99 protein-coding genes, 2 tRNA genes, 3 rRNA genes and 3 pseudogenes (2 of these 107 cut by a window edge) are annotated in these 115,343 nt (G+C 60.8%); 43 read left to right on the top strand and 64 right to left on the bottom strand.

Annotated elements, in window-relative coordinates:
- From benD to catA, 5 genes are all read right to left on the bottom strand, one after another.
- Nucleotides 1–154, bottom strand: the start of a protein-coding gene (gene benD, locus AYM40_RS26020) for a benzoate diol dehydrogenase BenD (protein ID WP_063499049.1). Its footprint begins 623 nt before the window's first position; 154 of the gene's 777 nt are visible here — the first part of the coding sequence; it begins with the start codon at nt 152–154; its stop codon lies beyond the left edge, outside the window.
- A complete protein-coding gene (benC, locus tag AYM40_RS26015; protein WP_063499048.1) occupies nt 151–1,173 on the bottom strand; it encodes a benzoate 1,2-dioxygenase electron transfer component BenC in 1,023 nt (340 codons plus the stop codon). The genes benD and benC overlap by 4 nt, the downstream gene beginning before the upstream one ends.
- Before the next feature lie 39 nt (nt 1,174–1,212).
- A complete protein-coding gene (gene benB, locus AYM40_RS26010) occupies nt 1,213–1,701 on the bottom strand; it encodes a benzoate 1,2-dioxygenase small subunit (RefSeq protein ID WP_063499047.1) in 489 nt (162 codons plus the stop codon).
- Nucleotides 1,698–3,056: a Rieske 2Fe-2S domain-containing protein gene (locus AYM40_RS26005; RefSeq protein ID WP_063499046.1), complete on the bottom strand. Its 1,359-nt coding sequence runs from the start codon at nt 3,054–3,056 to the stop codon at nt 1,698–1,700. The genes benB and AYM40_RS26005 overlap by 4 nt, the downstream gene beginning before the upstream one ends.
- A 112-nt stretch (nt 3,057–3,168) precedes the next feature.
- The gene (gene catA, locus AYM40_RS26000) at nt 3,169–4,104 is read right to left on the bottom strand and encodes a catechol 1,2-dioxygenase (RefSeq protein ID WP_063499045.1); all 936 of its coding nucleotides are present in this window, start codon (nt 4,102–4,104) and stop codon (nt 3,169–3,171) included.
- Nucleotides 4,105–4,278: 174 nt separating this feature from the next.
- Between catA and AYM40_RS25995 the strand changes: the two genes are divergently transcribed.
- From AYM40_RS25995 to AYM40_RS40645, 5 genes are all read left to right on the top strand, one after another.
- A complete protein-coding gene (locus tag AYM40_RS25995) occupies nt 4,279–5,202 on the top strand; it encodes a LysR family transcriptional regulator (RefSeq protein WP_063499044.1) in 924 nt (307 codons plus the stop codon).
- 105 nt (nt 5,203–5,307) lie between these two features.
- A complete protein-coding gene (locus tag AYM40_RS25990; RefSeq protein ID WP_063499043.1) occupies nt 5,308–6,435 on the top strand; it encodes a muconate/chloromuconate family cycloisomerase in 1,128 nt (375 codons plus the stop codon).
- 86 nt (nt 6,436–6,521) lie between these two features.
- Nucleotides 6,522–6,800, top strand: coding sequence for a muconolactone Delta-isomerase (gene catC / locus AYM40_RS25985; protein WP_063499042.1), 279 nt, complete (start codon nt 6,522–6,524; stop codon nt 6,798–6,800).
- A gap of 258 nt (nt 6,801–7,058) precedes the next feature.
- Entirely contained in the window at nt 7,059–7,508 is a 450-nt protein-coding gene (locus AYM40_RS25980; RefSeq protein WP_063499041.1) for a PaaI family thioesterase, read from the top strand.
- A 497-nt stretch (nt 7,509–8,005) separates the two neighbouring features.
- On the top strand, nt 8,006–8,236 hold the full coding sequence (locus tag AYM40_RS40645; protein ID WP_148662301.1) for a hypothetical protein: 231 nt from the start codon (nt 8,006–8,008) through the stop codon (nt 8,234–8,236).
- Between the two features lie 56 nt (nt 8,237–8,292).
- Here the strand turns inward: AYM40_RS40645 and AYM40_RS41515 are convergent, their stop codons facing one another.
- The 5 genes from AYM40_RS41515 to AYM40_RS25965 all read right to left on the bottom strand — a co-directional run bounded on the left by AYM40_RS41515 (nt 8,293) and on the right by AYM40_RS25965 (nt 11,195).
- A complete protein-coding gene (locus AYM40_RS41515) occupies nt 8,293–8,433 on the bottom strand; it encodes a hypothetical protein (protein WP_158515327.1) in 141 nt (46 codons plus the stop codon).
- Nucleotides 8,430–9,233 (bottom strand): N-acetylmuramidase domain-containing protein, encoded by an 804-nt coding sequence (locus AYM40_RS25975; RefSeq protein WP_063499040.1) that lies wholly within the window; start codon nt 9,231–9,233, stop codon nt 8,430–8,432. The genes AYM40_RS41515 and AYM40_RS25975 overlap by 4 nt, the downstream gene beginning before the upstream one ends.
- Before the next feature lie 69 nt (nt 9,234–9,302).
- On the bottom strand, nt 9,303–9,638 hold the full coding sequence (locus AYM40_RS25970; RefSeq protein ID WP_063499039.1) for a putative holin: 336 nt from the start codon (nt 9,636–9,638) through the stop codon (nt 9,303–9,305).
- Nucleotides 9,572–9,889, bottom strand: coding sequence for a head completion/stabilization protein (locus AYM40_RS43850; RefSeq protein ID WP_158515326.1), 318 nt, complete (start codon nt 9,887–9,889; stop codon nt 9,572–9,574). The genes AYM40_RS25970 and AYM40_RS43850 overlap by 67 nt, the downstream gene beginning before the upstream one ends.
- 157 nt (nt 9,890–10,046) lie before the next feature.
- A complete protein-coding gene (locus AYM40_RS25965) occupies nt 10,047–11,195 on the bottom strand; it encodes a porin (protein WP_063499038.1) in 1,149 nt (382 codons plus the stop codon).
- Nucleotides 11,196–11,683: 488 nt separating this feature from the next.
- On the opposite strand from AYM40_RS25965, the gene purU reads away from it, so the two are divergent.
- The 3 genes from purU (at nt 11,684) to AYM40_RS25950 (ending at nt 14,914) form a co-directional block, all read left to right on the top strand.
- Nucleotides 11,684–12,559 (top strand): formyltetrahydrofolate deformylase, encoded by an 876-nt coding sequence (gene purU, locus AYM40_RS25960; RefSeq protein WP_063499037.1) that lies wholly within the window; start codon nt 11,684–11,686, stop codon nt 12,557–12,559.
- A gap of 262 nt (nt 12,560–12,821) precedes the next feature.
- Nucleotides 12,822–13,700, top strand: a complete 879-nt coding sequence (locus tag AYM40_RS25955; protein WP_063499036.1) for a tyrosine-type recombinase/integrase — start codon at nt 12,822–12,824, stop codon at nt 13,698–13,700.
- Between the two features lie 8 nt (nt 13,701–13,708).
- Nucleotides 13,709–14,914 (top strand): IS91 family transposase, encoded by a 1,206-nt coding sequence (locus tag AYM40_RS25950; RefSeq protein WP_063499035.1) that lies wholly within the window; start codon nt 13,709–13,711, stop codon nt 14,912–14,914.
- A gap of 445 nt (nt 14,915–15,359) precedes the next feature.
- On the opposite strand, the gene AYM40_RS25945 is transcribed toward AYM40_RS25950, so the two are convergent.
- Together AYM40_RS25945 and AYM40_RS39035 are read right to left on the bottom strand one after the other, a co-directional pair.
- Nucleotides 15,360–15,584, bottom strand: coding sequence for a hypothetical protein (locus AYM40_RS25945; protein WP_063499034.1), 225 nt, complete (start codon nt 15,582–15,584; stop codon nt 15,360–15,362).
- 107 nt (nt 15,585–15,691) lie between these two features.
- A complete protein-coding gene (locus tag AYM40_RS39035; protein ID WP_236721090.1) occupies nt 15,692–16,264 on the bottom strand; it encodes a DUF3331 domain-containing protein in 573 nt (190 codons plus the stop codon).
- A gap of 606 nt (nt 16,265–16,870) precedes the next feature.
- On the opposite strand from AYM40_RS39035, the gene AYM40_RS25940 reads away from it, so the two are divergent.
- Both AYM40_RS25940 and AYM40_RS25935 read left to right on the top strand, forming a co-directional pair.
- Nucleotides 16,871–18,712, top strand: a complete 1,842-nt coding sequence (locus AYM40_RS25940; protein WP_082855303.1) for an ATP-binding protein — start codon at nt 16,871–16,873, stop codon at nt 18,710–18,712.
- Nucleotides 18,713–18,838: 126 nt separating this feature from the next.
- Nucleotides 18,839–19,237 carry a response regulator transcription factor gene (locus tag AYM40_RS25935; RefSeq protein WP_236721088.1) on the top strand — a complete coding sequence of 133 codons (399 nt, stop codon included), beginning with the start codon at nt 18,839–18,841 and terminating at the stop codon, nt 19,235–19,237.
- Between the two features lie 43 nt (nt 19,238–19,280).
- On the opposite strand, the gene AYM40_RS25930 is transcribed toward AYM40_RS25935, so the two are convergent.
- Nucleotides 19,281–19,961, bottom strand: a complete 681-nt coding sequence (locus tag AYM40_RS25930) for a response regulator transcription factor (RefSeq protein ID WP_063499033.1) — start codon at nt 19,959–19,961, stop codon at nt 19,281–19,283.
- A 521-nt stretch (nt 19,962–20,482) separates the two neighbouring features.
- On the opposite strand from AYM40_RS25930, the gene AYM40_RS25925 reads away from it, so the two are divergent.
- The 3 genes and pseudogenes from AYM40_RS25925 to AYM40_RS42720 form a co-directional block, all read left to right on the top strand.
- Nucleotides 20,483–20,680 (top strand): hypothetical protein, encoded by a 198-nt coding sequence (locus AYM40_RS25925; protein ID WP_063499032.1) that lies wholly within the window; start codon nt 20,483–20,485, stop codon nt 20,678–20,680.
- A gap of 67 nt (nt 20,681–20,747) precedes the next feature.
- Complete coding sequence (locus AYM40_RS25920) at nt 20,748–21,083, top strand: hypothetical protein (protein ID WP_063499031.1); 336 nt, start codon at nt 20,748–20,750, stop codon at nt 21,081–21,083.
- 16 nt (nt 21,084–21,099) lie between these two features.
- A pseudogene (locus tag AYM40_RS42720) lies at nt 21,100–21,262 on the top strand (IS110 family transposase); the annotation flags it as partial.
- Nucleotides 21,263–21,405: 143 nt separating this feature from the next.
- Here the strand turns inward: AYM40_RS42720 and AYM40_RS25910 are convergent.
- Together AYM40_RS25910 and AYM40_RS25905 are read right to left on the bottom strand one after the other, a co-directional pair.
- Nucleotides 21,406–22,305, bottom strand: coding sequence for an IclR family transcriptional regulator (locus tag AYM40_RS25910; protein WP_236721087.1), 900 nt, complete (start codon nt 22,303–22,305; stop codon nt 21,406–21,408).
- Nucleotides 22,306–22,510: 205 nt separating this feature from the next.
- The gene (locus AYM40_RS25905) at nt 22,511–24,097 is read right to left on the bottom strand and encodes a class I adenylate-forming enzyme family protein (RefSeq protein WP_063499029.1); all 1,587 of its coding nucleotides are present in this window, start codon (nt 24,095–24,097) and stop codon (nt 22,511–22,513) included.
- Between the two features lie 191 nt (nt 24,098–24,288).
- Here AYM40_RS25905 and AYM40_RS25900 point away from each other — a divergent pair, with 191 nt between their 5' ends.
- From AYM40_RS25900 to AYM40_RS25885, 4 genes are all read left to right on the top strand, one after another.
- On the top strand, nt 24,289–24,684 hold the full coding sequence (locus AYM40_RS25900) for an acyl-CoA dehydrogenase family protein (RefSeq protein WP_335341237.1): 396 nt from the start codon (nt 24,289–24,291) through the stop codon (nt 24,682–24,684).
- Nucleotides 24,681–25,409, top strand: a complete 729-nt coding sequence (locus AYM40_RS25895; RefSeq protein WP_063499027.1) for an SDR family oxidoreductase — start codon at nt 24,681–24,683, stop codon at nt 25,407–25,409. Before AYM40_RS25900 ends, AYM40_RS25895 begins: the two co-directional genes overlap by 4 nt.
- 2 nt (nt 25,410–25,411) lie before the next feature.
- Nucleotides 25,412–25,594, top strand: coding sequence for an enoyl-CoA hydratase-related protein (locus tag AYM40_RS25890; RefSeq protein WP_063499026.1), 183 nt, complete (start codon nt 25,412–25,414; stop codon nt 25,592–25,594).
- 66 nt (nt 25,595–25,660) lie between these two features.
- On the top strand, nt 25,661–26,281 hold the full coding sequence (locus AYM40_RS25885) for a 2-hydroxychromene-2-carboxylate isomerase (protein WP_063499025.1): 621 nt from the start codon (nt 25,661–25,663) through the stop codon (nt 26,279–26,281).
- A gap of 174 nt (nt 26,282–26,455) precedes the next feature.
- On the opposite strand, the gene AYM40_RS25880 is transcribed toward AYM40_RS25885, so the two are convergent.
- The 10 genes from AYM40_RS25880 to AYM40_RS25835 all read right to left on the bottom strand — a co-directional run bounded on the left by AYM40_RS25880 (nt 26,456) and on the right by AYM40_RS25835 (nt 39,028).
- Nucleotides 26,456–27,313, bottom strand: coding sequence for a glycine betaine ABC transporter substrate-binding protein (locus tag AYM40_RS25880; RefSeq protein WP_063499024.1), 858 nt, complete (start codon nt 27,311–27,313; stop codon nt 26,456–26,458).
- 137 nt (nt 27,314–27,450) lie between these two features.
- Complete coding sequence (locus tag AYM40_RS25875; RefSeq protein WP_063499023.1) at nt 27,451–28,710, bottom strand: hybrid-cluster NAD(P)-dependent oxidoreductase; 1,260 nt, start codon at nt 28,708–28,710, stop codon at nt 27,451–27,453.
- A 33-nt stretch (nt 28,711–28,743) separates the two neighbouring features.
- Nucleotides 28,744–30,054: an aromatic ring-hydroxylating oxygenase subunit alpha gene (locus AYM40_RS25870; RefSeq protein WP_063499022.1), complete on the bottom strand. Its 1,311-nt coding sequence runs from the start codon at nt 30,052–30,054 to the stop codon at nt 28,744–28,746.
- Nucleotides 30,055–30,127: 73 nt separating this feature from the next.
- Nucleotides 30,128–30,973, bottom strand: coding sequence for a drug:proton antiporter (locus tag AYM40_RS25865; protein WP_063499021.1), 846 nt, complete (start codon nt 30,971–30,973; stop codon nt 30,128–30,130).
- Nucleotides 30,970–32,148, bottom strand: coding sequence for an electron transfer flavoprotein subunit alpha/FixB family protein (locus AYM40_RS25860; protein ID WP_063499020.1), 1,179 nt, complete (start codon nt 32,146–32,148; stop codon nt 30,970–30,972). Before AYM40_RS25860 ends, AYM40_RS25865 begins: the two co-directional genes overlap by 4 nt.
- Before the next feature lie 4 nt (nt 32,149–32,152).
- A complete protein-coding gene (locus AYM40_RS25855; protein WP_063499019.1) occupies nt 32,153–34,066 on the bottom strand; it encodes a (Fe-S)-binding protein in 1,914 nt (637 codons plus the stop codon).
- Nucleotides 34,067–34,068: 2 nt separating this feature from the next.
- A complete protein-coding gene (locus AYM40_RS25850; RefSeq protein ID WP_063499018.1) occupies nt 34,069–36,132 on the bottom strand; it encodes an NADH:flavin oxidoreductase in 2,064 nt (687 codons plus the stop codon).
- A 50-nt stretch (nt 36,133–36,182) separates the two neighbouring features.
- Nucleotides 36,183–36,719: a DUF5943 domain-containing protein gene (locus AYM40_RS25845; protein WP_063499017.1), complete on the bottom strand. Its 537-nt coding sequence runs from the start codon at nt 36,717–36,719 to the stop codon at nt 36,183–36,185.
- Between the two features lie 44 nt (nt 36,720–36,763).
- Entirely contained in the window at nt 36,764–37,735 is a 972-nt protein-coding gene (locus AYM40_RS25840) for a dipeptidase (RefSeq protein WP_063499016.1), read from the bottom strand.
- 18 nt (nt 37,736–37,753) lie between these two features.
- Complete coding sequence (locus AYM40_RS25835; RefSeq protein ID WP_063499015.1) at nt 37,754–39,028, bottom strand: serine hydroxymethyltransferase; 1,275 nt, start codon at nt 39,026–39,028, stop codon at nt 37,754–37,756.
- A gap of 455 nt (nt 39,029–39,483) precedes the next feature.
- On the opposite strand from AYM40_RS25835, the gene AYM40_RS25830 reads away from it, so the two are divergent.
- The gene (locus AYM40_RS25830; protein WP_063499014.1) at nt 39,484–40,482 is read left to right on the top strand and encodes a GlxA family transcriptional regulator; all 999 of its coding nucleotides are present in this window, start codon (nt 39,484–39,486) and stop codon (nt 40,480–40,482) included.
- Nucleotides 40,483–40,623: 141 nt separating this feature from the next.
- Here AYM40_RS25830 and fdhA read toward each other — a convergent pair whose 3' ends face one another.
- Nucleotides 40,624–41,823, bottom strand: coding sequence for a formaldehyde dehydrogenase, glutathione-independent (gene fdhA, locus AYM40_RS25825; protein WP_063499013.1), 1,200 nt, complete (start codon nt 41,821–41,823; stop codon nt 40,624–40,626).
- A gap of 315 nt (nt 41,824–42,138) precedes the next feature.
- On the opposite strand from fdhA, the gene AYM40_RS25820 reads away from it, so the two are divergent.
- The 7 genes from AYM40_RS25820 to AYM40_RS25790 all read left to right on the top strand — a co-directional run bounded on the left by AYM40_RS25820 (nt 42,139) and on the right by AYM40_RS25790 (nt 48,875).
- Complete coding sequence (locus AYM40_RS25820; protein ID WP_063499012.1) at nt 42,139–42,954, top strand: creatininase family protein; 816 nt, start codon at nt 42,139–42,141, stop codon at nt 42,952–42,954.
- 63 nt (nt 42,955–43,017) lie between these two features.
- Nucleotides 43,018–44,199, top strand: a complete 1,182-nt coding sequence (locus tag AYM40_RS25815) for a YncE family protein (RefSeq protein WP_063499011.1) — start codon at nt 43,018–43,020, stop codon at nt 44,197–44,199.
- Between the two features lie 110 nt (nt 44,200–44,309).
- A complete protein-coding gene (betI, locus tag AYM40_RS25810; RefSeq protein WP_063499010.1) occupies nt 44,310–44,897 on the top strand; it encodes a transcriptional regulator BetI in 588 nt (195 codons plus the stop codon).
- Nucleotides 44,898–44,936: 39 nt separating this feature from the next.
- On the top strand, nt 44,937–46,406 hold the full coding sequence (gene betB, locus AYM40_RS25805; protein WP_063499009.1) for a betaine-aldehyde dehydrogenase: 1,470 nt from the start codon (nt 44,937–44,939) through the stop codon (nt 46,404–46,406).
- A 12-nt stretch (nt 46,407–46,418) separates the two neighbouring features.
- Complete coding sequence (betA, locus tag AYM40_RS25800; RefSeq protein ID WP_063499008.1) at nt 46,419–48,146, top strand: choline dehydrogenase; 1,728 nt, start codon at nt 46,419–46,421, stop codon at nt 48,144–48,146.
- Nucleotides 48,147–48,277: 131 nt separating this feature from the next.
- Nucleotides 48,278–48,574 carry a type II toxin-antitoxin system RelE/ParE family toxin gene (locus AYM40_RS25795; protein ID WP_063499007.1) on the top strand — a complete coding sequence of 99 codons (297 nt, stop codon included), beginning with the start codon at nt 48,278–48,280 and terminating at the stop codon, nt 48,572–48,574.
- A 10-nt stretch (nt 48,575–48,584) separates the two neighbouring features.
- On the top strand, nt 48,585–48,875 hold the full coding sequence (locus AYM40_RS25790; protein WP_063499006.1) for a HigA family addiction module antitoxin: 291 nt from the start codon (nt 48,585–48,587) through the stop codon (nt 48,873–48,875).
- Between the two features lie 105 nt (nt 48,876–48,980).
- On the opposite strand, the pseudogene AYM40_RS25785 reads toward AYM40_RS25790, so the two are convergent.
- The 7 genes and pseudogenes from AYM40_RS25785 to AYM40_RS25755 form a co-directional block, all read right to left on the bottom strand.
- Nucleotides 48,981–49,217 (bottom strand): annotated as a pseudogene (locus AYM40_RS25785) (hypothetical protein); the annotation flags it as partial.
- 19 nt (nt 49,218–49,236) lie between these two features.
- Nucleotides 49,237–49,500 carry a hypothetical protein gene (locus AYM40_RS25780; RefSeq protein ID WP_063499004.1) on the bottom strand — a complete coding sequence of 88 codons (264 nt, stop codon included), beginning with the start codon at nt 49,498–49,500 and terminating at the stop codon, nt 49,237–49,239.
- A gap of 60 nt (nt 49,501–49,560) precedes the next feature.
- Nucleotides 49,561–50,217, bottom strand: coding sequence for a sarcosine oxidase subunit gamma (locus tag AYM40_RS25775; RefSeq protein ID WP_063499003.1), 657 nt, complete (start codon nt 50,215–50,217; stop codon nt 49,561–49,563).
- Nucleotides 50,207–53,209: a sarcosine oxidase subunit alpha family protein gene (locus AYM40_RS25770; RefSeq protein WP_063499002.1), complete on the bottom strand. Its 3,003-nt coding sequence runs from the start codon at nt 53,207–53,209 to the stop codon at nt 50,207–50,209. Before AYM40_RS25770 ends, AYM40_RS25775 begins: the two co-directional genes overlap by 11 nt.
- Nucleotides 53,206–53,532, bottom strand: coding sequence for a sarcosine oxidase subunit delta (locus tag AYM40_RS25765; RefSeq protein ID WP_063499001.1), 327 nt, complete (start codon nt 53,530–53,532; stop codon nt 53,206–53,208). Before AYM40_RS25765 ends, AYM40_RS25770 begins: the two co-directional genes overlap by 4 nt.
- Nucleotides 53,533–53,549: 17 nt before the next feature.
- Nucleotides 53,550–54,794, bottom strand: coding sequence for a sarcosine oxidase subunit beta family protein (locus tag AYM40_RS25760; RefSeq protein ID WP_063499000.1), 1,245 nt, complete (start codon nt 54,792–54,794; stop codon nt 53,550–53,552).
- A gap of 46 nt (nt 54,795–54,840) precedes the next feature.
- Nucleotides 54,841–56,235: an L-serine ammonia-lyase gene (locus AYM40_RS25755; protein ID WP_063498999.1), complete on the bottom strand. Its 1,395-nt coding sequence runs from the start codon at nt 56,233–56,235 to the stop codon at nt 54,841–54,843.
- 226 nt (nt 56,236–56,461) lie between these two features.
- Here AYM40_RS25755 and AYM40_RS25750 point away from each other — a divergent pair, with 226 nt between their 5' ends.
- The gene (locus tag AYM40_RS25750; protein ID WP_063498998.1) at nt 56,462–57,544 is read left to right on the top strand and encodes a GlxA family transcriptional regulator; all 1,083 of its coding nucleotides are present in this window, start codon (nt 56,462–56,464) and stop codon (nt 57,542–57,544) included.
- Nucleotide 57,545: 1 nt separating this feature from the next.
- Here AYM40_RS25750 and AYM40_RS25745 read toward each other — a convergent pair whose 3' ends face one another.
- The 4 genes from AYM40_RS25745 to AYM40_RS25730 all read right to left on the bottom strand — a co-directional run bounded on the left by AYM40_RS25745 (nt 57,546) and on the right by AYM40_RS25730 (nt 61,684).
- The gene (locus AYM40_RS25745) at nt 57,546–58,481 is read right to left on the bottom strand and encodes a choline ABC transporter substrate-binding protein (RefSeq protein WP_063498997.1); all 936 of its coding nucleotides are present in this window, start codon (nt 58,479–58,481) and stop codon (nt 57,546–57,548) included.
- Nucleotides 58,482–58,604: 123 nt separating this feature from the next.
- The gene (locus AYM40_RS25740; protein WP_063498996.1) at nt 58,605–59,603 is read right to left on the bottom strand and encodes a GlxA family transcriptional regulator; all 999 of its coding nucleotides are present in this window, start codon (nt 59,601–59,603) and stop codon (nt 58,605–58,607) included.
- Nucleotides 59,604–59,610: 7 nt separating this feature from the next.
- The gene (choW, locus tag AYM40_RS25735; protein ID WP_063498995.1) at nt 59,611–60,513 is read right to left on the bottom strand and encodes a choline ABC transporter permease subunit; all 903 of its coding nucleotides are present in this window, start codon (nt 60,511–60,513) and stop codon (nt 59,611–59,613) included.
- Nucleotides 60,506–61,684: a quaternary amine ABC transporter ATP-binding protein gene (locus AYM40_RS25730; protein WP_063498994.1), complete on the bottom strand. Its 1,179-nt coding sequence runs from the start codon at nt 61,682–61,684 to the stop codon at nt 60,506–60,508. Before AYM40_RS25730 ends, choW begins: the two co-directional genes overlap by 8 nt.
- Nucleotides 61,685–62,420: 736 nt before the next feature.
- Between AYM40_RS25730 and AYM40_RS25725 the strand changes: the two genes are divergently transcribed.
- From AYM40_RS25725 to AYM40_RS25695, 7 genes are all read left to right on the top strand, one after another.
- Nucleotides 62,421–62,741, top strand: coding sequence for a hypothetical protein (locus tag AYM40_RS25725; RefSeq protein WP_063498993.1), 321 nt, complete (start codon nt 62,421–62,423; stop codon nt 62,739–62,741).
- 860 nt (nt 62,742–63,601) lie between these two features.
- Complete coding sequence (locus tag AYM40_RS25720; protein ID WP_082855301.1) at nt 63,602–64,693, top strand: porin; 1,092 nt, start codon at nt 63,602–63,604, stop codon at nt 64,691–64,693.
- Nucleotides 64,694–65,046: 353 nt separating this feature from the next.
- The gene (locus tag AYM40_RS25715) at nt 65,047–65,916 is read left to right on the top strand and encodes a branched-chain amino acid ABC transporter permease (RefSeq protein ID WP_063498992.1); all 870 of its coding nucleotides are present in this window, start codon (nt 65,047–65,049) and stop codon (nt 65,914–65,916) included.
- An 8-nt stretch (nt 65,917–65,924) separates the two neighbouring features.
- Nucleotides 65,925–66,935 carry a branched-chain amino acid ABC transporter permease gene (locus tag AYM40_RS25710; protein ID WP_063498991.1) on the top strand — a complete coding sequence of 337 codons (1,011 nt, stop codon included), beginning with the start codon at nt 65,925–65,927 and terminating at the stop codon, nt 66,933–66,935.
- Nucleotides 66,928–67,692, top strand: coding sequence for an ABC transporter ATP-binding protein (locus tag AYM40_RS25705; RefSeq protein WP_063498990.1), 765 nt, complete (start codon nt 66,928–66,930; stop codon nt 67,690–67,692). Before AYM40_RS25710 ends, AYM40_RS25705 begins: the two co-directional genes overlap by 8 nt.
- Nucleotides 67,679–68,386: an ABC transporter ATP-binding protein gene (locus AYM40_RS25700; protein WP_063498989.1), complete on the top strand. Its 708-nt coding sequence runs from the start codon at nt 67,679–67,681 to the stop codon at nt 68,384–68,386. The genes AYM40_RS25705 and AYM40_RS25700 overlap by 14 nt, the downstream gene beginning before the upstream one ends.
- Before the next feature lie 94 nt (nt 68,387–68,480).
- On the top strand, nt 68,481–69,665 hold the full coding sequence (locus AYM40_RS25695) for an ABC transporter substrate-binding protein (protein WP_063498988.1): 1,185 nt from the start codon (nt 68,481–68,483) through the stop codon (nt 69,663–69,665).
- A 200-nt stretch (nt 69,666–69,865) separates the two neighbouring features.
- On the opposite strand, the gene AYM40_RS25690 is transcribed toward AYM40_RS25695, so the two are convergent.
- From AYM40_RS25690 to AYM40_RS25670, 5 genes are all read right to left on the bottom strand, one after another.
- Nucleotides 69,866–70,771: an SDR family oxidoreductase gene (locus AYM40_RS25690; protein ID WP_063500702.1), complete on the bottom strand. Its 906-nt coding sequence runs from the start codon at nt 70,769–70,771 to the stop codon at nt 69,866–69,868.
- Between the two features lie 73 nt (nt 70,772–70,844).
- A complete protein-coding gene (locus tag AYM40_RS25685) occupies nt 70,845–72,401 on the bottom strand; it encodes a class I adenylate-forming enzyme family protein (RefSeq protein ID WP_063498987.1) in 1,557 nt (518 codons plus the stop codon).
- Nucleotides 72,398–74,134, bottom strand: a complete 1,737-nt coding sequence (locus AYM40_RS25680) for a long-chain fatty acid--CoA ligase (protein ID WP_063498986.1) — start codon at nt 74,132–74,134, stop codon at nt 72,398–72,400. Before AYM40_RS25680 ends, AYM40_RS25685 begins: the two co-directional genes overlap by 4 nt.
- A gap of 148 nt (nt 74,135–74,282) precedes the next feature.
- Complete coding sequence (locus AYM40_RS25675; protein WP_063498985.1) at nt 74,283–75,509, bottom strand: acyl-CoA dehydrogenase family protein; 1,227 nt, start codon at nt 75,507–75,509, stop codon at nt 74,283–74,285.
- A 240-nt stretch (nt 75,510–75,749) separates the two neighbouring features.
- Nucleotides 75,750–76,523 carry an SDR family oxidoreductase gene (locus AYM40_RS25670; protein WP_063498984.1) on the bottom strand — a complete coding sequence of 258 codons (774 nt, stop codon included), beginning with the start codon at nt 76,521–76,523 and terminating at the stop codon, nt 75,750–75,752.
- A 265-nt stretch (nt 76,524–76,788) separates the two neighbouring features.
- On the opposite strand from AYM40_RS25670, the gene AYM40_RS25665 reads away from it, so the two are divergent.
- On the top strand, nt 76,789–78,594 hold the full coding sequence (locus tag AYM40_RS25665; protein ID WP_063498983.1) for an acyl-CoA dehydrogenase: 1,806 nt from the start codon (nt 76,789–76,791) through the stop codon (nt 78,592–78,594).
- 350 nt (nt 78,595–78,944) lie between these two features.
- On the top strand, nt 78,945–79,313 hold the full coding sequence (locus AYM40_RS25660; protein ID WP_063498982.1) for a BON domain-containing protein: 369 nt from the start codon (nt 78,945–78,947) through the stop codon (nt 79,311–79,313).
- Between the two features lie 89 nt (nt 79,314–79,402).
- On the opposite strand, the gene AYM40_RS25655 is transcribed toward AYM40_RS25660, so the two are convergent.
- From AYM40_RS25655 to AYM40_RS25630, 6 genes are all read right to left on the bottom strand, one after another.
- The gene (locus tag AYM40_RS25655; RefSeq protein ID WP_063500701.1) at nt 79,403–80,551 is read right to left on the bottom strand and encodes a DUF1501 domain-containing protein; all 1,149 of its coding nucleotides are present in this window, start codon (nt 80,549–80,551) and stop codon (nt 79,403–79,405) included.
- A 5-nt stretch (nt 80,552–80,556) separates the two neighbouring features.
- Nucleotides 80,557–82,167 (bottom strand): DUF1800 domain-containing protein, encoded by a 1,611-nt coding sequence (locus AYM40_RS25650; protein WP_063498981.1) that lies wholly within the window; start codon nt 82,165–82,167, stop codon nt 80,557–80,559.
- Nucleotides 82,168–82,240: 73 nt separating this feature from the next.
- Nucleotides 82,241–82,777 carry a periplasmic heavy metal sensor gene (locus AYM40_RS25645; RefSeq protein ID WP_063498980.1) on the bottom strand — a complete coding sequence of 179 codons (537 nt, stop codon included), beginning with the start codon at nt 82,775–82,777 and terminating at the stop codon, nt 82,241–82,243.
- Nucleotides 82,774–83,193 carry a hypothetical protein gene (locus AYM40_RS25640; protein ID WP_063498979.1) on the bottom strand — a complete coding sequence of 140 codons (420 nt, stop codon included), beginning with the start codon at nt 83,191–83,193 and terminating at the stop codon, nt 82,774–82,776. Before AYM40_RS25640 ends, AYM40_RS25645 begins: the two co-directional genes overlap by 4 nt.
- Nucleotides 83,190–83,792 carry an RNA polymerase sigma factor gene (locus AYM40_RS25635; protein ID WP_082855498.1) on the bottom strand — a complete coding sequence of 201 codons (603 nt, stop codon included), beginning with the start codon at nt 83,790–83,792 and terminating at the stop codon, nt 83,190–83,192. Before AYM40_RS25635 ends, AYM40_RS25640 begins: the two co-directional genes overlap by 4 nt.
- 243 nt (nt 83,793–84,035) lie before the next feature.
- Nucleotides 84,036–84,356: a YXWGXW repeat-containing protein gene (locus AYM40_RS25630; RefSeq protein ID WP_063500699.1), complete on the bottom strand. Its 321-nt coding sequence runs from the start codon at nt 84,354–84,356 to the stop codon at nt 84,036–84,038.
- 369 nt (nt 84,357–84,725) lie between these two features.
- Here AYM40_RS25630 and AYM40_RS25625 point away from each other — a divergent pair, with 369 nt between their 5' ends.
- The 4 genes from AYM40_RS25625 to AYM40_RS39030 all read left to right on the top strand — a co-directional run bounded on the left by AYM40_RS25625 (nt 84,726) and on the right by AYM40_RS39030 (nt 89,248).
- Nucleotides 84,726–86,510 (top strand): phospholipase C, encoded by a 1,785-nt coding sequence (locus tag AYM40_RS25625; protein WP_063498978.1) that lies wholly within the window; start codon nt 84,726–84,728, stop codon nt 86,508–86,510.
- Nucleotides 86,511–86,551: 41 nt separating this feature from the next.
- Nucleotides 86,552–87,937: a cytochrome-c peroxidase gene (locus AYM40_RS25620; protein ID WP_420488510.1), complete on the top strand. Its 1,386-nt coding sequence runs from the start codon at nt 86,552–86,554 to the stop codon at nt 87,935–87,937.
- Nucleotides 87,938–88,022: 85 nt separating this feature from the next.
- Entirely contained in the window at nt 88,023–88,715 is a 693-nt protein-coding gene (locus AYM40_RS25615; RefSeq protein WP_063498977.1) for an HAD family hydrolase, read from the top strand.
- A gap of 284 nt (nt 88,716–88,999) precedes the next feature.
- Complete coding sequence (locus AYM40_RS39030; protein ID WP_082855300.1) at nt 89,000–89,248, top strand: hypothetical protein; 249 nt, start codon at nt 89,000–89,002, stop codon at nt 89,246–89,248.
- A gap of 168 nt (nt 89,249–89,416) precedes the next feature.
- Here AYM40_RS39030 and cysS read toward each other — a convergent pair whose 3' ends face one another.
- The 8 genes from cysS to AYM40_RS41760 all read right to left on the bottom strand — a co-directional run bounded on the left by cysS (nt 89,417) and on the right by AYM40_RS41760 (nt 99,462).
- Complete coding sequence (gene cysS, locus AYM40_RS25610) at nt 89,417–90,802, bottom strand: cysteine--tRNA ligase (protein ID WP_063498976.1); 1,386 nt, start codon at nt 90,800–90,802, stop codon at nt 89,417–89,419.
- Between the two features lie 405 nt (nt 90,803–91,207).
- Nucleotides 91,208–92,641 (bottom strand): mannose-1-phosphate guanylyltransferase/mannose-6-phosphate isomerase, encoded by a 1,434-nt coding sequence (locus tag AYM40_RS25605; protein WP_063500697.1) that lies wholly within the window; start codon nt 92,639–92,641, stop codon nt 91,208–91,210.
- Nucleotides 92,642–93,291: 650 nt separating this feature from the next.
- Complete coding sequence (gene cyoD, locus AYM40_RS25600) at nt 93,292–93,648, bottom strand: cytochrome o ubiquinol oxidase subunit IV (RefSeq protein WP_063498975.1); 357 nt, start codon at nt 93,646–93,648, stop codon at nt 93,292–93,294.
- Nucleotides 93,649–94,266, bottom strand: a complete 618-nt coding sequence (cyoC, locus tag AYM40_RS25595; protein WP_063498974.1) for a cytochrome o ubiquinol oxidase subunit III — start codon at nt 94,264–94,266, stop codon at nt 93,649–93,651. It lies immediately after the preceding gene.
- On the bottom strand, nt 94,266–96,290 hold the full coding sequence (gene cyoB, locus AYM40_RS25590) for a cytochrome o ubiquinol oxidase subunit I (RefSeq protein ID WP_063498973.1): 2,025 nt from the start codon (nt 96,288–96,290) through the stop codon (nt 94,266–94,268). The genes cyoC and cyoB overlap by 1 nt, the downstream gene beginning before the upstream one ends.
- Before the next feature lie 3 nt (nt 96,291–96,293).
- Nucleotides 96,294–97,193: a ubiquinol oxidase subunit II gene (gene cyoA, locus AYM40_RS25585; RefSeq protein WP_063500696.1), complete on the bottom strand. Its 900-nt coding sequence runs from the start codon at nt 97,191–97,193 to the stop codon at nt 96,294–96,296.
- A gap of 371 nt (nt 97,194–97,564) precedes the next feature.
- Entirely contained in the window at nt 97,565–99,118 is a 1,554-nt protein-coding gene (locus AYM40_RS25580; protein WP_063500695.1) for an NADH-quinone oxidoreductase subunit M, read from the bottom strand.
- Nucleotides 99,004–99,462, bottom strand: a complete 459-nt coding sequence (locus tag AYM40_RS41760; RefSeq protein ID WP_162493830.1) for a hypothetical protein — start codon at nt 99,460–99,462, stop codon at nt 99,004–99,006. Before AYM40_RS41760 ends, AYM40_RS25580 begins: the two co-directional genes overlap by 115 nt.
- 342 nt (nt 99,463–99,804) lie before the next feature.
- On the opposite strand from AYM40_RS41760, the pseudogene AYM40_RS25575 reads away from it, so the two are divergent.
- The 3 genes and pseudogenes from AYM40_RS25575 to AYM40_RS25565 all read left to right on the top strand — a co-directional run bounded on the left by AYM40_RS25575 (nt 99,805) and on the right by AYM40_RS25565 (nt 104,524).
- A pseudogene (locus tag AYM40_RS25575) lies at nt 99,805–100,555 on the top strand (ABC transporter ATP-binding protein).
- Nucleotides 100,542–103,115, top strand: a complete 2,574-nt coding sequence (locus tag AYM40_RS25570; protein WP_420488509.1) for an FtsX-like permease family protein — start codon at nt 100,542–100,544, stop codon at nt 103,113–103,115. The pseudogene AYM40_RS25575 and the gene AYM40_RS25570 overlap by 14 nt, the downstream one beginning before the upstream one ends.
- A gap of 341 nt (nt 103,116–103,456) precedes the next feature.
- Nucleotides 103,457–104,524 (top strand): lipocalin-like domain-containing protein, encoded by a 1,068-nt coding sequence (locus AYM40_RS25565; protein WP_063500693.1) that lies wholly within the window; start codon nt 103,457–103,459, stop codon nt 104,522–104,524.
- Nucleotides 104,525–104,673: 149 nt separating this feature from the next.
- On the opposite strand, the gene rrf is transcribed toward AYM40_RS25565, so the two are convergent.
- From rrf to AYM40_RS25540, 5 genes are all read right to left on the bottom strand, one after another.
- A 5S ribosomal RNA gene (gene rrf / locus AYM40_RS25560) occupies nt 104,674–104,786 on the bottom strand.
- Nucleotides 104,787–105,006: 220 nt separating this feature from the next.
- A 23S ribosomal RNA gene (locus tag AYM40_RS25555) occupies nt 105,007–107,887 on the bottom strand.
- Nucleotides 107,888–108,222: 335 nt separating this feature from the next.
- Nucleotides 108,223–108,298 (bottom strand) — tRNA-Ala (locus AYM40_RS25550).
- Nucleotides 108,299–108,365: 67 nt separating this feature from the next.
- Nucleotides 108,366–108,442, bottom strand: a tRNA-Ile gene (locus AYM40_RS25545).
- Between the two features lie 76 nt (nt 108,443–108,518).
- Nucleotides 108,519–110,049 (bottom strand): 16S ribosomal RNA (locus AYM40_RS25540).
- Together the 16S, 23S and 5S rRNA genes with 2 tRNA genes alongside form the textbook arrangement of a ribosomal RNA operon.
- Nucleotides 110,050–110,741: 692 nt before the next feature.
- On the opposite strand from AYM40_RS25540, the gene AYM40_RS25535 reads away from it, so the two are divergent.
- On the top strand, nt 110,742–111,698 hold the full coding sequence (locus tag AYM40_RS25535) for a flagellar brake protein (RefSeq protein WP_063498972.1): 957 nt from the start codon (nt 110,742–110,744) through the stop codon (nt 111,696–111,698).
- 35 nt (nt 111,699–111,733) lie between these two features.
- Here AYM40_RS25535 and AYM40_RS25530 read toward each other — a convergent pair whose 3' ends face one another.
- The 3 genes from AYM40_RS25530 to cobN form a co-directional block, all read right to left on the bottom strand.
- On the bottom strand, nt 111,734–112,273 hold the full coding sequence (locus AYM40_RS25530) for a vWA domain-containing protein (protein WP_420488518.1): 540 nt from the start codon (nt 112,271–112,273) through the stop codon (nt 111,734–111,736).
- A gap of 131 nt (nt 112,274–112,404) precedes the next feature.
- Nucleotides 112,405–113,487 carry an ATP-binding protein gene (locus tag AYM40_RS25525; RefSeq protein ID WP_063498970.1) on the bottom strand — a complete coding sequence of 361 codons (1,083 nt, stop codon included), beginning with the start codon at nt 113,485–113,487 and terminating at the stop codon, nt 112,405–112,407.
- On the bottom strand, nt 113,484–115,343 hold the final stretch of the coding sequence (gene cobN / locus AYM40_RS25520; protein ID WP_063498969.1) for a cobaltochelatase subunit CobN. Its footprint extends 1,941 nt past the window's final position; only the last 1,860 of its 3,801 coding nucleotides appear in the window; its start codon lies off the right edge, out of view; the stop codon is at nt 113,484–113,486. The genes AYM40_RS25525 and cobN overlap by 4 nt, the downstream gene beginning before the upstream one ends.

The following is a 115,343-nucleotide window of genomic DNA, read 5'->3' as shown; positions in this document are numbered from 1 at the left end:
TCGCTTCGGCGGCAACTTCGGAGACGAACTCGGCGCGATCGACGAACAGCACCTTGCCGCCTTCGGCGGCTGCGCGAAGCGCTACCGCGCGACCAATGCCCTGCGCGGCACCGGTGACCACCATGACCTTGCCGGCAAATCGTTGCGCGCTCATGCGGCCCTCGGTGCTGCGTTAGGAGTGAACTTCTCGTAGTGAAAGCTGTTGGGCTTCACGCCGTTGTCGTCGAAATGCTTGCGCACCGCATCGACCATCGGCGGCGGCCCGCACAGGTACACGTCCACGTTGCCATCATTTACAGCCTCGGCCGGCATGTGCTGCGTCACCCAACCCTTGCGGGGATGCGTGGAATCCGTTTCGGCCACGACGGTGCTGTAGGTGAAGTTCGGCAACTTCGCCACGTACGCGTCGATTGCATCGACCTGCACGAGGTCGAGGTCTCGCGTTACGCCATAAATCAGGTGAACCTTCTGCTGCGAATTCGCGCGAGCCAGCACTTCGAGCATCGACAGAAACGGTGCCAGGCCGGTGCCGCCGGCGAGGAACAGCAACGGCCGCTCGACGGCCCGCAGATAGAAGCTGCCCAGCGGCCCGGTCAGCTCCACTTGGTTGCCTGCCTGTGCGGATTCGAGCCAGGTGCTCATCACACCACCGGGAATTTTCTTAATCAGGAAGCTGATTTTCGATTCACCCGGCGCCGATGAAAAGGAGTACGATCGATGTTGACCGCTGCCTGGAACATCAATGTTGACATACTGGCCCGGCAGGAATACCGGCGCGGCCGCATCAACATCCAGTTCGAGCACGATGGCCGCATCGTTGTGTGCTTCTACCTTTATTACTGTTGCAGCGAACTTGCTTTGCTCAGTCTTGCATGCAGTGGAAGATGCCGGCACCGCAATGACACAATCGCTTTCTGGCACCATCTGGCAGGTCAGGACGAGGCCGCTCTCCTTCTCATCCTCGGTCAGCGCATCTTCGATGTAATCGTCGCCAAGGTCGTAGCTTCCGCTCTCGGCGCGGCACTTGCAGGTACCGCACACGCCGTCGGAGCAATCCATCGGCAGGTTAATCTTGGCGCGAAAGGCGGCATCAAGCACCTTCTCGCCCGCCTTGCATGTAACGAAGCGGGTCACGCCGTCTTCGAAATTCAGTGCAATGTTGTAGCTGGACATCTTGCCTCCTGTACTTCTGATTTCCGCTGACGCTCGACGTCAGACGTGGTAAACGTCGAGCACCTGGCGGATGTAGTCGTCCTTCAACACAATGCGCTTGTAGGAAATCAATAGTTCATCATTGACTTTGCGCAGAGTGACAAACATCGTGCCGAAAAACTGGTCAGTGGTTTTGTAGCGGTGGCTGAGCGTGTTGAAGTTGTAGCGCACGTCCACCTCGTTCTCACGCTCGGCCAGCACTTCCACGTTCGTAACGTTGTGACTGGTGCGTGGTTCAGGCATAGAAGCACTACTGCGCTCTGTCTTGATGCGGAACACCCGGTCTTCAAGTCCGCCACGGTCCGGGTAGTACATTAGCGAAATCTGGCTTTCGTGGTCGTCGGTGAGCCGGTCGTCGTCATCCCACGCGGGCATCCAGTACGTGACGTCCTCGGCATAGCACGCAAGCCAGTCGTCCCACTGCCGGTCATCGAGCAGGCGCGCTTCGCGGTACAGCGCAGCACAGATTTTCTGGTAATCGAAGCTCATGCCAGTGCCTCCCCTTGTTCTTTCTTCAGTGCATCGCGCATTACATCGACCCAGTACTCGTGCTGACACACAAACAAGCCCTCGTCTTCGCTGCGCTCGCCTGAAATGAGTGGCTTCAGACCCATATTTTTTGCATTCGCGTCGGCCCCTTCGACCCACAGCGGCGCACCGCGCGACAGGTCGTTCCACAATGCAGTGGTGCCGGCATAGCCCGCCTGGCAGGCACGGAATTCTTCAAGGTCATCCGCGGTGCCCATGCCCGTGACGTTGAAGAAATCCTCGTATTGGCGGATGCGGGTAGCCCGGTCGGCTGCGCTTTCACCCTTGGGAGCGAAGCAGAAGATGCTGACTTCGGTCTTGCCTACGCTGATAGGCCGCACCACGCGAATCTGCGTGCTGAACTGGTCCATCAGGAATACGTTGGGATACAGGCAAAGGTTCCGGGTCTGGTTGACGATGAAATCCGCCTTCGCTTCGCCCACACGTTCCTTAATTTCGTCGCGGTACTGATAGACCGGCCGCACTTCCGGGTTCATCGTCTTGGTCCACAGCAGGATGTGGCCATGGTCGAACCCGTACACTCCGGCTACCGACTTGCTCCAGCTGTTCGCATCCACGGCCTTGGTGCCCTCGACCTTGCGCCGGTCCATCGTCGCAGCATAGTTCCAGTGCACGGTGCTGACGTGGTAGCCGTCGCAGCCGTTCTCCATCTGCATCTTCCAGTTACCGTCGTAGACGTACGATGAATTGCCGCGCAACACTTCCAGCCCGTCCGGGGCCTGGTCAACGATCTGGTCGATGATGACCCTGGTCTCGCCGAGGTAGTCCTCCAGCGGGATCGCGTCCGCGTTGAGGCTGCCGAACAGGAAGCCGCGATAGCTCTGGAAGCGCGCGACTTTTTTCAGGTCATGCGAGCCGTTGGTATTGAATTGCACCGGGTATTCGGTGGTCTTCACATCTTTCACTTTCAGCAGCTTGCCGGTGTTGGCGAAGCTCCAGCCGTGGAAAGGACACGTGAAGGTGCCTTTGTTGCCATGCTTTTTACGGCACAGCATCGCGCCCTTATGCGCGCAGGCATTGATGACCGCGTGCAGTTCGCCGCTTTTGTCGCGAGTTACCACTACAGGCTGGCGGCCAATCCAGGTCGTGTAGTAGTCGTTGTTGTTGGGAATCTGGCTTTCATGCGCCAGATATACCCAGTTGCTCTCGAAAATGTGCTTCATCTCGAGCTCGAACAAGTCAGTGTTCGTGAAGATGTCACGGCGGCAACGGAATACACCGTTTTGCTTGTCGTCCTGAACGGCCGTATGCAGCAGTTCATCCAGCTGCGAGGCTTTGTCGATAATTGCAGACATGTGTGCTCTCCTTACGCGTGCTTCAGGTGATGGAGCACACGCATCGGTGTCGAAAGATTCTTGCGAAGAATTGAGCGGCAGCAGTAGTACGACTAGCAGCCGCGTTCAGCGGTTAGGCGGTAACAGACGCACGCAGACGGTGGACGACCTGGTTATCCTTGCCCTGAACCAGCGGAGTCAACTCGATGTTGAACTCGATTTCCTTATACGTATCGGCTTTCATGCCCAGCGCGGCGCCGCCCGTCTTTTCGACCACATGGGGAATCAAATCCTCGCGGGTGGCGTAGGCAAAGTCGTCCCAAATCAACGGGTCGCCCTCGATGTTGATTTGCGTCGTCAGCTTGCGGTACTTGTCGGTGGTGACGAAGAAGTGCACATGCGCGGGGCGGTTGCCATGGCGGGCGAGCATGTCCAACAGTTGTTGGGTCGCGCCATGCGGCGGGCAGCCATAACCGACCGGCATGAGCGTGCGGAACTCGTATTTGCCGTCGGGACCGGTGCTGACCGCGCCGCGCAGGTTGAACTCGCTCTGCGCGCCGGTCGGGTCGAAGTGCGAATAGAAGCCTTTCGAGTTGGCATGCCAGCATTCGACCACCGCCCCTGCGACGGGCTTGCCATCTGGACCGGTTACCGTGCCGCGGATGACCAGCGGGCCGGCATCCTCGTCCGGATTGAGATCAATCTTCGACATGCCATCGCGCACGGGCGCACCGGCAACATACAGCGGACCTTCGATGGTACGCGGCGTGCCGCCGGTGATTTCAGCCGCCTTGTCCTCGGCATCCATGCGAATGTCGAGATACTTCTCCAGGCCCAGACCAGCGGCAAGCAACGCCGCTTCACCGTCCAGGCCAAGCTTGTTGAAAAAGTGAACGCCCGCCCAGATTTCGTCAGGCGTCATGTCAAGGTCGTCGATGGCCTTGAACAAATCGCTCAGCAGGCGATGGACAATCTGTTTGGCGCGAGCACTGCCGTCCTGGCCACCAACGTTAGCAGCGGCCTTCAGCAGGTCCTGCACTTCCATCGTATCGAACACTTTGACGTTCATGTCTGCTCCTGAATCTCTACTTTCTGATCGGGTAAACCCTTGGTTTTGCCCCCGATTGAATATGCCTGAGAGGTATAATGGGTGCTAAAACAGAGTGTGAATGCAGAATAATGGACACCGGAAGGCCTCGTCCAACACTGATTTAGTATCGATCTATATCCATGGGGTATTGAAATGGAACTGCGGCATCTTCGCTATTTCGTCGCCGTAGCCGAGGAACGCAATTTCACGCGCGCGGCACAGCGGCTGAACATGGCCCAACCGCCTTTGAGCCGTCAGATACAGCAACTTGAAGAGATTCTTGAGGTGCAGCTATTCCAGCGCGACTCGCGCCCGTTGAAGCTGACAGAGACGGGTAAGTTTTTCTATGCTCATGCCGTCCAATTGCTGGCTCAGACGTCCGAACTCGAATCAATGACGCGGCGCGTGGGCAACATCGAGCGCAGCCTCTCTGTCGGTTTCGTGGGTTCGACGTTGTACGGAATGCTGCCAAAAATCATCCGTCGCTTCCGCGATGAGAACACCACGGTCGAACTCAGCCTCCACGAGATGTCGACGATGGACCAGATTAGAGCGCTGAAGGACGGTGTGATTGATGTCGGGTTCGGCCGTATTCGTCATGAGGATGCGAACATCCGCCGGGTGATCCTTCGCGAAGAGAAGATGATTGTCGCCTACCCGGAGGGCCATCCCCTCGCACTCGCCAAGCCTGTGCTCGCTCTTGGCGACCTGGTCAACGAGACCCTGATTATTTTCCCTAAGGCGCCGCGGCCCAGTTATGCAGACCAGGTGCTGTCGGCATTCGAAGACCGTGGTCTCAAGCCGCGCCGGATATACGAAGTTCGAGAGTTGCAGATTGCGCTAGGTCTCGTAGCAGCGGGGGAAGGAATTTCTGTCGTACCGAGCAGCGTGTACGGCCTGAAGCGAGATAATGTGAGCTACAAAGAGCTGGACGACCCCACGCTGGTTTCCCCAATCATCATGAGCACGCGCATGCTCGACGAGTCGCGGGACATTCGGGAAATGCTTGAACTCATCTATCGGCTGTACGAGGAGGAACGGATACCCCATACGCCCGCTGCCGACCGGGGGCGGTAATTTCCGGCATACCTCGCGGGTATGACACTAGACGTCAATGGTGTTGGACAGGCGATTGTTGGGCGCGCAATACTTCAGCAACCCCTCAACTCCAACATTCCAGGTATGAACGCCCAAATCACCTCCGTCGAAGCGATTCTGGTTGACCTCCCAACTATTCGCGCGCATCAGCTAGCGATGGCGACGATGCAGCAGCAAACCCTGGTCATCGTCCGTCTGCGCTCAAGCGATGGCATCGAGGGTATTGGCGAAGCCACTACGATTGGCGGTCTGTCGTACGGCGACGAGAGTCCCGAAGGCATCAAGCTGACCATCGACACTTACCTTGCACCTGCACTTGCCGGGCAAGACGCGACCAACATCAACGACGCAATGCTCAAGCTGAACAAGGTCGCGCGTGGAAACCGGTTTGCAAAATGCGCAATCGAGACAGCGTTGCTGGACGCGCAAGGCAAGCGCCTGGGCGTCCCGGTCTCGACCCTTCTTGGCGGCGCTGTCCGCAAGACGCTTCCGGTCCTTTGGACACTCGCGAGCGGTGATACACAACGAGACATCGATGAGGCAGAAACGCTGCTGGCCGAACGTCGTCACAATACATTCAAGCTGAAGATTGGCCGCCGTAGCGTTCGTGATGACGTAGCGCACGTATCGAAGATCAAAGCCGCGCTCGGCGACCGCGCCAAAGTCACGGTCGACGTGAATCAGGCCTGGAACGAAGTTGACGCAGCGCTCGGAATCGAGGCGCTCGAAGCTGCTGGCATCGACCTCATCGAGCAACCCACTCCGCGAGAGCAGCGCGGAGCACTCGCCAGACTTGCATCGCGTTTCATCGTACCCATCATGGCCGACGAAGCGGTGACTGGCCCGGAGGATGCGCTTGAACTTGTGCGCGGCGCCTGTGCGGACGTGTTTGCATTGAAGATTGCGAAGTCCGGTGGAATCTACGGAATGATGCGTACAGCCGCCATCGCGGATGCAGCCGGTGTCTCCCTCTATGGCGGCACGATGCTTGAGGGTAGTATTGGGTCGATTGCATCGGCGCACGGATTTAGTGCCCTTCCGCAACTTGCCTGGGGTACGGAGTTGTTCGGACCTCTCCTGTTGAAAGACGACATCGTCACTGCGCGCCCCCAATATCGGGACTTCGACCTTCATATGCCAGAAGGACCGGGCCTGGGCCTCCATATCGATGAGGAAAAGCTCGCCTTCTACCGTCGCGACAAAAACATCTGAGCACACACGTTCAACGCAGAACCAGTCACTTCGACTCTCTCCTGCCAAGGAACCGGCAGGAGCATCACATTTTCTGGAAGAGAACCATGCTTTATCTCGTAAGAATGGACGTACACCTGCCACACGACATGCCGGCTGTTCAAGCCGATGAAATCAAGGCTCGCGAGAAGGAATACGCTCAGGAGCTTCAACGGCAAGGTAAGTGGCAGCAACTGCATCGGGTGGTCGGTGAGTACGCGAACTACAGCATCTTCGACGTCGACTCGCACGACGAACTGCACACCATTCTCTCGGGTCTGCCGTTGTTTCCGTATATGACGATGAAGGTGACCGCGCTTGCACGTCATCCGTCGTCCATCCGCTGACGCTGCAACGAATGCCTTGAATCCCGACACCGGCGGTACGTTAGCGTCTGCCGCTCCGAAAGGGAACTGGTCCGTGTCGGCAGTTACCGCTGGGGCCCGACACCCACCGTGACCCGGAGCGTCACTGCATCGCTGGAATCGCAAACGGACTCTCCGGACAAATGCTCGCTCGGGCCGAGCCCGGCCCAAAACAGTCGGACGAGATCCTGTTGCGCTCGCGAGGGGCACTAAAATAGCGCTTTTGTCTGGAGTCTGTCGATGAACCTCGTAGAGCAACTACCGTCCGGCCTGACTGGGCTTGAACAGCTTCGCAAGCTTATAGAAATGGGAGGTCGCCCGCCCATTGGCGAAACCCTCGAGTTCAGTCTTGTCGAGGTTGGGGAAGGCTTCGCCGCTTTCGAGGGCGTGCCGTCATTGCGCGTCTACAACCCCATCGGCACCGTACACGGAGGATACGCAGCTACCCTTCTCGATTCCGCATGTGGCTGCGCAGCGCACTCCCGACTTTCGGCAAAGCAGGGCTATACGACTTTGGAACTTAAAGTGGCATACCACAAAGCCATTACACACGAAACCGGTAAGCTTCGCGCGGAAGGCCGCGTTTTGAGCATTGGCCGTCGCGCAGCGTTCGTCGAGGCGACATTGAAGGATGACGACGGGAAACTTTACGCCTCCGCGACCTCGACTCTCCTTGTCATCGCCAAATGAGCCGATACCTGTGTCCTCGCCAGCACGACGTGCAATTCGTCTCCTGCAGGACGATGACCGAGTTCGCCCGGTAAGAAGCCTGGGTGATGAGTTTCATGATCCTGGCGACGTGACGGCCTTCTCAGTGCCATTCACGAGCGACGTATCGAAGCAGCCATTACGAGAAGGCTGGCTGCCAATACTCGCCAGTAAAATCTTCAATCATATTTAAAAACACAGAAGATCAATTTTCTCGTGCCGCCTTTAAGAATGGCAATCAGAACCCGACGAATTTTAGTTAATGGATGTTTCGCCATGATTCCGCGAGATCATGCAGGGCGACATGCTATTTTCAGTTCTGGAGTCTGATTGTTCATTTTCCTGGTCAGCCGAAAATAACAACCGCGCACATCCATTGTGCAATTTTGCACGAAATTTCGGGTAGCTGTATGGAGTCGAGCTGAGAATTCGGGAATGTCACAAGGTGGCTTCGTTCGATGCGACCAGGACAGAAGCGCGTGCAGGACTTCGGTTCGCCCCAGGGTGTGGACGCCAACGTCTTTCATGTTCCAGATGCCAAACTGGCATCTTTGTGTATCAGCGGGATGGTCCGCTGGGTGCACCGTTGGTACCATCCAAACGGCCGCCTGAACTCTCAGGAAATTGCGGCGAAAATCGCCACGCTGGGCATAAACATGGTCGGGTATCGCCAGCAGCCTCCCTCTGTTGACGATTCGGTAAGCGGTTGACATATCGCTGTCTGCTGCAGCAAGGAGCAATCCGAATCCCTCAGTTCCTGGTTGCATCATGTACCGCTGGGTAACGATTTGTGCACCGTCGAACTAACAAGCCGCTGTGCGGCAATCGAAACATTCCAGCCTTCGGCAGCTCTGAGACATACCCGCTGCGCCTGTTGTTTTGCCTTGTCCACGGCGAGCGCTTTCATGCGGCCGCCTCGGCGCCGGCGTACTTGAGATATGCCCGCGCGAGCTTCGCGTCGTACAGATTGCGAGCGTAGTTCGTGCCGTTGTAGCGTTCGGCGAAAACTGCCCACTCGCGGGCCTTGAGCGCGGCAAGCAGGCGCTTATCGGCCGCGACATAGCGCACGAACGCTTCGAGCTGGTCGCCTTCGCTGTTTTCCATGCGGCTCACAAAGTCATCGATGCTCGAATATTTCAGGCGCCCCCAGTTGTTCCCCATCACCTGAAACGCGCCCCAGCTCGCCGACTCATAGGCCGCGCCGGCGTCGATCAGCTCGGCCCTCGCAAGCCGGGTGTATTCGGCCGCGTTGCCCATATAGCCGCCATATTTCTGCGAAACGATGTTCGGATACTTGACGGCGAGCGGAGCCGGATCGATGCCGCGCGCATGCAGACGCTTCCAGAACACATGGCGCTCGAACAGGATTTTCGGCCGCCCGTCCGGCAGAAAGCCCGATCCAAGCGATTCGACCTCATTCACGGTACGCACGAGCACGACAGGAACGCCGAGCGTGTCGGCCGCCTTGACGATATCGGCATCGGCGAGGTGCTTTGGGTCGCGCTTGCCGGTGGCGAGCACGGCGAGCGTTTTTGGGCCGGCGACGCCATCGTCGACGAGTCCTGTTTTAACCTGTAGCGCTTTAACGGCGGTTTCGGTCGCGTCGTCGTAAAGGTGCGTCGCGTCGAGTGTGTAGCCGGCGCGGATCAGGCGGCTTTGCAGCAAGCCGACATCCGCGCCATGATCGCCAGAGCGTAGTGTTCTCATTGATTGCCACTCCACAGAAGGCGCACGAACGCTGCGGTGTGCGCGGCCAGTGCGAAAAAGATGGACATCTCACCTCCGTCTCTTGAGAAACGCGAATACATCCACCGCTTTGACACGCTTGATCAGTTGCAGCGTGACGGTAATCACGAGCGCGGCCGCGAAGAAGGCAGCCACGCCCGTCGAGCGGATCGGCGTCACGTTGACGATCTCGGCTGCCGCGAGATAGCCCATCACGAGGGAAATCAGCATGTAAGCGATGCGCTTCAGCACGCCGATATTCTTCGTCGTGACGACGACGAGCGCCGCACCGGTAAACGCGCCGATCAGCGCAATGGCATCTATACCCGGCGCGAGGCCGAAAGCGGCCGATAGCGCTGTGGCGGTGGTGGTGTGCGGTTCGGCCATGGCGGTGACTCCAATTGGTCAAACGGCGCAACTGACGCAGCGCTTTCGACAGTGTCGATCGCAGGCAGACAGGCAACCGCCCCCGCCGGCAACACGAAGCCTGCATTCGCTGCAAGATCGGCATAGCCGGCTACCAGTTGTACGGATCTCAAGGACGCCAACGCACCGTTGATGGTCATTATCGCGTCGAGGTTCGACAGGGGAAGGCGGTCGTTTGCCACGGTGCCGTGGAGTCGAACTGGCTCCCGCAATCGCGTTGCGGCCAGGTGTTGCGATGGTCGGACTGAAGATGGGCAAACGATGGGAATCGCGTGGACACGCTGGCCGCGTGGCGGCTAACCCGAAGTGATGAACGCGAGCGGCTCCCGCAGCCTGCGAAACCGCTCGCGTCAATGCGCTGAAAAAACCTTAGAACGAATGCCGCATCCCGATCCGCACATCGGACTGCGTATTCGACGAGGACGGTGCGAAGCTGTAGCCGATCACCGCATTCACGCCATCCGACGCACGCAGATAGTCGCCGGAAATATACACATCGGTACGTTTGGACAACAGGTAGTGCAGTCCAAGCGAGCCCTGGTTCCAGTGATTGCCTTCGAAGCTCGTGTGCTGATAGCCGCCGTACAGCGACAGCGCAGGCGTGAAGTTATACGACGCGCCCGCTTCATAAACCTGCATGTGCGAACTCTGCCCGAAGCCCTTGATCGTCGTATAGGTGAAATCGCCGGTGAGCATCAGGTTGCCGATCGTATAGGCCGCGCCGACCGCAAACGCGCCTTGCTTGTCCACCGGGAATGCCGACGAGCTATACAGATCGGTCACCGCACCGGTGGCCGGATCGACGGAAACGGTCGGCTGGCCGAGGAAAGTGCGCGTGCCGATCATCGCGTACGGGTCGAAGGCATAAATGCCGAACGGATTGTTCAACTGCGTATACGCCACGCCCATGTTGAACGGACCGTGGTCATAATGCGCACCCACGCTCCATGCGCTCTTCTGATGGAAGTCGCCGGCGGTGTTGCCGAACGAGTACATGCCGCCGAAGGTGAAACCGGCAAAATCATTCGACAGGAACTTCACCGAGTTCGGCAGACGGTCGCCGTTCATCCGGTCGAAGTCGCCCTGGTGAATCGCGTAGCCGCTCGCCCATGCGGAGATGTTGTACAGAAACACAAACTCTTCGGTCATGTCGAGCTGATTGCCGAACGAGAAAGTCCCCCACCCGTTCTTGATGCCGACATAAGCCTGGCGTCCGAATTCAGCACCGCCGAATCCCAGTTGCCCATTGCCCAGGCGAAAACCTGATTCCAGCACGAAGACCGCTTGCAAGCCGCCGCCGATATCTTCCACGCCTTTGAAGCCGATCCGGTTGCCGTACGAAATGCCGTCGTCGAATTTGAACTGGTTCGCGCCGCCGGCATTGTTCACGTAGGTGATGCCGGCATCCAGAATCCCGTACAGGGTGACGCTGCTTTGCGCATGGGCCACCGTCGGTGCGCATACAGCGCTTGCCACGAGAACGAGTCCCGAAAGACTAACGGGATTTTTCTTCTTCATTCAATTCTCCCCTGCTCTTTGCCTGCGTAGTTCGTTGGATAAAGCGATCCCTGCTGCGCGCTGTCTTCCAACGCGCGGCGCTTCTCGCATGACGGGCAGTTCGAAACCGCTGAGACTGGTTGAAACGGATTGAAACTCGCCAAAACTGACTAAAGCTGACTAAAGCTAACCAGGGCGACACCACCTAACCAGGCTGATTGAGACTATCGGCAATGCATACGATCATCTGCCATGCCTGCATCGACGGAACAAGAATACGGGTCCAGATTTATAAGGATTCGACCGGATGCGACATCAATCTGTCGAGTAGCGACCCCGAAGTCTGGAATGCCGGGCTTATTTCACCGTCCCGCCCCAGCCTCGTCTGACGCTCCCATTCCAGCGTGACGGCGGTTAGCTTCTATCCCCGTGACCCGCTGATTTGCTCTACTGCGATGATGCATGCCGCGCCCCGCGGCGTTGCCCAATCGTTTAAGTGGAGAACCTGTATGTCCGCCGATTCCCGTCCCGATCAACTGGTTCTCACGGTCGCCTGTCCGAGCGCGGCGGGCCAGGTTGCCGCCGTTGTCGGTTTTCTCGACCGGCATCATTGCTATATCGACGAACTGACCGTTTTCGACGATGACCTCAGCGAGCGCTTCTTCGTACGCTGCGTGTTTCATGGCGTCGACAGCAACGAGACCCTGCATATCGCGGCACTCAAGCGCGAATTCGAATCGATCGCCGAGCGTTTTCAGATGACGTGGGCGATGCACGACGTCGGCACGCGGCCGAAGGTGCTGATCATGGTGTCGAAACTTGAACACTGTCTCGCCGATCTGCTGTTCCGTTGGCGCATGGGCGAGTTGAAGATGGATATTGCCGGGATTGCCTCGAACCATCGCGATCTGGAGCCGCTCGCGCAACAGCACGGCTTGCCGTTCCATCATCTGCCGATTAGCGCCGATACCAAGCCACAACAGGAGGCGCGTTTGCTCGACCTGTTCGAAACGTCAGGTGCTGAATTGATGATCCTTGCCCGCTACATGCAGATTCTCTCCGGCGAAACGAGCCGTGCGCTCACGGCCCGCGCGATCAATATCCATCATTCGTTTCTGCCGGGCTTCAAAGGGGCGAAGCCGTATCACCAGGCGCATGCGCGCGGCGTGAAACTGATTGGCGCAACCGCGCACTTCGTCACCGACGATCTCGACGAAGGTCCGATCATCGAGCAGGTCGTGGAGCGCGTCGATCACTCACACAGCCCGGAGCGGCTGCTTGCGACAGGACGCGATGTCGAATGCATCACGCTTGCGCGGGCCGTAAAGGCGTTTATCGAGCGGCGGGTTTTCATCAACGGCGATCGGACCGTGGTGCTGCAATAAAAAAGCTCCACTGGAAAAGTTGATGCCGCAACTTCCACAATACCATTTTGAGCGATCGACCTTTCAAGGACGCGTCCCGCTGCCACCTTAACGCGTTTGTACTAAACCGCTGACGCGGTAGGGGGAGGAGTGCGAGAGCTGATGGCTGACGTTCATTGCGGCGGTGAGCTGACGCAGGATCCCAACGAGGGGACGCAGATACCTCCAGGAGCAGTATGTGGATGCCCAACCGGGCTCCACCACTGCTTCCAGGAGGTTAGTCATGACGCCGCTGCGCCAACGCATGTTGCACGACATGGAGATCCGCAATCTCGCCGATAACACACAGAAGTCCTATCTGATTCAGGTACGCAGTTTCGCCCGGCACTTTCACCGCTCGCCCGAACTGCTGGGTCCCGACGAGATCCGGGCCTGGCTCGTCTACCTCCTCGAAGAGCGCAAGCTGGCACCCGCCAGTCTCGGCGCAACGATCGGTGCACTGCGCTTTCTTTACCGCGTGACGCTCAAACGCGACTGGAGTGACGAGGACTTTCCGTTACCGAAGAAGCCGTTCCGACTGCCAGTCGTCCTCAGCCTGGAGGAGATCACCGCCTTCTTCGAGTCGGTCGCCAGTCTCAAGCACCGCACCATCCTGATGACCGCGTACGCCGCCGGACTGCGTGTCTCCGAAGTCGTGCATCTGAAGGTCACCGATATCGACAGCAAGCGCATGGTTATTCGTGTGAACCAGGGGAAGAACCGTAAGGATCGCTATGTAATGCTCTCGCCGAGGCTGCTCGAGATCCTGAGGCTGTACTGGCAGGACGCCCATCCGAAGGAATGGCTCTTTCCAGGCAACATTCCGGGGCGGCCCATCACCCGCCATGCCGTCGGCGACGCATGCGAGCTTGCACGCAAGCGCAGCGGCATCCCCAAACCCGTGACACCCCATTCTTTGCGCCACGCGTTCGCCACGCATCTGCTGGAAGCCGGTACTGACGTACGCCGGATCCAGCTGCTGATGGGCCATAGGTCCCTTGCGACAACGTCCCGGTACTTGAAGGTGGCCACCAGCACCGTGTGCGCCACCACCAGTCCCTTCGACCTGCTGCCGCATCCCGCACCCGTTCCATCCCCGCCACCTGCGCCCGACTACTTCTGAGCGCAGTCATGCGGCCGGCGCTCGAAGTGGCGGACATTTTCCGCCAGTGTGGGCCCAGTTTTCGGCTATCCCATGCCGAGGGGCTCAGTCGTGTGCAGCGACGCGCGATGAGTGCCATCGAGCTGTGCCGCACCGCGGCCCTCGGCGGCCATGTCGAACAGTGCGACGCCTGCGGTCACCAGCGCATCACCTACAACTCGTGCCGGCATCGGGCCTGCCCGAAGTGCCAGTCGCTCGCCCGCGCGCAATGGCTCGAACGCCGGCATGCGGAGCTCCTCCCCTCGACCGAGTATTTCCATGTCGTCTTCACGCTTCCCGAATCCATCGCCGCTCTCGCGTTCCAGAACAAGAGGACGCTCTACGATCTGCTGTTTCGCGCCAGCGCCGAAACGTTGCGCACGATCGCCGCCGATCCGAAGCACCTGGGCGCCGAGATCGGCTTCCTTACGATCCTGCATACGTGGGGACAGAATCTGCAGCATCACCCTCATGTGCATTGCGTTGTGCCGGGCGGGGGCATCTCCCCGGACGGCGAGCGCTGGATCGCCTGCCGTCCGGGCTTCTTCCTGCCGGTGCGGGTCCTGTCACGGCTCTTCCGGCGGCTCTTTCTCGACCAGCTGCGCCGTGCGTTCGATGCCGGCGTGCTGCGCTTCCATGGCCAGCTCGAGCCGTTGCGTGACCCGCGAGCGTTCGCCGCCTGGCTCGCGCCCGCTGCTCACGCCGAGTGGGTGGTCTACGCCAAGCCACCCTTTGGCGGTGCCGAACACGTGCTCGATTACCTGGGCCGCTACACCCACCGCGTCGCCATCTCCAACAACCGGCTGCTCGCCTTCGACGGGCACACCGTGCAGTTCCGCTGGAAGGACTACCGGCACGAGTCCCGGCACAGGACCATGACGCTCACGGCCGACGAGTTCATCCGTCGCTTCCTGCTGCATGTGCTGCCTGACGGCTTCAAGCGCATCCGCAGCTACGGGTGGCTCGCCAACTGCCACCGTGCCGGCAAGCTCGCCACCTGCAGGCAGCTGCTCGGTGTCCAGGCTCCCGCCGCTGCCCCAGCCGAGCCCCGGGAAGACTACCGTGACCGCTACCAGCGACTCACCGGCAAGTCACTGCGCGACTGCCCCGTATGTGGCAAGGGACACATGCTCCGCATCGAAGACATGCCCGGCAGCCTTCCACGAGCCCCGCCAGGTCCCACCCATGCGCGCTAGTTGCCACCGCACCTGTTTCCGTACACGTTCACCTTTCCTGACGAGGCCAACGCGGCTGCACTCGTGCCTTCGATCTGCTGGCGCACCAGCGTACTCCAGAACGGCGGGTGATTTCCCGGTTCACGCGCGCATTCCCGCTTCCTTTACACGTGATGCTTCCCACTCTCGCCGGAAGTCCGTGTCTGATCGCCACTGCAAGACATCACAAATTACCGCGGCGGTCATTCAATGCCCATAGCCGCCACCGCCTGTGGAGCGGTTTAGCACAAACATTTTTTTGATTACCGGTCGCGGATCAGGTCCGACGACATGGCGATGCGCTGGTTGCCGCGACCGCCAACCAAAAAAATCTCTGCCTTATGCACTGCAGCGCATAAACGCGTACCTTGTTCACCCCCCTCCTTCGGACAAAGGAGTCTGCGAATCCCGTTTGACTCCAGCTGGCTTACTTCCACATCCCTCCCATAGCATCCGGGGCGTCGAGGCGCGCTTGCGCAATCTCGCCCGGGTGCTGGTAGTGGTACGCGTCGAACAACTGTGAGCACAGCTGAGCAAGTGAAGCAAGGTCAACGGCCTGGTCAGCGTATTCGACCTCTCTCGCATTGAGTATGTCGTCGAGAACCGGAGCGAGACGGCGCAGTCGCACAAATGTAGCGGCCTCTAGTTTCATGTTGAAACCTCCTGTGGCCAGACGGAGCAGCGCACCCTGAGTCGGCCACCCCTCAGGCAATGCTTCATCAGTGAGTTCGAACCGACATGCGCCAACTCCAACGCGCATCAGGCGCTTGTGCGGACCTTGACCATCTCGCTGGCCAGAATCATTGCGTCGCCATTAAGTGGCACTCCTCGTCCGCGGGTTCGGGGACGGTAGACCGGGTCGCCCCGGCCGATATTCTTGCCGGATAGGGCGCAACGCCCCGACGCGCGAGCGAGACACGGCGACCAGACCTGGTCTTCGTAGTTGCAAAGCGTCGGGTCGCGCCAGCACAGCACGAAGAGCGAATTGGAAAGTTCCTCCACGACCGTCACAGTAAAGGTGCGCACGTCACCGCCGTCCGTCTCCCGCGGACGGAACAGCCCGCCAGCGGAGCAGGAGCGGCCGGACAGGTCCGGAGAATTCCGCAGCGGGTCTGGCGGGGAAGAAAATTGATGGATGGATGCGACCATCGTCGCCCACGGGTCGCTACCCTTCGGCGACGAAGTCCGGCAGGTGGACTTCGACTGGGCGAGCCGGCCCGGCCGACGGGAAGACGGGTGATGGATTGAGGGCAGGTCGGGGGCAGTAGACGTATCGTGAAGGCCATTCTCTGACAGGATGTCCGAAGCCGTATTGGGTTCAGCGTTCAACATCGTGTTCCTCTCTGTAACAAAGAGCGAAGCAGTGATAGAGGTCGAATAACTCCTGACTTGCAGCTACTGGATGCATATTGTGGAGAATTCGACGGTGCGGCGATAGATGTTTCTGCCAAGCCACGGCACGAAGGTGTACTCGACATATGCGTTGCTTCCGACATGTATCCAGCTATGCAAAGTATGTGACACGATGATTCCTCGGAGGCGTTTAGAGGGAACCGGTCGGGCGGGCATCCGAAAAGGCGATGGTGTCGTCGGGCCGAACCGCGAGCTTTGTGCTGTCATAACGGCAAGCGCGGTCTCGATGAGAGAAGAGTAGGTTTTGCCGAAGGGCGAATCTACTCTACGGTTGGATATCCGGATGCCGCGTTAGGGTAACTTGCTTATACGGGCGTATAGGCGCGGTGAGCAGACTTAATGAGCGGTGTCGAACGGCGCGAAACGATCTCCGTCGGCTATCATCATGAAGATGAAGAACAGAATGGACGGAGAAGTCGAGAATATTTCCGAGCGTTTATTAAAGAATGAAAGAATGGCGCCCGCAAGTTGTTGCGCCAGACCAGATGGAAGTGGTCAGCGCAGCTGCGCTAAGGGAGGCGTTCGGTGCAGGCAATAGGTTCTTCACATAAAAGCGGCAGCTTACGGCATCTCGCGCCTTTGTGGATTTGGGGCTGTATGGCGCTCGGAGCCGTTGCTGCGACCTGCTTCTGGCTGCAGTTGGGATTGAGCGCCACTGGCTACTGTCTTCTGATTGTCCTTGTCCTCTTGTCCTTGCTGGCCAGCTTCATCTCATCCGCGATTTTCTCGGTCTTTGGCGCCGCGCTCCTCAACTATTTTTTCACGGAGCCCATCTATAGCTTCCGGGTTAGCAAACCCCAGGATTACTTTTCACTTTCGGCCTTTCTCGTCACATCAATCGCGGTCACAACCCTTGTCAGGCGGATTGACCGGGTTGAGAAGACGCAGCGCGCTCAGGCACAGCTGCTGGACCTGACACACGATAGCGTATTCGTGCGCGACAGGAACGAAGTCATTACGTCCTGGAATCACGCAGCAGAGACGCTTTATGGCTGGAAGAAGGAAGAGGCGCTTGGTCAAATGGTCGACGAACTTCTGAATACGGTGTTCCCCCTGGCTCGCGAGCAAATCCAGCAGATTTTTCTTCGCGAAGGCCACTGGGAGGGCGAGTTAATACACACGAGACGGGACGGCACGGAGGTAATCGTAGCGAGCCGCTGGACACTGCAGCACGACGGCGCGGGAAACCCGTTGGCCACGCTCGAGACCAATAACGACATCACGCAGCGCAAGCGCGCCGAGGAACTGCTTCAAAAGAGTCAGGCGCAGTACTTCGCCGAAGCGCAGAAGCTAAGCAAAACCGGCAGTTTTGGCTGGAATGTCTTGAGCGGAGAACTCTTCTGGTCTGAGCAGACTTTTTCTATCTTCGAGTACGACGCGGCTGTTGCACCCAACGTTGAGCTGGTCAGGCAGAGGGTACATCCGGAGGATATACCGGTGTTCGAGGAGGTGCTTGCACAGGCGAGCGGTTCCAGTCACGACTTTGACATCGAGCATCGTCTGCTTTTTCCCGATGGACGCGTCAAGCACCTCCATGTGGTTGCACACGCAGCGAACGGTCAGCCGAATAACAGGAGGTTCATCGGGGCCGTAATGGACGTGACGCGGGCGAAGCAGACAGAGGAGCAGTTACGGCATGCGCGAAGCGAGCTTGAACGGACAAGCCGGGTAACGGCGCTTGGTGAGCTGAGCGCATCGATTGCCCACGAAGTGGGACAACCCCTTTCCGCCATCGTTACGAACGGTGAAGCATGTCTTCGCTGGCTGCATCGCCAGCCTCCGAACATGGAAGAAATAGAGGGTTGCGTGAACCACATGACAGACGAGGGAAATAGAGCCGCCGAAATCGTGCAACGTGTGAGGAAACTCATGAAGGGGGCGCCGCCGGACCGGGTGCCGGTTGCCATCAACGACGTGGTCGAGGACGCGCTTGCCCTTATCGGAAGGGATAGTGGGCGTCAGAGGGGCTCCCCGACCCGTTGTCTCGCGGAGGGGCTACCTCTGATAATGGGCGACCGTGTGCAGCTCCAGCAGGTGCTCATCAATTTAATCATCAACGGCCTGCAGTCGATGGCAAGCGTCAACGGCAAGCGCGAACTCATAATCCAGTCCCGCCTTGACCCTGAAGGCAATGTTGTCGTGGCGGTGAAGGACTCCGGGGCCGGTATCCGCGAGGACAATCTTCCACGACTCTTTGAACCGTTCTTTACGACACGCAGCTCCGGCATGGGGATGGGGCTGGCTATATGCAGCTCTATTCTCGACGCCCATGGTGGGCAAATCTGGGCCTCCAACAACCCTGAAGGCGGCGCGACGTTCTCATTCAGCCTCCCACCAGCCACGACGCATGAGGTAGTGCGAATCTGAGACACACGAGGCGACCGGCGCGGACGTAGTTCAGTTCACATATACATTCGTATCATGTCAGTGGGCGCGGTTGTAAGCTAATCTGCGGATTAAACGAGGCGCGCGGCACCGACCGCACGTCATCCCTTGGAAAGAGAGGTCGAGGGCCGCATTTTGCAAATTACGCCTGTTGTTTCGATTGTCGATGATGATAAAGCCGTCCGTCTCGCTTTAGGCAGCCTAATCCGGTCGCTGGGTTGGCAGGTGCGCACGTATGAGTCGGCAGAAGAATTTCTTTCGTCCGGGGAGGCCGCTCATACCTCCTGCCTGATTTCCGACGTTCGTATGCCCGGGATGTCTGGTATCGAAATGCATGAGCGCCTGCGTGCTCAGGGGCACGCCCCTGCGACCATCTTTGTCAGCGCATATCCGACCCCGTCGCTGCAGGCGAAAGCGGTAGGTGCCGGCGCACTCGTATTGCTGCAGAAGCCTTACCGGGCCGCTGCATTGACTCACTGGCTCTCGGTCGCTCTCGGAAACCCTTAGCGAGTCGTCCACGCTCTGCAGGTACGCTCGGGTGCGATGGCGCCTAGTGATGACCGACCTGGGGCAGACAGGGCTCGATCCCAAGCGATTCGGCCTTGCGGACAAGGTCCGGCATTGAGCGCGCGTTCATTTTGCGCATTACCTGTCCACGGTGAACCTTGACCGTAATTTCACTCAAGTTCATCTCGGAGGCAATCTGCTTGTTCAGCAGGCCGGACAGCACAAAGGCCATCACCTCTTTCTCGCGCGGCGACAGCGATTGGTACGAGGCGCGCAGGCCGGCTAACGCTGCTTCCGCCGCGAGTCGCTCACTGTCTCTCGCCAGTGCCTGAGCAACTGCGTCAAGCATGTCCTGGTCCTTGAACGGCTTGGCAAAGAAGTCCAGCGCGCCGGCCTTCATCGCCTTTACCCCCATCTCGATGTCCCCATGACCGGTCATGAATACGACGGGAATACGCATGCCGCTATTGACGATTTCCTGGTGAAAAGCAATGCCACTTTTGCCGCGGAGTCGCACGTCGAGGATGAGGCAGCTCGGCCCCGCGGAGTGGGGAAAACGAAGAAATTCGTCAGGGGACTCGAACACTTCGACGCGCAAGCCCACAGAGCGCATAAGCGTTCCAAGGGCAAGGCGGATTGCCTTGTCATCATCGACGACGTAAATGACGGAGCCGTCGGTTACTACGGTTTCAGCCGTTATTTGGCGGGTCGGTTCAGTAGTCATCTGCGCACCTCGCGAAGCCGGAACGCGGTCGCATCGCGCTGGCATTTAATATTCTACGCGCCCGAGCGTAGCAGGAACTATTGTGCGCCTCCCCAAATTCTTTCACATCGAAAGCTTGTGGGTGACGCGATTGATATCTGTCGGCGCGGTTCGCCCCGCAGCGCTTGTGAGCGCCGACTCGTCGCAAACGCGCATCGACAGAACCGATTTACACCGTCGATGACCCATGCAAGCCGCACAAATAATGCGGCTTACACATACATAATTGTTAGTCAGTGCGGACAGATTGAAAATGGGCTCTTGTCATTGCGCGGCTCTCGCGTCTAATAGGACTCAGCGTTATCAGCGTTAACACGGGTTTTGGTGGCCAGTGCCTGCCCCCAAAATGCGCGTGAGGACGAAGTCCCAGTCAAGGGGCTGTCACACGCGAGTAATCGCCTGCGGTAATAGTCGTGCCGGTACTACTTGAATACCGAAGACACCTTCGCGTCGACGAAGGGCACACGATGGAGACATGGTTCATGAAGGCAGTCGTTCCGACATTGCATCGAGGCTCTCAACTCACGGCTATCGCATGTCCTGCGCACGGCGGTCTGCATGCCGCAGACCTTGTCATCGAAAAGCATGGCCTCGCGCCGAAGGCCTTCGCTGCGCTGGATTATTTCTTCGAAGACGAGCAGGCGTTGAAGTGCGTCCCCCTGGGGACGCATCTGGGTTGACATGAGAACGCGAGCCCCCGTCAGGCTCGATCATCATAATTCGCACAGTTTACCAACGGAGACCCGCATGCGCGATGTGCCACATATTGAAACGTCCTCCTACGTCCTTGGTCAGGAAACGCTGCGCTTCCTCGCGCGCGACGCCCGGAATTCCGGCGCCGCCCTTGTTTATTGGGAGGGGGTGACAGAACCATCGCGCGAACCCAGCTTTTTCGACGCCATGCAAAAGTTCGGTCCGCTGATGCAGCTGGTTCTGCCCGACGAACGCCCGGGTGTTTTCGTGAAGCGGAGTGCGGTTCACACAGTCCAGGATTGCGGAGTTGTGAAACGGCTCGTATTCAAGGACGGTTCATCGCTCGATGTTCGATATGCCGGCCCGTGCAGCGACCTCTACAACGAATGAACGCCAGGGTCATGCGAGCGAACGCGATCGCATGCACGCGGTTGGTGTACCGTCGCCACAAGACGAGGCCTCGCGTCATCTCCATGCGTGATCGAGGTCAGCTGCAAAAGGAAGTGCTGCAGCATCGCGACCCTATGAGAAAACTGCTGATAACCTTTGGCTGCTGGGACGAAGTCGACCAGCCGGAGTCCCGTGGCCGGTCGACAGACTCGATGAGGCACCCCACGTCAAGCCTGATTCGTTGAAACCCGTGACGCGCCGGGGGACGCCGGCTCATTCAGACTACCCCAATGAGGCTACGCGTGAACGATCTCCTCGCGCGTCAACCGGGGATACACGAATCATCCGAGCCCATTGGCATCCCGCCATATTCACCAATCTGGCCCAATTCAAGTCGAATTCTATTGACCACCTGGATCAGCTTCGGGCGAACTTCCTCGAACAGCCGCTCGGCAGGGAAGTCTTGCGTCGCCCCACCAGCGTTGACCACCATGAGTGGCAGTCCCCTGCCTGGGTTAAAAGGCATGGCGATTCCACTCACGCCCTTAAGCCACTCGTCCAAGGACGAGCAGCACCCCGTATCCGCATACTCTTGCAGTGCCCGTTCGACTCCCTGCTTGACGGCAGGCCACGAGCCTTCGTCGAAAGCGCGAATCCGTTCCATCAGTTCCGCGCGCTCACCGGCCGGAATGGCGGCGAGATAAGCACGGCCCATGGATGTCGTACCCAGCGGTATGCGTGCGCCGACGTCCATATTGAGTGTCACGACGGAGTCGTCGCGACAGCACTCCAGATGCAACATTGCCATCCTGTCGCGTGTGGCAAGCGCGACCATCGCTCCAACCTCTTCTGCGAGGCTCTGCATCAGCGGGCGTGCCACCTGGCGCACGTCGAGCTTCACCAACATTGCGCTGCCGAGTGCAACAGCCGCTGCGCCAAGGCGGTATTTGCCGGTCTCCGGAACCACATATAAATAGCCGAGCCTGGTAAGCGTGTACGTCAGGCGCGTGATGGTCGATCTCGGCAAACGGCAGCGCTCCGCGATCTCATGATTCGCGAGAAACATATCACCACTGCGAAAGCAGCGAAGTACGTCCAACCCTCGCGCGAGCGCGATTACAAAGTGCCGGTCGCCATCCCCGTCCCCTAATACGTCGTTATCGGAGGCCTCCGTTTCGACCATGCGTTTCTCGGTGGAGGCGGTCTGCGCGTTCAAAGCCATAAAATCCTCCGAATGAACAAAGCCCATATTTGAGAAGCCCCCTGCGGCAAGCCCACTCGGCCCATGCCGGCAGCAAGCGAGGGTAAATCGTCAACTCTTGTTCAGTGGATCCCCGCCGCCGCCTTGCTGCCACTTCTCCAATCCCGGGGCGGAAAATAGCATACCGCTGGCTGCGACGGGTCAAAATCACCCCAACCGGTGTTCTCTAATTCACTCGCCCAGGAGCGACCCGCCGCTCCTCGCCGCCCTTTGCCGCCAACTCCACAGCCAGATCCTTCAGCGCATTTTTCAGGATCTTTCCCGTTGGCGCGGACGGCAGTTGCGCCATGAAGTGGATCTCCGCGGGAATCTTGTAAGGAGACAATCGCTCCCTCAAATGGACCTTGATCTCATCTGCGGTAATCGTCGCGCCCGGATCAGCTTCGACGAACGCTATAACTTCTTCGTTATCCTCAACTACCCTGCCAACCACGGCGGACTGAATCACCAAGGGATGGGTATTCAGAGCCTGCTCGACTTCTACCGGGTAAACGTTGAATCCTGACCGAATGATCAAGTCCTTGGTCCGGCCCATAATGAAAACCGCGCCATCCGGCTCTTGCCGCCCAAGGTCCGCGGTATTGAACCAGCCATCTGCATTGACGGTCTCCCGAGTCAGTGCTTCGTCCCGGTAATATCCCAACATGAGATTCGGGCCGCGCACCCAAATCAAGCCCACATCGCCAGGCGCCACGTCCGCTCCATGCCTGTCGACGATACGAAGATCGACGCCAGGCACCGGGACTCCGACTGAGCAGTCTTGCCGGGGATCTGAAAGCACCGTCTGCGTCACGGTCGGAGCCATTTCGGTCAACCCATAATTATTCTGCAGGACCATGCCAAACGCCCGCTCCACGTCTTCTTTCAGCTTGGGCGTCAACGGCGAACCTGCTACGCCTATCGTGCGCAGACTATGCCCGCTGATATCGGTACCTGTGCTGCGACACCAGTCGAGCAGTTTTGCGAACATAACGGGAACCCCAAAAAGCATCGTTATGCGCTCTTCGAGAATTGCCTTGGCGAGCGTCTCCGGGGCAAACCGATCGTCAAGCAGCAAGGTGGTTCCACACGCCAGCGAGCCGACCAGGTTGCCGGACAACCCCATGATGTGCGCCATCGGCAGCACGCCATAGACCTTGTCCTCCGGGCTCAAGCGGCGCACGGTTCGAATCACCTGCGCGATGTGGAGCATGTTGGCGTGGCTGAGCATGACCGCCTTCGGTTGCCCGGAGGTGCCTGACGTATAAATCATGACCGCCGTTTGCTTCCTCGGATCTTCGCTGGTCGGCTCCGCGACGGCCTGCTCATTGAGCGGTCCGACCGCCAGCTCGCCGATGCCGGGCCATGATTCCGAAACAGCACCGTGACGATGAGCATGCGCGTCCGCATCCCGTCCAACGCCATGGGTGTAGAACGCCCGCCTCGCACCCGAATGATCGAGGAAACTGTCGATCTCGCGCGCTGAGAGACGGGCATTGACAACCACAGCCCAGGCATCAAGCGCACTCAGCGCAAGGACCAGAACGCCCACGGCCACGCAGTTCTCTGCAACGACCAGCACCCGGTCGCCTGGGCGAATTCCTAACGAAACCAGACGCTCGCTCACACGGCGGATCGAGACATCGAGTTCGCCGTATGTCTGGCGGTGCCGCTTGTCTTGCAAGGCAATGCCATTGGGTAGCTGGCTTACCCACGGTTCAATAATCTGATGGATTCGCGAGTATTCCGCGATCAACTGCCTGGCCTCTTCCATAGACACATCGTCTCCACGTTGGTATTGCCAGCCGGCATGGCACCGGCATGGCTGGGGGCTCAAATTCGGTTCATGCTACTGCTGTGCAGAACGGCCAGCAAGCGCACTTTCACTTCTCGGGGTTTTCCATAGGACGAACGTAAGGGCCACTTAGCAACCTTGACAGCGCATAAATCGCAAGCTTAGACTGAATTGCAGTTTTCAATTCCGCTATGCAGTTTTCAACGTGGCTACATAAAGTATTCGACTTATTCGGCGTGCCCATCGGTGCTTTTCAGGCGCTGCCGCATCGCATGGTTCAGTTGGCCCTCGAGATCGAACAATCGAGGTCCGCCGTGATCAATGCGGCGGCTGCGCTCGGTGCAGACCATGCCGCCCGCGAACGCGCCCTGTCGGCCGCGAAGTACACAATCGGACGAATCGGCACGCTGGTCGCGGAGGAAGGCATTCAACTGCATGGCGGAATTGGCATGACGCGCGAACTGCCACTTTCGCACTTCGCAAAGCGGTTGATCATAATCGACCATCAACTTGGCGATCGTGATCACCACCTCAAACGCTACATGTTCATGAAGAGAACGAAATGACGGACAAGAAAGCAATACTGGTCATTGGCGCGGGTGACGCCACCGGAAGTGCCATCGCTCGCAGATTCGCCCGCGAGGGCTATATCGCCTGTATGACGCGCCGCAATGTCGACAAACTCGCGCCGGTAGTGGAAGAGATCAAGGCAGCGGGGGGCGACGCGTACGCATTCGGCACTGACGCCCGCAAGGAAGAGGAAATGGTCTCGCTCATCGAACAAATCGAGCGCGACATTGCCCCGATCGAAGTCGCCGTCTTCAACATCGGCGCGAACGTCCAGTTCAGCATTACCGAGACCACCGCTCGCGTGTACTTCAAAGTGTGGGAGATGGCTTGCTTCGGCGGATTTCTCATGGGTCGCGAAGTCGCAAAGGCGATGTTGCCGCGCGGCCGTGGGACGATCATCTTCACTGGCGCCACTGCAAGCTTGCGCGGCCGCTCCGGTTATGCCGCGTTCTCGGGCGCCAAGCACGGACTCCGGGCACTCGCGCAGAGCATGGCCCGCGAGCTGTGGCCAAAGGGCATCCATGTTGCGCATCCGATCATTGACGGCGCCATCGACACCGACTTCATCCGGACCACCTTTCCGCAGCGTTATGCCCTCAAGGAGCAGGACGGCATCGTGGATCCAAACTCCATCGCCGACGCCTACTACCAGATTCACCTGCAACCTCGCAACGCCTGGACGCACGAGACCGAACTTCGCCCCTGGATGGAGGCATGGTAACCATGACGACAGAAATTGTTGACGTACTCGAAAACGGCATTCTGACGCTCGGATTCAATCGCCCATCGCACAAGAATGCAATAATGGAAGCGATGTATACGCGTCTTGCCGAGGTGTTCAACGATGCGAACGAGCGTGACGATGTGCGGGTTGTCGTGCTGCATGGAAGCGAGACCGCTTTCTGAGATTTCCAGGCGTCACCGCCAATCCCCAAACAATCGACGGCTTGCCAGCAATCCAAAGGAAGATTCATGACATCGCTTTCCGTGCAGTTCCTGTTCGACTTTGGCAGCCCGAATGCGTACTTCTGCCATAAAGTCATTCCAGACATCGCCGCCCGCACGGGCGTCGAATTCGAATACGTGCCGATTCTATTAGGCGGCCTGTTCAAGTTTACCGGCAATCGCTCTCCGGCCGAAGCCTTCGCAGGCATTCCGAACAAACTTGCCTACGAGAAGCTGGAGACGCAGCGCTTCATTGCAAAATACAAAATAGACAGTTTTCGCTCGAATCCATTCTGGCCGATCAACACGTTGCAAATCATGCGAGGAGCCGTGGCGGCACAACGTCAAGGATGCTTCACGCGTTACATTAACGCGGTCTACGCTCACGTGTGGGAACAGCAGCGAAACATGGAGGATCCCGAGGTTATCGTTCGATCCCTTCAGGAAGCCGGCCTCGACGGACACGCAATCTACGAAGGCACGAAAGATCCCGAGGTGAAAGCCGCGTTGATGGCAAACACTCAAGCCGCTTTCGAGCGCGGAGCCTTCGGTTCACCGACGTTCTTTGTTGGCGACCAGATCTTCTTCGGAAAAGACCGATTGCGCGAAGTCGAGGAAGAGATCGTTCGAGTCTCCGGGCTGAAATAGCCCTATTTGGCGCCGGGGTCCCACCCACCGTCGACGACGTTGGGCTCCCCGTTCACAACAACGTCAAAAACGCGATCGTAGCAGCGACAGAACGCGACACTCGCCTCGTCATGAACTGACCTCTAAAAGTTGCCGCTCCAAAGAAGCGGCAACGCATTCACGCAACGCACAAAGTCACTTCACCCAGCTATCCACACGGTCCCCATGCGCACTGATCCACGCATCGGCAGCGGCCGTCGGCTTCTCGCCGTTTTGCGTCGCAAGCATCACACTGTCGATCTCGCCCGGTTTCCATTGAAACTTCTTGAGGAACGCAACGACCGTCGGCGCTTTCGTCTCCAGTTCAGGATTGACGACGCTATCCACGTGCTCCGCTTCGCCGAACACCTTCTTCGGATCGTCGAGGAATTTGAGCTTGTACTTCGCGAACATCCAATGCGGCTTCCAGCCGGTCACGATGATCGGTTTGCTAGCCGCTTCCGAACGCGCCAGTTCCGCGGTCATCGCGCTGCCCGAGCTCGGCATCAGCTGATAATCCAGCCCGTATGCCTTGATCGCTTCGCTGGTTTTCTGCATTACGCCCGCGCCGGCATCGATACCGACAATACGCGAGCTGAATTCGGTCTTCTTCGCTTCGAGATCGCCGACGCTTTTCACGTCAGCGTTATCGGGCACGATCAGACCGATCTTCGCATCGTTGAAGTTGGGACCCAGGTCGACGACTTTATCCTTGAAGTTGTTCCAGTACGCGCCATGCGTGACCGGCAGCCATGCGGACAGCGTCGCGTCGAGGTCGCCGCGCGCCACCCCTTGCCACATCACACCGGCCGCCACCGGCACGAGCTGCACCTGATAGCCGAGGCGCTTTTCGATCACGCGCGCGGCCACGTTCGACGTCGCCACACTGTCGTCCCAACCCTCCACATAGCCGATCTTGATGGTCGGTCTGGTATCGGCCGACACACTCACGCTGCTTGCCGCCAGCGCCGCGCTTAACGCGCTCAACATCAGTATCTTTTTGACCAGTCTCATCGCCGCTCTCCCGTTCGTCATCCAAACTACCCATTGAGCATTTAGAATCGCCAACCAGAATTGCCAGGTAGCGTCGTTTTCCGACATCCAGTTGTCCGCAGGCGACCTCGACTGCGAATCCGGGTCCCGTTCCTGTCTTACTTATCGACGACGAGATCGCTCAACGGCTTGCTGCAGCACAGCAGCACCATGCCCTGATCGATTTCGCGCTGACGAATTCCGCCAGCGTGTTTCATGGCCACTTCGCCGGACACCAGCTTCACCTTGCAGGTGCCGCACATGCCCTGCGTACACGAGGCCGGGAGCCGCACACCGGCCTTCTTCGCCGCGTCGAGGACATGCTGGCCGCTGCCGCATTCGATCTCGCGATTGCTTTTGGCGAAGCTCACCTTGAACGTCGTTTCCGTCTCGAGGGGCACCTGCGCGGGTGTGAATCCAGCCGCCTGTTCACGCGCTTCGACAAAGCGCTCCACGGTGGCGGTCGGCGCCTGCAATGCATCGGCGACATGCGCGGTGGTCAATTGTGCGGCCACCTCGCTGACCGTCTCGAACGAGAAGCTTTCCTCGTGATAATGGCTGCGATCGAAGCCGCCTTCAGCCAGCAAATTTCTGACTGCCTGCATGTAGGGCGCGGGGCCGCAAGTGAAAATCTCGCGATCCAGAAAATCCGGCGCGATGAGCTTTAGCAAGGGCAAAGTCAGAAAGCCGGTGACGCCAGGCCAATTGGTCCGCGCGCCAAGCCGTTCACAGACGAACGCCGTGCGGAAATTGGCCTGATTCGATGCAATCAGATCGAGTTCGCGCGCGAAGATGATGTCGTCCGGCGTGCGAGCGCTGTGCACGAATACGATGTCGCTATCTTCGCCGAGTTCGTGATGCGCTCGGCTCATCGACATCAGTGGCGTAATGCCCGACCCTGCCGACAAAAACAGAAACTTACGCGCCGGATGCCTGGCGCAGGTGAACTCGCCGGACGGCCCCAGCACACGAACCTCCATGCCCGCGTGCAGATTGTCGTGCAGCCAGTTCGACACCTTGCCGCCAGGCACGCGCTTCACGGTGATGGAGACGGTGTGCGGACGCGTGGGGGGCGAAGAAATCGTATAACAGCGGTTCACCGCCTCGCCGTCGATCTCCAGCTCCAGCGTAATGAATTGCCCCGGTTCGAACACGAACGCCCGCTCGGAAGGCGCACGAAAGAAAAAGCTCTTGACGTCGTGAGTTTCCTGGCGGACCTGGCAGCACACCAGCGTGTCGTCGGTATCGCTGTTCCAGCGCGCCGGCAAGGTCTCCCAGAACCGCGGCTGCGTCACTCGGCTTGAAGTCTCACGGTGTGAAGTCTCGGGGTTCGGAGCCGGCTCGGGGCTGAGCTGAAGCGTCGCCTGATCGCGCATCATTATTTTCTCCCGCTCCTGGTCGCGGTATCGCGCTCAGCGCATGAAAGACACGACTTTTTCGCCGTGCGAAACCGGCGCATCGCCGGCATCATGGGTTTGGGGCGCATTGCTGTATTCCGCAATACGGCCGATGTACCACTCGCAGAACTTCTCGACGAGGCCTTCGGTGAACGGCGAATACGGACCCGGCTCGTAGGCGCTGCTGGTTGCGCCGCGTTGCGAGTATTCCACGAGCGCACGGTCCTGGTCATTGGTGGCGCGCCACACGGCCGTGAGATTGTTCACGTCGTAGTCGATGCCTTCGCGTGCATCCTTATGGACGAGCCACTTGGTGCGCACCAGCGTTTTTCCCGCCGACAATGGAATCACCGAAAAGCTGACGATATGGTCGCTCATGAAGTGATGCCACGAGTTCGGCTGCGTCCAGAACGAGAGGCCGCCGAGATCGGCCTGTGCGAAACCGCCGAGCAATTTCTTCGACGCCACCTTCGCGTCCATGGTCTGCGATTCGCCGTCGCGATCGAGCGGCAGGCGTTGCGTGCGGAAACCCGTGACCCGATCGGCCAGATGATCGATTTCCGCCGACGGCAGTTTCATCGCCTCCCATTGCGCGGTACGGCGCGCCACGGTCTCTTCGAACGCGGCCATGCCTTCTTCGTTGGCAGGCGTGCGTTGATAGCCAAAGCCATATTCGTAAAGCGAAATCGTCAGCTCGGGATGGTTCGCGACACAGTGATAGCACTCGCGATTGTTCTCCATCGTGAGCTTCCAGTTACCCTCTTCGATGATGTCGATCGACGCCGCGACCTTGCAGCCGGCGAGATCGTGCGGCAACAGATACGGTTCCATCGCGGCGCGCATCGCGGCGAAGTCGGCAGGCGGTTCATCCGCGAGACAGACGAAGATCAGGCCGGCGAGGTTCTCGAGGTGCACCGCTTTCAGGCTGTGCTTGCAACGGTCGAACTGGTCGCCCATGTGCTCGGCGAACATCAGATCGCCGTTCAGGTTGTAGGTCCAGCTGTGATACGGACAGACGATATTGCCGAGCGAACCTTTGTCCGTATTGCACAAACGCGCGCCACGATGGCGGCACACGTTATGGAACGCCCGCACCTGCATGTCGTCGTCGCGCACGATCAGAATCGAATCGTTGCCGATTTCAACGGTGATGTAGTCGCCCGGTTCCGGTACATCCGGTTCCACTGCGACCTGAATCCAGTGCTTGCGGAAAATCACCTCCATGTCGAGCGCGAAAATTTCCTCGCCCGTATAGAACGGCGCTTCCAGAGTGTGATTCCTTTTGCGGCGTTCGATCATTGCGCGAACGTCTGCCGAAACTTTCATGGTGTGCTCCGTTGCATGTCACGTCTGGCGCTGCGCCAGGCCCTCCTGGTCGCATGCTGGCCCGAACCGGAAATCAGTAATCCACGAGTTGATGCTCGCGCAAATACGCAAGGATCACTTGTGCTTTTTCGACGGAACTCCCTTCAATTACGACGCTCCCGCCGCGGCTTTCGGTCGTCGTCGCCGAGAGCATGCGGGCATGGCCGGAGCGCTTTTCGGCGGCGGCGAGGCGCACCGGTTTGGCGGTCGCGGGATGGGTCGTCCAGGCGAGGTCGTCGGGGTTGGCTGCGTGCGAGCTTCCGGCGCCCGGGCTTCCGGCATTCGGGTTCCCGGCATTCGGGCTCCCAGGCGTTTTTGTCGCGACCTGGCGGATCGTGCTGATCGTGCCTTCCCGCAGCCTTGCATAGGCGTAGCTCGGCGCCGTGTTGGCCATTGGATGCACCGCGATCAAAGCCGGCAACTGCACTTCGACGCGCCGGCGCAAACCCTTCGGCATGAATTGCCGGACTTCGGCGCAGCCGTTGCGCAGCGTCAGATCAACTGCCGCGCCGACCAAAGGCATATCCAGCGCATTGGCGACGCGATACGGCAGCATGCCGCTATCGAATGCGCCTTCGGCGCGGGTGCCGGTCAATACAAGGTCATAACCGCGCAGACGTGCGGCGAGCGGCGCTATCGCATCGCCTTGCAATTCAGGCGTTGCGGGCACTTCCAGCACCTCGACAGTACGCGCGCCGAGCGCAAGATACTCCTTCAGCGCCGGGTTCGACGGATCGCCCGCATGCAACACGTCGAGCGTCGCGCCGTGAGTTTTTGCGAGCGAAAGCGCTATCGTCAGCGCGGCGGCGTCGTTACGGCTGTAACGCGCGGTGCCGCTGACCGGGTGCCGCCCCACGGAAACCAGTACGGCGATCTTCATGCAAGCGCTCCTTCCGCAACCACCGTTGAATTCAATAGCGCGGCGCCAGCGCCGCGTGCCGTGCGCGCAACCGCCGCGGCTTCGTTCAGCGCCGCGATGGTCTCCTGCGCATCGGCGATGACGGTCAGATTCGCGCGCTTGGCGATTGGCGCGCTGGCGTCGAGATTCACGGCGATCACGTGCCGGCAATCCTTGATGCCCTGCAGATGCTGAACCGCACCGGAAATGCCGAACGCGATATAGACACTCGCCTCGACAGTCTTGCCGGTGGCGCCAATCTGCTTGTCACGGGTGAACTTGCCGTCGTCCACCGCGACGCGGCTTGCACCGATCGCGGCGCCTAACGTGTCTGCCAGACGCTCGAACGCGGGGACATCGCTGACGCCATTGCCTGCCGAGACGATGAAATCCGCCTCCTCGAGCGCGAACTGGGCAGCGTCGATTTCCTCGATGCCAAGATCGCGCACGATGCTTTTGGATGACACCGGTACGCCATCGAAACGCCACACCACTCGCTCGCCCGCGCCGACAAACGGCAGCTTCGGATCAGCCGCATTCTGTGCAAGCAAAACGACCTCGGGTAATGCACGCACGGCGAACGCCGTATTCGTCTGGATATAGGCCGCAACATGTGCCGCGTCAATTTCAACGACGTGCGTCGCGACGCTCGCGTTAGCGGCTGCCGCATAACGGCGGCCGAGGTCACCGTCGCCGGTGGCGTTGTCGGGCAGGAAAATGTGCGCCGGCGCATAGGCTGCGACGCACGCGGCCAATGCATTCAATTCGTCCAGCGGCGCGAAGGCGCGGCGGTCGAACATCGGCAACTCGATCAGCTTGTCGGCGCCGAGTGCGGCGGCGTCGCCGGTGAACTCGCCGAATACGAGGAGTACGACTTCGGTTGTCGCGTCCGCGATCAGCGCGGCGGCGGCCAGGGTCTGGCGCGCGTGATCGTCCAGCGCGCCGCGGTCCGTGTGAGCGGCCACCAGCAGCACACGCTGCGCCGCGGCCGTCGTGCGGCGCGGTTTCGCGTGCTCGCGATGCGCGGACGCCGTGGCGCCGTGCGCCGCGAATTCCATCGAGTCTGCGACGCCCGTCATGCCGAGCGTGATGCGCTTGAGCCCGTCGACCGTGATCGTGAACGGCCGGCGCGGGTCGATTCGTTTGAGAGTGTTCATCGCGTTACTCCAGCGCCGCGGCAACCAGTTCGGCGACGTCCAGCACTTCCGGGCGCGGGCCGACCACGCCTTCGAGCATCGCCGTGCAATTCGGGCAAGCCACCGCAACGATCTCGGCGCCGATCGTGCGGGCGTCGTCGATACGGATGTCAGGAATGCGTTTTTTTCCGGGGATGTCAGTCAACGGCGCACCGCCGCCACCGCCGCAACAACGTCCGCGCATACCGTTGCGTTCCATTTCGACCACCTTGATGCCGATGGTTTTCAGCAAACGGCGCGGCGCTTCCGTCTCACCGTTATAGCGGCCCAGATAGCACGGATCGTGATACGTGATCTTGCGGTCCGCAAACGCGGCGACCGCCTTCGGCGACAGCTTGCCGCTCGATACCAGTTCTTCGATCAGTGCCGTGTGATGCTGTACCTCGTAGAAACCGCCGAGTGCGCGATATTCGTTGCGCAGGCTGTGCAATACGTGCGGATCGGCGGTAACGATCTTGCGGAACGCGTACTGCGACAGCGTGCCGATCAGCCGTTGCGCGAGTTGCTGGAAGGTCGCCTCGTCGCCGAGACGCCGCGCCGTGTCGCCAGTATCGGTTTCGACGCCACCGAGCACCGCGTAGTCGATCCCCGCCCGATTCAGCACCTTGACCAGCGCACGCAGCGTGCGTTGATAGCGCATGTCGAACGCGCCTTCGCCGGCGATCAACAGCACGTCCACCGGACGTCCCGGTTGCGCCACCTGCACTTGCAGATCGACCGCCCAGTCGTAACGCGCACCGATGTCGTAACCGTTCGAACTGCCGGTCTCCCGCAGATTCGCGAGCGTGATCGGACCTTTGCCCGGTACGCTGCCTTCGACCAAGGTCTGGTTGCGGCGCATATCCACGATCGCGTCGACGTGCTCGATCAGCATCGGGCATTCCTGCACGCAAGCGCGGCAGGTGGTGCAGGACCACAGCGTGTCCGCTTCGATCAGGCTCGACACGAGCGGCTTGCCCGGCGCGCCGCCGTGTTTGCCGACCGGAATGCCAGGCGTCGGGCTGCCGGCATAAGCCTCGTCCGTGCCACCGACCATGCCCGTGACGAGATCCTGAATCAGCTTCTTTGGATTGAGCGGCTGCCCGGCGGCAAACGCGGGGCACGCCGCTTCGCACTTGCCGCACTGCACGCAGGCGTCGAAGCTCAGCAACTGGTTCCAGCGAAACTCGACCGGCTTGCCGACGCCGTATTCCTTCGCGTCGAGCAGCGGCGCTTTCAGCGCGGTCGGCGGCACGACATCGTTATCGTTGCGCTCGGCAAAGCGCTCCTGACGTGGATGAAACGCGAGATGCAGCAGACCGGCGAGCGCATGCTTCATCGGACCACCACGTGCGGCGCCGAACGTCATCGTGAATGCGCCAACTGCGATCAGCAGTGCGACGATAATCGCCAGCGCACCCGACATCGCCGCAGCCGGCAGCGCGATGAACAGCGCCAGCCCGAGCGCGAACGACCCAAGCAGCAGCGGCAGATGATCCCAAGGCCCACGCGAGAGCCGCGCCGGCACGGCCTTCGCACCATGCCGCCGACGCCAGACGAACACCGCGCCGACCAGCATCACCAGTGCTGCGAGGAAGATCAGCTTGTCGAGCCACGGCGAGTAGATCGCGAGGCCATAGTTGACGAACACCAGCGCCATCGCGAGGATCGCACCGCCCGCCGTCGCCACGTGCGTCTTCGCGATGTAAGGGTCACGCGCAACCACATGGTGCAGGTCGACGAAATAGCGCTTTGGAATCGCCAGCAGATTGGTCCAGCCGTACGCACCCGCCGCCGTGGCGCGGCCTTCGCGCCAGTATGCAGCGCGCCTGGCGAGCGCGAACGCTAGACCCGCCACCGACAACCACAGCAGGACGGTGATGACAAACACGGGGCTCATCGTCAGAAATCCTTGCAAAGGCGCAGCGCGTCATAGATCGCGCCGTGAATGTTGTGCATGGAAATGCAGTCGCCGACGCGGAACAGCAGGAAACGGCCGTTACCGAGTTCCTCGCTGAGCGACGGTTGCGGCTCGGACGCAAAGAGCTTGTGCACGTCCACCTGGCCGCGATTCACCGACTCGGGCTTGAGCGTCCAGTAGAGCTGGTCGTTCGGCGTGCTGCCGTTCTCGATCACCACCTGATCGACCGCACGCTCTTCCTGCTCTTCCGTGTACTCGTTGCGGATCACGGCGATCTTCTTGCCGTCTTCCTCATAGACCCTGTCGAGCCAGTAATTCGGCGTGTGAATCACGCCTTGCGCGTAGAGGCGGCGATAGAAAATCGGGAACGTGGTGCCGCCCACGTCGTCGGCAACCTTCACGTCAGGCGTCACGATCTCGACGTTCGAGCCGCGGCTCGACATGAAATCCGCGACGCCCGCGCCGGCGTGCGTGCTGACGCCGTCATAAACCAGCACGTTCTTGCCAGGCTCGACCTTGCCCGACAGCACATCCCATGAACTCACGGCGAGCCCTTCTTCGACGCCCCACGCCGCGACCTGCGACGTGAACGACGAGCCGCCCGTGGCCAGCACGACGATGTCCGGCTTCTCGGCCATGATGGTTGTTTCGTCGGCGGCGACACCGAGACGTCGATCGACACCGAGGCGCTTCGTCTCCATATCGAACCAGCGGACGATGCCCGCCATCTGCTCGCGCTGCGGCGCTTTCGCGGCCAGCATGATCTGACCGCCGACGTATTCGTTCTTCTCGAACAGCACCACGTCATGACCGCGCGACTTCGCCACCCGCGCCGCCTCCAGTCCAGCAGGACCCGCGCCGACCACGACCACCTTGCGCTTGGGCCCACGCGTCTTCGCGATCACATGCGGCATGGTTTCTTCACGGGATGTCGCGGCGTTCTGCACGCACAGCACGTCCAGCCCGTTGTACTGGCGGTCGATGCAATAGTTCGCGCCGACGCATTGCTTGATCTCGTCCTCGCGGCCGTCGCGGATCTTGATGACCATATGCGGATCGGCAATCTGCGCGCGCGTCATGCCGACCAGATCGACCATGCCGCTCGCGAGCAGGCGCTCGGCCTGACCCGCATCGCGGATGCTTTGCGCATGCATCACCGGGAGCTTCACCACCGACTTGATCCCGGCCGCGAGATGCACGAACGGTTCGGGCGGCAGCGCCATGGGCGGCATGCAGTTCGCCAGCGTGTTGTGCGTATCCGCGCCGGAACCGATCACGCCGAGGTAGTCGATCAGGCCGGTTTCGCTCATCGCCTGGGCGATCTCTTTCAGTTGTTCGTGATCGAGACCGTCTTCATGGAATTCGTCGCCACACATGCGCAGACCGATACAGAAGTCCGCGCCCACCGCTTCGCGCACGGCCTTCAACACTTCCGTACCGAAACGCAGACGGTTTTCGAGCGAGCCGCCCCACTCGTCGCTGCGGAAATTCGTACGCGGACTCCAGAACTGATCGATCAGATGCTGGTGGGCCGCCGAAATCTCGATGCCGTCCATCCCGGCATCCTTCACACGCTTCGCGGCCGCGGCAAAGTCCGAAATGATGCGGCGAATCTCTTCCACTTCAATGATCTTCGCATTGCCGCGGTGCACCGGCTCACGCACGCCCGACGGCGACATCAGATGCGGCCAATGCTCGCCATGAAATGCCGAGCGCCGGCCCATATGCGTAGCCTGAATCATGATCTTCGCGCCGTGTCGATGCATCGCTTCGGCGAGCCGCGCGAGCGGATCGATGATCTTGTCGGTGGAGAGATTCACCGACTTCCACCAGCCCTGCGGGCTGTCGATCGACACCGGGCTCGAACCGCCGCACACGGCGAGGCCGACGCCGCCCTTGGCCTTCTCTTCGTAGTAACGGATATAACGGTCGCCGGGCAAACCACCCGGCTCCGCATACACCTCGGCGTGCGCGGTGCTGACAATGCGGTTGCGCAACGTCAGTTTGTTCAGCGTGAGAGGCTTGAAAAGGTTCGGGTAACGCATCGCGATCGACCTCGGAATTGATAGGCTGTGTGCGGCTGTGTGCGTTGCCGTTACGACGCGAGCGGCGACACTTCGAACACGCAGTGATCGTGGCCTTCAGCCGCGCAGCGCGCTTCCTGCGAATGGGACGGCGGACCCTTGCGCTGTCCATCCGGCGCGGTGTCGTTGACCCAATCCATCGCGCCCGCGAACCAGCCGGCGAACATGTAGCAAAGCTTGCCTTCCTTGCCCGGCTGCGCGAGCACGAACGAGGAATGGTGCAGTTCGATGCGCGCACGCGAGCTGGACGGATCGGCTTCCGTGATCGTGAAGATGCCCCAGCCGCGCTGCGACAGACGGTTCAGGTAATGCTCGAACACCGCCATGCCGGCAATGCCGTGCTGTTTCGCTTCCTTGTCGCACCAGAAGTACGCGGACTTGTAGCCGGCCTTGTAGAGAATCCCGGCATACGTGTCGATGCCGAGCGCTTCCTCAACGGCAGTGTGGTTGTTCGTGAAGAAATGGCGCGGTACGTAAAGCATCGGCAGCGCGTCGGTCGTCCAGACGCCGGTGTTCGGATCGACGTCGATAGGCAATTGGGGTTGCATGTGGAGGCTCCGTTTTTATCGGTTCAGGTTCAGTGAATGGCGAATCAGACCTTCCAGACTTCGCCGAACACGCGTACCCAGTTTTCACCCATGATCTTCTTGATGCGCGTCTCGCTCCAGCCGGCGCGTTCCATCGCGGCCGTCAGGTTCGGAAACTCGCCAATCGTGCGAATGCCTTCCGGATTCACCACCTTGCCGAAGTTCGTCAACTGGCGATAACGGCCCTTGTCGTGCGTGATCCAGTCGAAGAACTCGGTGCTATAGCCTTGCGTGAAGTCCGTGCCGATACCGACCTGGTCTTCACCGATCAGATTCACCACGTAGTCGATGGCTTCGATATAGTCTTCGACGGTCGCGTCCGGGCCGCGCTTGAGGAACGGCGCGAACATCGTCACGCCGACAAAACCGCCTGCGTCCGCAATCTCTTTCAGTTGCTCGTCGCTCTTGTTGCGCGGATGCTCTTTCAGCCCCGACGGGCAGCAATGCGAGTAGCACACCGGCTTGTTCGACGCCGCGATCGCTTCGGACGACGTTTTACCGCCCACATGCGAGAGGTCGACCATGATGCCGACGCGGTTCATCTCCTGAATCACTTCCCGGCCATAGCCCGACAGCCCGCCGTCGCGTTCATAGCAACCCGTGCCGACGAGATTCTGTGTGTTGTAGCAAAGCTGGACCACGTTCACGCCGAGGTCTTTGAAGGCCTCGATATAGCCGAGGTTGTCCTCGAACGCATGCGCGTTCTGGAAACCGAAAATGATGCCGGTCTTGTGCTCTTTCTTCGCGCGCAAGATGTCGTCGGTAGTACGCACGAGCGTCAGGATCTCGCTATATTCGCGGATCTGCTGCTTCATCTCGGCGATGTTGTCGACAGTCTTCTGGAAGCTTTCCCAGACCGACACCGTGCAGTTCACCGCGGTCACGCCGCCCTTGCGCATGTCTTCGAACACCGAGCGCTCGAACTTCGAAATGTTCAGACCGTCGATGATGATGCTGTTGTCGTGCAAAGTGCTCATCGTTTGCTCCAGGCGTGCTTAGTAGATGGGAAAGCGTTCGCACAGCGCGAAAATCTCGCGGCGCACGCGTTGTTCGGTTGCGGCATGGCCTTCCGGATGATCGCGCAGCGCGTCGAGCACTTCGACGATCAGCCGCCCGACTTCGCGGAATTCGCTCACACCGAAGCCGCGCGTCGTGCCCGCCGGCGTGCCGAGGCGAACGCCGGACGTGACCGTCGGCTTCTCGGTGTCGAAAGGAATGCCGTTCTTATTGCAGGTGATGCCCGCGCGTTCCAGCGCCTGCTCGACCTGATTGCCTTTGAGGCCCTTCGGACGCAGATCGACCAGCAGCAGATGGTTGTCCGTGCCGCCCGTCACCAGATCGACACCCCCTGCTTTCAGCACTTCGCCCAGCGCCTTGGCATTCGCGAGCACGTTATCGATGTAGGTCTTGAAGCCCGGTTGCAGCGCCTCGCCGAACGCTACCGCCTTGCCGGCGATCACATGCATCAGCGGGCCGCCCTGCAAGCCGGGAAATACCGCCGAGTTGATCTTTTTGGCGATGTCTTCGTCATTCGTCAGCACGAAGCCGCCGCGCGGACCGCGCAGCGTTTTGTGCGTGGTCGATGTGACAACGTGCGCGTGCTCGACCGGATTCTGGTGACGCCCCGCCGCGATAATCCCGGCGATGTGCGCCATATCCACCATCAGCTTCGCGCCCACGCCGTCGGCGATCGCGCGCAGCCGTGCGAAATCCAGCGCGCGTGGATAAGCCGAAAAGCCGGCGATCAGCAGCGCCGGTTTGTGCTGCTGCGCGAGTTCCTCGATCTGCTCGTAATCGATCAGCATCGTGTCGCGATTAACGCCGTACTGGACCGCGTTGAACCACTTGCCCGACATCGCCGGCTTGGCGCCGTGGGTCAGGTGGCCGCCCGCGTCGAGCGACATGCCGAGCACCGTGTCGCCCGGCTTCACCAGCGCGAGCATCACCGCGCCGTTTGCCTGGGCGCCGGAGTGCGGCTGCACGTTGGCGAATTTCGCGTTGAACAGCTGCCTGATCCGATCGAGGGCCAGCGTTTCGATCACGTCGGCGTATTCACATCCACCGTAATAGCGCTTGCCCGGATACCCTACCGCGTACTTGTTGGTCAGCACCGAGCCTTGCGCTTCGAGCACCGCGCGCGACACGATGTTTTCCGACGCGATCAATTCGACTTGCGACTGCTGGCGCTCCAGCTCTTTCAAAATGGCGCCGCGCACCGCGGCATCACGCGTGGCGAGCGATTCTTCGAAGAAAGGATTCGGGTTCGACATGGAAGGTCCGTGAGGTGGTTGGCGGAGGGCCGGAAGCGGCTGCTAAGCGGGCTATGAAGCGGGCTATAAAGCGGACTGTGACGCCCTGCTGCTACCGGTCTGCATTGCGTCTATTCTTGACTCTCACCCCGCGCGCCAATTTACGAATTCAGACGCGTTCTTTGCCTTTTCCGCCATGAGCGTCCTTTTTCGACAAGTCGCGATGACAGGTTGCGAACGATCGTTAGCTAGTCATGTTCATGCTGCACTGCAGCTGATCGTTGCGCGCAGTTCGGGTGCCTGCACGATCGCCGGCGGCCCCGTTCTGGTGCCGTTCGTTTAGCTATCCGATTGTATCGATGGGCAACCGAGGGTTTAGCCGGATGGCACGGTAGTTGCCCTAGTCCTCAAAATTGCAGCAGTCGCCGCGCCCCCCGGCGACGCGACATTACAGATTCGAAGGAATCATTTCCCCCATGTCCACCGATCGCACGGCGTCGCTGTCGCATTTCGCATTCATGCCGGTTCCAAACTTCACGATGATCGCGTTCACCAACGCGATCGAAGTCCTCCGCATGGCGAACTACCTGACAGGACAAACGCTTTACCGCTGGTCGATCGTGAGCCCCGAAGGCGGACCGGTGACAGCGAGCAACGGTCTGGCGGTCGACACCGGCCCCGTCGAATGCGTCGGTCAGCCGGATATTGTGTTCGTGGTCGGCGGCATCGACGTGCAGCGCGCCACCACCGCCGCCCATCTCGTCGCCTTGCGCCGCTTCGCCCGCATGGGTAGCGTGCTCGGCAGCCTGTGTACCGGCACCTATGCGCTCGCGCGGGCCGGCTTGCTGGCCGGTTACGCATGTGCGATTCACTGGGAGAACATGTCGGCGCTCAAGGAAGAGTTTCCCGACACGCGCTTTCTGAAAGAGCTGTTCGTGATCGATCGCGATCGCGTTACGTGCACGGGCGGCGTCGCGCCACTCGACATGATGCTCAACCTGATCGCGCCGCGTGTCGGCACGGCACGGGTCACGCAGATCGCCGAGCAGTTCATCGTCGAACATGTGCGCGATACGAGCGCACAACAAAAAATGCCGCTGGTGGCGCGGCTCGGATCGGCCAACAAGTCGCTCTTCGAAGTGATCTCGCTGATGGAGAACAACATCGAAGAGCCGCTTTCACGCGAAGAGCTCGCGCGGCTCGCCGGAATGTCGCAACGGCAATTGCAACGGCTGTTCCGCGAGCATCTGGGAATGACGCCGACGCATTACTATCTGACGCTGCGCTTGCGGCGCGCCCGCGAGTTGCTGCTGCAGACCGACATGTCGATCATGCATATCACGATGGCTTGCGGCTTCCAGTCGGCTTGCCACTTCTCGAAGAGCTATCGCGACGCGTTCGGCACCGCGCCGACGCGCGAACGGCGCAAGCAGGCGCCGTCGCTGGCTCCCGTCACGCCTGTGATGGCAGCTTGAGTCGATTGCCTCGCTGACAACTTCGCCGCCTGAAAACACAACGCGTTGAACGGGAACCCGCGCAACGCGTGCGTTGTGATCACGCTGTTCAGCCTTGCGCGACAGGCTCCGAAGGGACCGCGAACGCGGTCCCTTCGCGCCTCAAGCCGCCTTCAGCAGCCCGTGCGGGTCGATCACAAACTTCTTCGGCGCGCCGCCGTCGAACTGCCGATAACCGTCCGGCGCCTCATCGAGCGATACAACCGTCACGTTGACGATGTCCGCAATCGGCAACCGGTCCCACAGGATCGCCTGCATCAGATTGTGGTTGTACTTCATCACCGGCGTCTGCCCGGTATGGAACGAGTGCGACTTGGCCCAGCCGAGACCGAAGCGGATGCTCAGGCTGCCTTTGCGGGCGGCGGCATCGGTAGCGCCCGGATCGTCCGTCACGTAGAGCCCGGGAATGCCGATCGCGCCCGCAGCCCGGGTGATTTCCATCAGCGAATTGAGCACCGTGGCCGGCGCTTCCTCATGCGAGCCGCTGCTGCCGTGGCCGTGCGCCTCGAAGCCGACGCAGTCCACGGCGCAATCCACTTCGGGTATGCCGAGAATCTGTTCGATCTGCTCGCCGAGCGTGGCGTCCTTCGACAGATCGATAGTCTGGAAACCCATCTTGCGCGCATGCGCGAGACGCGCCTCATTCATATCGCCGACGATGGTGCAGGCCGCGCCCAGCAAGCGCGCCGAAGCGGCTGCCGCCATGCCCACCGGCCCGGCCCCTGCAATGTAGACAGTAGCGCCGGGCTTCACGCCCGCCATCACCGCGCCGTGATAGCCGGTCGGCAGAATATCGGAAAGGCACGTCAGGTCGCGGATTTTCGACATCGCCTGAGCGCGGTCGGGGAATTTCAGCAGATTGAAGTCAGCGTACGGCACCATCACGTACTCAGCCTGGCCACCGATCCAGCCGCCCATGTCGACGTAGCCATACGCTCCGCCAGCCCGTGACGGATTCACATTCAGGCATACGCCAGTGTGCTGCGCCTTGCAGGTCGGGCAGCGTCCGCAAGCGACGTTGAACGGTACCGACACCAGGTCGCCGATCTTCAACGTTTCAACATCGCGGCCCACTTCGATCACCTCGCCGGTAATCTCGTGGCCCAGCACGAGGCCGACCTCGGCGGTCGTGCGGCCGCGCACCATGTGCTGATCGGAGCCGCAAATATTCGTGCTGACCACCTTCAGGATCACGCCGTGACCAATCGACCGGCCACGCGGATCGACCATCTTCGGAAAGTCGATCGACTGCACTTCCACCTTGCCCTGCCCCAGATACACGACGCCGCGATTGCTGCTCATTTGCCTGTCTCCATGTCTTGTGAGCGGCGCGCCCGACTCGATGTGGCACGCCGTTCAACGAGCGTAGCGCCCGCTGAAACAAAGGACATGCACCGAACACGACACCGGTTTGGCAGGAACCGACAAGCAAGGTGCAACCGTATGAACGGTGGCCGGCATTCGTCAATTTCGAGGTGACCTCAACAAATGGACTTTCGTGCGCCAGGCCGACACGGCAAATAGCACGGCGCCCCTGCCCGCCGGTGAGCGGCGAGCGCGTGCTATCTTCACGTCATGTTCAGAGCCCAAAGACGCATTTCCCACGAGGCCCCCTTCATGCGCTTTCCACTAAGACGAGCTTTCGCATCCGTCATTTTGCTCATCGCCACGCAGCCCGTTTTCGCTCAACCCTCAAAAACCGTGCTCCTTGAGGACCTGACCTGGACCGAACTGCGCGACCAGATTCAGGGGGGCAAGACCACCATCATCATCCCCATTGGCGGAACCGAGCAAAGCGGCCCCGATGTCGCACTCGGCAAGCACAATGCACGCGTCAAGGTGCTGTCGCAGCGCATCGCCGAGGGCCTCGGCAACGCGATCGTCGCGCCGGTCATCGCCTACGTGCCGGAGGGCGGCTACGCTCCGCCGACCTCGCACATGCGCTTTCCCGGCACGATCACCGTGCCGGACGACGTGTTCGAAAAGACGCTGGAATCCGCCGCGAACAGCTTCAAGGTTCACGGCTTCACCAACATCGTCTTTCTCGGCGACCACGGCGGCTATCAGAACGATGTCAGGCGCGCCGTAGCCCAGCTCAACAAGAGCTGGGCCGGCTCGGGCGCCCGCGCATTCGTGCCGCCGGAGTACTACGGCACCAGCTCGGACGGCTACGCGCAGATCCTGCGGCAGCACGGCGTCAGCGATGCCGAGATCGGCACTCATGCGGGACTCGCGGATACCTCGCTGCTGCTGGCGGTCGCGCCGCAGATGGTACGGATCGAGCGCCTGCGAAGCGGTCCGAAACTGGGACCGGCCGACGGCGTCTATGGCGGCGACCCGCGGCACTCGAGCATCGAACTCGGTCAACTGGGCGTTGACGCGATCGTGTCGCGGACCATCGACGACATCAAAAAAGAGACCGCAAGCCGTTAAAGCATTCAACAGACTCCTGCTTCCGTCCCCGATTCCCCCATTCACTCGATAACGGAATTCGCCATGCAATTGTGTGCTCCCCACTTTTCACGCGTTGCAACGGCCGTCGCCATCGCGCTGGCCGGTTTCTGCGCCGCCGGCGCTGCGTCGGCTGCGTCGGCTGCGTCGGCTGTCGCAACGGTGGCCGGCATGCCGCCCGTGGTGAACCCCGATAACCTGTACAGCGAAGCGGGTGCCGGCCATATGAGCCCAGCGGTCGCCAGCGCGTTGCCGCGTGTCTATGTGCCGAACCTGCGTTCGAACGACGTCTACGTGATCGATCCGGCGACGCTCAAGGTGGTCGACAGGTTTCACGTCGGCTTCAGTCCCCAGCACGTTGTCCCTGCGTGGGATCTGCAGACGCTGTGGGTGGCTAACAACGCCGAAGGCCGCCCTGACGGCAGCCTGACCCCGATCGATCCGAAGACCGGCCATCCCGGCAAACCGATCATGGTCGACGATCCCTACAACATGTACTTCACGCCGGACGGCCAGGAAGCGATCGTGGTGGCGGAAGCGCACGCGCGACTGGACTTTCGCGATGCGCACACGATGGCGCTGAAATCGAGTCTCGAAGTGCCGCAGTGCAAGGGCATCAATCACGCCGATTTCTCGATCGATGGCAAGTACGCGCTCTTCACCTGCGAATTCGGCGGCAAGCTGGCCAAGATCGATCTCGTCAACCGCAAGGTCGCGGGCTACCTCGAACTCGACAGGAAGGGCATGCCACAGGACATCCGCATCTCGCCGGACGGCAAGGTGTTCTATGTCGCCGACATGATGGCCGACGGCGTCCACGTGGTCGACGGCGACAGCTTCACGAAGATCGGCTTCATCAAGACCGGCGTCGGCACGCACGGCCTGTACCCGAGCCGCGACGGCACCCGGCTCTACGTGTCCAATCGCGGCTCCAATCTCGTGCACGGACCAAGACATGGCAAGGGCAGCGTGTCGGTGCTCGACTTCGCCACGCGCAAGGTCGTCGCGAACTGGCCGATTCCGGGCGGCGGCAGTCCCGACATGGGCAATGTCAGCGCGGATGGCAAGATGCTGTGGCTGTCCGGCCGCTTCGATGACGTTGTCTACGCGATCGATACGACGACCGGCTCCGTCAAATCCATTCCGGTGGGCGCGGAACCGCACGGGCTCACCGTCTGGCCGCAGCCCGGGCGTTATTCACTTGGCCACACCGGGAATATGCGTTGACGACTTCATCGATGCCGCCCGTTTTTATTGATTGACCGTTCAATATAAAAAAACTAATATGGCCCATCGAATACTTGGGCGGCGTGCCTGCGCCTGCCCCCTCTAGCATCATGCCCAAACTTGGAATGCGCGAAATCCGCCGCGCCCAGTTGATCGACGCAACCTTGCTGACTATCGACCAAACCGGCCTCGCCGGTGCGACGCTGGCTTCGGTCGCGCAGCGCGCGAGCATTTCCACCGGCATCGTCAGCCATTATTTCGGCGACAAGGACGGTTTGCTCGAAGCCACCATGCGCCACGTGCTGCGCGATCTGTGGCAAGCCACGTCGCGCAGGCGCCGCGCGGCGAAGGCGGATCCGCGCTCGAAACTGCGCGCGGTCGTCGCGGCGAATTTCGACGCCGAGCAGACCAGCAGCCCGGTCATGAAAACGTGGCTCGCCTTCTGGTCCGAAAGCATGCACAAGCCGCAATTGCGGCGGCTTCAATACGTGAACACGCGGCGCTTGAACTCGAATCTGTGCGCGGATTTTTCTAAAGCGCTGCCGCGTCCTGCGGCACGCCGTGCGGCAAGCGGCCTGGCGGCGCTGATCGACGGGCTATGGCTGCGCGGCGCGTTATCCGGCGAGCCCTTCGATACGAAGGCTGCGCTGCGCGTAGCAAACGACTACATCGATCTGCTGCTGGAAGCACGCAACTAGAACGCACCCAGAGCGGCATTTTCAGAAAAGGAGCAAGTCATGGCGGTATTCGCAACGCAACGCCTCTATATAGGCGGCGCCCACGTCGACGCGGCCAGTGGCGAGACTTTCGACACGCTCGACCCCGCCACCGGCGAAACGCTCGCGACCGTGCAACAAGCTTCGGCGGCCGACGTCGATCGCGCGGTGCAATCCGCGCGCGACGGCCAACGCGAATGGGCGGCGCTCACGGCCATGCAACGTTCGCGCATCCTGCGCCGCGCGGTCGAGATCCTGCGCGAGCGCAATGACGAACTCGCCGCGCTCGAAACACGCGACACCGGCAAGGCGATCGCTGAGACCCGCGCTGTCGATATCGTCACGGGCGCAGACGTGATCGAGTATTACGCAGGATTGGCGACCGCCATCGAAGGTCAGCAGATCCCATTGCGGCCGTCGTCGTTTGTTTATACGCGGCGTGAACCGCTGGGCGTATGCGCAGGTATCGGCGCGTGGAATTACCCGATCCAGATCGCGTGCTGGAAATCGGCGCCCGCGTTGGCGGCCGGCAATGCGATGATCTTCAAGCCGAGCGAAATCACGCCACTGTCCGCTTTGAAACTCGCTGAGATTTATACCGAAGCCGGTGTACCGGCCGGCGTGTTCAACGTCGTACAAGGCGACGGACGCGTGGGTGCGATGCTCGCGGCGCATCCCGGCATCGAAAAAATTTCGTTCACCGGCGGCGTTGAAACAGGCAAGAAGGTCATGTCGCTGGCAGGCGCCTCGTCGTTGAAAGAAGTGACGATGGAGCTGGGCGGCAAATCCCCCCTGCTCGTCTTCGACGACGCCAACCTCGAACGCGCCGTCGACATCGCGATGAGCGCCAATTTCTTCAGCTCCGGTCAGGTTTGTACAAACGGCACACGGGTTTTCGTGCAGCGTAGCGTGCTGGAACGGTTCGAATCGCTGGTACTGGAGCGTGTAAAGCGGATTCGTGTCGGCGCGCCCACTGACGCCGACACCAACTTCGGCCCGCTGGTCAGCGCCGCGCAATTGCAGAAAGTGCTGGGCTACATCGAAAGCGGCGTACAGGAAGGCGCGCGGCTCATTGCCGGCGGCAAGCGGCTGACGGAAGGCCACTTCCGCAACGGCCAGTACATCGAGCCGACGGTTTTCACCGGCTGCCATGACGACATGCGTATCGTGCGCGAAGAAATCTTCGGCCCAGTGATGAGCATCCTCGTTTTCGACGACGAAGACGAAGCGATCTCGCGTGCAAATAACACCGCTTACGGTCTTTCTGCGGGCGTCGTGACCGAGAACCTGGCGCGTGCGCATCGCGTGATTCATCGTCTCGAAGCGGGTATCTGCTGGATCAACACCTGGGGCGAGTCGCCCGCGGAAATGCCGGTGGGCGGCTACAGGCAATCGGGCGTCGGCCGTGAGAACGGCATCACCACACTCGAACACTACACGCGCATCAAGTCCGTGCAGGTGGAACTCGGCCCTTATCAACCGGTATTCTAAGGAGGGGGAGCGATGGCTTCGAACGAATACGACTACATCATCGTCGGCGCGGGTTCGGCGGGCAACGTGCTCGCCTCGCGCCTGACCGAAGACGTGGACGTGACCGTGCTGCTGCTCGAAGCAGGCGGCCCCGACTACCGTTTCGATTTTCGCACGCAGATGCCAGCGGCCCTTGCCTATCCGTTGCAGGGGCGGCGCTACAACTGGGCGTACGAAACCGATCCCGAGCCGCATATGAACAACCGTCGCATGGAGTGCGGACGCGGCAAGGGGCTCGGCGGCTCGTCGCTGATCAACGGCATGTGCTACATCCGCGGCAATGCGCTCGATTATGACGGCTGGGCAGGACGCCCCGGGCTGGAGAACTGGACCTATCTGGATTGCCTGCCGTACTTCCGCAAAGCCGAAACACGCGATGTCGGCGCGAACGCGTATCACGGCGGCGACGGCCCGGTCCATGTAACGACGAGCAAGCCCGGCAACAATCCCTTGTTCGCCGCGATGGTCGAGGCCGGCGTGCAGGCGGGTTTCCCTCGCACCGACGATCTGAACGGCTATCAGCAGGAAGGCTTCGGTCCCATGGATCGCACGGTCACGCCGAACGGCAGGCGCGCCAGCACCGCGCGCGGTTACCTGGATCGCGCGAAGACGCGTCCGAATCTGACCATCGTGACGCATGCCATGACCGATCGCGTACTGTTCTCGAGCAAGCGTGCGGTTGGCGTCGCGTATCTGCAGCATGGCAATGCCGTAACTGCGCATGCACGACGCGAAGTGCTGGTGTGCAGCGGCGCGATTGCCTCGCCGCAATTGCTGCAACGCTCAGGCGTGGGCCGCTCGACGTGGCTGCGCGAACTCGACGTGCCGCTCGTGCACGATCTGCCCGGCGTCGGCGAAAACCTGCAGGACCATCTGGAGATGTATATCCAGTACGAATGCAAGGAGCCGGTTTCGCTGTACCCCGCGTTGCAATGGTGGAATCAGCCTGCTATCGGGCTTGAATGGATGCTTAACGGCACCGGTATTGGCGCGAGCAATCAGTTCGAAGCGGGCGGCTTCATCCGTACCCGCGACGATGATCTGTGGCCGAACATCCAGTATCACTTCCTGCCCGTCGCGATCAACTACAACGGTTCGAACGCGATCAAAATGCACGGCTTTCAGGCGCATGTCGGTTCGATGCGTTCGCCAAGCCGCGGCCGTGTGAAGCTCACGTCACGCGATCCTGCAGCGCATCCGAGCATCCTGTTCAATTACATGGCCGATCCGCTCGACTGGCGTGAGTTCCGCGACGGGATCCGCATTACGCGCGAGATCATGCGGCAACCGGCACTCGATCGTTATCGCGGCCGGGAGCTGAATCCGGGTGCGGAGTTGAGCACCGATGAACAGCTCGACACCTTCGTGCGCAACCGTGCGGAGACCGCGTTTCATCCGTCCTGCTCGTGCAAGATGGGTTATGACGATATGGCGGTGGTGGATAGCGAGGGTCGCGTGCATGGGCTCGATGCACTGCGCGTCGTCGATGCGTCGATCATGCCGCAGATCACAACCGGCAATCTGAACGCGCCGACAATCATGCTGGCGGAGAAGATCGCCGATCGGATTCGCGGACGGGAGGCGCTGGCGCCGGTGGAGACGCCTTACTTCGTGGCGAATGGAGCGAGCGTGACGCATTTGCGGCCAACGTCCAAAGGGCAAGAACACGTTATCCCCTTGGGGGCGTCCTCCGGGGCATAAGGCCCGCACGCGCCTGAAGTTGAGTGGCAAAGGCAACGCGCGGCAAGTCCACGAGTTTAGCGCCAACGGTTAGGATCTGGCATCCGTTCAGGCCACTTGCATTTCGTATAGCGTAACTATACACTATACAAATGATCAAGACCTTCAGACACAAAGGGCTGGAGCAGTTCTTCCTGACGGGCTCCAAAAAAGGGATCACGGCCGCCCACGCTGAGAAGCTTCGGATTCGCCTGACAGCGCTCCACGCTGCGACAGGACCGGCGGATATGAACGCAGTGCCATGGCGGCTGCATCAGCTTTCCGGGAAGAACCCGAAGGGGCAGGATATCGAAGGCCATTGGTCTATCTGGATAACCGGGAACTGGCGTCTCACGTTCTTCTTTGAGGGGACGGATGCTGTTCTTGTCGATTATCAGGACTATCACTAAGGATTCCACGATGACATCAATGCATAACCCGGCGCACCCTGGACTGGTGTTGCGCGAGTACCTGGGCGATCTCAGCGTCACGATTGTTGCTGAGAGGCTTGGCGTCACGCGAGCGGCGCTCTCAAGGATTCTCAACGGTCATGCCGGAATTTCAGCAGACATGGCTGTGCTGCTCGGCGCTGCGCTGGGCACCTCAGCGGAGATGTGGACCATCATGCAGGCGCGTTATGACCTATGGCAGGCGCAGCAGCGACCGCATCGCAAGATCCAGGCGTTCCCAGAACTGGCGCACGCCGCATAGGCGCCCGAGAGCTCAAACATGAAACCGCCTCCGGGCGGTTTACGTCCACCCTGGCCGCATGTATCTGGCGCGTGCAAAAGTGCCGTTTTGACAGCTCGGATCATTGAGAGCCGCCGCCGCGGTCGACAAATGGAACTCGGTCTTGATCGAGCCGAGCACGAAGGTCATCGTGCCGAGATTGACCGAGTCGAAAAAGAATGCGATCGCGATGATGATGAAGAGGATCCGGTGATATCCGGAGAACGGCAGTCGCTCGAGTCTTGCGGCAGCGCTCGCGCGAGAGCCGCATTTTCGCGTCGAAGCCGTGTAAATGGCGAAACAGCGCTTCGTGGCCGAGGCCATGCATGCACGAAATCGACCCTTAAGGTCGCAGCCGTGCACGCGCAGCGCCGGCGATCCGCGCAAGCGCATCCGCACTCAACCTGGCGGCGATCTTCTCGACGTATTCGTGATGCCGCGACTGCAGCGGCGCGCCCAACTGCTGCGCGAGGAGATAGCGGATCAACGCGATGCGCCGGTGCCGCAACACGATGCTCTGATCCAGCAGCGCGAGCGCGGCATGGGCATCGCCCTGTTGGCACGCGCGCTCGGTGAGACGCGCGGTGGCTAGACGTGTCGACGTCATGTCAGTCAGCGGCCGGAAGAGCCGCGAGCGATGCCTCGGCAAGACACCACTCGCCGTGCTTCACGACATCAGCGGCGCTGCCGCATCGAGCATGATCTTGACGAAGTAGTCCGCAAAACTACGGCGTACGACGATATCGAAACTGTCCGCACCCGTGGGCACCAACGTCATCGATGCCTTGAAATAATGACTCTGTGCGCACTGCCCTTCACCGAACAGTTTCGGGTGCAGATCGAGTGGGCAACCGCGCGCCAGCACGTCACGCGTGCGCGTGCCGCTGATCTCGAGCACCGTATAGCCGCTGCCGATATCCACCGCCGACGCGAACACGCCCGCAAATGCCGCGCCGAACTTTGCCAGCAACGGCGCGGCACGGGTCGCGTCGTGCGCCATTGCCGAGCGCACTAGCCACTCATCGGGTCCGAGCCACAGCATGTCGTAGCCATTGCCGCGCGCAATCGTGTTCGCCTTCTCGGGCGGCCGGCAGCCGACCACGCCCTCCACCGCTTGCATGAACGCTGCGTCGCGCGTGTCACCACGCACGTTGACCAACTCCAGAAACGGCCGCTCGCTCAAGCGGAACGCCGCCGACGCCGTCGCCTGATGCTTCTTCAGCAGCGCATCCGCACCCACCAGCGGCGACTCCTGCCACACACCGGTTTGCTTGCCGACCGCGCGATCCATCACCGACACCGTCCCTCTTGTTTCATTCCACATGTTGACGTGCTCCTTCGCTGTCGTAGAACACCGAACTGGTGACCCTGGCTGCAATCTGCTTGCCGCTCGCGAGCGGAATCGTGACCGTTTCGCCGATCTTGTCGAGACCGCCCTTCACCACCGCCATTGCAATCGAGCGCTTCAGGATCGGGCTGTAATAGCTCGACGTGACGTGGCCGAGCATCGGTGCGGTATCGCCCTGGAACGGGCCGGCAACGATCTGCGAGCCCTCGGGAATCACGAACGAAGGATCGTCCGGGAGCAGCCCGACCAGCTGCTTACGCCCGGCCTTCGCCGTGTCCGTTCGCGTCAATGATCGCTTGCCGAGAAAGTCTTTCGACTTCGCGACGAGGCCGCCCATGCCGAGGTCGTACGGCGTCATCGAACCGTCCGTATCCTGGCCGACGATGATGTAGCCCTTCTCCGCACGCAGCACGTGCATGGTCTCCGTGCCATACGGCGTAATGTCGAATTCCGCGCCAGCGGCCATCAGCGCTTCCCACACCGCGCGGCCGACGTTCGCGGGGACGTTGACCTCATAAGCCAGTTCGCCCGAGAAGCTGATCCGCATCACGCGCGACGCCGCGCCCGCCACGGTGCCTTCGCGATAGCTCATGAATGGAAATGCCGTGTTCGCAAATTCAATGTCGTGACAGACCTTCTGCAAGACCTTGCGGCTGTTCGGGCCGACCACGGCGAAGGTTGCCCAGTGATCCGTCACGGAAGCAAGCCGCACGCGCATGTCCGGCCACTCGGTTTGCAACCAGCGTTCGAGCCACGTGAGCACACGCGCGGCGCCGCCCGTGGTGGTCGTCATCATGTAGTGCTGGTCGGCGAGACGCACCGTCACGCCGTCGTCGAAAATCATGCCGTTTTCGTCGAGCATCAGGCCGTAGCGGCATTTGCCGACTTCCAGCTTGCTCCACGGATTCGTGTAGACCCAGTTCAGCAGCTTCGCGGAATCGGGGCCCTGAATATCTATCTTGCCGAGCGTCGAGGCGTCGAGAATACCGACGCTCGTGCGCACCGCCAGCGATTCGCGCGCCACGGCGGCATGCATGTCTTCGCCCGCTTTCGGGTAGTACCAGGGACGCTTCCAGTTGCCGACGTCCTCGAACGCCGCGCCGTTTTCCACGTGCCATTCGTGCACCGCCGTCTTGCGTACCGGATCGAGAAACTCACCCAGCTCGCGGCCTGCAAACGTACCGAACGTAACCGGCGTGTAGTTCGGACGAAACGTCGTCGTGCCCGTTTCGGGAATCGTCTTGCCGAGCGCCTGCGCGAGAATCGCCATGCCGTTGATATTCCCGAGCTTGCCTTGATCGGTGCCGAAACCCATCGCCGTATAGCGCTTCACGTGCTCGACGGATTCGAAGCCTTCGCGCGCCGCCAGAAAAATATCGGCCGCCGATACGTCGTTCTGAAAGTCGACAAACTGCTTCGGCCCGCGCGTCGCGAGTTCGCGGCCGCCGACGAGCCACAGCGGTTGCATCTTCGCTTCGGTAATCTCGGCGACTTGTACCGGGTTCGGCCGCGCAACGATATGGCCAGCCGCGCGCGCCGCCTCGACACCGGCGTCGACCGCGAAGCGAATCCCCGATCCCAGCGTGAAGTCGCCGGCACACGCGCCGACGCTCGTCTCCGGCTGCATCGCCTTGCCCGGCACGAAGCAGGCCTTGCCGTCATGCCAGTGCGCCTTGCCGCCCGATTGGGCGAACAGGTGCAGCACCGGACTCCAGCCGCCGGACATCGCGAGCAGATCGCAGGGCAGCGCGTTTTGTTTGGCACCGACCTGTCCGTTCGAATACGACGCCACTTCGACCGATGCAACCCGCAGCTTGCCGTGCGCCGCTGTCACGGCCACGCCGTTCATCACGTTGACGCCGTAGCGGCGTGCGAGCGCGGGCAGCGTGCCCTTCGATTCACCGGCGCGCGGATCGACGACCGTCACCTGGGCGCCTGCGGCCTTTAGATCCAGAGCGCATTGGTAGCCGTCGTCGTTGTTCGTGAACACCACGGCATTGCGGCCCGGCAGCACTGCATAGCGATGCAGATAGGTAGAGACGGCCGAAGCCAGCATGACGCCTGGCAGATCATTGTTGCCGAACACGATCGGCCGCTCATGCGCGCCCGTTGCGAGAATCACGCGTTTCGCGCGGATCTTCCACATCAGTTCGCGCGTGCCCTTTCTCTGCGACACCGGCAGATGTTCCGTGAGCCGCTGCGTGACGGTGATGAGGTTATGGTCCTGGTATCCGAATGCGGTGCTGCGGCACAGGATCTTCACGTCGGGCATCTGCCGCAGCTCATCCTCGATCTTTTGAACCCATTGCAGCGCCGGTTTGCCGTCGATCTCCGCGCGGCACGACAGCAGCGAACCGCCGAGTTCCGGCTGATCGTCGATCAGCGTCACGCGTGCGCCGGACAAAGCCGCCGCATGCGCGGCCGCCAGACCCGTCGGGCCACCGCCGACCACCAGCACGTCGCAATGCGCGAAGCACTTGTCGTAGCGGTCCGCATCGGTTTGCTCGGGCGCCTTGCCGAGGCCGGCCGCATCGCGGATCACTTCTTCATACTTCGGCCAGAACTTGCGCGGCCACATGAAGGTCTTGTAGTAGAAGCCTGCCGGAATGAAGCGCGCGAACTTCTGGTTGATCGCCATGCGGTCTTTCTCGATGCTCGGCTTCGCGTTCACGCTGGTCGCGACGAGTCCCTGATACAACTCCACTTCAGTCGCACGCGCATTAGGCACCGTGTACGCGCCGGTTTCGAGCTGCACGATCGCGTTCGGCTCTTCCACACCCGCCGTTACGATGCCGCGTGGCCGGTGGTACTTCCAGCTGCGCGCCACGAAGTGCTCACCGTTCGCGAGCAGCGCGGACGCGAGCGTGTCGCCCTGATAGCCCTGATACTTGCGCCCGTTGAACGTGAAGTTCAGTACGATTGCGCGGTTGATGCGCCCGCCGCTGGGGAGTCGGTCTTTCTGGCTCATGATGCTTTGCCCTCGTGTGCCTTGTCTTGCGCTTTAACCTCATCGCTGTTCATTGTGAGCAGCGGACGTTCGAACGTCTCGTAGCCCTGAATCTCGTAGCTCACCGTGTCGCGCTGCGCCTTGAACCAGCGGCGGCATCCTTGCGTGTGCATCCATTGCTCGCGATGCACGCCACGCGGATTCTTGCGCATGAACAGGTAGTCGCCCCATTCCTTGTCAGTGAGCTTGTCGGTATCGAGCGGACGGGCAATGTCAGCTTCGCCGCCGCAAGAAAATTCGGTTTCGGCGCGTGGCCCGCACCACGGGCATTCGATCAGCAACATCTGGTTCTCCGTCAGTGTTAGTGGGCAACAGCGGCCGCGCCGTGCTCGTCGATCAGGTGACCGGTATAGAAACGGTCCAGCGAGAAAGGCGCGTTCAACGGATGCGGCTCGTCCCTCGCAATCGTGTGCGCGTAGGCCCAGCCCGAACCAGGCGTCGCCTTGAAGCCACCCGTGCCCCAACCGCAGTTGAAATAAAGCCCCTTTACGTCGGTCTTGCTGATAATCGGACACGCATCCGGCGACACGTCGACGATGCCGCCCCACTGGCGGTTCATCCGCACGCGCGAGAACACCGGGAACATTTCGACGATCGCTTCGAGCGTGCCTTCGATGATCTGGAAACTGCCGCGCTGGCCAAAGCCCGTGTATTGATCGACGCCTGCGCCGATCACCAGATCGCCCTTGTCGGACTGGCTGATGTACGCATGCACCGCATTCGACATCACCACCGTATTGACGACGGGTTTGATCGGCTCAGAGACCAAGGCCTGCAAAGGATGACTCTCCAAAGGCAAGCGGATGCCGGCCATATCGGCTAGCGTGGACGTGTTACCCGCTGCCACCACCGCGACCTTCTTCGCCTTGATGAAGCCCTTTGTGGTATCCACGCCAACCACCTGACTGCCGTCGCGGCGAATGCCGGTGACCTGGCAGTTCTGGACGATGTCCACACCATGTTGATCCGCGCCGCGTGCAAAACCCCACGCAACTGCGTCATGCCTCGCAACACCGCCACGGCGCTGAATCGACGCACCGAGCACCGGATAGCGACTGTTCAAATTGATAGTCGGCTCGATTTCCTTGATCTGCTCAGGCGTCAGGAATTCGGCGTCGACGCCGTTCAAGCGGTTTGCATTCACGCGACGCTCGGTGTCACGCACATCCTGCAACGTGTGCGCGAGGTTCATCACGCCGCGCTGGCTGAACATCACGTTGTAGTTCAGGTCTTGCGACAGACCTTCCCACAGCTTCATCGCCTTTTCGTAAAGCGCGGCCGATTCGTCCCACAGGTAGTTCGAGCGCACGATCGTCGTATTGCGCGCGGTATTGCCGCCGCCGATCCAGCCTTTCTCCAGCACGGCAATATTGCGCACGCCATGCTCTTTCGCGAGGTAATAGGCAGTGGCGAGTCCATGCCCGCCGCCGCCGACGATCACAACATCGTATTCACGCTTAGGCTCCGGGCTCTTCCACTGACGCTCCCAGTTCTCGTGATACGACATCCCGTTGCGCAACAGGCTGAATATGGAATAGCGGCTCATTGTTGGTCCTTTGGGTCCCGTTGTTACTCTTTGCTTCTTGACTCGTTCAACACTCGATGACGTTCACGGCAAGGCCGCCGCGCGACGTCTCCTTGTATTTGGTCTTCATGTCCGCGCCGGTTTCGCGCATGGTCTTGATCACGTTGTCGAGCGACACGTAGTGCTGGCCATCGCCCTTCATCGCCATGCGCGCGGCGTTCAGCGCCTTGATCGCGCCCATCGCGTTACGTTCGATGCAGGGAATCTGCACGAGGCCGCCAACCGGGTCGCAGGTCATGCCGAGGTTGTGTTCCATGCCGATTTCGGCGGCGTTTTCCACTTGCGTGGGCGTGCCGCCCATCACGGCGGCGAGCGCCGCCGCAGCCATCGAGCAGGCCACGCCCACCTCGCCCTGGCAGCCCACTTCGGCGCCCGAGATCGAGGCGGTTTCCTTGTAGATGATGCCGATCGCCGCAGCCGTCAGAAGAAAGGTGACGATGCCCTCGTCGTTCGATGCATGCATGAACTTCACGTAGTAATGCAGCACGGCGGGAATCACGCCGGCCGCGCCGTTGGTCGGCGCCGTGACGACGCGGCCGCCCGCGGCATTTTCTTCATTCACGGCCATCGCGTAGAGATTGACCCAGTCGAGCATCGACAGCGGATCGCGCAGCGACTCTTCCGAACGCGACCGCAATTGCGCGCACAGGTCAGCGGCGCGGCGCTTCACGTGCATCGGGCCGGGCAGCTCGCCACGCACCTTGCAGCCACGTTCGACGCAGGCGGACATGACGCGCCAGATCGTCAGCAACCCTTCGCGCACTTCCTGTTCGGTACACGACGCGCATTCGTTACGCAGCGTCACCTCCGCGATCGACAAACCGGTTTCGCGGCACACACGCATCAGATCGTCGCCGGTGCGAAATGGAAACGGCACTTCCGCACCGGCGCGCAGCCCATTGACGCGGTCGCCTTCGCGATTGATCACAAAGCCGCCGCCGATCGAGTAATACTCTTTCTCCACCAGCAGTTGGCCGTTTTCGTCGAAAGCCTGAAAACGCATGCCGTTCGGATGCACGATGCTCGAGCCCGGTGCGCCCGGCATCAGCTTGCGGAAGAAGCCGAGGTGTTCGCGCTCGTCGAATTTGACCGGGTGCTTGCCGAGCAGCACCAGTTGCTTTGTTTCGCGAATCGCCTGCAGGCGCGGTTCGATCATGTCGGGGTCGATCAGATCGGGCAGATTGCCTTCGAGGCCGAGCAGCACCGCCTTGTCCGTGCCGTGTCCCTTGCCGGTCGCGCCGAGCGAGCCGAACAGTTCGACCTTGACGCGGCGCACGAAGCTCAGCAGATTGGCGTCTTCGATATGCGAGGCGAAGCGGCACGCAGCGATCATCGGCCCGACGGTGTGCGAGCTGGAGGGACCGATGCCGATCTTGAACAGATCGAAGACGCTGACGTTCATGGCGTGCCTTATACGTTGCGATGCCTGGGTGGCTGGGTTTGGTTTCAACTAGCCCCTATTGCACCGCACGTCAAATTGGAGCGATAGAATAAAAACGGCATGACAGTGGGATAGTGGCGTCAAGCGGGCCTCGCTCCAAGCGCAGCCACAATGCGTGGCTCCGACGAAATGGTCCCTGTCTCCGATGCTATGCTTGATTTAATCCTCTCCCTTGCTGGCTGCATGCATGAATTCCGCTGAACCGCTCCCCCTTCAATCAATCGACGGCCCCTCGAAGCAGCGCATCCGCTTCGGCATCATCCTGCTGCCGAACTTCACGCTGACGGCGTTCTCGGGTTTCGTCGACCTGTTGCGCCTGTCCGCAGATGAAGGCGACTTCAGCAAGCCCGTGCGCTGTTCGTGGAGCGTGATAGGGGAAACCCTCGCTCCGGTGCGCGCGAGTTGCGGGATCCAGATCACGCCGTGGGAAACATTCGAGAACGCAGAACCGTTCGATTACGTGGTCGTGGTGGGCGGCCTGCTGCATTCCGGGCCGGCCGCAAGCGACGCGACGCTGGCCTTCATCCGCCGCGCCGCCGCTACCGATGCAACGCTGGTCGGCATGTGCACGGGCGTGTTTTCACTGATGCGCGCGGGCGTGCTGGAAGGCCACCGCATCTGCGTGAGCTGGTTTCACTACTGGGATTTCATCGAGCGCTTTCCGGCGGTCAATGAGGAGGCGCTGGTGGCGGACCGGCTGTTCGTGATCGACCGTCGGCGCATTACGTGTTCGGGTGGGCGGGCCTCGATCGACGTGGCGGCGGCGATTCTGTTGCGTCATTTCGAAACGGCCACGGTGCAAAAGGCGCTGCGGATTCTGCTGGTCGACGATATGCAGAAGGGTAATGCGCCGCAGCCGCATCCGCCGGGATTGGCGCCTGCCGCGCATCCGAAGGTGAAACGCGCGATTCTGCTGATGGAACAGCATGTGGGGCGCTCGTTGCCGCTCGATGAACTGGCGCGCAAGCTCGATCTGTCGCCGCGTCAACTCGAAAGGCTGTTTAAGGCGCAAACAGGTAAGGCGCCGCAGGCCTACGCGAAGCAAGTGCGTTTGCGCACTGCGGCTTGGTTGCTGACGAGTTCAGATAAGACGGTGGCGGATATCGCGTCGAGCTGCGGCTTCTCCGATGCCTCGCATCTGGGCCGCGAATTCCGCAAGCAGTTCGGCTTGCCGCCGATGATGTACCGCGAGCAACGCGGTACGGCGGCGGAAGTCGATAACGGCTCAGGCTATGACGAGACCTTTCCGGGGCGGGCTCAGGCGATTTGATTCACTGCCCCGCGACATAAGCCTTCACCGCCGGCAAGCCATCCTTCCCATCAAAGGTCTTCACGCCCGCCAGCCACTTGTCGAGCACACCCGGATTCGCCTTCAGCCAATCCTTCGCCGCCTTGTTCGGATCGGTCTTGTTCATGATCGGCAGCATCACGTGGTTCTCGATATCGGTCGTGAAGTGCAGATTCGACACCAGCTTCGCGACGTTCGGGCAACGCGTCGAGTAATCGTTCGGCGTGACCGTCAGCACTTTGGCTTCGCCGTAGTTCGGGCCGAACACGTCGTCGCCACCGGACAGATAGTCGATCTTCATCTGCACGTTCATCGGATGCGGTTCCCAGCCGAGAAACACAATCGGCTTCTTGTCGCGAATCGCGCGATTCACCTCGACCAGCATGCCCGCCTCGCTCGACTCCACCAGCTTGAACTTGCCAAGGCCGTACTGGTTGCTGTCGATCATCTTCTTGATCAGCGCGTTGCCGTCGTTACCCGGTTCGATGCCATAGATCTTGCCGTCGAGCTTGTCGTAGTTCTTCGCGATGTCGGTGAAGGTTTTGATGCCCGCCTGGTACGCGTAGTCCGGCACGGCGAGCGTGTATTTCGCCCCGGTCAGGTTCGGCGTGGCCAGCACGGTGAGCTGGCCGGCCTTCCTGAACGGATCGATCATCGGATCCATGGTCGGCGACCAGTAGCCGAGGAACACGTCGATCTGCTTGCTCTTCACACCCGCGAAGGTGATCGGCACCGAGGCGATGGTTTTGGTCGGCTTGTAGCCGAGCCCTTCGAGCACCGTCGAGGCGAGACCGGTAGTCGCCGCGATATCGGTCCAGCCGACGTCGGCGAACCGGACGTCCCGGCAGGTGGCAGGTTCCGTGGCAAAGACAGACGACACCGACAGCGCGCACAACGACGCAGCCCACAGACGTTTCATGGCGTTCCCTCAGGGTGATTGATGCTTGAATGGTTCTATTAAGCGGATTTTCCAGGCGCGATTTTGTACACCGACTTCATTCATACCGACTTCATTCATACCAACTCATGGATGCCAACTCGTTCACGCCGACAGGCGCCGCTCGACGCTCGGCGCGTGACCAAACTGCGCGCGATAGGCCTTACTGAAATGACACGGCGAATGAAAGCCACAAACGGCCGTCACTCGCGCGATCGACGCATCCGTATTGCGCAACAGTTCACGCGCACGACGCAAACGCAGGGTCAGATAATAGTGCGTCGGCGATACGCTCAGAAACATCTTGAACATGCGCTGCAAATGACGTTGCGAGAGATGCACGAGCCGCGCGAGCTCATCGAGCGACAACGGCTCTTCGATATTCGCCTCCATCAACCGCACGACTTCGATCAATTCCGCCCGCGAAAAACCAACCCGCGCGTCGACGGGAATAGGCTGATAATCGGTCGAACCACGAATCCGCTCAACAATGAACTGCTCGGACACTTGCGCCGCGACCGCATGGCCGAGGCGCATGCCGACCAGTTTCAACATCAGATCGAGCGGCGCAGTGCCGCCGGTGCAGGTCATCCGGTCGCGGTCGATCACGAACAGTTCATCGGCGAAACGCACGTGCGGGTAGCTTTTGTGCAGTGGCGACATGTCTTCCCAATGCACGGTACAGCGATAACCATCGAGCAGGTTCGCAGCCAGCAGCGCGTACGGTCCCGTACAAATGCCGCCAAGCGGAATCCCTTTCGACGCCACGTCTTGCAGCAATGCGATGACCGTATCGTCCACGTAGTCGCGCACATGCCAGCCCGCGCAGACGATCAACACATCCGGCATGCCCGCACCGGCCAGTGTCGTGGTCGGCTTCACGGTGATGCCGTTGCTCGCTCGCGCCGGCTCGCCGTCCGGTGTAATCACCGACCACGTGTAGTGCTGCGCGCGGCCCACGTAGTTGGCCATGCGCAACACCTCGACCGCGCTCGTAAAAGCGATCATCGAAAAGTTCGGCAGTGTCAGAAAGCCGAAGTGCGCGAGCCCGGACAGCGGCGAATCGGCTTGGGGCTCGACAGGGGCGATCGCGTCGCGCTTCATAGGCGGCTCAACTGTGCTGGGCCGTCGGCGCGCGGCGCACCTTCATGACGCTGCGCAAGCCCGACAGCAGCGGCGCCCGCGCCGTGCCCGGCGAGCGCCCGAAGCTTTCCGTGATGCGGTCGAGAATGATCGCGAGCATCACCACCGAGAGGCCGCTTTCGAAGCCGAGGCCGATATCGAGCCGCTGAATACTCGCCAGCACGTCGTTGCCGAGGCCGCCCGCGCCCACCATCGAGGCGATGATCACCATCGAGAGCGCCATCATGATGGTCTGGTTCACGCCGGTCATGATCGACGGCAGCGCATTCGGAAACTGCACCTTGTAGAGCAATTGCAAGGGCGTGCAGCCGAACGCCTGCCCTGCTTCGACGATTTCACGATTCACGTGCTTGATGCCGAGCGACGTGAGGCGCACAGCAGGCGGCATTGCGAAGATCACCGTGGAGAGAATCCCCGGCACGCGGCCGAGACCGAACAGCATCGCGGCCGGAATCAGGTAGACGAACGCGGGCATGGTCTGCATCAGGTCGAGCACGGGGCGCACCATCATTTCTACGGTGCGGCTCTTCGCGGTCCAGATGCCGAGCGGCACGCCGAGCAGCAGGCTGATCAGGGTCGACGAGAGCGTGAGGCCAAGTGTAATCACCATCTGGTCCCAGAAGCCGGTGCCGTAGATCAGCAGCATCGCCAGCAACGTGAACAGCGCGAAACGCCAACCCACCCGCCACAAGCCGATGCCGACGAAAAACGCCATCAGCGCCCACATCGGCACCGCTTGCAGGCCGTGTTCGATCAGCGCGGCAAAACTCTCGATGACCTTGCCGATGGAATCGAAGGTTTGGGCGTCGTGGTCAAGCAGGTAGTGAACGCCGTGATCGACCCAGGCGCCAAGTGGAATGATTTCAGACATGGGAACCTCGATGGCGCGTGAGAACGTTCAGCACGTTCGTCTTGTTGACCGAACCGCAGTAGGAGCCGTCCGCTTCGACGACCGGCAGCGGCGCGCGGCTCGCCACCACGCGTTCGACGACGTCGTCCAGAGGCGTAGTACGGCGGATGCACTCGATGTGATTGAGCTTCGGCGACGCACTGCCCATCGCATCGCGGCACACAAAGCCGCGGATCTTGCGCTCGGCGTCGAGCACGAACGCGTATTCGGCGCTGCCGTTGAGCGTCGCGGCCACGCTCGAGGCGTCGATCGGCGGCGAATGCTGCATGAGCGGCACCGCGTCCGTCTGCATCAGGTCGCCGGCGGTCAGATAGCGGCTGGTGTCGATGCCTTCGAAGAACGCGCGCACATAATCGTCGGCGGGATTGGTGATGATTTGCTGCGGCGTGCCGATCTGCACCACCTTGCCGCCTTCCATGATCGCGATCCTGGTGCCGATGCGCATCGCCTCTTCCAGATCGTGCGAGACGAACAGGATGGTGCGCTGCTGCTCGCGTTGCAGATCGAGCAGCACGTTCTGCATTTCCTTGCGCTTGAGCGGGTCGAGTGCGGAGAACGCCTCGTCCATGATCATCAGCGACGGGTTGACTGCCAGCGCCCGCGCAAGGCCCACGCGTTGCTGCATGCCGCCGGACAGCTGGGCCGGCAACTTTTCCGCGAACGGCGCGAGGCCGACCTGTTCGAGCACGGTCATGGCGCGCTTCTCGCGCTCCTTCTTGCCGACGCCCGCCACTTCCAGCCCGAACGCCGCGTTGGACAGCACCGTGCGCTGCGGCATCAGCGCGAAGGACTGAAACACCATGCTCATGTCCTTGCGGCGCAGCGCCGTCAATTCCGAGCGCGGCACGCTGGCCACGTCGCGGCCGTCGATCAGCACTTTTCCGGCGGTCGGCTCGACGAGACGATTGATCAGGCGAATCAACGTCGACTTGCCGGAACCGGACAGGCCCATCAGCACGAAGATTTCGCCTTCCTTGACTTCGAACGATACGTTGTGGACGCCGACTATCTGACCGGTGCGCGCGAACACTTCCTCTTTCGTCGCGCCGCCTGCCAGCATGCCGATCGCCTGTTTCGGGTTGGTGCCGAACACCTTGCACAACCCTTCGACCACGACCTTGGGGGAATTCATTGAATGCTCTCCTATGTCGACCGGAGTAAGCGCTTTAGCTGCCGGCCAGAGTTCGCGCTTTAGCTGTCGATCGGAGTTCGCGCTTGAGCTGTCGATGCAAAGCTCGCTACTCCGGTCCCATGCAAAGCTCGTTACTCCGGTCCCATGCAAAGCACTTACTCCGGTCCCATGCAAGATAGTTGCTGGAGTGGCGGACGTCCGTCCGCGCCGTGCATACATAGTTGCCAGAAAAAAGTACGCCTAGCCGACTATTTGCGACAACCACATGTGGAAATGCGACACCGGCGCCGCACAGGCGCCGGCTGGCAGTGGGCAAAGCCCTGTTGGATAAGGGTTTGCGGCGTGTTGGGGTGACTAGCCGGGCGTGTCGCGCCAGAGCAAGTGGGCGTGATTCAGCAAAAAAAACGGCTGTGCGGGTGAAGTGGCAGGCGAACTTGTAGCGGTGCAGCAGGCGCACCGTTGCTCAGCGGGCGCCATTTGGCGCCCGCAAGGTCGACCCGACGATCAATGGCCGGTTCGTGCCGAAAGCACCGTCACTGGTCGCACGCGGCGGAGGGAAACCGGAGGTCTAGCCGGCTTATGGCGCACGGGAATCATTAGGGCAACCTTAAGGCTGCGCGCCGTTACTCCGTGTTACCAATCTCGCATCCCTCTTGCACCTGCATACCGTGGCACTGCCTAAACTGCGCACCATCTTCACTGTCATCGCCTGCAACCATCAGGCGAAACGAAAAACATGCGCAAGAACCTACTATCAGCGATTCTCGGCGGCGCGATACTAATGGCTTCCACACTCGCTTCCGCCCACGTCGACGTGGGCATCGGCATTGGCATTCCCGGGCCGGTTTTCGTGCCGGCCCAGCCGGCCTACATTGCGCCTCCGCCGGTCGTCTACGCGCCCCCGCCAGTCGTGGGATATGGCTACGGCTACGACGACGTCTGGCGCGCCCGTGAATGGCATGAGCGCCAGGAATGGCGTGAACGGCAGTGGCGCCACCATGAGCATGAGGAGCACGAGCGCGAATGGCACGAGCGCCATGGCTGGGAAGGGGATTGAGACAAGCGGCGTGGCGGCGAATCCCGCATTGCGTCCGTTGAATAGCGAAGTAAAGACCCCAACGGACGCGAGCGCAAGCGTGCTAAGCACAGGGTCACTAATAAAAAAGCGTAATCGATTCGGGCGCGGAAATCATAAAGCCCCTAAAACACTTCTTTAGCGAGAGCGCCAACGGTTTTCATCCCCATTCGGTTCTGCACGATTTTCTCTTAAGACCTGATTATGCGTGCCCTCATCAGGCACAGGATCGGCAGCCTTCGCACAAGATGTCGGGCTATGGCGACAGCTCGGGTTACGGCGCACCCGCGACAAGCTTTTCGCAATCTTCGACGATGCATTTCGCAGGCAAGAACTTGCGCCTATTCAATCATCGAATACGCGCGTTGAGTCAGCCCCTGGCGAGTTCTGTCATGCAGCACACCATCAGCCGGCCGGCTGACAATCGAAACCGGATTATTTCGCCAACTCCCTTGTATTACATAGCCTTACGGCGCAAATCAAGCACGCCCGCGACGCCAGGTGTTTTCCCTATTTTGGCCTGAATTGCAGTCCAAACGAGCGGTTTCCCCCGTTGACACAGAACGAACGGTCGTGCCAAATTGCGCCTACGTCCTGTGCGTAAGCACGAGATCGATGAGTTCATAGCTGCGCCGAGCCGCCCCAGCGATCAGGAGACAACCCAGCAGGCAACCGGACCCAAGGCGCTCACCAGCAGACCCATTATTTCGTATCCCTTAACAGATTTTGAAGGCCGCTTGTCACCCATTGAAAGCGCATCACGCAACAGATCGCCAGAACCTTGCAGCACCCGCATTACTTCGCCAATTCAATCGATTCCAATAAACAAGGAGACACGAAGCATGCCGGCAAGTCATCGCAGTCGAGTTGGAGCCATTCTTGGATTAGCAGGTGCTTGCGCACTCAGCGCCGCCCCGAGCGCCCATGCGCAAAGCAGCGTCACGTTGTACGGTGTCGTCGACGGATCCCTGCTTTACACCAACAAAACACTTAACCGGAAGACCGGCCAGAGCGCAGGCTACCAATACTCGTTCACCGACGGCGGGCTCGCGGGTTCGCGTTTCGGTATGCGTGGCGCCGAAGATCTCGGCGGCGGCATGCGCGCGATCTTCGATCTCGAAAGCGGTGTCAACATTGCGAACGGCGCATTCGGCAATTCGAACGGCGGCGAATTCGGCCGGCAGGCGTGGGTCGGCGTGGACAGCCGCTACGGCACGGTCAAGGCCGGCTTGCAGTTCTCCCCCTTCTTCGTCGCGGTGTACGACGTCGATCCGCGCGAGATGTCGTACTTCGGCAGCGGCCTCGTCACCTACCTCAATAATGTCTATGTAACCGGCATGTTCAACCCGAACGGCATTTCGTACATGTCGCCGGAAATCGCCGGCTTGCAAGCCAATGCGATGATGGCATTAGGCGGCGCAGCTGGGAATTTTCAGGCGGGCCGCCAGTATTCGGCGAGCCTGCGTTACCACCTCGGCTCGCTGGCCGTCGACGCCGCGCTCTATAGCGGCAACGCCGGTGGCAGCGCTGCATCGATCGCGATTCCGAGCGTGGTCGAATTCGACGGCCGTGCAATCGGCGCCAGCTACGTGTTCAACGACCTGACCGTGAAAGCTTCATACGTGCAGTACAAGGTGGCAGGTTCGTTCAACGATCGCGTCTATTCAGGCGGCGCCAGCTATCGCATCACACCGGCGCTGAACGTCGACGCGGGCGTGTGGGTCACGCGCGACGAGAATCACTCGTCGAACAATTCGATACTCGCGTCCACCGGGCTTGAGTATTCGCTGTCGAAGGCCACCTTGGTATATGGGCAAGCCGGCTTCGTGACCAACCACGGTGCAATGCACACCGGCCTGTCCGTCAACAACGCACTGAACGAAGCAACCGGCACCACGGCCGGCGTGAACGTCGGCATCCGGCATATGTTCTAAACGGAGCGCAACGCGAGGCACCGGCGTGCCGCGTGGGCGGTGCGCCGGATCAAGCGAGCGAGCGTGTCCTAAGTGACTTCCCTAATAATCTGCAATGCAGAACAATCTAATGGAAAACCTTATTGACGCAAAGCGAACGTTCGTGCCAAATTGCTCTCGCGTCGCCGCACATCACTTGTCGTAATTTGCGCCGGTGCGCCGATACGCCGGTGCGCGCGTGTTTTAAACCGTCGATTCCGGTCACCGGATTCGAGCAGCGGCTGTTATCCCGTCCGTAGTCAGGCGTGCGGCGATGCGTCCCCTGAAGCAAGGGAACGATTGCACTGCGCGCCTCCGTTGGAGGGTGTCAAAGCGTGGATATGTTTTTGCAGCAGTTTCTCAACGGCTTGACGCTGGGCGGCATCTACAGCCTCGTTGCGCTCGGACTCACGCTGGTCTACGGCATTCTCGCGGTGCCGAATTTCGCCCACGGCGCGTTCTATATGGTCGGCGCGTTCGTCTCGTTCTACCTGATGAGCCGGCTTGGCTGGAACTACTGGCTCGCCATGATCGGCTCCGGCCTCGCGGTCGCGGTGCTCGCGATCCTCGCCGAGCGGCTGGTGTTCCATCCGCTGCGCAAATCTTCCGAATTGCATCCCATGATCGCCGCGATCGGTCTTCTGCTGTTTCTCGAAGCCGGTGCGCAAGCAATCTGGGGCGCGGACTTTCATCGCATGGCCACGCCCTACGCCGGGATCATCGAACTGGGCGGCGTGACCGCGCCGTTGCAGCGCTTGCTGATCATCGGGGCCGCGTTCGCGTTGGTGGTGCTTCTGCAACTCTTCCTCAAATACACGGTGATCGGCTCGAGCGTCATCGCGATGGCGCAGGACCGGGACGGCGCCTCGCTGATGGGTATCGACGCCAACAAGGTGACGGTGCTGACCTTCGGCATCTCGGGCCTTCTCGCCGCCGTGGCGGCCACGCTGTACGCGCCGATCAACCTCGTCTATCCGGCAATGGGCCAACTGGTGATCGTGAAGGCCTTCGTGATCATCATTCTCGGCGGCATGGGCAGCGTGCCGGGCGCGATCGTGGGTGGCCTGATCATCGGCATGGCGGAGAGCTTCGGCGCGTTCTACATTTCGACCGACTACAAGGACATCATCGCCTTCGTACTGCTGGTGGTGATTCTGTCGGTTCGTCCTCAGGGGCTGTTCACCAGGGAACTGCGCACATCGTGAAATCAGTCATGAAATTATTCGAGGGCAAGCCGGGGTGGACGCTGCTGTTCGTGCTCGGTCTGGCGTTTCCGTTTCTGGCCACCAACGACTACATGCTCACCGTGATGTCCACTGCGTACGTCTTCGCGCTGGCCACCGTCGGGCTGAATCTGATCACCGGCTATACGGGGCAGTTCAATCTCGCACATGGCAGCTTCATGGCGGTGGGCGCGTACACGGTGGGTATTCTGACGGTCGACCATCAGGTGCCGTTCTGGCTCGCGTTCGTTGCCTCGGGCGTGGTTGTCGCGATACTGGGCGCGCTGGTCGGCCTCGTATCGCTGCGTCTGCGCGGCCATTACTTTACTATTTTCACGCTCTGCGTCGGCTACATCATGTTTCTCGTGATCGAGAAATGGGACAGCCTCACGCACGGGGTCTCGGACATCGTCGGCATCCCGGCGCCTGCGGGCTTCGGCATCGTGTCGTTTGAAAATCCGCGACCGCTCTACTACCTGGTGTTCGCATTTCTGGTGGTCGGTGTGTGGCTGATGCATCGCATCGTCAACTCGCTGCTCGGCCGGACCTTCATGGCGATCCGCAATAGCGACGGCCTCGCGCAGTCGCTCGGCATCAATCTGATGCGTAACAAGGTGCTGGCCTTCGTGCTGTCGGTTGTCTATGCGGGGTTCGCGGGTGGTCTCTATGCGGGTTCCGTGCGCTTTCTCGGACCGGATCTCGCCGGCGTCGAGCACACCTTCGACATGACCATGTACATGCTGGTGGGCGGCATCGGCACCCTCGCCGGCCCGCTGCTCGGCGCGCTCGCCGTACCATGGCTCACGCAGTATCTGCAGTTTCTGCAGGCGTACCGCTTCGTCGTGTTTGGCCCGATCCTGATTCTGCTGGTGATCTTTCTGCCAAACGGTATCGTCGGTTTGCATATGGCAAGAAAGAACCGGCGCGCGAAACTTGCAACGCCGAACAGCGGCATTATTGCGCGCCAGTCGCAGCCCACGCGCGGAGACCGTCATGCTTGAAATCGACTCGCTCAGCAAACACTTCGGCGGCCTCGTCGCGGTGGACGACGTGAGCACGCGTATCGAAGCCGGCAAGATCAACGCGATCATCGGGCCGAACGGCGCGGGTAAAACCACCTTCTTCAATCTGATCAGCGGCACCCATCTGCCGAGCTCTGGACGCATCCTCTTCAAAGGCCAGGATGTGACAAAGCTGGGCGCCGATCAGATGGCGCGCCTCGGTGTTGCACGCACCTTTCAATCCACCGCGCTGTTCGACCGGGCCAGCGTGCTCGACAACCTGATCGTCGGCCACCGGCTGCGCACGCGCTCGGGGCTGTGGGACGTGCTGACCCATTCCGCACGGCTCAAGCAGGAAGAACGCATTTGCCGCGAGAAGGCACGCGAGGCTCTGGATTTCGTCGGCTTGTCGGCGATGGCGGAACGGATGGCCGGCGACATTTCGCAGGAAGATCGCAAACGCGCGGCGGTGGCACTCGCACTTGCGACTGTTCCCAGCCTGATGCTGCTCGACGAGCCCGCGGGCGGCGTGAATCCCGAAGAGACCGAAGGTCTCGCCGAACTGATCCGCAAACTGGTGAAGCACGGGGTGACGGTGTGCCTTGTGGAGCACAAAATGAACATGATCATGAAGCTCGCCGACCGCATCATGGTGCTGAACTACGGCAAGAAAATCGCCGAGGGCACGCCTGCCGAGATTCGCGCGAACCCGGCCGTGATCGACGCCTATCTCGGGAGCGAGCATGCTGAAGTTTGAAAACGTCTCGCTCGATTACGGCAGCTTCCGTGCGCTGGACGGCATCGATCTCCACGCGGACGACGGCGAACTGGTGGTGCTGCTCGGCGCCAACGGCGCGGGCAAGAGTTCGATCTTCCTTGCTACGAGCGGCCTGCGGCGTGCCGCGAGCGGCAGCCTGCGGCTGGGCACGCGCGAGCTGCTCGGCATGACGCCCGCGCAGATTGTGCGCAGTGGCGTGATTCAATGTCCCGAGGGCCGCAAGCTGTTCCCGGGTATGTCGGTGCTGAAGAACCTCACGCTTGGCGCCTATGTGCATCGCGGCGACAAGGCCGGCAATCAGCGCAATCTCGACCAGGTGTTCGCGCTCTTCCCACTTCTCGCCGAACGCAAGGACCATCCGGCGGGCTCGCTGTCCGGTGGACAGCAGCAGATGGTGGCGATCGGCCGCGCAATGATGGCCCGGCCGAAGGTGCTGCTGCTCGACGAACCTTCGCTCGGTCTCGCACCGCTGGTGGTCAAGCAGGTGTTCGAGGTGATCCAGCAGATCAATCGCGCGGGCACGACGGTGCTGCTCGCCGAACAGAACGCGTTTGCGGCACTGAAAATCGCGCACCGTGCCTACGTGATCGAAAACGGCCGCATCGTGCTCGAAGGCGATCACGCGAGTCTGATGAACAACGAAGCGATCCGGCGCGCTTATGTCGGCGGCTAAGCGAAATTGAGGCACGGCCTGACGCGTGACCCTGAACAACCTGACGCATGACCATAAGCGTCGGCCCATTCGAACAATCCCAAAGGAGACATGTATGACGATCAAACGCTTGTGCGCACGGACTAGCCTGTGTGCGGCTGTCGCCACGACTGCACTGCTGGGCGCGGGCGCCGCGATGGCGCAACAGGTGGTGCATATCGGCTACTCCGGTCCATTGAGCGGCGGCGCGGCGAAGTACGGCCAGGAAGTGCTCGACGGCATGCAGATGGCGGCCGCCGACGTCAATCAGGCTGGCATCGAAGTGGCTGGCAAGAAGATCAAGCTCGAGATCGTGCCGCTCGACGACAAGTACAACCCCGCCGAAACCGCGATCAACGCGCGTCGTCTCGCGCAGGAACAGCAGGCCACCGTGGTGCTGGTGCCGCATTCGGGCGGCGGCTTCGCGGTGCAGACCAGTAACGAGCAGCAGAAATTGCTGCTGCTCTCGTACACCAGCGTGCCGCAGATCAGCGAGCGCGGCAACAAGCTCACGGTGCGCATTCCGCCCGCGTTCACGTCGTATCTGAACTCGTTCATCAAGTACGAAATGACGACGTACGGCAAGAAGGTTGCGCTCGCCGCCACCGATACCGACTACGGCAAGGTCTGGGTCGCCGCATTCAAACCAGCGTGGGAAGCGGCCGGCGGCACGATCGTCGCGGACAATTCGATGTCGTATAACCGCGCCACCGATTTCTACAGCGGCGTGAGCCGCGTGCTGGCAGCCAAGCCCGATGTGCTGTTCATTGGCGGGCCGTCCGAACCGACCGGCCTGATTGCGCAGCAGGCGCGCGAGCTGGGCTTCAAGGGCGGCTTTATCGTAATGGACCAGGCCAAGCTCGACGAAGTGGCCAAGGTCACCGGTGGCTATGCGCAGCTGAACGGCGCGATCGGGGTATTGCCGTTGGTCAACGATGAGACGCCGAACGCCAAAGCGTTTGTGGAACGATTCCGCAAGAGCCACGGCGGCCGGGAACCGAGCCAGGAGGTATCGCTGAACTACACCGCGGTCTACGCGACGGCACTCGCGATGAAGCTGGCCGGCAGCGTCAGCGACGCGACCGCGATCCGCAATCAGTTCGACAAGGCCGTGAAGGCGCTGCCGCCGCAGGCCAATCCGCAAAGTGTGACCGGCATCGACGATCACGGTGGCTTCGTGATCGGCAATCCGCTGGCGGCGGTGGTTCAGGGTGGACAGTTGAAGTCGGCGGAGTTGAGTTCGCTGACAGCAGCGAAGTAACGATGTGATAGAGACGTAAAAAGGCGCCATGGTTTCCATGGCGCTTCGCGCATTCCAACTCGGCTGGCTACGCCAACTCACGTTTTTCTCTTCAACGCATTCGATAATGTGCTCGCGTCTCTCCGGCCGCCCGGCAAACGAACCGGCCGGATTGTGCGATTCGCACTCTACCCCCACTCTACCCCCACTCTACCCCCACTCTACCCCTTTAACGCCTCAATAATCTGCACACGCACTTCAGGCCGCTCGGCAAACGGATCGGTCGGATTTCGCGGCATGACGATGTCCTCAGCGCGCGTTTTCACGGCGCCAAGCACGTGCGGATGCGAAAAGATATAGAACTGCTCTTCGCGGATCGCATCGAACACCCTCCCCGCAATCTCTTGCGCACTCACCTTCCCCGAACTCACCGCCTTTTCGCTCAGCGCTCGCGACACACGTTGCGACAAGGTCGGCGGTGCATCGTTGGTCAGTTCGGACGGCCGGTTGCGATATGCCTTCGCAATCCCGGTCGGCACGAAGTACGGGCATAGCACTGAGCACGCCACCTGCTGCGTGACCAGCGAAAGATCCTGATACAGCGATTCAGTCAGCGACACTACCGCATGTTTCGACACGTTGTACGGACCCATCATGGGCGGATTGAGCATGCCCGCCATCGAAGCCGTGTTGACGATGTGCCCGCGATATCCCGCATCGCGTTTGGCGGCGTCGAGCATCAGCGGTGTGAAAACCCGCACGCCGTGAATCACGCCCCACAGGTTGACGCCGAGCAGCCATTGCCAGTCGCGCTCGGTGCTCTCCCACACGAGGCCACCGCTGCCACCCACGCCCGCATTGTTGAACACCAGATGCACGCCGCCGTAGGCGTCGAGTGTGGCGCGCGCCAGTGCGTCGATTTCCTCGCCCTTCGCGACATCGACGCGGCGCGCGATTCCTTGCGCGCCGGCGGCGCTCACCTCGGCGAACGTTTCGTCGAGTGCGTCCTGTTGCACGTCGGCAAGTACGAGGCGCATGCCCAGCTTCGCGCCGAGCCGTGCGAACTCGCGGCCGAATCCGGAGCCGGCGCCGGTGATCACCGCGACCTTTCCTTCAAAATTGTCCATGCCTTGTCCCATTGCCAGTTGGTGTATTCAGTCAGGCGTCGTAGCGCGTTGTTACGCCGCGCTGTTCACCGCATTAGCGCGCGGCGGGATAGTACTGCTCGCGCAACTCCCGCTTCAGCACCTTGCCGATCGGACTGCGCGGCAAAGTATCGATGAAAGTCAGCGCGGCGAGCCGCTGCATTTTTCCCAGCCGCGCATTGACCCACGCCAGCAGCGTGTCAACCTCGATCGATGCATTGGCCTGGCGCACCACGAACGCAACCGGTGTCTCGCCCCATTGCTCCGACTGCGCACCCACCACGGCCACATCCGCGACGTCCGGGTGCGAACGCAATTCAGCCTCCAGGTCGCTCGGATAGACGTTGAAGCCGCCCGAAATGATCATGTCCTTCTTGCGATCGAGCAGCGTCAAAAACCCGTCGGAATCGAAGCGCCCCATATCGCCCGTGCGGATGAAGCGCTTGCCGCTCGGGTCGTACCACTCCGCCTCGGCGGTTTTGTCCGGCTGACGGTAGTAGCCGGTCATCATCGCGGGCGAATGGCCGACGATTTCGCCCACCTCGCCCGCTGCCACCTCGTTGCCGAGTTCGTCGATCAGACGGATATCGTGGCCTTCGACCGGTTTGCCGACCGTATGCAGCTTGGTGGGAAATTCGTCGGCCTCCAGCTGGCACGAGCCGCCGCCTTCGGTCATGCCGTAGTACTCGGTGAGCTTGCCCGGCCAGCGGCGCACCACGTCCGCCTTCACGCTCGCCGCGAACGGCGCGCTCGTGCAGAACTTGGCCTGGAAGCTGGAGAGGTCATAACGGTCGAAGTCCGGATGCGCCATCAGGCGCTGATACTGGACCGGCACCAGCATCGTGTGCGTGACGCGGTACTGTTGTGCCAGATCGAGATAGCGTGCGGCGTCGAATTTCGGCATCAACACGACCGTGCCGCCGAATGTCAGCGCCGGCATGAAACTCACGAGCGTCGTGTTCGAATACAACGGTGTGGAGATCAGCGTCGCGGCGTCAGGGCCATAACCGCGCTGAATGCTGCGCACCGCATAGGCCCAGCGCATGCCGTGCGACTGCACGATGCCTTTGGGCGTACCCGTGGTGCCAGACGAATATATGATGTTGAACGGCCACGCCGGATCGATCGTCACAGCTTCAGGCGTTGCGCCCTCGGGCGCGAGCCACGCTTCCAGCGCAGTGCTGCCCGAGTGCGCATCGAGCGCGACGGGAATTGCGCTGATCTCCGCGGCCACCGGTTCGAGCAGACGCTTGACGTCGGCGTCGAGAAACAGCAGCCGTGCGCTCGAGTTGCCGATCATGCCGACGAGACTCGCCGCGCTCGACGACGGCGCGAGCGGCGCCACCACCGCCCCCGCCCGCAGGGCGCCGAGAAACGCCACGGCGTATTCCACCGAGGCGGCCGCGCACAACGCAATCGCATCGCAAGGCCTGATGCCGTCGCGCTGCAATGCAGCGGCAAAGCGATCGACTCGTGCATTCAGCGCGGCGTAAGTCACGACCTCGCCGTCGCAGATCAACGCCGCGTGCTCAGCGCGCTCTTTAGCGAAACGATGGAGCATGTCGGTGATGCAGACGAACGGTTCGTCCAGTAAAGCTTCGAGCCATGTCATGACGAGGCGCCTCCTGTGCTGTCATTGTTGCCGTTGCTGCCGTTGCCCTCGATGGTTGCGGCCGTGCGTGCCGCATCCTCTTCCTGCAACTTGCGCCACAGAATCTTGCCGCTGCCCGACTTCGGCAGCGATGTCACGAACTCGACAATGCGCGGGGCCTTGTAAGACGCCATCTGTGCGTGCGACCAGTCGATGATTTCCTGCTCGCTGATCGTGCCGGCTTGCGCCGCAGCGGGCACCACCAGCGCCTTGACGGTTTCGCCGCGCTTCGCGTCCTTCACGCCGATCACGCACACCTCGTAAATCGCGGGATGCCGGTACATGAGCGCCTCGACTTCCGCGGGCCAGACCTTGTAGCCTGAGGCATTGATCATGCGCTTGAGGCGGTCCGTCATGAAAAAATACCCGTCCTCGTCGATATGACCGAGGTCGCCGGTACGCAGAAAGCGCTTGCCGTCGAGTTCGATAAACGCTTCTTCGGTCGCCTTGGGATTGCGCCAGTAGCCTTGCATCACCTGGGGCGCGTTCACGATGATCTCGCCGGTTTCGCCTTGCGGGAGTTCCTGCAGCGTGACCGGATCGATCACGCGCGAGTCCACGTCGAACACCGGAATGCCGAGACATTGCGGTTTCGGCCGATGCGGCGGATTGATGTGCGTGCCGGCAATCGTCTCGGACATGCCGTAGCCTTCGACGTAATCGAGCCCTGTCAGCGATTTGAGCTTTCTGGCAATGGCGTCCGGCATTGCCGCGCCACCGCCGCGCGCGCCTGACAGGCTCGACAGATCATAGTCGCCGAGCTTCGGGTTCGACAGAAAGTCGACCATCATCGCCGTGATCGACTGCCAAGCGGTGACGCGATATTTCTGCATGCATAGCGCCGCCGCTTCTCGATCCCAGCGCGGCAACACGACAATCGTTGCACCGGAATAGATCGCACTGTTCATGCCGCCTTGCATGCCGGTCACGTGAAAGAACGGCAACACCGATAGAAACACACCATCCGACGGCGCCGAGAACCAGGCGCAGCCGCCGAGCAGCGTGCTCATCACGCTGCGGTGTGTGTGCATGCAGCCCTTCGGCTTGCCGGTGGTGCCTGACGTGTAGGGCATGACGCACAGATCGTCCGGACCGGTGGTGAGCGGACCTGGCGCGACATGCCGTTCGAGTACTTCGCGCCAGGGCGTGACGCCGGGAATATTGAAGGTCTTGCGCGGCGCCGCCACGAATTCGGGCACGGGAATCGGCGATGGCCGCTTCAGGTAATCGCTATACGTCGCGACGATTACGTGCGCGATACCCTGCCCCGGCGCGTTGCCGATCAGCGGCTCGACGTTCGCGAACAGGCATTGCGGCGCGATGATCGTGGTCGCCCCGCTGTCCTCGACGTAATGCGCCAGTTCACCGCTCATGTTCATCGGATTGACCGGCACCACCACAGCATTCGCACGCAGGATCCCGTAGTAAGCGATGATCCATTGCGGGCTGTTCTGCATGTAAAGCAGCACGCGGTCGCCCGCCTTGACGTGGCATTCCTGCTGAAGAAATCCCGCGATGCGCTCGGCTTCGTCTTTGAACTCGGCGAACGTCACCGGTGTGTCGTAGAAGACGATGAACGGCTTCTCGGGAAAGCGCGCCGCCGACACTTCGGCGTTATAGAAAATGTTGGTTTCGGGCAGCGTCAGGTGCTTTGGCACTTGCGGCGGCCAATTCGGGTGATGGCGTTCATTCATCGGCGTCTCCTGCCTTACTTTCTGTGCGCGTTTCACACGGGTGGTGCACGCTTCGTTTGCGTCCGCCGCGTGACGGACGCGGCTGGCTATTGACCCAACGGACCCAACGGACCCAAGGGAACCAAGGGAATCACGGGAGTCAGGTCGTTCACGAGCGCCCGAGGTAGCGCCCAAGCTCCATCTTCGCGATAGCGTTACGGTGCACTTCGTCGGGCCCATCCGCAAAACGCAGCGTGCGCGAACTCGCATACGCGCGGGCGAGGCCGAAGTCGTCGCTGACCGCGCCACCGCCATGCACCTGCATGGCCCAGTCGATCACCTGGCACGCCATGCTGGGTGCGGCCACCTTGATCATGGCGATCTCCTGACGCGCGTCTTTATTGCCGACCGTATCCATTTTGTGCGCTGCGTTCAGCACCAGAAAACGTGTCTGGTCGATCATGATGCGTGCATTCGCGATCCGTTCACGCGTGACGCCCTGATCGGCGATTGGCCGGCCAAACGCTACGCGCTCCAGCGAGCGCCGGCACATCGCCTCAAGCGCGCGCTCGGCGCGTCCGATCAAACGCATGCAGTGATGGATGCGACCCGGTCCGAGCCGACCTTGCGCGATCTCGAAACCGCGGCCCTCGCCGAGCAGCATGTTGCTGGCCGGCACCCGTACGTTTTCAAACAGGATTTCGGCATGTCCGTGCGGGGCGTCGTCGTAACCGAATACCGGCAGATGACGCAGCACTTTCACACCCGGCGTATCCGTTGGCACGAGAATCATCGACTGCTGCTGATGCCGGTTCGTGTGATCCGGACTAGACTTGCCCATGAAGATGAGGATCTTGCAGCGCGGATCGTTCGCGCCCGAGGTCCACCATTTGCGGCCGTTCAGGATGTAGTCGTCGCCGTCGCGTTCAATGCGCGCTTCGATATTGGTTGCGTCCGACGAGGCCACTTCCGGCTCCGTCATTGCAAAGGCCGAGCGGATCGTGCCGTCAAGCAGCGGCAGCAGCCATTGCTGTTGCTGCTCGGGCGTGGCGTAACGCACCAGCGTCTCCATGTTGCCGGTGTCCGGCGCCGAGCAGTTGAACGGCTCCGCGCCGATATGCGAGCGCCCCATGATTTCGCACAGCGGCGCGTATTCGAGGTTGGTGAGCCCCGCACCGTATTTCGACTCGGGCAGGAACAGGTTCCACAAGCCCACGGCCTTCGCTTTCTGTTTCAATTCCTCGATCACCGGCGCGGGTTGCCACCGGTTGCCGGATTCACGCGCGGCGTCCATCTGCGCTTCGAAAACCGCCTCGGCCGGATACACGTACTCGTCCATGAAAGCGTTCAGGCGCTGCTGCAAACTTTTGACCTTGTCCGAATGCTGAAAATCCATGCGGCGTCTCCTTTGTCGATCGGAGTTGGCGCTTTAGCGCCTACTCTGGTCCCATGCAAAGCTCTGTCGATCGGAGTTGGCGTGTCGGCAGGAGTTGGCGCTTTAGCGCTTACTCCTGCCCCATAGCGCCTACTCCGATCCCATGCAAAGCCCCGACTCCGATCCCATGCAAGATAATTGCCATTGCGTACGTGAGCGCAGCGCGCCGCGCCCCTCGCGCTGCGCCTCCAAACCGCTCAGTCAGACGATGATCGCGCCGCCGTCCACCGCGAAATACTGGCCTGTGATGTGCCGCGACGCTTCACTTGCGAGGAACACGACCGGGCCTTTGAGGTCCTCGTCGCCGCCAAGACGCTGCAAAGGCGTGTGCGAGACGATGGCGCTTTCGAGTTTGTCGAGCAAGCCTGCCGACATCTTCGAGGGGAAAAAACCCGGGCAGATCGCATTGACGTTGATGTTGTACTTGCCCCATTCCGCCGCGAGCGCCCGCGTGAAGTTGATCGCCGCGGCCTTGGACGTGTTGTACGCAATCGTGTTCATGCCGGGCGGCGAACCCTTCAGACCCGCCACCGAAGCGATGTTGACGATCTTGCCGGCACGGCGCGGGATCATGCTGCGTTTGCCGACTTCGCGAGCGACGAAAAACGGTGCATGGACATTCAGGTTCATCACCTTGTGCCACGCTTCGTCGGGATAGTCCTCGGCCGGTGCGCCCCACGTCGCGCCCGCGTTGTTCACGAGAATGTCGACGCGGCCATGCACGTCGAGCACTTCATCCACGAGACCGGGAATGCCCTCGAAGCGCTGCAGATCGTTGACCACCGTCTGCACCTCGATACCCCGGCCTTGCAGATGCGTTTTCGCCTCGGCGAGTTCGTCGGCCTTGCGCGCGGTGATCGCCACGCGGCAGCCCATTTCCCCTAACGCCTCGGCCATTTGCAGGCCTAGCCCGCGAGAGCCTCCGGTGATCAGTGCAACCTTGCCGTCCAGTTGAAACAGGTCTTTCACAGACATTACACCGCTCCTCCAAATTGTTCTGCAATGCAGATTTAAATTCCAGATTTTCTGACCATCATACGTGCCGAAATTCGCCGTGTAAATAAAAGCACGCTCATTCACTTTTGCTTTAAACTAACACGCATCGTCGATAGGCGGGTCATTGGGGCTTACCCGAATGCCGCACTTTTCAATCAAGCCGCGTCTATGCGATTTCGTGGATTTCCCCGCTTGTCGCATAGTTGTTCTGCATAGCGGCTCACCTTTAGACAGGTCTTCTCCCATGCAAGATGCGCTGATCATCAACTCGCGTGATCTGGAGTTCCAGCTGTTCGAAGTGCTCGAGGCCGAGACGCTCACGCAGCGCGCGCGCCACGCCGACCACAGCCGCGAGACCTTCACCGCGGCACTCGAAACGGCTCATGCGGTCGCTGTCGAAAAATTCGCGACGCACAACCGCCTCTCGGACGAACACGAACCGCAATTCGACGGTCAACGCGTGACGATGCCCGCCGAGGTCAAGGGCGCGCTCGACGCGTTCCGTTCCGCCGGCTTCCTCGCCGCGGGCAAAGACTACGAAATGGGCGGCATGCAGTTGCCCTCGGTGATTTCCTTTGCGTGCCTGTCGCTGTTCAAGAGCGCCAACATTGCCACCTCGTCTTACGCGATGCTGACCACGGCGAACGCGAACGTAATCGAACGTTTCGGCAGCGCCGCGCAGAAGCGAAAGTATTCGCAGGCCTTATTCGAAGGCCGCGCATTCGGCACAATGGCGCTCACCGAGCCGCAGGCGGGCTCGAGCCTCTCGGATCTCGTCACCAGTGCGACGCCCAACGAAGACGGCACCTATTCGATCCGCGGCAACAAGATTTTTATTTCGGGCGGCGACCACGAACTGAGCGAGAACATCGTTCACCTGGTGCTGGCACGCATTCCCGGCGGGGCGCCGGGCGTCAAAGGCATCTCGCTCTTCACGGTGCCGAAATTCCACGTCAACGACGACGGCAGCCTCGGCGCACGCAACGACGTCGCGCTCGCGGGATTGATTCACAAGATGGGCTGGCGTGGCACCACGTCAACGATGCTGTCGTTCGGCGAACGCGGCGAATGCATCGGCGAGCTGGTGGGCGAACCGCATCACGGTCTCGCCTACATGTTCCATATGATGAACGAGGCGCGCATCGGCGTCGGCCTCGGTGCGGTCATGCTCGGCTATCGCGGTTATCTGGCGTCGCTCGATTACGCACGCGAAAGGCCGCAAGGGCGGCGCCCGGATAACAAGAACCCGCTCGATCCGCAATTGCCGCTGATCGAACATGCCGACGTGCGCCGCATGCTGCTCGCACAAAAGGCCTATGTGGAAGGCGCCTACGCGTTGTGCCTGTACGCGGCGCGCCTCGTCGACGAACAGAACACCGGCGAGAGCGACACCGCACGCGCCGAAGCGGGCCTGCTGCTCGATCTGCTGACGCCCGTGGTGAAGTCGTGGCCGTCGCAGTGGTGCCTCGAAGCGAATAGTCTGGCGATCCAGATTCACGGCGGTTACGGCTATACGCGCGAATATCCGGTCGAGCAGTTCTACCGCGACAATCGCCTGAACATGATTCACGAAGGCACGCACGGTATCCAGGCGCTGGATTTGCTCGGCCGCAAAGTCGTGATGAAACAAGGCGCCGCGCTCAAGCTGTTGGGGCGTGAAATTCAGCACAGCATTGAATCGGCCCGAGTTCGTCCGGCGCTGCAAGTGCATGCCGATTCGCTCAGCAAGGCATGGAGCGAATTGACCGGCACGGTCGAAGCGTTATTGCCCACACTGGCTAGCGAAAGCGAACGCGCGCTCGCCAACGCGAATGCTTTTCTCGAAGCGTTCGGCCATATCGTGATTGCGTGGACATGGTTGCGGCAAGCAATCGTTGCGAGCGCTGCGCTACCGGAGGCGAAAAGCGAAGCCGACTGTGACTTCTATCGCGGCAAGCTGCACGCGTGTCAGTGGTTCTTCCGTTGGGAATTGCCGCGCGTCTCGCTGATGCTTTCGACACTGCGCGGCCTCGACGATACGACGCTCTCGATGGCGCCTCAATGGTTCTGAACGCCACTGCTCGCTCGATGCCGTAATGCCTGAATGCGAAAGCGCGCTTTCCAGCTGGGTCACCACGTCGATCAGGCGTGGCCGCGCTTCTTCGAGCAGGAATTCCTCCGAGAACTTGAATGAGGGCCGCCGACATTGACCGCCATGCTCGGCGAATGGAGCGACGTGCGGCCAGGTCAGTTTTTTCAACACTCACGCGTTTGCTGGAGTATTGTTTAAGCGCGCTGGGAGCTTCACGACCTCACTCTTCTACAAGACCGAGGGCTCCATGCGGGCGGCAAAGTGTTCGCAGGCGCGTGGTTTTTTGCATGCAACGATGCGGAATCAACTTTTCGAGGAATGGAGAAAACGTGAAAACAATCAATCTATTGAAGGCGCTCGGCATCGCATTGTGTGTGGCGACTGCGTCCAGTGCCTATGCCCAGTCGAGCGATGCGATGGCGTCGGGCAGCATGGAGGCGCCGTCTACCAATCCTAAAGTCGTCAAGAAGATGGACCGCAAGTTGGGTCTGGACGTGCGCAAGGCTTTGGCGAGAGCGCAGGGTTTCGATGTGTCGAACGTGTTTGTCCGGGCGCGCGGCGGCGCGGTGACGTTGACTGGAACGGTGCCCGATGGCGCGCAGATCCCGCAAGCTGAGGAAATAGCCAAGGGCGTTGCAGGCGTGAAATCGGTGAACAACAAGCTGACGCTCGGCACGCAGGGCGGCGGAGGGGGTTGATCGCGCTTGACGATTGATCAATGACGACAGGTTGCGATAGGTAGCGCCGCAAGAGCCAATCTGCGGCGGCGCCTGTCGTCCCGATCTTGTTACGCGCGCACGAGCCCCGTTATCGGGCGCATGCCCGCGGTCTGGCCGAACAGCGTGGCGGCCGTACGCTGCGGATCGAGTCCCAGGCTTTCGCTGGCGGCGCCGGCAATCAGCGCATCCAGCGACAGGGTCGGCTTGAGATCGCGCGCTTCGTAAAGGTCGCCCGGTTTCAGGCCGGGCCAGTCGGCGAGTACGCGTCCGCCCACTACTGATCCGCCCAGCACCATCGCCACCGAGCCGGTGCCATGATCGGTGCCCCCCGTGCCATTGGCGGCGGCGGTTCTGCCAAACTCGGTTGCCACCACCACGGTGGTCTTGTTCCACAATGGGCCCATGCCGTCGCGCAATGCCGCGAGCATCGTGTCGAGCGCTTTTAACTGATTGGCAAGACGCGCGTTCTGCGCCGTATGCGTGTCCCAGCCACTGGTTTCGATCATCGCGATACGCGGACCGTCGTCTCGTGACAGAAAACCGGCGGCGAGCTTGCCGAGGCTCGCGGGGTCCTGGCGCGCACCGGCGTCGCCCGCGAGCCCGCGCGCGGTCATGGCCGACTCCCATAGCGGCCGCAATTGCACATCCTGGTCGTACAGTTGCGCGACCCGCATCAGCAGATCGTCTGGCGCCTGCGGCAAGCCCGAGGGTGCGTACGACGCCACCGCCGCCTTGCCGCGCAGCGCCATGGGCACGGTCGGCGCGAAGGCGATCGCGTTCTCGCGGGTGGTGGGCATCGAGGCGACGAGCCGGTTCAGCCAGCCGTCCTTCATCTGATAGGGCGACGTGCCGCCGGTCTCCAGCACGTTCTGCCCGTCGAAGTGCGAGCGGTCGCGATACGGCGACGCCACCGCGTGGACGAACAGCGCCTGATGATTCGCATACATCGCGGCGGTCTGCACAAGCGAGGGATGCAGCGCGAAAGTGCCGTCGAGCCTGGTCGCGCTGGAGGCATCGATCGCAAGCGCACCGCGCAGTGTCGCGTAGGCGGGCTCGGCGTATGGCACGACGATGTTCAGGCCGTCGGCCGCGCCGCGCTGGATCACGAACACGAAACGGCGATCGGTTGCGACGCTTGCAAAAGCGATCTGCGGCGACACGAGAATCGCGCCCGCGCCTGCGGCGGCAATGCTCAAAAACTTGCGGCGTGAAAGCATGGCATTCATCTCCGTTGAAAATCCGGCGAGACCAGCAGCAGCGCAATCGCCGTCGACGCGCTTTCGGCACGCGACACAGCCGTGGCGGTCGGCGCGCTGAGCGACCCGGCCAGCAGGGTCTGGCCGAGCGAGCGAGCGTCGAGCCGGTCACCGACACGCGACGCGAAGCGCTGCGCCACTTCGACCCGGCGCACAAGCGCATCGGGCGCCGCCCAGCTCGCGGCAATGTCGTCGTAACCGGCGGGCGAACCTGGGCGCCATACGGGCTGGCCGAGTTGCGTCAGGATGGGCGCGGCCTGCAGGTTGCCGATGTCCTGCCAGCCGAGCCCGCGCATCGAAGAAATGGTCCATTCCCACGGCGTCTTGAACTTCACGGCGACCGGCGACCACGCCTGTGGCATGTCGATCAGCGTCCGGTACACGGTCGGCAGATCGCCGCCGCTGCGCTCGAACGCGTTCGCCAACCGCTCGCTCACTTCAGGCGGCGGATTGTCCGCGACGAAGTGACGGGCGAGCTTGCCGCCGATGTGCTGCGCCGTTGCCGGTGAGTTCGCGAGGTCGTGCAGGATCGCCAGCGCCTGTTCTTCTCCCGGCTGGTCGTAGCGGCGGCCCATGATGGTTCGCGAGCCCGGCTCGTGCAGTGCGACGCGAAACACGAAAGTGCCAGGGGCGGCGTTGGGCTGCATACCCGGCCGGGCCGCATTACCCGGATTGCGCGGATTGCCAGGATTGCCGGCGAGACTCCAGCCGGTCAGCGCGCGGGCGAATTCGGTGACGTCGTCCTGGCTGTAGCCGCTGCGCACGCCAAGCGTGTGCAGCTCCATGATTTCGCGCGCCAGATTCTCATTCAGCCCGCGTTTGACGTTCGGATTGCGCTCCGCTGCGCGCATGGCCGCCACGCTGTCCGGTCCGACCGAGCGCGTCTGATCGAGAAACAACTGCATGGCCGGATGACGTTCGACCGCGACCAGCATGTCTTCGAAACGCCCGAGCACGTGCGGGCGGATCGCTTCCGCTTCGAATGAGCCGGCCAGTGCCGCAACGCCGGGCTTTTCCGTGGATACCGCGAAGTGGTTCGCCCAGAAATGGACCAGCCGTTCGATGAAAGGCGTCTGCGTGGTCAGCGCGCTTGTGACACGCGCGTTCACCGCGGAACGGTACATGTCGAGAATTTCTCCGCGCAACGCTTTTCGTTCGGCTTGCTTAGCGGTTTGGGCGGTGGTTTCGGTTGCACCTTGTCCGGTGGTTTGCGTGTTGGCTTGTCCGGTGGTTTGCGCGTTAGCTTGTTCGGTGGTTCGCGCGCTGGCTTGTCCCGTGGTTTGCGTGCTTGCCTGCGCATTCGCCCGATTGGCGATCGCGCCTTCGCTGACGTTCTGCTGATTCTGCTGACTTTGCCGGTTCAGCTGGTTCAGTTGCATGCGCTGCTGTACCAGCTCGGTGGACAGCGCCACCGAATCGGGCTGGCTCGCCCATGCGGCAGGCCGCGGCTGATACTGCTCGAACTGTGCGAGCAGCCAGCCCTTCGGGTCGGCGGGCGGCGTGTCGTCGGCACGCGCGCCAAGACCGAAGCGGTTCAGCGCAATTGCCGCGGCATTCATGTTCGGTGAGATAGCCATACCGTCCTCTTCGGCGTTGGATATTTCTTAAACGGCCGCCACGATCAAATCCGTCGCGTCCGCGCAGAATTCTTTACTCGCCCGAAGCGTCACTCACGGCTGGCAGCGACGCGGCCGGTTGCGGCGGCTTGTTCGCATTGGCGGCCGGTTGCGGTTCACGCCACTGGCCGCGCAGCTTCAGGCTGTCGGCGAATGCGACGCGCTCCTCGGGCGACAGCGTCGCCGCAAAATCCGCCACACTGCCTTCCACTTGCGCGCGCAAGCTGCTGTCGGCTTCACGCGTGCGGGCCAGCGCTGCATCCAGTGCCGCGCGATCGAACTGCGGCGCGGCGAGCAGCCGCAACACTTCATGACGCCCTTCGCGGCCCTCGCGGGCAAACTGCCGGCCCTCGCGGCGCGCATTCTTCAAGCCGTCGATGAAGGCCTGCTGACGCCCGGCGGGCAGCGTTTCGGCGGCGAAGCGCAGCGCCGTGCGCTGCTGCGCCAGCACCGGGGTCATCGCACCATGCGCCGCGAACCATTGATAAGTACCACCGACAATCGCACCCAGCAGGAACACGTTGAGCACCAGCGAAGCCACCAGCACGATTTTCCATGACCGGCCGTTCATTCGCCGCTCCAATCGGCGGATGAACCGCCGAAGCTCGAAGTTAAATAAGAGAACTCATGCACTGGCGGAACCGCCCCCGTCAAAACGAAAAACGACACCGCAAAAGCGCCGGCCACGCCACCCAGCAAGCCGACGCCTGCCACCGCCGCGCCCGACCACCACAAGCGCCGGCGCGGCGCTATGGGCCGCCGTCCCGGTGCGCTGCCAATGATGCGCTGCTGCAACGCCGCGCCCGGCGGCTCGAGCTTATCGGCCGCCAGCCATGCGTCGATGCCGACCGCGTCCGCCAACGCCGTATCGGCCTCGACACGATGCGCCGCGGCCCACGCCTCCGCCGCTGCGCGTTCCTGCTGCGGCCAGCGGTGCGGATCGGCGCCATAGGCTTCGACGATCTGATGAAATCTTTCGGGCGTCATGACTTGTCCTTGCTAAGGCCGCTGCCGGCCAGTTGGGCGCGCAGATTGCGGCGCGCGCGTGCCAGCAGACTTTCCAACGCATCGACCGTAATGCCCATCAGGGCGGCAGCGTCGATGTTCGACATCTCCTGGTAGTAATTGAGCACGACTGCCTCGCGCTGTCGCGCCGGTAATGCGGCGAGCGCCTCGCGAACGCGCTCGTCCTGGGCGCGCGCTTCGAGGGTGGCGTCGGGCAATGCGGCGGGGTCGACCTCATCGGGCATGTCGTCGTGCGGAACTTCGCGGCGGCCGCGCAACCGGTCATAACAAAGATTGAGCGCCACGCGATGCACCCACGTATCGACCTTCGCCTCACCTTCCCGCCAGCGCGACGCCTGTTTCCAGATCCGCACGAAGACCTCCTGCGCCACATCTTCCGCTTCCATGCGATCCCCCAGCATGCGCGTGGCGAGCGCGAGCAGACGCGGCAACTTGCGCGCGACGAGCGAGCGGACGGCGGCCGGGTCTTGCCGGGCAACTCCCGCCAGCAGTTCCGCATCGGGATCGCGTTCGCTCAAGGCATGCGGCTCCACAGCGCGCGCAAAATGCGAAGCGCGGATCGATTGGTTGTGCGCGCAACGGTTCGAACGGCGCGCACCGGATAGATTGCAACGTACATTGCAATCAATATACGACGACTGGCGGTCGATAATAGGCCGGGTGCGCCGGGTAGACGACACAGCCGGCGAGCGTGGCCGCCAGCAGAATGATCACAAGCGTTTTCATAGGAACCTGTCCGGTTGGGTTGCAAAGCGTACCCAGGCGGGCCGAAGCGCGCCCAGGCGAGCCACGATGCTCAACGTTCAGGCCCAATGCCCTTCGACCCAGCGCCAGTGCGGGCCGCGCTGCACCCAATGCCCCGGCACCCAGCGATAGCCGGCACGAACCGGCCGCCAGTGGCCCGGCACCCACACATAACGGCCGTGGTCCCAGCGCCAGCGTCCCTGATCCCAGACGTAGCCTGCACGCGGCGCCGGCATCACTTCGACGCGCGGCGGCGGGGGCGCCATTGGCGCGACGATCACCGCCTGCGCGAAGGCGGGCGCAGCTGTCAGCGCTGCGGCGCACGTGATCGCTGCAGCGAGCACGGAAGTCAGAAGGCGGACCGGTTTGGTCGATGTCATGCTGGTTTCTCCCATAAGAGCCGAAGCCATAAGCGGCTGCGTTTCTTCTTGAACGCAGCAGCCGGAAAAATCCGTCGCTGTGATTTGCTTTGAAAGAAACACGCTGGAGCAGGCAAGTCATGACGGACAGAACGGCCTTCACGTTGCGGCCACGCGCAAGCAGAACGACAGTAAACGTTATTTAAATGAATGGAAATAGATGAAAAACGTAATATTCGCGCCCTTAAATCGTAATCAGCAGATGTTTCAATGCGCGCAGTTGCTAGCGGTAAGATATCTCTGCTGTATTCCTAACCGTATCCCCAGCGAACATCCACACGTGCATCACTGGAAACGCTGAACGGCGAAGCCGAATCTGGAGCCAGTCACATGTTCCGTAGAACGCTCTTACCCATCCCGTTTGCCGCGATGCTTGCGCTCGCAGCATGCGGCAACAATAGCGTGAACTCGGCGGCGTCGGCGCGGGCTATCGCGGCAACGGTATCGGCGCAGGATGTGGTTGCGACGGCCACGCCGATCAAGCACGTGGTGGTGATCTTCGGCGAGAACGTCTCGTTCGACCACTACTTCGCGACCTACCCGCAAGCCAGCAACCCGGTCGGCGAACCGCAATTTACGGCAGCCGCAGGCACGCCCGCGGTCAACAACCTCAGCAGCAATAACCTGATCGCCGCGAACCCGAACGCGCTGGCAACCTCGCCGAACACGGCAGGCCGCACGGTCGGCGCCGTGACGATCGCGGGCCTCGGCCTGCCGGCAGCCGACCTGCTGCCGTTCCGTCTCGATCGTTCGCAAGCCAATACGTCGAGCCAGAACCACGCGTACGCCGCCGAACAACTCGCGTATAACAACGGCGCGATGGACTCGTTCCCGCTGTTCACGGCGTCAGGTTCGACGATTGCCGGCAGCACCGGCGCGTTCGCCACGAAGGGCCAGGTGCTCGGCTACTTCGACGGCAACACGGTCACGGCATTGTGGAACTACGCGCAGAACTTCGCGATGAACCAGAACGCGTACACGGACACGTACGGTCCGTCGACACCTGGCGCACTCGAAGTCGTCTCGGGCCAGAACAACGGAGTCGTGGTGACTGGCGGAACCTCGGCCAACGCGATTCCGGATTCAACCGGTGGCTTCACCTTGATCGGCGACCTCGACCCGACCGGTGACGTCTGCACGACCGCGGCAGGCAGCACGGTGACGGCCGCGATGTCGTCGAACAACAAGAACATCGGCGACCTGCTCAACGCGAAGGGCCTGACGTGGGGCGGCTTCATGGGCGGCTTCAACCTGACGACCACCAATCCCAACGGCACCACCGGTTGCGCACGTTCGACGTTCTCGCCAGTGCTGAACGCGACCAAGGCTGACTATGTGCAGCATCACGCGTGGTTCCAGTACTACGCGACCACGGCCAACCTCGCGCACACGCGTCCGTCGTCGGCGGCGGTGATCGGCATGACCGATCCGCTCGACAACACGGCAACGCCGGTTCACCACCAGTACGACACCGATGACTTCTTCGCCGCGGTGAAAGCGGGCAACTACCCGTCGGTGAGCTTCCTGAAGGCGCCGGCAATCAGCGACGGTCACCCGGGCAATTCGGACCCGATCGACGAGCAGGCCTTCGTCACGAAGGTGATCAACTTCCTGCAGCAACAGCCTGACTGGAAGAACTCCGCCGTGATCATCGCCTACGACGATTCGGATGGTTGGTACGACCACCGCTACAAGGCGCCGACGAGCGCGTCGTTCGATTCGGCCAGGGCGCAATCCGTGGGCGGCAAGACGGTGGCCGGCAGCGACAATTTGATCGGCGCGGGTCAGTGCACGGCAACGGGCGCGGTTCGACCGCCGGGCGTGAATGGCGGCCCGGTGAACGGTCGTTGCGGCCCGGGTACGCGCACGCCGTTTATCGTGGTGTCGCCGTGGGCGAAGGTCAACTTCGTCGACGATACGCCGATCACCCAGGCATCCGTGGTCAAGTTCATCGAGGACAACTGGCTTGCCGGTCAACGCCTTGGCAACGGTTCGTTCGATGCAACGGCGGGCAGCATCATGAACATGTTCAACTTCTCGGGCTCGGGCAACAATCCGACGGTGTATCTGGACGAGAACCTGGGTACGAAGTTGTCGGCACCGCCGGCCAGCTGAGCGGCACGCGTGTGGACTGCCCTTCCGGTGCGCCTGCCGTCATGACCCCTCGCCGGTGGCTCAGGCTGCTCGTCTGGAGCGCCGCCGGCATGGTGCTCGCGCTCGTCGTGGTTTGCGCGTACGCGCTCGTCTACCCGGAGCGGATGCCGCCCGCTGTCGGCTCGATCGTCGAAGAAATCACCGGCGCGAATCCTCATCCGGTTCATTTGATGAGTCCGCAAAACGCGCCGCTGAGCGCGGTTGCGCTGCTCGGCAAACAGATTTTCTTCGACCCGTCGTTATCGGCGTCGGGTACGCAGTCGTGTGCGTCGTGCCACTCCCCACAGCATTCGTACGCGCCGGATAACGCGTTCCCGGTTCAACTCGGCGGCGCGCACATGAATCAGGCCGGCTACCGGCCGCCGCCGTCGCTGACGTATCTGTACCGTCAGGCGCCGTTCAGCATCGGACCGGATCAAGGCGATACCGACGTGCCGGTGGATATGACGCAACTGGCGTCACAGGCCGCCGGCGTGCAGCGGGCGCAAAAGACCGCGCTTGCCGCGCCTGCCGCTCCGGCGATGGTGCCGCAAGGCGGACTGTTCTGGGACGGCCGCGCCGATACGCTGCAAATCCAGGCAATCGGTCCGCTGATGAATCCGGTGGAGATGGCCAATGCAACGCAAGAAGATGTGGCGCGCAAGCTGCTGCAAACCAAATATCTGGACCAGTTCAAACAGATCTTCGGAGCGGGTATCGTCAACAATCCGAGCCTGTTGATCTCGGAAGCCATGTTCGCAGTGGGACGGTATCAGACCGAAGATCAGTCATTCCACGCTTTCACCAGCAAGTACGATTACTGGCTCGAAGGTAAAGCGCGGCTGACCCACGCCGAATTACATGGCTTGCAGTTGTTCAACGATAAGGACAAGGCTAATTGTGCGGGTTGCCACTTGAGTCAGCCCAGCAAGGATGGCTTGCCGCCAGTGTTCACCGACACTCAGTACGAGGCGCTTGGGGTGCCGCGCAATCCGGCCATTCCGGCCAATAGGGATCCGAAGTTCTTCGATATGGGCGTGTGCGGGCCGTTCCGCGATGACATGACCAAGGAAACGCAGTACTGCGGGATGTTCCTGACGCCGACGCTGCGCAATGTGGCCGAGCGCAAGGTGTTCTTCCATAACGGCGTTTATCACGATCTCAAACAGGTCATGGACTTCTACAACCTGCGCAATACGGCGCCTGAGAAGATCTATCCGCGGGATGCTTCGGGCAAGGTACAGAAGTACAACGATCTGCCGGCGCAGTATCACGCCAATGTCGACGTCGCCGATGCGCCGTTTGACCGAAAATTCGGCGATCAGCCGGCCATGACGGATCGGGATATTCAGGACATCATTGCGTTTATGAAAACGCTGAGTGACGGGTACAAGGCTGCAGGGTCCTGAGTTCCCGCAGGAGCCTTTGCGCGGTGTCGCGCGAGCCGGTGAGGTATCCTTGCCGGTTCCGCGACCTCTATCCGTACCCTGCCCGATGGCCGATTTCCCTTTCGACGCCGTACTCTTCGACTGCGACGGCGTACTCGTCGACTCCGAACCGATCACCAATCGTGTGCTGACCGAGATGCTCGGCGAGTTGGGCTGGCAATTGAGTGTCGAAGAGACGATGCGCATTTTTGTCGGCAAGGCCGTCAAGGACGAAGCCGCCCTCATCGAAGCGCGTACCGGCTTCGCGATTACAACGGATTGGCTCAGGCAGTTTCGTGCGCGCCGAAATGAGGCGCTCGATCGCGAGCTGGTGGCGATTGACGGCGCGGCGTCAACAGTGCGCGCGCTTTACGCGTCGCTCAACGGACGCATTGCTGTCGCGTCCGGCGCCGATCGCATCAAAGTGGAATTGCAACTGGCGAAGGCCGGTATTCTCGACTGCTTCGAAGGGCGCATCTTCAGCGGTCACGAAACACCGCGTAGCAAGCCGTATCCCGATGTCTACCTTGCCGCCGCCGCGGGGCTGGGCGTGAACCCGCAGCGTTGCGCGGTCGTTGAAGATACCGTTACGGGCGCGACCGCAGGCGTGGCCGCCGGCGCCACGGTGTTCGGCTACTGTCCGAAAGAACTGAGCCACAGCAGCGTAACTGCCTTGCATGGCGCTGGCGCGGTTCACGTCTTCCGGGACATGGCCGACTTGCCCGCGCTGCTCTCCGGATGGCGCGGCGTGCAGGGTTGAGGGCACGCGCCGTTATTCGACGTTATTCGAACGCGGGATCGATCGGCACGCGATATCCCACTGCGAGGCGGTCGGTCTCGTTCGCCATAGAGGGCGGGGATGTTGGCAGTGTGCCGACACTGTTGCGTCGCGAGTCGGTCCATCCCAACCACCTTGTGTGCGCAAGATCGTCGAATGTGGACGGCATGCGGCTTTGCGGCGGATGGCATGGTGTGTGCACTGGGAACCAATGAGCGCGGCGATACCCGGGCTCACTGCTAATCCAACCTTGCCGGAGATCCACCATGAAAGCGCTAGTCCTCAAAGACCTGCCCCGCGTCGACGAACTCGACCGCTCGGCGTCGCAATCCGTCCGCGGCGGCATCGCCTGCCTCACGCGGGAAGCACCGTCTGCTTGCCCCGGTGGAATGATGCCGCCTGTTGTCATTCGGCGCGGCTGGGAGTGTCCGCCGATTCATTGGGGGTGTGGGCCTGTCCATTTCCCATACGGCAAGCCGCCTTGCCACTCTGAGCCAGTGGTGGTGCCGCTTTAGGCAATGCTAGAAACCGCACGAAAGTAGACGGGCCAGCATGGTGGCCCGTCTACTTTCATGGTCCCGCTTTTCACGCGCAGATCGACGTTCGATCCTGTCGATGCGCCTTCAGCCACGCGAGCATGGCAGCCGCCTGAAAACGCCTTGCGCCGCCACGCCAGGACATCGTTACTTCCCTGTATCGCGCGGACGCAGCACCCGTCCACCCAGACCGTCTTCCACTATCCAGCCTTCAACTCTTAGTTGCTCACGCAGACGGTCAGCCTCGTTCCAGTCCTTAGCCGCGCGTGCCTTTTCACGCTCGTCGAAGAGAAGCGCGATATCGGCGGGAATCGCAGGCACATCTTCCTTCCAGTCGGCAAGCCGAAGTCCGAGCACGGCGTCGAATCGATCCACCGTCGCCCGTCGCGTCGGCGCCGGGAGATCGCTTCTTACCACATCCCACAGCACAGCGAGTGCACGCGGCAGATTCAGATCCTGATCGACCTCAGCCTTGAAACGTTCGACGCTATTCGCATCGGCCATGCCCCCTTCGGGCCATTGCACATAAGCTCTACGCAAACGGTCCAACGCGGATTGCGCGGCATCGAGCGCTTCGAGATTGAAGCGCAGCGTGCTCCGGTAGTGCGCGCCCAGGCATAAGTAGCGATACGCGAGCGGATCGATGCCTCGATCGGTCAAGGTCTGCAAACGCACGAAGTCGCCGCCCGACTTCGACATCTTGCCGGCGTCTTGCGTGAGGAAATGGCCGTGCATCCAGAAGTTCGCGAGGCGGGTTCCATGGCGCGCCTGGGTCTGAGCGATTTCATTGCTGTGATGCACGGCAATGTGATCCTCTCCTCCGCAATGAATGTCGAACCATGGGCCGAGGTATTTCGCCGACATCGCCGAGCATTCGATATGCCAACCGGGAAAACCCCGGCCCCATGGGCTATCCCACTCCATTTGCCGCGTGGTGCGGGGTGGACTGAATTTCCACAGCGCGAAATCCGTCGCGTGCTGTTTCTCTCCTTGTGCCACACGCTTGCCGGCCTGCAGGCCAGCGACATTGAGACGTGCGAGAAAGCCATAGTCATCCTGTTTGCTTGTGTCGAAGTAGACGCCGTCTGCCGTGCGGTACGTATAGCCGTTGCGCTCGAGTTCGGCAATGAAGGCGATCTGTTCGACGATGTGATCGGTCGCGCGGCACCACAGGGCAGGCTCGAGCAGGTTCAGCGCGTGCCAGTCGCTCATGAAGGCATCTGTATATCGCTCGGCGATCACCCATGCCGATTCACCAGTGCGGCGGCTGCCCTTCTCCATTTTGTCTTCGCCTTCGTCGGCATCGGAAACCAGATGACCGACGTCGGTGATATTGACGATGTGCCGCACGACGTAGCCGTTCAACGTCAGCACGCGTCGGAGCACGTCTTCGAACACATAGGTTCGAAGGTTGCCGATATGCGCGTGGTCGTACACGGTCGGGCCGCAGCAATACAGCCCCACATGGTCCGCTTGAATCGGCGTGAAAGCGCGCAAGGTGCGCGACCAGGTGTCGTACAGGACGAGTGGCATGTGAATTCCTGTGGTGTTGAGCGCGTAAGTGAACGTAAAAGCGAAATGTAAGGCTGAGCTAAAAATACGAAAAAGGACGGACCGAAAGCAAAAAAGCCACCGGTCTTGTGACGGGTGGCCTCAGGGATACGGACATGTACAGTTCGACTCGCTAGATGCAAGCTCCCCTTGGCAGGCTGCAACAGCATGCGTGCAAAGAATGCGAACGGGAAAGGATAGAAGCGGTCATGGAAACGATGCTAACGCGTGTTTCGAGGCCGGTCAATCTCGAACACGGCATGGTGACTGCTTCATGCCGAGACGCATGGGGTTTATGCGTTATGCCTCTGCCGGGCGTCTTAACGAAGGCCGCTCCGCACACGGCAATTACGTCGCCGCCGTGTGCGCTACGAACAGTCGTGATCGCTATTGAACCTTCGCTACACGCCCATAGGTGTCTTCGAACCGTACGATGTCGTCCTCGCCGAGATAGGCGCCGGACTGCACCTCGATCAACTCGAGCGGAATCTTGCCCGGATTCAGCAACCGGTGCGTCACCCCAAGCGGAATGTACGTCGATTGATTTTCGCTCAGGATGATCTCTTTATCGCCGTTGGTGACGAGCGCAGTACCCTTGACGACAACCCAATGTTCCGCACGATGATGGTGCATCTGCAAGCTCAGTTGCGCACCAGGGCTGACGACGATGCGCTTGACCTGGAAGCGGTCGCCGCTGTCGATCCCTTCGTACGATCCCCACGGCCGCACCACGCGACGGTGCGTGACCGCCTCATGACGTCCCATGGCATTCAACTGCGCAACGATCTTTTTGACGTCCTGCACCTGGTCGCGATGCGCCACGAGCACGGCGTCAGCGGTTTCGACGATCACGACGTTATCCAACCCGATCGCGGCCACCAGCCGGTGTTCAGCGCGGATGTACGAATTGGTCATGGCATCGGTCAGCACGTCACCGATCAGCGCATTGTGCTGCACATCGCGCTCCGCAATGTCAGCAAGCGCAGTCCACGAGCCGATGTCGTTCCAGCCCAAATCCGCGACCGCGACCACGGCGGCGCGCTTCGTTTTCTCCATCACGGCATGGTCGACCGAGATGTTGGGGCAGGCCGAGAAGCTTTGTGCTTCGAGACGCAGGAAGTCGTTGTCGCGTTGCGCACCCTCGAACGAAAGCTCCGCCCGCTTCGCGATTTCGGGCTCGTAGCGACGCAATTCCTCCATATAGGTGGAAGCTTTCAGCATGAACATGCCGCTATTCCAGTAGTAGCTGCCCTCCTCAAGAAAACGCTGCGCTGTCGCTGCGTCCGGCTTCTCGACGAAGGAATCGACCGCAAACGTCGGTTCGCCTTCGACAAGGTTCGCACCCGCACGGATGTAGCCGTAGCCGGTGTGCGGTTCAGTCGGCGTGATGCCGAAAGTGACCAGGTAGCCATCTTTGGCAATCTGGGCCGCTGCTTCAGCCGCTTTGACGAAAGCCGCCTCGCCTGTAATCACGTGATCGGACGGCAGAACGAGCAGCAATGAGTCCGGGCTTTCGCGCAACGCCAGCAACGCCGCCACCGCGATAGCCGGCGCCGTGTTGCGGCTGGCCGGCTCGAGCACGATCGCCGACGACACGACATCGACCTGGCGCAACTGTTCGGCCACCAGAAAGCGCTGTTCATTATTTGTGACTACGATCGGCGATGCGACGTCGGCGATACCGCGCAGGCGCAGTACGGTTTGCTGAACCAGCGTGTTTTCGCCCGTCAACTTGAGATATTGCTTCGGATATCCGCCGCGTGACATCGGCCACAGCCGGGTGCCGCTTCCACCGCAAAGAATCACTGGATGAATCTGCATGGTCTTTTTCTCTCTAGATATTGTTTGAATTTGCGCGCCCCGACTCCCCTTGCCTCCATTCAATCCCGGTGCATAAGCTGCATTCGTACCGACTCCAATCCATGCGGCAAACGGCGCGAGATCGGCGCGCGGCGCCGCGCAATGTGCAATCAGCGTCTGCGAGGACTTCGGCGCGGGCAATTCAGTCTCCAGCACCAGCCCACGCCACAGCATACCCGTCGTGCGGCGCACGCCAAAAAACACCAGCAGCATCAGCGCGACATGCGGATCGTCCAACCAGATGTTCCGGCCGCCATTCATGGCCAGCACCGCTGTCACCTTATCGTCGCCCGTCACCACAACGGAATCCATCATGCGTCATGGCATTTCCGCCAAGGGCGTACTCTTCACTCGAAATGAACTAACGATCAGCTGATCGGCGTTTAGCCGTGCGAATGCGGCGCCGCCGGAAGCGTCAACACTGACGTCCCGGCGGTCCTGGTCTTCTCGCGTTGCCGCACTACTACTCTCAGGTTCTATTTTTTGATATACCGCGCCGTCGCGTGACAGCGCCTGACGACAGTCTCGGCGCCGTCATGGCGAATACATAAGAAAACCCCCGCAAGGCTTTCACCTTGCGGGGGTTCTTCCCAACCTGCTCCGTTTTCCGCCTAGCGCGACATCATGTGCATGCTGACGTTATGCATGATCCACAACGAGCCGATGATCAGAATCACGGCCGTGAGCACCGTAAAGCCGAACGCCATGATGTTCCATCGCTGTGCCGACGACGTATTCATGTGCAGGAAGAAAATCAGGTGCACGATGATCTGCACGAACGCAAGGCCAGCGATCGCGAGCAATGCGTTCTCGCCCGTCAGCGTCCCGTTCATGACGAGGCCGAAGGCCGCGACAGTCAGAATGACCGACAGGATGAAACCCGTCGCATAGCTGCCAATGCTGCCGTGACTTCCACCCCCGTGTCCTTCGTCCGGGTGCGCCAAGTGTGAGTGATGGCTATGGTCCATTTAGATCACGCTCGCAAGGTAGACAAAGGTAAAGACGCCGATCCACACGACGTCCAGAAAGTGCCAGAAAAGGCTCAGGCACGTCAGGCGAATCATGTCGCGTTCGGTCAGGTCACGATGACGCATCACCTGCACGGCAAGCACCACCATCCAGATCAGGCCGCACGTCACGTGCAAACCGTGCGTGCCGACCAGCGTAAAGAACGACGACAGGAACGCGCTACGGCTCGGGCCAGCGCCCTCGGCGATCAGGTGCGAGAACTCGCGCATTTCCAGCACGAGGAACGCAAGACCCAGCAGGAACGTCACGCCGAGCCAGAAGAGCAGCACGCCCTTCCTGTTCTTATGCGCACCCAGCATCGCGAAGCCATACGTGATGCTGCTCAGCAGCAGCATCGTCGTTTCGAGCGCGACGCCCGGGATCTCGAACAGATCCTTACCGCTCGGCCCACCCGCGAACTGGTGCTGCATCACCGCGAACACCGCAAACAGCGACGCGAAGATGATGCAGTCTGTCATCAGGTACAGCCAGAAGCCGAATACCGAATGCGACGGCGGGTGATCGGCATGATGCGCATCGTGATGATGCAAGCCCGCCGCAAGAGTGTTGTTTGACATCAATCCACCTCCAACGCGACCTGCGCATCGGCGCCGGCGCGTTTTTCTTCAATCGCGACCTGCGCACCGGCGCCGGAGCGTTTTCCTTCAATCGCCGCAACCGTGGCGGCCGGGATGTAAAAGCCTTCGTTCTTCTGGAAGCTGTAAATGATCACAGTACCGATCGAGCCGACCAGACCAACAATCGCGAGCCACCAGATGTGCCACACAGCGGCAAAACCCAGCACCAGCGAGAACATCGCCACAACCAGACCCGCGGACGTGTTCGACGGCATGTGAATGTCGCGATACACCGGCTTCGGCCGATTCTTGCGCAACTTCATTTCAGCGAATGCGTCCAGTTCACGCACGTCCGGAATGATCGCGAAGTTGTACGACGCCGGCGGCGAGCTCGTTGCCCATTCCAGCGTGTGACCGTCCCACGAATCGCCCGTAACGTCGCGGTTTTGCGGCAGGTTGCGATCGCGGATGCTGACCACCAGTTGCAGCACCTGGCAAGCGATACCGATGGCGATCAGCACTGCACCGACCCACGCGAATATCAGCCACGGATGCCAATCCGGATTGTCATAGTGATTCAGACGACGCGTCATGCCCATGAAGCCCAGCACGTACAGCGGCGTGAACGCAACCCAGAAACCGATCTGCCAGAACCAGAACGACGCCTTGCCCCACTTCTCATTCAGCTTGAAGCCGAACGCCTTCGGGAACCAGTAATTGAAACCGGCCAGGTAGCCGAACAGCACGCCACCAATAATCACGTTGTGGAAGTGAGCGATCAGGAACAGGCTGTTGTGCAGCACGAAGTCCGCGCCTGGAATCGCCATCATCACGCCGGTCATACCGCCGATCGTGAAAGTGACCATGAAGCCGAGGGTCCACAGGATCGGCGTCGTGAACTGCAGACGGCCCTTGTAGATCGTGAACAGCCAGTTGAACACTTTCACGCCGGTCGGAATGGCAATGACCATCGTCGCGATACCGAAGAACGCGTTGACGTCAGCGCCCGAACCCATCGTGAAGAAGTGATGCAGCCACACGAGGAACGACAGCACCATGATCGCGCAGGTTGCCCACACCATCGTCTTGTAGCCGAACAGCGGCTTCTTGGCGAACGTAGCCACGACTTCCGAGAAGATACCGAACGCCGGCAGGATCAGGATGTACACCTCAGGGTGACCCCATGCCCAGATCAGGTTCAGGTACAGCATGGCGTTACCGCCGCCGTCGTTCGTGAAGAAGTGCATGCCGAGGTAGCGGTCCAGACCGAGCAGCGCGAGCGTGACGGTCAGGATCGGGAACGAGGCCATGATCAGCACGTTCGTGCACAGCGCGGTCCACGTGAACACTGGCATCTTCATGAACGTCATGCCCGGCGCGCGCATCTTGACGATGGTCACGAAGAAGTTCACGCCAGTCAGCAACGTGCCGATACCGGAGAGCTGCAGACTCCACAGGTAATAATCGACCCCGACACCTGGACTGAACTGCAATTCGGACAGTGGCGGATAAGCCAGCCAGCCCGTTTGCGCGAATTCACCGATCACCAGCGAGATGTTGATCAGGATCGCGCTGATCGCGGTCATCCAGAAGCTCAACGAGTTGAGGAACGGGAACGCAACATCGCGGGCACCGATCTGCAACGGCACGATGAGGTTCATCAGGCCGACCATGAACGCCATCGCCATGAAGAAAATCATGATGACGCCGTGCGCAGTAAAGATCTGGTCGTAATGATGCGGCGGCAAGAAACCTGGCGCGTTATACGACAGCGCTAGCTGGGTACGCATCATGATCGCGTCCGCAAAACCGCGGAACAGCATGATGAGCGCAACCACGATGTACATCACGCCCAGCTTCTTGTGGTCGACCGATGTGAACCATTCGGTCCACAGGTAGCGCCACTTGCCAAAATAGGTGATCAGACCCAGAACGAGCGCACCGCCGAGGGCGATCCCGGCAGCCGTCACCATGATGATCGGCTCGTGGTACGGAATCGAGTCTAGTGAGAGTTTTCCGAACATGCGTTACCCCTTACCCTTTGGCGCACAGTTAGCGTCTTTCATGTTGTCGAGGACGTTACCGTTGTTGTATCGGGCAATGATGTTGTGAAAGAGCTTCGGATCGACCGACGAGAAGTAGCGCACCGGTTCCTTCTCTGTAGGCGCCGACACCACGTGGTAGCGGTCCATGTCGAGACGGTCGGACGAAGCGCGTACCTTGGCGACCCACGCATTGAACTCGTCAGGCGACGTAGCGAGTGCACGGAACTTCATGTCCGAGAAACCCTTGCCGCTGAAGTTCGCCGCGGTGCCTGCATAGTTGCCCGCCTCGTCAGCAATCAGATGCAGACGCGTTTGCATACCCGCCATCGCGTAGATCTGGCCGCCGAGTTGCGGAATGAAGAAGGAGTTCATCACCGTGTCGGACGTGATGACGAAATTCACCGGCGTGCCGACCGGGAACGCCAGCTGGTTCACCGATGCAATGCCGAGGTCGGGATAGATGAAGAGCCACTTCCAGTCGAGTGCGACGACTTCGACGTTGATCGGCTTCACCTGCGACTCGAGCGGCTTATACGGATCGAGCTCGTGCGTGCTCTTCCACGTCAGCACGGCGAGAAACAGAATGATCAGCGTCGGAATCGTCCAGATGGCGATTTCGATGCCGGTCGAATGCACCCAGCCCGGACGGTATTCGGCATGCCTGTTCGACGCGCGATAACGCCATGCGAACAGCAGCGTGAGCGCGATAACCGGAACGACCACGATCAGCATGGCCCACGTCGACGTGGCAATCAGGTCACGTTCCGCCAGCCCCACACTTCCCTTCGGATTCAAAATATCGAGGTTGCTGCAACCCGAGAGCAACAACATGAGGGCAGCGGAAAGGATGCCTATCGACCCTCGCAGAGTCTTTCCTTTCATATCCATTGCCCTTCTTTTACGACTTCAACGAACGTCATTCGACCGCTCTCCCTTAGTAAGCGATCGCATAATAGGGGGTCGCCAACCGGATATAAATACTGGATTTTGCAACGATCTATTACACCGCAACACCGTGCGACATGTTGCCGCACTGTGTTGCGCGCGTGCGGGTTTGCAATGCTCTATTGCAACGCACAGGTGGAGTCGCCGGATCACGAAAGTCCTTTATATAAGCGCTAAAACGCAGCGCGACCTGAATGGTTGCGCCGCGTCAGATGCTCAAAAATGAACATGTTCCGATGCGAAAAAATGCGTCAACAAAAGCAGCACCCGTGTGACGAATGCCGCCCCTGCTCAGAGCCTTGTGTTGATCAGCCCGGCGTGCGTGCCGCGACGGCAGTAGGCGCCGCCGCCTGCAGATGCTCGCCACCGTCGGCCGGTGCGGAGTCCGAAGGATGTACGCTTCGTTCCGATTGAGCCAGCAGCGTACCGACCGAAGGGTCGATCGCATCGGTGAACGGCTTCGGATTGATGCCGATGGCCAGCACCAGCAAAGCCATCGCGCCGAGCAACACGAACTCACGCCTGCCGAGGTCTTGCAGCTTCGCAACGCGTGCGTTGGCAATCGCGCCGAAAATCACGCGCTTGTACATCCACAGCGTGTAGGCCGCGCTCAGGACCAACGTGGAGGCTGCGATCGCGCCAATCCAGAAATTGAAGCGGATCGTGCCCATCAACACCATGAACTCGCCGACAAAACCCGAGGTACCCGGCAAGCCGATATTGGCCATCGAGAACAGCATCACGAACGCGGCAAAGCGCGGCATGGTATTGGCGACGCCGCCGTATTCGGCGATCGAAGCGGTCTTCGTGCGGTCATAGAGCATGCCCGTGCACAGCAGCATCGCGCCGGAAACCACGCCGTACGACAGCATCTGCACGATTGCGCCGGCCTGGCCGATACGGTTGAAAACGAACAGGCCGAGCGTCACGAGACCCATGTGCGAAATCGTCGAATACGCGAGCAAGCGGCGCATGTCGGTCTGCACGAGTGCCAGCAGGCTCGAATAGATCACCGCGATCAGCGACAGCGTGATCATCATCGGCGCGAAGAAGTGACTGGCTTGCGGAGCGATCGGCAGCGCGAAACGCAGCAGACCATAACCGCCCAGCTTGAGCATCCCGATCATCACGGCGGCGCCGGTCGGGCCGTCGAGGTGGACGTCCGGCAGCCACGTATGCAGCGGCCACATCGGCACCTTCACACCGAACGCGGCAAGGAAGCCGAGGAAGACCAGGACCTGCGCCCAGGTGCCGAGGTGAGTTTCACGCCACAGCGCGAGGTCGAAGCTGTGCGTCTGGCTGTACAGGTACAGCATCGACATCAGCATCATCAGCGAGCCGAGGAACGAGACGAAGAAGAACTTCACCGCGGCATACGAGCGGTTCGAATTGCCCCATGTACCGATCAGCAAGTACAGCGGAATCAGCGTCGCTTCGAACGAGATGAAGAACAGCATGCCGTCCATCGACGTGAACACGCCCTGCATGAACCCCGACAGCATCAGGAATGAGCCGAAGTACTGCGCGGTGCGCTCGGTGATCGACTCCCACGAGGCGACCACGATGATGATCGTAGTCAGCGCGGTCAACGCGACGAGCCACAGCGAAATCCCATCCACCCCCACATGCCACGCAATATCGAACGTAGGCGACCAGCGGGCGTTCTCGACGAACTGCATCGACGTCACGTCGTTGCGGAAATTCGACACGAGCGGAATCACCGGCACGAAACCCGCTACCGCGCCGATCAGCGCGAGCCATCGCGTGCGGCTACGTGTCGCGTCAGATCCGGCACGCAAAACCACCAGGCCGGCAACAATAGGGATCCAGATGAGTAGGCTAAGAAGCGGAGGCAATGGCATGTGTTCGGTTGAAAACTTGAAATACAAAACGCCGCTTCAATACCTTCAAAAACGAAAGCATTGAAATGGATATGTAGGCTCAATTTCGCTGAAATCGACGTTGAAACGGTACGGCTCGCTTCACGTTTACCCGCAGTCGAATGACCAAGGTGGGAGATTACCAAGATAAGAATACTTTTGCAGCGCAACAACACTGTAACGCCGTTGGTAACGCATTTTTGCCACGCGTGGCCTTGCGAAACGCCGAAAAATGTGCGGGCGCACAAATTCATCCTGACAGGATATTCGCAATGCTTTTTGCATGCAGAAGAAGGCAGTTGACGGTTGATCAGCCAGTCTTGCACGAACACTCCCACGCAATGAATGCACTGGAATGGTTCATGCAAGTGCCTGACGTTCCATCAACGCCGATTTCGAGCAACCGGAGAAAATCCAGCGCGTCCGTGAACCGAAAATTTTTTTGTTCCGGCACTCTAAAGAAGCGTCCGTGCGCGCCAAACACGACCCGCGCGAGCCACTCATCCACCTGCTTTCAGACGGGGTTCAACTAATGGCGGCACGCGCCTGCGAACCTTACAGAACCCGAATATACTTCGGCGGTTCAGTGGCCAATGCTCGTGCGCAGCACGGTAGTTTCTTCGCACGGCTGGATGCCGCCCTCACCGGCCAGACTTACCGGATACCGCATGGTACTTCGTGATGAAGGTGTCGTTCCCGCGCTCGAATGCCGCGAGCTTGGCAAGACCTATGGCGCCGGCCGCGTCGTGCTGGCACACCTGGATTTCACGCTCGCGCCGGGTGAATTCGTCGCGATCATGGGTGACTCCGGCGTCGGCAAATCGACGCTGTTGAATCTCATTGCAGGGCTCGACAGCGCGGATAGCGGCGACGTGATCATCGACGGCAGCACGGTCTCGCGTCTGGATGACAACGCGGCGACGCGCTTGCGTCGGCAAAAACTGGGTTTCGTGTTCCAGGCGTTTCACGTACTGCCTCATCTGACACTTGCGCAGAATGTCGCTCTGCCGCTGCTGCTCAACAATCTACCCACGGCCGGCGCGCTCGATATGCTCGCGGCCGTTGGTTTGAGCGGCCGTGGCGATGATTTCCCGCGGCAACTGTCGGGCGGCGAGTTGCAGCGCGTCGCCATTGCGCGTGCGCTCGTGCATCGTCCGAAACTGATTCTTGCCGACGAGCCCACCGGCAACCTTGATCCCGATACCGCACATGAGGTCCTCGGCCTGTTCCGCACGCAAAGCAAGGCAACCGGTGCGGCCACCATCATGGTCACGCACTCGGAGGCAGCCGCGGCAGTGGCGGACCGCATCCTGATTCTGAGCGACGGCGGTTTGCACCCATCGTCCGGACGCAACCTGTTTCCCGGCTCGCCCCCCCGACTCTCGATCCACTGCACGTTCAGCCGATGATGCACGCTGACCCACGCCCGCTGCAGCGAATGCGAGGTCATCGCAGGCTCGCGCGTTGGCTGTTGGGCGCCGAGTGGCGCAGTCACCGCGGACGCGCACTGGTTGCAGTTGCAACGATCGCGCTCGGCGTCGCGCTTGGCTACGCCGTTCAATTGATCAACAGCGCGGCCTTCAATGAATTCTCGGCGGCGGCACGCAGCCTCTCGGGCGAGGCCGATCTGCAGGTGCGCGGAGCACAACCGCTATTCGACGAGTCCATCTATCCGCGTTTGGCGACTGAGCCTGGTGTAGCGCTGGCGAGTCCCGTACTCTCTCTCGATGTCACCGTGCCGGATCAGAGCGCCGCGCTGCCCGTGCTCGGCATCGACGTCTTCAAGGCAAGCCGCATTGCGCCTGATCTGATCGGCGTGCCGTCGCCGCAACGGCCGTTCGATACGCTCGCAGCTGATACGGTGTTTCTCTCGGCGGCGGCGCAGCAATGGCTGAAGGTGAAGATCGGCGATGACGTCGCGCTGCGAAACGGCACGTCGATCGTGCATTTGCGCGTGGCCGGCGGTCTCGTGAGAACCCGGCCGGGGCAGCGGCTCGCGGTGATGGATATTGCCGCCGCTCAGTGGAAGTTCGGCAAGGTGGGCAAGCTGTCGCGCATCGACGTGCAACTCGAACGCGGTGTCGATCGCGAGCGCTTCAAGCGTGAACTGCAAGCGCGGCTCGGCAGCCGGTGGGTGATCTCCGAGACGCGCGATGCGCAAAGCCGCACCGATCGCCTGTCGCGCGCCTATCGGATCAATATGAACGTGCTCGCGCTGGTGGCGCTTTTCACCGGCGCCTTCCTCGTGTTTTCGACGCAGGCGCTGGGTGTGGTGCGACGCCGTGCCCAGTTCGCGATGCTGCGCGTGCTTGGACTGACGCGTGGCCAGTTGTTGCGCCAGATCCTGATGGAAGGTGCGCTGCTCGGCCTGCTCGGCTCGCTGTCCGGACTCGCGCTCGGCTATGCGCTGGCGAGCGGAGCGTTGCGCTTTTTCGGCAGCGATCTGGGCGGCGGCTACTTTCCCGGCGTGCAACCGCAGGTTGGCTTCGAACCGCTGGCGACCGCACTGTTTCTGACACTCGGCGTCGCTGTTTCGGTATTAGGCAGTCTTGCCCCCGCATTGGAGGCGGCGCATGCGCGGCCCGCGGCGGCGCTCAAAGCCGGTGCCGAAGAAGGCGCGCTGGCACGACTCGCTACGCCGTGGCCCGCTTTGGCCTGTCTGCTGATTGCCGCCGTGCTCACCCAGCTGCCGCCGCTGTTCGATGCACCTGTCGGCGGCTATCTGGCCGTTGCGCTGTTACTGGTTGGCGGGATTGCGCTGATGCCGCGCGTGACCGCCTTCATATTCGGCGCGGCGAGCCGTGCTTTCGGCGCGCGGCGGCGTGCCGGCGCGGCCAGCACGCTCGCGCTGACGCGTCTCGCGAATGCGCCGGGCCATGCATCGATTGCGATGGGCGGCGTGCTGTCGAGCTTCGCATTGATCGTCGCGATGGCGATCATGGTGGCCAGCTTCCGCGTTTCTGTCGAAGACTGGTTGGGTCATCTGCTCTCGGCCGATCTGTACGTTCGCGCGGCGCCGAACGGTGACACCGGCGGCTTGCGCCCCGACGAACAGACTCTGCTGCGCAGGGTGCCCGGCATCAAGACCGCCGCGTTTGCCCGCACCTCGCATCTCACGCTCGACCCTGCACGGCCTGATGTCGCCGTGCTCGCGCGTGAAATCGACGCCGCCGATCCAGGCGCGAATCTGCAGATGAATGGGGCGGTGCTGCCGCCTTCCGTGTTGCATGCGGGCGAGACACCTGTTTGGGTATCCGAAGCAATGGTCGATCTGTATGGATATAAGCTTGGCCAGCGCGTGCTGTTGCCGCTCGGCGAGCGCGGCCACGTGTTCGTTGTGGCCGGCATCTGGCGTGATTACGTGCGTCAGACCGGCGCGATCCAGATACGGCGTTCGGATTACCGGCGTCTAACCGCCGACACCGGCGCCACGGATGTGGCGGTCGCCGTTCAACCGGGAACGAGCGTCGAACGCGTGATTGCCGGCCTGCGTGCACTGCCCTTCGGTGCATCGCTGGACCTGTCGCAACCGGGCGAAATCCGCGCGCGTACGCTGGTTATTTTCGATCGAAGTTTTGCCGTCACCTATCTTCTCGAGGGGGTTGCGATCGTCATCGGCCTGTTCGGCGTCGCGGCGACGTTTTCTGCACAGACACTCGCACGGGCCCGCGAGTTCGGCATGCTGCGGCATGTAGGTGTGACCCGTTCGCAGATTCTCGCGATTCTCGCACTCGAAGGCGGGATGCTCACCGCTTGCGGTATCGCGATGGGCTTCGTTCTCGGCTTCGCGATCAGTCTGATCCTTGTGTTCGTCGTCAATCCGCAGTCGTTTCATTGGAGCATGTCGCTGCACGTTCCATGGACCGTGCTCGGCACGGTGGCGTTGGTAATGCTGGCTTCGTCGTGTTCGACAGCGGTGATTGCGGGACGAGGCGCGGTGTCGGTGGATGCGGTGCGCGCGGTGAAGGAGGATTGGTGATGGACAGGTCGTCGCGTGAGATGACACGAGAATCGGTGTATGACGCGGCGCATGGGTCGACGAATCGAGCGACGTATCAACCGACGTATCAACCGACATATCAGCCGACGTATCAACCGACGTATCAACCGACATATCAACCGACATATCAACCGACATATCAACCGGCGTATCAACCGGCGTATCAAATGACGTACCAAATGGCCGTACGCTCTTATCGAGCCGGTCGCATCTGCCTGGCGCACAGCATTCGAAACAAGTCATCGGCTGCGCTGCGCCGCTTGGCAAGTGCACGGCGACTGAGCGCTACGATTCATGCGGCGTTGCTTTGCATAGGTTTGATGGCTACCGCCTCTGCGGTCGCCGCGACACCCGCTTTTGCAGCGGTCACGCCGGCGCATCCGATTGTGCTGCCGCAAGACACCGGCGCACACGCGGCTTTTCGCACCGAGTGGTGGTACGCAACAGGTTGGCTCACGACACCGGACAATCAGCCGCTCGGTTTCCAGATCACGTTCTTTCGCTCGGCGACCGGTCACGAGCCAGCGGACCCGAGTGCGTTCGCACCTTCGCAATTGATCATTGCTCATGCCGCGTTAAGCGATCCTGCGCTAGGTCATCTGACACACGATCAGCGCATTGGTCGCCAAGGCTTCGGGCTGGCGTATGCGAAGCCGGACACTACCGACGTGAAACTCGAGGCATGGAAAATCATCCGTGCCCGGGACGGCCACTACGACGTTGAAGTCGATGCCGGGAATTTCGCGCTGCATCTTTCGCTGATGCCAACGCAAGCGCCCTTGCTCCAGGGCGAACACGGCTACTCCCGCAAAGGTCCGCGGCCCGAGCAGGCGAGCTATTACTACAGCGAGCCGCACTTGCGCGTGAGCGGCAGCGTAGTTCGACCAGTCGCGGCAGGCAGCAAATCGACGGGCGAAACGGCCGTTACCGGCGCGGCATGGCTCGATCACGAATGGTCGAGCACGCTGCTCGATACCAACGCGGTCGGATGGGATTGGCTCGGCGCCAACCTGACGGATGGTTCAGCCTTGATGGCATTCAAAGTCCGCAGTCGCGATGGACACGCGGTATGGGCACATGCAGCGCTCAGAAATCGCGACGGTCAGGTGACGACGTTTAGCCGCGATCAGGTCGACTTCATTCCGCTTCGCACATGGCGCTCGCCACGCACGAACACGTTATATCCCGTCTCGATGATGGTCAAAACCGGCGCGCTTACGTGGCGCCTCGATCCGTTAATGGACGACCAGGAACTCGACTCTCGTCAATCGACCGGCGCAGTGTATTGGGAAGGTGCCGTGCGGGTGAGCCGCGACGGCGCGGACGTCGGACGGGCCTATCTGGAGCTGACGGGTTACGCGAACGCGATCCGGATCGGGAAGGAGTAACGTACCCGCTTTTTTGCTCGAATCGGGGAGCCCACTACGGCCATGGCGATTTGCACCCTTTTTTACGCCCGTTATTTACCGCCACTTTTTACGGTCGTAAACGCAAAAACCCCACCTTTGTGGGGTGGGGTTTCTGGACATGCTGGGGAGCCTGACGATTACCTACTTTCACACGGGAATCCGCACTATCATCGGCGTGGAGTCGTTTCACGGTCCTGTTCGGGATGGGAAGGGGTGGGACCGACTCGCTATGGTCATCAGGCATGACTTGTTGTCGTGTTGACTTTGTCAACACAACCAATCTGGAAGAAGTAGTTTCTGGTGATGCTCACCAGAGGAGCTTTCAGCAAGCTCGGGCTGTGTTGTTCGAGGCACAACATCGATCTCAACCTGTGCATGTGGTCTCAAGACCCTGCGCATGGCGCAGGATGGGGCATCCATAAGTGCTGAAGCACTAACGGCTGCCGACACACACCTGTTATAGGATCAAGCCTTACGGGCAATTAGTATCAGTTAGCTTAACGCATTACTGCGCTTCCACACCTGACCTATCAACGTCCTGGTCTTGAACGACCCTTCAAGGGGCTCGAAGCCCCGGGGATATCTCATCTTAAGGCGAGTTTCCCGCTTAGATGCTTTCAGCGGTTATCTCTTCCGAACATAGCTACCCGGCGATGCCACTGGCGTGACAACCGGTACACCAGAGGTTCGTCCACTCCGGTCCTCTCGTACTAGGAGCAGCCCCCTTCAAATATCCAGCGCCCACGGCAGATAGGGACCAAACTGTCTCACGACGTTTTAAACCCAGCTCACGTACCTCTTTAAATGGCGAACAGCCATACCCTTGGGACCGGCTACAGCCCCAGGATGAGATGAGCCGACATCGAGGTGCCAAACACCGCCGTCGATATGAACTCTTGGGCGGTATCAGCCTGTTATCCCCAGAGTACCTTTTATCCGTTGAGCGATGGCCCTTCCATACAGAACCACCGGATCACTATGACCTGCTTTCGCACCTGCTCGACTTGTCGGTCTCGCAGTTAAGCACGCTTATGCCATTGCACTATCAGCACGATTTCCGACCGTACCTAGCGTACCTTCGTACTCCTCCGTTACACTTTGGGAGGAGACCGCCCCAGTCAAACTGCCTACCATGCACTGTCCCCAGTCCGGATAACGGACCAAGGTTAGAACCTCAAACAAACCAGGGTGGTATTTCAAGGGCGGCTCCACGCAGACTGGCGTCCACGCTTCAAAGCCTCCCACCTATCCTACACAGACCGGTTCAAAGTCCAATGCAAAGCTACAGTAAAGGTTCATGGGGTCTTTCCGTCTAGCCGCGGGGAGATTGCATCATCACAAACACTTCAACTTCGCTGAGTCTCGGGAGGAGACAGTGTGGCCATCGTTACGCCATTCGTGCAGGTCGGAACTTACCCGACAAGGAATTTCGCTACCTTAGGACCGTTATAGTTACGGCCGCCGTTTACCGGGACTTCAATCAAGAGCTTGCACCCCATCATTTAATCTTCCGGCACCGGGCAGGCGTCACACCCTATACGTCCACTTTCGTGTTTGCAGAGTGCTGTGTTTTTATTAAACAGTCGCAGCCACCAGTTTATTGCAACCCCTTCACCCTCCTGGCGCAGGCCAGTCAAGCTACAGGGGCGTACCTTATCCCGAAGTTACGGTACCAATTTGCCGAGTTCCTTCTCCCGAGTTCTCTCAAGCGCCTTAGAATACTCATCTCGCCCACCTGTGTCGGTTTGCGGTACGGTCTTGTTAAACTGAAGCTTAGAGGCTTTTCTTGGAACCACTTCCAGTTGCTTCTTCACCTAAGTGAATGGCCTCGCACCCTTGAATTCCGCGCCCGGATTTGCCTAAGCGCCTTCTCCAATGCAAGGACCGGGACTTCCAACACCCGGACAACCTTCCGCGATCCGTCCCCCCATCGCATTTAACAATGGTGCAGGAATATTAACCTGCTTCCCATCAGCTACGCATTTCTGCCTCGCCTTAGGGGCCGACTCACCCTACGCCGATGAACGTTGCGTAGGAAACCTTGGGCTTACGGCGAGGGGGCCTTTCACCCCCTTTATCGCTACTCATGTCAGCATTCGCACTTCCGATACCTCCAGCGCACTTTTCAATGCACCTTCGCAGGCTTACGGAACGCTCTCCTACCATGCACATAAATGTGCATCCGCAGCTTCGGTATATTGCTTAGCCCCGTTACATCTTCCGCGCAGGACGACTCGATCAGTGAGCTATTACGCTTTCTTTAAAGGATGGCTGCTTCTAAGCCAACCTCCTGACTGTTTTAGCCTTCCCACTTCGTTTCCCACTTAGCAATATTTGGGGACCTTAGCTGGCGGTCTGGGTTGTTTCCCTCTTGACACCGGACGTTAGCACCCGATGTCTGTCTCCCGTGATTGCACTCTTCGGTATTCGGAGTTTGCTATGGCGTAGTAATCCGCAATGGACCCCACAACCATGACAGTGCTCTACCCCCGAAGGTGATACACGAGGCACTACCTAAATAGTTTTCGGAGAGAACCAGCTATTTCCAGGTTTGTTTAGCCTTTCACCCCTATCCACAGCTCATCCCCTAACTTTTCAACGTTAGTGGGTTCGGACCTCCAGTACGTGTTACCGCACCTTCATCCTGGCCATGGATAGATCACCTGGTTTCGGGTCTACACCCAGCGACTGAACGCCCTGTTCGGACTCGCTTTCGCTACGCCTGCCCTAATCGGTTAAGCTTGCCACTGAATGTAAGTCGCTGACCCATTATACAAAAGGTACGCCGTCACCCTCTTTCAAAGGCTCCGACTGTTTGTATGCATGCGGTTTCAGGATCTATTTCACTCCCCTCCCGGGGTTCTTTTCGCCTTTCCCTCACGGTACTGGTTCACTATCGGTCGATCACGAGTATTTAGCCTTGGAGGATGGTCCCCCCATCTTCAGACAGGATTTCACGTGTCCCGCCCTACTTGTCGTACACCTAGTTCTTCCTCGCTGTTTTCGTCTACAGGGCTATCACCTGCTATGGCGGCACTTTCCAGAGCCTTCGACTAACAATGAAGATAAAGAGTACAGGCTGATCCCATTTCGCTCGCCACTACTCTGGGAATCTCGGTTGATTTCTTTTCCTGCGGTTACTTAGATGTTTCAGTTCACCGCGTTCGCTTCGCATAGCCTATGTATTCAGCTATGGATACTCCATAAGGAGTGGGTTTCCCCATTCGGATATCGGTGGATCAAAGCTCGTTTGCCAGCTCCCCACCGCTTTTCGCAGGCTACCGCGTCCTTCATCGCCTGTGATCGCCAAGGCATCCACCACATGCACTTGTTCGCTTGACCCTATAACGGGTGTGTCTCATGTCGCATCCACTGGGAATGCAACGCTCGCCACAATCGCTACAGGTTGAGTATTCGTGTTGCGCCGTATTCCAAGGCAATCTTTCGATCACCTTTTCATACATTGATACAATCACAACCCTGATTCACCTACTCAATCACCCATCTCTAAGTGATCTTTCGTGAATCTCTTTACTACTTCTTCCTGATTGTTAAAGAACGACAGCCGATATAAAGCTCTGCTTCATATCACTCTGACTGGCTCAATCGCCAATGCTTGTTTCACTACACCGCAAACGCCTTTCAACGTGCGCTGCAGATAAACCAGCATTGAAGATTGGTGGAGGATGACGGGATCGAACCGACGACCCCCTGCTTGCAAAGCAGGTGCTCTCCCAGCTGAGCTAATCCCCCAGTCATGCACAGATCATCATCACACTTCGGGGTTCATCGACTAGCGCAGCCATCGCAGACAAGACAATGGTGGGTCTGGATGGATTCGAACCATCGACCCCCGCCTTATCAAGACGGTGCTCTAACCGACTGAGCTACAGACCCCTCAGTCTGTCTGACTTACTGTCTAATTTCACAGCCGATAAGCGTGAGCGCTCAACGTTTGACACGTTAGCTCGAGAAAGGAGGTGATCCAGCCGCACCTTCCGATACGGCTACCTTGTTACGACTTCACCCCAGTCATGAATCCTACCGTGGTGACCGTCCTCCTTGCGGTTAGACTAGCCACTTCTGGTAAAACCCACTCCCATGGTGTGACGGGCGGTGTGTACAAGACCCGGGAACGTATTCACCGCGGCATGCTGATCCGCGATTACTAGCGATTCCAGCTTCACGCACTCGAGTTGCAGAGTGCGATCCGGACTACGATCGGTTTTCTGGGATTGGCTCCCCCTCGCGGGTTGGCGACCCTCTGTTCCGACCATTGTATGACGTGTGAAGCCCTACCCATAAGGGCCATGAGGACTTGACGTCATCCCCACCTTCCTCCGGTTTGTCACCGGCAGTCTCCCTAGAGTGCTCTTGCGTAGCAACTAGGGACAAGGGTTGCGCTCGTTGCGGGACTTAACCCAACATCTCACGACACGAGCTGACGACAGCCATGCAGCACCTGTGTTATGGCTCCCTTTCGGGCACTCCCACCTCTCAGCAGGATTCCATACATGTCAAGGGTAGGTAAGGTTTTTCGCGTTGCATCGAATTAATCCACATCATCCACCGCTTGTGCGGGTCCCCGTCAATTCCTTTGAGTTTTAATCTTGCGACCGTACTCCCCAGGCGGTCAACTTCACGCGTTAGCTACGTTACTAAGTCAATGAAGACCCAACAACTAGTTGACATCGTTTAGGGCGTGGACTACCAGGGTATCTAATCCTGTTTGCTCCCCACGCTTTCGTGCATGAGCGTCAGTATTGGCCCAGGGGGCTGCCTTCGCCATCGGTATTCCTCCACATCTCTACGCATTTCACTGCTACACGTGGAATTCTACCCCCCTCTGCCATACTCTAGCCCGCCAGTCACAAATGCAGTTCCCAGGTTAAGCCCGGGGATTTCACATCTGTCTTAGCGGACCGCCTGCGCACGCTTTACGCCCAGTAATTCCGATTAACGCTTGCACCCTACGTATTACCGCGGCTGCTGGCACGTAGTTAGCCGGTGCTTATTCTTCCGGTACCGTCATCCCCCCGGGGTATTAACCCAGAGGTTTTCTTTCCGGACAAAAGTGCTTTACAACCCGAAGGCCTTCTTCACACACGCGGCATTGCTGGATCAGGCTTTCGCCCATTGTCCAAAATTCCCCACTGCTGCCTCCCGTAGGAGTCTGGGCCGTGTCTCAGTCCCAGTGTGGCTGGTCGTCCTCTCAGACCAGCTACAGATCGTCGCCTTGGTAGGCCTTTACCCCACCAACTAGCTAATCTGCCATCGGCCGCCCCTGTAGCGGGAGGTCCTAAGATCCCCCCCTTTCCTCCGTAGAGCGTATGCGGTATTAATCCGGCTTTCGCCGGGCTATCCCCCACTACAGGACACGTTCCGATGTATTACTCACCCGTTCGCCACTCGCCACCAGGATTGCTCCCGTGCTGCCGTTCGACTTGCATGTGTAAGGCATGCCGCCAGCGTTCAATCTGAGCCAGGATCAAACTCTTCAGTTCAAACCTGTTACTGTTTTTCGGGCTCTTGCGAACCCGGTCGCTCACTCAACGTACTGACGAATGATCATCCTGCCGGTGTGAATCCACCCCAACAGGAAAACCTTCCTTTAATACTAGTGTGAGACTTGATACTTTCGCTTCCCGGCAGACTCCGAAGAACCCACCGGCGCGTCGCGCATCAAGCACCCACACTTATCGGCTGTTAATTTTTAAAGATCGATTACGCATTCACTACCGAACCAGCACCGCGTTGCATCACATCGCAACCACCCGGCACCGCTTCGTTCTGCGTCGCTGCATCAGCAGCAGAGAAACGAGATTATGGAGATAGGTCGGCATGTCGTCAATCCCCTTTGTGCAATTATTTTCAAAAAGTTGAGAGGCACTGAAACAGCCTATGCTCGCGACACCCCAGAATGCTTAGGTATCCGAGTTAATTCGCGCCAGTACCAGTGATTGCGACTTTTTGCAAGCGAGAGACGCGAAGGTTATCGAGCGATCTCGCACGACAGGACGCGGAGGAGATGGATGCCCCACACAGCGGCGAACGCTAATAAACCAATAACAGATCAAGGAAAGGCCAAAGAAGCCAAATCAGTGAAAACCACCACCCCAGGCAAACAAAAAAACCTCAAGCTCCCAGCAAGCCCCGCCGTAAACAAGTAATCCCGCAACATATTTAGCCGCCGACTATGGAAAACCCCGCAGAAGCCCTGACAAAAGCTCAAACCGTGGCCCCAAGCTCCGCCCCCTCATCAACGCCCCTAACGCTGGAAGCAGTCCCAATAGGCACCCCTCTCGACTGGCCGATCGCCGACTCCGACGGCACACTCCTCTTCGCCCGAGGCACCATCCTCGCGACCACGGACGAGCGCAAATTCCTGTTCGACAACTTCCACCCGCACCGCGGCGACTTGCTGGACGCGGCTACGCAACCGGAACCCCAAACCGGCCACCCCGCCGACACCACCGGCAACCTCACACTAAAAGAGATGCACCTGACAATAGGTGCATTAATAGGCATGCGCTCGCAGCTGGGCAGCGGTGCGCCAATGCATCCATGCCGCATCATTGGCTTCGCGCCCAACCAGGCGCTCTTCGTCACGCCGCCACTGCAAGATGGCCGCATCCTCCCGCTAGTCCTCGGTGAAAACGTCGAGATCGTCGCCATAGCGAGCCACGCCGTGTTTCGTTTCGTCTGCACGGTCGAGGCAGTTTGCCGCGCCCCATTCGACTACGTGGTGCTATCGAAACCCGGCGTGATCCGCCGCCTGCGCGAACGCAAATCGATCCGCGTCCACGCGCACCTCGCGGTGCGCTTCGGCATCGGTGAAACGGGCGATTCATATCAAGGTCTGGGCCTCGCCAAAAGCATCAGCGCACTCGGCATGTCGCTGACCACCTCATGGACACTCGGTACAGTCGGCGAACGACTGCGCGTCGCCTTTCGGCTCAACTCGGCGGAACTGCAAACCGAGATCGAAACGACCGCCACCATCCGCAACGTGCAGAAAGGCAGTGCACCGGGCGAGCCGTCGACCCATGGCCTCGAACTCGATCAGCTCGATGCAGCGCAACAAATGGCGATGAAAGTCTTCGTATTCGACCGCCAGGACGATGTGCAGCATTGGTCCAACGGTTCGAATTAGGCGAATGAAAACGCGTGACATGGCGCGCGTGCCACTCAGACGATCAATTCTTCCGGTGTAAAAAGCGCCGCGTCCCATGCGTCGGCAAGCGTCTGGCACCGACCCAGCCGTATCGCCCCCCGCTCGAAATTGACGAATACCACTTCGTCGGCGTTGAGCGGCCGCGCCGGCTGATCGCCGCTGCGGCCGTCGGTCAGGATCCACAGCCAGCGCTGCTGAGCGGGCTTGCGCCGGGCGCTGCGCTCCAGCACCTGCGCCGCCTGACGCACGCCGGACGCTAGCGGCGTGCCACCGCCTCCGCCCACCGGCCTGAGCCAGCGCTCGTTCCACCAGCGCGGCACGGCGGGACCGAAACGCAGATCGGCGCCAGCACCGCCAAAACACACCAGCGCCGCCTCGGCACGCGCAGCACTGGCGCGGTCGAACAACGCAATCAGCAGACCCTTGGCGAGTGCGAGGCGCTGGCCGCCCAGCATGGAACCCGAACAATCGAGCACAAAGCAATGCAGGACACCGCCCCGCGGCGCCTCGCGCACGAAGCGCAGATGCTCGGCGCGCAGCGTGTCCTGACGCATCGCGGTGAGCGTCGGCAGCCATGCAATGCGCTTGCCCGGCGCGCCTTGCAAACGGCTACGCGGACCTGCATCCGCACCTTGCCGCCATCGGAAACCGCTGCGCGTGTCAGCGGCGGCGCCCTTCCGATGGCTCAGCGTTTTTTTGCGTTGAGCGGAATGACGCCTTTGACCTGCGCGACGCCCGCGGGCTGCGGCGGCAAGTAACCCCAATCGCTATCGGCAGCAGCGGCGTCTGACGCTCCATCTTGAGAAGATTGCGAAGATTGCGAAGCTTGCGAAGGCGCGGCATTCGCATCGTCAGCAGCCGGCCGCGGCGCTTCGCTCTCACGCGCGTCACCACCTGCACGCGTCTCGCGATCGTGGCGCCGATGTATCAGCACCGCCTCGGCGACCCGCCCGACATGCTCTGTCGTGACAGCAGCCGCCTGCTCAAAGGCAGCTAATGCCCGCGCCGCGCGCAGCATCACGAGATCGGCACGCAAGCCATCGACCGCCGCGTCGATGCACAGCGCGCTGACATGCGCATGCACGGCGTCGTCGAAGTCGAGATGCGACAGCGCTTCACGCGCCGCGTGAATCCGCCGAACGTAGGTTTCCTGTTGCTGCGTATAGCCAGTTCGAAAACCCTGTGGATCGAGATCGAACGCCAGACGTGCCTTGACGATCTGCTGACGCACCTGCGGATCAAAACAGTTCTGCAATTCGACCATCAAACCGAAGCGATCGATCAGTTGCGGCCGCAATTCGCCTTCTTCCGGATTCATTGTGCCGATCAGCACGAAGCTCGCATCGTGACTATGCGAGACACCATCGCGTTCGACGGTGTTCACGCCACTGGCAGCGGCATCGAGCAACACATCGACGAGCGCGTCGGGCAGCAGATTCACTTCATCGACATACAGCACGCCGCGATGCGCTTTCGCGAGCAAGCCAGGCGAAAAGCGCACTGAGCCGTCGCGCAATACGGTTTCGACATCGAGCGTGCCGATCAAACGATCTTCACTCGCGCCGAGTGGCAAATTCACCAGTTGCCCCTCCGGCAACAACTCAGCGAGCGCGCGCGCCGCGGTCGATTTCGCCGTGCCGCGCGGCCCGCTCACCAGCACGCCGCCGAGACCCGGATCGATCGCAGCCAGCAATAACGCCTGCTGCAACGGCGTCTGCCCGATCAGCGCAGCAAAGGGAAAAGCGGGCCGTTGGGTTGCTGCGTTCATGTCTGTATTCCTTCGATCTGCTGCTCGCTCGCGAGCAGATGCTGTTCGACTTGCGCGCGATAGTCACCGGGCGCTTGCCACAGACCGCGCTGCATCGCTTCGAGCAGACGCTCGCAGATCGAATGCATGGCGTGCGGATTGTGCCGCTGCAAGAACTCGCGTGTATCGGCGTCGTTCAGATAGGCATCGGTAACGAGCGCATATTGATGATCGGCGACCACCCGCGCGGTCGCGTCGTAGCCGTAGAGGTAATCGACCGTCGCCGCGATTTCAGCAGCGCCCTTGTAGCCGTGGCGCTTCACGCCGTCGAGCCATTTCGGATTGACCACTCGCGAGCGGATCACACGCGCAATCTCTTCATGCAGCGTGCGAACGCGCGGCGCGGCCGGATTGCTATGGTCCGCGTGATAGATCTGCGGCTGATTGCCCGCCAGATGCCGCACCGCCGCGACCATGCCGCCCTGGAACTGATAGTAGTCGTTCGAATCGAGCAGGTCGTGCTCGCGGTTGTCCTGGTTCTGCAGCACCACGTCCATTGCGGCAAGACGCGTGCCGAACGCGTGGCGCGCTTCTTCGCCGACGCCTTTCTGCGTGTAGGCGTAACCGCCCCACGCCTGATAGGCGTTCGCGAGATCGGCATCGGTTTGCCATTGCTGCGAGTCGATCATGTCCTGCAGACCCGCGCCATAAGCGCCGGGCCGCGCACTGAACACGCGCCAGCCGGCGCGCTTGCGCGCCTCCGTGGCGTCCATGCCATGCGCAACCAGCGCGTCGCGTTCGCGCAGCACGCGCGCGCGGATCGGGTTCAGGTCTTCGGGTTCGTCGAGTTCGGCCACGGCCTGCACGGCGGCGTCGAACAGATGCATCACGTTCGCGAAGGCATCGCGGAAAAAACCGGACACGCGCAATGTGACATCGATACGCGGCCGGTCAAACGCTTCGATCGGCATGATCTCGAAGTCGGTCACGCGATGACTTCCCGGCGCCCACTTCGGCCGCACGCCAAGTAAAGCGAGTGCCTGGGCAATATCGTCGCCGCCGGTGCGCATCGTCGCCGTGCCCCATACCGAGAGCCCGATCGCTCTCGGGTAGTCGCCCTTTTCCTGCAGATGCCGTTCGATCAACTGCTGCGCGGATTTCAAACCGAGCGACCACGCCGCCTGCGTCGGCACTGCGCGCGTATCGACCGAATAGAAGTTGCGGCCGGTAGGCAGCACATCGGGCCGTCCACGCGAAGGCGAGCCGCTCGGCCCCGGCGGCACGAAGCGCCCTTCAAGGCCGCGCTTCAGATGCAGCATTTCCTGCGGACCGCAAGCGTCGAGCCGCGGCAATACGTCGTTGCGCAGGCGTTCGATCACACGTTCGGCTTGGGGCAACGTCCCAGCCGCCGGCACCGCATCGGACGTCCCATCGCCACACACGCCACGCAACATCTCAGCCGCCAACAACTCCAGGCGCTCGCGCGTATCGCCGCTGTGCCGCCACGGCGCATCGCTCACACGTTGCATAACGTCGGGACGTGGGCCGTCCCACGCCGCCGACCAATCCACCGACAACGGATCGAACAGATGATCCATCTGCAGATCGCGCGCCAATGCATCGATCAAACCGGCCTTGCCGCCCTGACCATCGCCGACCGGAAAGCGTCCCAAAGCCAGCAACGTATCGCGCCGCTGCACCCCAGCGGGCGATTGCCCGAATGTATGCAAACCATCGCGAATCTGCGCCTCCTTCAACTCGCACAGCCAGGCGTCGACGCGCGTCAACAGCACGTCCTCATCGTCCTGACCGGTTGGCGCCGCGAGACTCAGCTCTTCATGCAGCTTATGCTCGACGATGGTCGCGAGAATCGTGCG

The sequence above is a fragment of the Paraburkholderia phytofirmans OLGA172 genome (genome assembly GCF_001634365.1).
Lineage (GTDB): Bacteria > Pseudomonadota > Gammaproteobacteria > Burkholderiales > Burkholderiaceae > Paraburkholderia.
The sequence above is the reverse complement of the archived record's forward strand: the minus strand, read 5'-3'. Positions and strand labels throughout refer to the sequence as shown.

Coding starts and splice junctions, on each gene's coding strand:
- benC (WP_063499048.1), bottom strand. CDS start 1,173: ATGTCCAGCTACAACATTGCACTGAATTTCGAAGACGGCGTGACCCGC.
- benB (WP_063499047.1), bottom strand. CDS start 1,701: ATGAGCTTCGATTACCAGAAAATCTGTGCTGCGCTGTACCGCGAAGCG.
- AYM40_RS26005 (WP_063499046.1), bottom strand. CDS start 3,056: ATGTCTGCAATTATCGACAAAGCCTCGCAGCTGGATGAACTGCTGCAT.
- catA (WP_063499045.1), bottom strand. CDS start 4,104: ATGAACGTCAAAGTGTTCGATACGATGGAAGTGCAGGACCTGCTGAAG.
- AYM40_RS25995 (WP_063499044.1), top strand. CDS start 4,279: ATGGAACTGCGGCATCTTCGCTATTTCGTCGCCGTAGCCGAGGAACGC.
- AYM40_RS25990 (WP_063499043.1), top strand. CDS start 5,308: ATGAACGCCCAAATCACCTCCGTCGAAGCGATTCTGGTTGACCTCCCA.
- catC (WP_063499042.1), top strand. CDS start 6,522: ATGCTTTATCTCGTAAGAATGGACGTACACCTGCCACACGACATGCCG.
- AYM40_RS25980 (WP_063499041.1), top strand. CDS start 7,059: ATGAACCTCGTAGAGCAACTACCGTCCGGCCTGACTGGGCTTGAACAG.
- AYM40_RS41515 (WP_158515327.1), bottom strand. CDS start 8,433: ATGAAAGCGCTCGCCGTGGACAAGGCAAAACAACAGGCGCAGCGGGTA.
- AYM40_RS25975 (WP_063499040.1), bottom strand. CDS start 9,233: ATGAGAACACTACGCTCTGGCGATCATGGCGCGGATGTCGGCTTGCTG.
- AYM40_RS25970 (WP_063499039.1), bottom strand. CDS start 9,638: ATGGCCGAACCGCACACCACCACCGCCACAGCGCTATCGGCCGCTTTC.
- AYM40_RS25965 (WP_063499038.1), bottom strand. CDS start 11,195: ATGAAGAAGAAAAATCCCGTTAGTCTTTCGGGACTCGTTCTCGTGGCA.
- purU (WP_063499037.1), top strand. CDS start 11,684: ATGTCCGCCGATTCCCGTCCCGATCAACTGGTTCTCACGGTCGCCTGT.
- AYM40_RS25955 (WP_063499036.1), top strand. CDS start 12,822: ATGACGCCGCTGCGCCAACGCATGTTGCACGACATGGAGATCCGCAAT.
- AYM40_RS25950 (WP_063499035.1), top strand. CDS start 13,709: ATGCGGCCGGCGCTCGAAGTGGCGGACATTTTCCGCCAGTGTGGGCCC.
- AYM40_RS25945 (WP_063499034.1), bottom strand. CDS start 15,584: ATGAAACTAGAGGCCGCTACATTTGTGCGACTGCGCCGTCTCGCTCCG.
- AYM40_RS39035 (WP_236721090.1), bottom strand. CDS start 16,264: ATGTTGAACGCTGAACCCAATACGGCTTCGGACATCCTGTCAGAGAAT.
- AYM40_RS25930 (WP_063499033.1), bottom strand. CDS start 19,961: ATGACTACTGAACCGACCCGCCAAATAACGGCTGAAACCGTAGTAACC.
- AYM40_RS25925 (WP_063499032.1), top strand. CDS start 20,483: ATGAAGGCAGTCGTTCCGACATTGCATCGAGGCTCTCAACTCACGGCT.
- AYM40_RS25920 (WP_063499031.1), top strand. CDS start 20,748: ATGCGCGATGTGCCACATATTGAAACGTCCTCCTACGTCCTTGGTCAG.
- AYM40_RS25910 (WP_236721087.1), bottom strand. CDS start 22,305: ATGGCTTTGAACGCGCAGACCGCCTCCACCGAGAAACGCATGGTCGAA.
- AYM40_RS25905 (WP_063499029.1), bottom strand. CDS start 24,097: ATGGAAGAGGCCAGGCAGTTGATCGCGGAATACTCGCGAATCCATCAG.
- AYM40_RS25895 (WP_063499027.1), top strand. CDS start 24,681: ATGACGGACAAGAAAGCAATACTGGTCATTGGCGCGGGTGACGCCACC.
- AYM40_RS25890 (WP_063499026.1), top strand. CDS start 25,412: ATGACGACAGAAATTGTTGACGTACTCGAAAACGGCATTCTGACGCTC.
- AYM40_RS25885 (WP_063499025.1), top strand. CDS start 25,661: ATGACATCGCTTTCCGTGCAGTTCCTGTTCGACTTTGGCAGCCCGAAT.
- AYM40_RS25880 (WP_063499024.1), bottom strand. CDS start 27,313: ATGAGACTGGTCAAAAAGATACTGATGTTGAGCGCGTTAAGCGCGGCG.
- AYM40_RS25875 (WP_063499023.1), bottom strand. CDS start 28,710: ATGATGCGCGATCAGGCGACGCTTCAGCTCAGCCCCGAGCCGGCTCCG.
- AYM40_RS25870 (WP_063499022.1), bottom strand. CDS start 30,054: ATGAAAGTTTCGGCAGACGTTCGCGCAATGATCGAACGCCGCAAAAGG.
- AYM40_RS25865 (WP_063499021.1), bottom strand. CDS start 30,973: ATGAAGATCGCCGTACTGGTTTCCGTGGGGCGGCACCCGGTCAGCGGC.
- AYM40_RS25860 (WP_063499020.1), bottom strand. CDS start 32,148: ATGAACACTCTCAAACGAATCGACCCGCGCCGGCCGTTCACGATCACG.
- AYM40_RS25855 (WP_063499019.1), bottom strand. CDS start 34,066: ATGAGCCCCGTGTTTGTCATCACCGTCCTGCTGTGGTTGTCGGTGGCG.
- AYM40_RS25850 (WP_063499018.1), bottom strand. CDS start 36,132: ATGCGTTACCCGAACCTTTTCAAGCCTCTCACGCTGAACAAACTGACG.
- AYM40_RS25845 (WP_063499017.1), bottom strand. CDS start 36,719: ATGCAACCCCAATTGCCTATCGACGTCGATCCGAACACCGGCGTCTGG.
- AYM40_RS25840 (WP_063499016.1), bottom strand. CDS start 37,735: ATGAGCACTTTGCACGACAACAGCATCATCATCGACGGTCTGAACATT.
- AYM40_RS25835 (WP_063499015.1), bottom strand. CDS start 39,028: ATGTCGAACCCGAATCCTTTCTTCGAAGAATCGCTCGCCACGCGTGAT.
- AYM40_RS25830 (WP_063499014.1), top strand. CDS start 39,484: ATGTCCACCGATCGCACGGCGTCGCTGTCGCATTTCGCATTCATGCCG.
- fdhA (WP_063499013.1), bottom strand. CDS start 41,823: ATGAGCAGCAATCGCGGCGTCGTGTATCTGGGGCAGGGCAAGGTGGAA.
- AYM40_RS25820 (WP_063499012.1), top strand. CDS start 42,139: ATGCGCTTTCCACTAAGACGAGCTTTCGCATCCGTCATTTTGCTCATC.
- AYM40_RS25815 (WP_063499011.1), top strand. CDS start 43,018: ATGCAATTGTGTGCTCCCCACTTTTCACGCGTTGCAACGGCCGTCGCC.
- betI (WP_063499010.1), top strand. CDS start 44,310: ATGCCCAAACTTGGAATGCGCGAAATCCGCCGCGCCCAGTTGATCGAC.
- betB (WP_063499009.1), top strand. CDS start 44,937: ATGGCGGTATTCGCAACGCAACGCCTCTATATAGGCGGCGCCCACGTC.
- betA (WP_063499008.1), top strand. CDS start 46,419: ATGGCTTCGAACGAATACGACTACATCATCGTCGGCGCGGGTTCGGCG.
- AYM40_RS25795 (WP_063499007.1), top strand. CDS start 48,278: ATGATCAAGACCTTCAGACACAAAGGGCTGGAGCAGTTCTTCCTGACG.
- AYM40_RS25790 (WP_063499006.1), top strand. CDS start 48,585: ATGACATCAATGCATAACCCGGCGCACCCTGGACTGGTGTTGCGCGAG.
- AYM40_RS25780 (WP_063499004.1), bottom strand. CDS start 49,500: ATGACGTCGACACGTCTAGCCACCGCGCGTCTCACCGAGCGCGCGTGC.
- AYM40_RS25775 (WP_063499003.1), bottom strand. CDS start 50,217: ATGTGGAATGAAACAAGAGGGACGGTGTCGGTGATGGATCGCGCGGTC.
- AYM40_RS25770 (WP_063499002.1), bottom strand. CDS start 53,209: ATGAGCCAGAAAGACCGACTCCCCAGCGGCGGGCGCATCAACCGCGCA.
- AYM40_RS25765 (WP_063499001.1), bottom strand. CDS start 53,532: ATGTTGCTGATCGAATGCCCGTGGTGCGGGCCACGCGCCGAAACCGAA.
- AYM40_RS25760 (WP_063499000.1), bottom strand. CDS start 54,794: ATGAGCCGCTATTCCATATTCAGCCTGTTGCGCAACGGGATGTCGTAT.
- AYM40_RS25755 (WP_063498999.1), bottom strand. CDS start 56,235: ATGAACGTCAGCGTCTTCGATCTGTTCAAGATCGGCATCGGTCCCTCC.
- AYM40_RS25750 (WP_063498998.1), top strand. CDS start 56,462: ATGAATTCCGCTGAACCGCTCCCCCTTCAATCAATCGACGGCCCCTCG.
- AYM40_RS25745 (WP_063498997.1), bottom strand. CDS start 58,481: ATGAAACGTCTGTGGGCTGCGTCGTTGTGCGCGCTGTCGGTGTCGTCT.
- AYM40_RS25740 (WP_063498996.1), bottom strand. CDS start 59,603: ATGAAGCGCGACGCGATCGCCCCTGTCGAGCCCCAAGCCGATTCGCCG.
- choW (WP_063498995.1), bottom strand. CDS start 60,513: ATGTCTGAAATCATTCCACTTGGCGCCTGGGTCGATCACGGCGTTCAC.
- AYM40_RS25730 (WP_063498994.1), bottom strand. CDS start 61,684: ATGAATTCCCCCAAGGTCGTGGTCGAAGGGTTGTGCAAGGTGTTCGGC.
- AYM40_RS25725 (WP_063498993.1), top strand. CDS start 62,421: ATGCGCAAGAACCTACTATCAGCGATTCTCGGCGGCGCGATACTAATG.
- AYM40_RS25720 (WP_082855301.1), top strand. CDS start 63,602: ATGCCGGCAAGTCATCGCAGTCGAGTTGGAGCCATTCTTGGATTAGCA.
- AYM40_RS25710 (WP_063498991.1), top strand. CDS start 65,925: ATGAAATTATTCGAGGGCAAGCCGGGGTGGACGCTGCTGTTCGTGCTC.
- AYM40_RS25705 (WP_063498990.1), top strand. CDS start 66,928: ATGCTTGAAATCGACTCGCTCAGCAAACACTTCGGCGGCCTCGTCGCG.
- AYM40_RS25700 (WP_063498989.1), top strand. CDS start 67,679: ATGCTGAAGTTTGAAAACGTCTCGCTCGATTACGGCAGCTTCCGTGCG.
- AYM40_RS25695 (WP_063498988.1), top strand. CDS start 68,481: ATGACGATCAAACGCTTGTGCGCACGGACTAGCCTGTGTGCGGCTGTC.
- AYM40_RS25690 (WP_063500702.1), bottom strand. CDS start 70,771: ATGGACAATTTTGAAGGAAAGGTCGCGGTGATCACCGGCGCCGGCTCC.
- AYM40_RS25685 (WP_063498987.1), bottom strand. CDS start 72,401: ATGACATGGCTCGAAGCTTTACTGGACGAACCGTTCGTCTGCATCACC.
- AYM40_RS25680 (WP_063498986.1), bottom strand. CDS start 74,134: ATGAATGAACGCCATCACCCGAATTGGCCGCCGCAAGTGCCAAAGCAC.
- AYM40_RS25675 (WP_063498985.1), bottom strand. CDS start 75,509: ATGGATTTTCAGCATTCGGACAAGGTCAAAAGTTTGCAGCAGCGCCTG.
- AYM40_RS25670 (WP_063498984.1), bottom strand. CDS start 76,523: ATGTCTGTGAAAGACCTGTTTCAACTGGACGGCAAGGTTGCACTGATC.
- AYM40_RS25665 (WP_063498983.1), top strand. CDS start 76,789: ATGCAAGATGCGCTGATCATCAACTCGCGTGATCTGGAGTTCCAGCTG.
- AYM40_RS25655 (WP_063500701.1), bottom strand. CDS start 80,551: ATGCTTTCACGCCGCAAGTTTTTGAGCATTGCCGCCGCAGGCGCGGGC.
- AYM40_RS25650 (WP_063498981.1), bottom strand. CDS start 82,167: ATGGCTATCTCACCGAACATGAATGCCGCGGCAATTGCGCTGAACCGC.
- AYM40_RS25645 (WP_063498980.1), bottom strand. CDS start 82,777: ATGAACGGCCGGTCATGGAAAATCGTGCTGGTGGCTTCGCTGGTGCTC.
- AYM40_RS25640 (WP_063498979.1), bottom strand. CDS start 83,193: ATGACGCCCGAAAGATTTCATCAGATCGTCGAAGCCTATGGCGCCGAT.
- AYM40_RS25630 (WP_063500699.1), bottom strand. CDS start 84,356: ATGACATCGACCAAACCGGTCCGCCTTCTGACTTCCGTGCTCGCTGCA.
- AYM40_RS25625 (WP_063498978.1), top strand. CDS start 84,726: ATGTTCCGTAGAACGCTCTTACCCATCCCGTTTGCCGCGATGCTTGCG.
- AYM40_RS25620 (WP_420488510.1), top strand. CDS start 86,552: ATGACCCCTCGCCGGTGGCTCAGGCTGCTCGTCTGGAGCGCCGCCGGC.
- AYM40_RS25615 (WP_063498977.1), top strand. CDS start 88,023: ATGGCCGATTTCCCTTTCGACGCCGTACTCTTCGACTGCGACGGCGTA.
- AYM40_RS39030 (WP_082855300.1), top strand. CDS start 89,000: ATGAAAGCGCTAGTCCTCAAAGACCTGCCCCGCGTCGACGAACTCGAC.
- cysS (WP_063498976.1), bottom strand. CDS start 90,802: ATGCCACTCGTCCTGTACGACACCTGGTCGCGCACCTTGCGCGCTTTC.
- AYM40_RS25605 (WP_063500697.1), bottom strand. CDS start 92,641: ATGCAGATTCATCCAGTGATTCTTTGCGGTGGAAGCGGCACCCGGCTG.
- cyoD (WP_063498975.1), bottom strand. CDS start 93,648: ATGGACCATAGCCATCACTCACACTTGGCGCACCCGGACGAAGGACAC.
- cyoC (WP_063498974.1), bottom strand. CDS start 94,266: ATGTCAAACAACACTCTTGCGGCGGGCTTGCATCATCACGATGCGCAT.
- cyoB (WP_063498973.1), bottom strand. CDS start 96,290: ATGTTCGGAAAACTCTCACTAGACTCGATTCCGTACCACGAGCCGATC.
- cyoA (WP_063500696.1), bottom strand. CDS start 97,193: ATGAAAGGAAAGACTCTGCGAGGGTCGATAGGCATCCTTTCCGCTGCC.
- AYM40_RS25580 (WP_063500695.1), bottom strand. CDS start 99,118: ATGCCATTGCCTCCGCTTCTTAGCCTACTCATCTGGATCCCTATTGTT.
- AYM40_RS25570 (WP_420488509.1), top strand. CDS start 100,542: ATGATGCACGCTGACCCACGCCCGCTGCAGCGAATGCGAGGTCATCGC.
- AYM40_RS25565 (WP_063500693.1), top strand. CDS start 103,457: ATGGCTACCGCCTCTGCGGTCGCCGCGACACCCGCTTTTGCAGCGGTC.
- AYM40_RS25535 (WP_063498972.1), top strand. CDS start 110,742: ATGGAAAACCCCGCAGAAGCCCTGACAAAAGCTCAAACCGTGGCCCCA.
- AYM40_RS25530 (WP_420488518.1), bottom strand. CDS start 112,273: ATGCGTCAGGACACGCTGCGCGCCGAGCATCTGCGCTTCGTGCGCGAG.
- AYM40_RS25525 (WP_063498970.1), bottom strand. CDS start 113,487: ATGAACGCAGCAACCCAACGGCCCGCTTTTCCCTTTGCTGCGCTGATC.